Raw genomic sequence first — 93,588 nt, forward strand, 5'->3', positions numbered from 1 at the left:
GCGGTTTGTCACGTGAAATTTCCCTCCTTCGGCTCCCTGCTTCCCGCCAACGAGATTGCCGTCGATCTCGGCACCGCGAACACGCTCATCTACGTGAAGGGCGAGGGCATCGTGCTCAACGAGCCGTCCGTCGTCGCCATCGAGAAGGCGACTGGTCGCGTGAAAGGGATCGGACTCGAAGCGAAACGGATGCTCGGCCGGACGCCGGACGGCATCGTCGCGGTGCGGCCGATGCGCGACGGCGTCATCGCCGATTTCGACGTGACCGAGAAGATGTTGCGCTACTTCCTCAAGACGATCATCGACAAGCACTTCTTCCGGGTGAAGCCGAAGGTGATCGTTGCGGTGCCGTCGGGGATCACCGAAGTCGAGCGACGCGCGGTGCGCGACTCGGCCGAGACGGCTGGCGCCAAGCAGGTGCTCATGGTGGCGGAGCCGATGGCGGCCGCGATCGGTGTCGGCCTGCCGGTGGAAACGCCGACCGGCAACATGGTGATCGACATCGGCGGTGGCACGACTGAGATCGCCGTCATCGCCCTTTCCGGCATCGTCTCCGACACCTCGATCCGTATCGGCGGCGATGAGCTTGATCAGGCCATCGTGATGTTCATGCGCAAGAACTACAACCTGCTGGTCGGCGAGCCGACGGCCGAGCTGATCAAGATCAAGGTCGGCTCGGCGTTCACGCTGAGCGAAGAGCGCGAGATGGAAGTGAAGGGGCGCGACCTCGTCTCCGGCATCCCGAAGACGGTGCGCGTGCACTCGAGCGAGATCCGCGAAGCGGTGCAGGAGCCGGTCCAGCAGATTGTCGATGCCGTGCGGCGCGCGCTCGAAATCACTCCGCCCGAGCTCTCGTCCGACATCGTCGATCGCGGCATCGTGATGACCGGTGGCGGCGCGCTGATCCGCGGCCTCGACATGCTGCTCCAGCAGGAGACCGGACTCCCGATCCACGTCGACGAGGATCCGCTCACCTGCGTCGTCCGAGGGACTGGCCGGATCCTGGACGACTTCGAGAAGTACCGTAGCGTCCTTGTGACCTGACCATGGGGCGTCGCGCCGGACGTGAGACCGCCCGCGGCGACCTCTTCCTGTTCGCCGGTTGCGTCGCGCTCGCGCTGATCGCCCTCGTGCTGCCCCGCTCCTGGGCCCAGGGGCTGACCGCGGCGCTCCGCAACACCGCCTTCCGTCCGATGGTGGTGCTCCAGACCCGCGCCGCCGAAGATCTGACGGCCCGCTTTCGGCTGAAGGGGATCCAGCTCCAGCGCGACTCGCTGGCACTGGCCATTCAGCAGCAGGGGGCACTCCAACAGGAGAACGACAACCTGCGCTCGCTGGTGGGGCTCAGGCAGCGGCTGGTGCATCCATACGTGGCGGCCGAAGTCCTGCACCGGCCCGCGTCGACCGAGGGCCGGATGTTGCTCGTGGGAGCTGGCCGGAGCGTGGGCGTCGACTCCTTCGCCGCGGTCGTCACCGCCGAAGGGCTGCTCGGCGCGGTCTGGAATGCCGGACCCAGCACGAGCAGCGTGATGACCTGGGCCCATCCCGAGTTCCGATCGTCGGCGGTGACCGGCGACGGCCGGATCCTGGGCATGGTCCAACCCTCCCCGACGATGGAAGGGCGCCAGCCGCTGCTGGAGCTTCGTGGCGTCGCGCTTCGTGATTCGCTGACCATCGGCACCAAGGTTTTCACCTCCGGGCTCGGCGGGGTCTTCCCGCGCGGCATCCCGATCGGGACGGTCGCGCGGATCGGGCGCGATGAGTTGGGATATGAACGGGTCTACCTGATCCGCCCCTTCGTGAACCCGGGCGTGGTCTCCCACGTGCTGATCCTCACAGCGCCACGCGACTCAACCTTCCTGCCGCTGCCGGGCGGGGAGGGGCCCTGATGGCCTTCCGCTCCTCGGACCGTCGTCGCCGTACCCGCTCCACCGATCGGGTCCGCATCGCGCTGGTGGTGCTCCTGCTCCTCTTCGCGGATGCCTACCTCCTGCCGTCCGTGGTGACGGGACCCTGGGTGCCCGACCTGCTTCTGCTCGCGCTGCTGTTGTTGGCCATTCGGCAGCCACCGGGCGTGGCCGCGGTGATCGGCTTCGCGGTCGGGTTGGTGGCCGATGTGCTGACGCCGGCCCATTTCGGCGCCGGGATTCTGGCCCATGTGCTGGTTGGGTGGGGCGCGTCGTGGGGTCGATCGGTCTTCTTCGCCGACAATCTCTTTGTCAACGCGGCACTCTTCGCAGTCGGCACGTGGGTGCGCAACTTGATCGTCCTGCTGCTGAGCGGTACGGCCGCCTCGGCGCTGCTGGTGCAGCTGACGGTCTGGTCGCCACTGCAGGGCCTCAGCACCGCGGCGGTCGGCGTGCTGGTGGTCGTCCTCTTCCGCGACTGGCTCGCGATCCGCATCGATCCATGAGCGCCTGGGAATCGTGGCAGCTCTCCGAGCGGGCCGGGCGCGCACAAGCGGTGCTCGCGCTCATCTTCCTGATCCTGGGAGGCGCCTTCTTCAAGGCACAGGTGGTGGATGGCGCACAATTCCGATTGGCCTCCGAAGGGAGCCGCCTGCGCCCGATTCCACTCCCCGCGCCTCGCGGGGAGATCTTCGATCGCAACGGGCTGTTGATTGCGGAGAACGTGCCCGGGTACTCGATCCGATTGCTGGCCACGAGCGAGGATTCGCTGCGGTCGGTGCTTGACCGGCTGCGCGCCTTCGTGCCCGCGGACTCGGTCAACGTCGAGAAAGTCGTGCGTCGATGGACGGCCACCAAGTACGAGCCAGTGCTGGTGTTCGCGTCGGGCGAGTTCGGGATTGTCTCGACGCTGGAGGAGCACCGGGCCGCGATTCCCGGGCTGGTGATCCAGGCGGAGCCGTCGCGTCGCTACCCTGACAGTACCGCCGTGGCGCACCTGGTGGGCTACGTCAGCGAGGTGAGTGAACGCGAGTTGGAGTCCGGCAATTTTCCCAATGCGCGCCAGGGGGAGGTTGTCGGCAAGAACGGGCTGGAAGTCGAGTACGACTCGATCCTGCGGGGCCGCCAGGGGATCCGCTACGTCGAAGTCACCGCCAAGGGACGCACCATTCGCGACCGCGGTGTCAGCGGTTCGATCCGGCCGCAGCCCGGTGCCTCCATCAAGACGACGATCGACCTTCCGCTGCAGCGCTTCGTCGACTCGATGTGGCGCGCCGCGCTGCCGGGGAAGAACGGCGCGTTGCTCGCGATGACGCCGCAGGGGGAGATCCTCGCGTACATCTCCTTTCCGTCCTACGACCCGAATGATTTTGTCGGTGGCATCGACGCGCCGACCTATTCGTTGCTCGCCAACGACCCCAACCGACCGCTCTTCGATCGGGTGATCCAGGCGACGTATCCGCCCGCCTCGCCGTGGAAGCTCGCGACGGCCGCGATGGGATTGCGCCGCGGCCTGGTGACGATGGATACACGGATGCGCACCCCGTGCACCGGCGGCTTCCAGTTCGGCAATCGCAACTTCCGCTGCTGGAAGCGCGACGGCGGCCACGGGTCGCTCACGCTCTCACAGGCCATTGCCACGTCGTGCGACGTCTACTTCTACCAGCTCGGCTTGATGCTCGATCGGGACCCCCTCCTCGACGACGGCGCCTCGATGGGATTCGGCGAGCGGAGTGGCGTCGATCTTGAGCGCGAGAAGGCAGCGGGTTTTCCGACGGTCAAGAGTTACATCCGCAAGAGTGGCGGGACCAGCTGGTCGAAGGGTGAGCTGCTCAACCTCGCCATCGGGCAGGGCCGCAACGTGCAGACGCTGGTCGGGATGACCTCGTTCTATGCCGCGCTCGCGACCGATGGCGTTCGCCGCGCTCCCTTCATGGTCCGCCGCCGGACCGCGGCCAAGACATGGGACTTGGGCCTGAAGCCCGATCAGCTGCAGGGCCTGCGCAGCGCGCTTGCTGCCGTCGTCGACATGGGAACCGCCGCCGCCTCCGGCGGCCGTGAATTGAAGGTCGCCGGGAAAACCGGGACCGGACAGTTTCCGCCGCAGAAGGACCTCGGCTGGTTCATCGGGTATGCGCCGGCCGACGCGCCGAAGATCGTCGTCGGCATCGTCGTGGAGGAAGGGCTTCACGGTTCGTCGGTGGCAGGTTATGTCGTGAATGCGATCGGCAAGTTCCTCGGCCAGCCGGTCGCGGGCGCCCGCATTCTGGTGACGGAAGACACGACCACCGTGGTCGGCGACTCCATCCCCCGCGCGCCGCTGGCCACGCCGCGGGACACCGGCCGGCGGGGAACCAGGCCATGATTCGCGACCTGGATCGGCCGCTCCTGATCGTGGTGTTCGCCCTGGCGCTCTTCGGCACCCTGATCCTCTTCTCTGCCGAGCAGACCGATGTGGCGATGCGCGCCACCGGGATCTGGACGCGTCAGTTGATGTGGCTCGGCGTCGGCTCCATCGCAGCGGCCTTCACCTACAGGATGTCGTTTCGGATTCTCGACTGGGCCGCGCCCTGGGTCTACGGACTCGGCCTGGCCCTGCTGGTGCTGACCATCGTCGGTCTCGGCTCGGGTGGCGAGGGATCGGCTGCGAGCACCAGCAGCTGGCTCACGATCGCCGGCCGACGCGTCGGCCAGCCGGTCGAGCTGGCCAAGCTGGCGACCATCCTGATGCTGGCGAGGTGGCTCTCCGCTCGCCGCGATCCGCCGACCACTCTCCGCGGCCTCGTCGCGCCGATCACCATCGCCCTGGTTCCTGCGCTGTTGGTGCTGAAGCAGCCCGACCTCGGCAGCGCCATGGTCTTCGCCGGCATCCTCTTCATCATGCTCTTCTGGTCCGGCGTGGCACCGTCGCTGCTCTTCCTGCTGATCTCACCGGTCGTCTCGCTCTTTCTCGCATGGAACACCACCCTCTGGAGCATCTGGATGGTTGTGGTCTTCCTCGCGTTGCTCTGGATCCGGCCATTCATTCTCGAGTCGATCTTCGTCTTTCTCGCCAATTCGGCCATGGGCACGCTTGCCATCGTCGTCTGGGCGCGACTCAGCCCCTTTCAGCGTAATCGGATCCTCTCCTTTCTGAATCCGGAGGAGTATCGTCGAGGCCCAGGCTACCAGGCGATGCAGAGCAAGGTGGCGATCGGTTCCGGTGGCTGGTTCGGGAGTGGTTTCACCGATGGTCCCTTGAAGCGAACCGGCGGGATCCCGGAGCACTGGACCGACTTCGTCTTCGCCATCGTCGGTGAGGAATTCGGCTTCCTCGGGGTGATGGTCGCGCTGGGGCTCTTTCTGGCCTTCTTCTTCATCCTGGTTCGGATCGCGCGACGAACCTCCGACCCCTACGCATCCTTGGTGATATTCGGGTTGATCGGGTTGGTGCTGACCCACCTGTTCGAAAACGTCGGGATGACGATCTCCTTGATGCCGATCACAGGCATTCCTTTGCCCTTCTTTTCCTACGGGGGCTCCTTCCTCCTGGCCCTGTTCCTCGGGCTGGGGATGGCGTTTCGGGCGGCGGCGGAGGCCCGGGCGTCTGGCTATGTTGATTCATGACAAGCACTTGCATGTCAAGGTCTTGCGCGAACTGACTTTTGAGCGCACGTTGAAGCTTCCTGTCGGCCGCTAGCAAGGCCGCCCTACGCGAGGTCGTATGACCGTCATGGCGTGGTTCAAGAAGGAGCGCAAGACCAGAACCGCCACCAGGGAACGCCTGGAAATTCCGGCGGATGCCTGGGAGAAGTGCGAGTCCTGTGGGCATATAGATATCCGGGAAAAGTTCGAGAAGGCGCTCAACGTTTGCCCCGAGTGCGGGACACACAAGCGTTTCTCGGCCGAGGAGTACATCGAGCTGCTGACCGACGAAGGGACCTGGAAGGAGCTGTACCCGGAGCTGCAGTCGGTCGACCCTCTGGCATTCGAGCACTACGCCGAGCGGCTTGTCGCCGCCCGCAAGAAGGGCGGCGCGTCGGACGCGATCTACACCGGCTTCGCCAAGCTCGAAGGACATCCGCTGAATCTGGGCGTGATGAACTTCCGCTTCATGGGCGGCTCGATGGGCTCGGTGGTCGGTGAGAAGATTGCCCGTCTTGCCCGCCGATCGGCCGAGAAGAAGATCCCCATGGTGCTGGTCTGTACCTCCGGTGGCGCACGCATGCAGGAAGGCGCGCTCTCGCTGATGCAGATGGCGAAGACCTCGGCGGCGATCGCGCAGATGAAGCTGGCCGGCATCCCGTATATCTCCATCCTGACGGATCCGACCACCGGTGGTGTCTCGGCATCCTTTGCGATGCAGGGCGACGTCATCCTCGCCGAGCCGGCCGCTGTCATTGGCTTCGCCGGACAGCGGGTCATCAAGCAGACGATCGGGCAGGACCTGCCGGAAGGATTCCAGACGGCAGAGTTCCTCCTCGACAAGGGGCAGATCGACGACGTGGTCCCGCGCGCTTCGTTGCGTGAGACGACCGCACGGTTGCTCCGCCACATGCAGGGACACCGGCTTCGCGGCACCGCCGCCTGAGTCTCGGCTTCAACGTTCGGCTGTCGCGCCCCGCTCCCGATTCGGAGCGGGGCGCGTTGCTATGGGATCTGACTTCGTGACGATGCTGTATCAGGACGCGCTCGACTTTCTCTTCCCGCGCACGACCCAGATCAAGTTCGGTCTCGACACGACACGCGCGCTGCTCGACGCGCTCGGGAATCCGCAGCGGCAGTACGCCACGATTCACGTGGCGGGGACGAACGGGAAGGGGAGTACGGCCTCGTTGATCGCCGAGGCACTCGGCGCTGCCGGCTTCCGGGTCGGGCTCTACACCTCGCCCCATCTCGTCTCGTTCCGTGAGCGCATCCGGGTTGATGGCATGCCCATCAGCGAGGCGGCGGTCGCGGCATGGACGGAATTGCTGCAGCCCACCATCGTCACGGCCGGCGCGACCTTTTTCGAGGCCACCACGGCCATCGCCTTCGCCGACTTTGCGGCGCGCGGCGTCGAGATCGCCGTCGTCGAAGTCGGCCTCGGCGGCAGACTCGACAGCACCAACGTCCTCGAGCCGCTGGTCACGGTCGTGACGCACATTGCGCTGGACCATCAGCGCTACCTTGGCGACACCCTCGAGGCGATTGCCGGCGAGAAGGCGGGGATCGCCAAGCCAGGGGTGCCGTTCGTGGTGGGCGACCCCGACCCGGCGATCGTGGCCATGCTCGTCGCGGCGGGCACCACGGCGGTCCAGCGTTCCGACCCCACCGCCACCCTCCCGGTGATCGTGGTGCCCTCGGAGGCGCGATGGGAGGGTCCGCTCGGACTGCTCGGGCCACACCAGCGACGCAATGCTGCGGTGGCGCAGGCAGCCCTGACGGCCCTCCCGCCCGCCTTTCGGGTTCCGGCGCAGGCAATGGCCGAGGCGTTCTCCAGGACCCGCGTGGCAGGGCGCCTCGACCGCCGGGGCCGGTGGCTCTTCGACGTGGCGCACAATCCCGATGGGATGCGGTCGCTGACGTCGGCCCTGGCCGAGCTCCGCCTCCCCGGTCCGGTTCACGGCCTGGTTTCCATTCTGGGCGACAAGGCCTGGCCGGCGATGCTTGTGGAACTCGACCGGGCCCTCGACGTGGGCATCCTCACCGTGGCCCCCAGCGCCGATACTCGCCGCTGGGACCTCGGTTGGCTGGAGCGATGGCTGGCCGACCCGGAACGACCGGCTGCCCGAGCGCGCTGGCGGCTGATCCCCGACTTCCGCGAGGCGCTGCGGGTGGTGGAGCAGGGGGCGGGGACGATCGTGGTCACGGGGTCGTTCCACACCGTCGGGGACGTGATGGAGGCGCGGGGGGTGGAGGTGCTGGGGTGAGGGGTGGCGCCCGACTATTTTGCGCCATGACTGCGAAGCCCCTCCCCGGATTCCGCGACTTCCCGCCCGTCGATTTCGCCCTCCGGGCGCACATCTTCGCGGCCTGGCGTCGGGTGGCCACGCGGTACGGCTTCGAGGAGTATGACGGCCCGCCCCTCGAGACCCTCGAGCTGTATACCGCCAAGAGCGGCGACGAGATCGTCGGCCAGCTCTACAACTTCGTCGACAAGGGCGACCGGGCGGTCGCGTTGCGGCCTGAGATGACGCCGACGCTCGCGCGGATGGTGGCGGAGCGGGCGAACGGCCTCAAGAAGCCGATCCGCTGGTTCTCGATCCCGCAGCTCTTCCGTTATGAGCGGCAGCAGCGCGGCCGCCTTCGCGAGCACTTCCAGCTCAATTGTGACCTGATCGGCGAGGCGGGTCCGCTGGCCGATGCCGAAATCATCGCCTTGGCGATCGACGTGATGCGCGAGTTCGGGCTCGACTCCGCCGACGTCAAGGTCCGCCTCTCGGATCGTCGCGCGCTGACGGCGCTGTTGCGCGCGCGCGGCGTGAGCGATGCGGGGATGTATGCGGCGTACCAGTTCATCGACAAGCTCGAGCGGATGTCGCCCGAGGAGATCGAGAAGCGCCGTGCAGTGCCGCAAGCATACGCGCCCGCGACGCCGGACGACCTGATCGCGATCGCGTCGCTGCGCGGGCTCGAGAAGGTCGAGGCGGCGGTGATGGGGCTGGCGGGCGGGTCCGAGGCGGTCGCCCCACTCCGCGCCACCGTCGACGCGTTGACGGCGATGGGGCTTGGCGACTGGATCGAAATCGACTTCACCATCGTGCGCGGCATCGCCTATTACACCGGCACGGTGTTCGAACTCTTCGATGCGGGGCGCTCGCTCCGGGCCATCTGCGGTGGCGGCCGCTATGACACGCTGCTCAAGAATCTCGGCGACGTCGATCTCCCCGCCCTCGGCTTCGGCATGGGCGACGTCGTCCTCGGCGAGTTGTTGAAGGACCGCGGGCTGCGCCCGACGCCGCCGCCGCCGATCGACCTCTTCCTGGTCGGCGTTACCCCGGAAGATCAGCCGCACCTGTTGGGGCTGGCCCACGAACTCCGTGATGCGGGACTCCGGCTCGAATATGTCTTCGGCGAGGCGGCCGTCGGCCGTCAGCTCAAGCTGGCCGATGCGCGGGGCGCGCGGCTGGCCATCGTGATGGGCCCCGATGACCGGGCCCGCGGCGAGGTCCAGTTGAAGGATCTGGTCGGCAAGACGCAGGAGGCCGTGGCGCGCGAGGCGCTGCCGGCCCGTTGTCGTGATCTCCTTTTCCGGATGCCCTGACCGCATGGCTGACAATAAAGCGCTGACTCCCCGGGCCCAGGACTTCTCCGCCTGGTACAACGACCTCATCATGAAGGCCGAGCTCGCCGACTACAGCCCGGTGCGCGGCTGCATGGTCATCCGGCCGAATGGTTACGCGATCTGGGAACAGATGCAGCGAGCCCTCGATGACGCCTTCAAAGCGACCGGGCACCAGAACGCCTACTTCCCGCTCTTCATTCCGCAGAGCTTCCTCTCCAAGGAAGCGGAGCACGTCGAGGGCTTCGCGCCCGAGCTCGCGGTCGTGACCCACGGCGGCGGCAAGGAACTCGAAGAGCCGCTGGTGGTGCGTCCGACCTCCGAGACGATCATCTACGCGATGTTCTCGAAGTGGATCCAGAGCTGGCGCGACCTGCCGTTGCTGATGAACCAGTGGGCCAACGTCGTCCGTTGGGAGATGCGCACGCGCCTCTTCCTGCGCACCACCGAGTTCCTCTGGCAGGAAGGGCACACGGCGCACGCCACCGAGGCGGAGGCGGAGGAGGAGACGTTGATGATCCTCGGCCTCTACCGCCGCTTCATGGAAGAGTGGATGGCGATGCCGGTGATCACCGGCCGGAAGACCGACGCCGAGAAGTTCGCCGGCGCGCTGCGCACCTACTCGTGCGAAGCGCTGATGCAGGACAACAAGGCGCTCCAGGCCGGCACGTCACACAACCTCGGGCAGAATTTCGCCAAGGCGTTCGACGTCACCTTCCAGACGCCGGAAGGGGGCCTGGATCACGTCTGGAACACCTCGTGGGGTGTGTCGACCCGACTGGTCGGCGGCCTGATCATGACGCACGGTGATGACACCGGGATGGTCTGCCCGCCGCGACTGGCGCAGTGGCAGGTAGTGATCGTCCCGATCTGGCGGAAGGACGAGGAGCGCGACGCGACGTTCGCCGCGACGGCCGCATTGCAAACTGAGCTTCGGGCGGCCGGGATCCGGGTGACGACCGACCTGCGCGACATGAAGCCCGGGGCCAAGTATTACGAGTGGGAAGCGCGCGGCACGCCGTTCCGGCTCGAGCTCGGCCCGCGCGACCTCGCGGCCGGCACGGTGATGCTCGCCCGGCGGCTCGGTGGCAAGGAGCCGATCCCGATGGCGGGCCTGGCCGAGCGGCTGCAGCAGGAGATGGCGGCGATGCAGCAGCAGTTGCTCGAGACCGCCATTGCCCGGCGCGAGGCGGCGTCGCTCCGTGGCCCGAAATCGAAGGAAGAGTTCATCGCCTTCCTCGAAGGGAACGGCGGCTTCGTCTACGCCGGATTCTGTGGCGACCCGGCCGTCGAGGCGGAGATCAAGGAGCAGACCAAGGCGACGATCCGCTGCTTGCCGGACGCCGAGTTCCGGTCGCCGGTGGCGCCGACAACATGCATCTGGACCGGACGGCCCGCGGTCGTCGAGGCACTCTTCGCGAGGGCGTATTGAGCACACATCTTGTTGACGCGGGCATGGCCCGCACGAGCGAAGGGACGCTGGCCATGGCCGGCGTCCCGTTGCCATTGATCGCGGAGCAGTACGGCACGCCGACCTACTGCTACGATGCGGCGACGATTCGTTCGCAGTACCGTCGTCTCGACGCCGCCTTCGGCGCCTTGCCACACCGCATCTGCTACGCGGTCAAGGCCAACTCCAATCTTGCCATCCTCACGCTGCTCGCGCGACTCGGTGCCGGGGCGGACATCGTGTCGGGTGGCGAGATGCTGCGCGCCCTGGCGGCCGGCTTCGCCCCCGAGGATATCGTATTCAGCGGGGTGGGGAAGACCGACGACGAACTGCTCGCGGCGATCGCGGCCGGAATCGGCCACGTCAACGTCGAATCGCTCGCCGAACTGCGGCGCCTTGCGATGTTCGCCGACCTGCGCGGTGCGACGGTGACGGTCGGCATCCGCGTGAATCCTGACGTGACGGTCGACACGCATCCCTATATCTCCACGGGGAAGGGCGGCCTCAAGTTCGGCATTCCGGTCGACCAGCTTCCCGAGGCGCTGGAGGTGATCGACGCCTCGACCGGACTCCGCCTCAATGCCCTGGCGATGCATCTCGGCTCACAGTTGCTGGCCACGGCACCGTACGAGGCCGGCGTCAGTCGGATGCTCGAATTGCTGGCCCAGGTGCGCGCCGCGGGCCATGCGCCCGAGGTGCTCGACATCGGCGGCGGGCTCGGCATTCTCTACCGCGACGAGGAGCCGCTCGATCCCGCCGAATGGGTGAACACCCTCGCGCCGGCGCTCGCCAGCAGCGGCTGCGCGATCCATGTCGAGCCGGGGCGCTTTCTCGTGGGGAGTTCCGGCGTGCTGTTGACCAAGGCGATCTATCGCAAGCACTCGGGCGGCCGTGAAATTCTCGTGGTCGATGCGGCGATGAACGACCTGATGCGCCCGGCACTCTACAAGGCATGGCACGAGATCGTTCCCGTCGACACGATCGAGGGCGAGCCGCTGCTCACCGACATCGTCGGCCCGATCTGCGAGAGCGGCGACTTCCTCGCGCTCGAGCGCCCGCTCGCTCCGGTGGCCGGAGGGCAGCTGCTCGCCGTGCTCGGCGCGGGCGCCTACGGCTTCAGCATGAGCTCCAACTACAACACCCGCGCACGGGCCGCGGAGGTGCTGGTGGACGACGGCCGGTGGGCCGTGATCCGCCCGCGCGAGCGCCTGACCGATCTCTTTCGCGACGAGATCGCCGACCCCTTCGCCGACGAGTCCCCGTGAATCACCCTGCTGGCGTCCTGATCATCGACTTCGGCTCCCAGTACACGCAGCTGATTGCCCGCCGCGTGCGCGAACAGCGCGTCTACTGTGAAATCCATCCGCCATCACGCACCATCGACTGGATCCGCGAATGGCAGCCACAGGGGATCATCCTCTCGGGTGGTCCGAATTCGGTGTACGGCGATGGCGTGCCGACCGCCGATCCGGCGCTCCTCGAACTCGGCATTCCGGTCTTTGGCGTCTGTTACGGCATGCAGCTGCTGGCGCACCTTTCCGGTGGCAGCGTGGTGCGGGCGTCACGCAGGGAATACGGCCGAGCCGATGTGACGATCGGCAATGGTGACCTCTTCGCGGGCTTTGTGCCCGGCGCGACGACGCCCGTCTGGATGAGCCACGGTGACCATGTCGACGAGGCGCCGCCGGGATGGCGCGTGACGGCGTCCAGCGAGAACTCGCCGGTCGCGGCGATTCAGCACCTCAGCAAGCCGCTGTACGCGGTCCAGTTTCACCCCGAGGTGGCGCACACCCCGCGGGGTGGGGAAATCCTCAGCAACTTCCTCTTCGGCATTTGCGGCTGCAGTCCGGACTGGACCTCGGAGCATTTTGTCGAATCCGAGGTGACCCGTATCCGCGAGCTGGTGGGGCCTGACACCCGCGTGATCTGCGGCCTCTCGGGCGGCGTCGACTCATCGGTGGCTGCCGCGCTGGTGCACCGCGCCATCGGTGATCGCTTGACCTGCATCTTCGTCGATCACGGCATGCTGCGCCTCAACGAGCGCGCCCAGGTCGAGCGCACGTTCCGCAGCCATCTCGGCATCGACCTCCGCACGATCGACGCCACCGACCTCTTTCTCGACGACCTGACCGGAATCACCGATCCGGAGACGAAGCGGAAGCGGATCGGCCATCGGTTCATTGATGTCTTCGAACAGGCGGCCAAGGATGTCGATGGCAATGTCGGCTTTCTGGTGCAAGGCACGCTCTATCCCGACGTGATCGAGTCCTTCTCGCCCACGGGCGGTCCCTCCGTGACGATCAAGACGCACCACAACGTCGGCGGACTGCCCGAGCGGCTGCCGTTCAAGCTGATCGAGCCACTGCGCGAACTGTTCAAGGATGAAGTGCGGCAGGTGGGTCGCGAGTTGGGCCTGCCGGAGGAGATGGTCGGTCGGCATCCGTTCCCCGGCCCCGGCCTCGCCATTCGCATCCTCGGCGAAATCACCCGGCCGCAGCTCGACCTCCTGCGTCAGGCCGATGCGATCTACATCGAGGAGATCCGCGCGGCCGGATTGTACGACCAGATCTGGCAGGCGTTCGCGGTGTTGCTGCCCATTCGCTCGGTCGGCGTCACCGGCGACGAGCGCAGCTATGATCAGGTGATCGGGCTCCGCGCGGTGACCTCGCGCGACGGGATGACGGCCGACTGGTTCCCGTTCCCGCCCGACGTGCTCGGACAGATCAGCAGCCGGATTTCGAACGAAGTGGCCGGCGTCGGGCGGGTCGTCTACGACGTGAGCAGCAAGCCACCGGCGACGATTGAGTGGGAGTAGGGGAGTCGTTGGTCGTTAGTCGTTAGTCGTTGGTCGTTAGGAGATGCGGCTGCCCCTCAGGCCAGCGAGCCGACCGCCGCACCTCCAACGACTAGCGACTAACGACTCATGACTTCTTCGGCCCGAACAACTCCAGGAACTCCCCCGCCGTCTGCACCAGTTCCAGCTTCTCCAGGTTACCGGGCTCCTTGGCGAAGCCGGCGAGTTGGCCGAGGGTGGGGAGGTACTGGTTGGAGACCTCGAGGGGGGGCGCCACGATCAGGAAGACGTGGCGGACCGGCTTGCCGTCGATCGCGTCCCAGGGGAGCGGCTCGGCAAGCCGGGCGTAGGCCATCCGGAGGCGCGGGACGACGAGGGAGCGGCAGTGAGGAATCGCGATCCCTCGGCCCATGCCCGTTGACCCGAGCTGCTCCCGCCGATTGAGGACCCGGAGCAGGGTTTCCTCGGCCCGGGCGTCGAGCCGGAGGAGGCGGACCGAGGCGGCCAGCGCGGCCTGGCGGTCGGCCGCATGGAGGGCCAGATCAATCGATTCAGGCGCGAAGAAGTCGTGGAGGGACATGGCGGAAGGCTAATCCCACCGGGGTCCCCCTTCAACGCCGGGGCCGCCGAGGGTTCCCCTCGGTCCGACCTCCTCCCTAGATTAGGGGGATGCAGTTCCCGTATCCGACTGGTACCGACCACGTTCCGCTCTTCCTGGCCCCCATGGCCGGGGTCTCGGAGCCCCCCTTCCGCCGGATCTCCCGTCGGCTGGGGGCGGACGTCGTGCTGTCCGAGTTCCTCAACGCCGAGGCAATCCGCCGGCGGATAACCTCCACCCTCGAGGGGGCGGAGTTCGACGAGGTCGAGCGGCCGATCGGGATCCAGATCTACGGCGCCCACGCCGACGCCATGGCCCACGCCACGGCCCTGGTGACCGAGCACTACGGACCTGACTTCATCGACATCAACTTCGGCTGCCCGGTCAAGAAGGTCGTCCAGCGGAACGGCGGCTCCGGCTGCCTCCGCGACATGAACACGGTCGACGACATCATCCGCGCCTGCGTCGCCGCGACCCACCTCCCGGTGACGGTCAAGACGCGGAGCGGCTGGTCCGAGGAATCGCGTGACCCGGTCGGCATCGCGCTCCGGATGCAGGACGCCGGCGCCACCGCGTTCACGCTCCATGCCCGCACCCGGACGCAGATGTTCACCGGCAAGGCGAACTGGGACGACATCGCCTGCGTCGTCGAGGCGCTGGATGTGCCGGTGATCGGCAACGGCGACGTGGTGACGGCCGAGGACGCGCTCCGGATGCACGAGCACACCGGCTGCGCCGGGATCATGATCGGCCGGGGCGCCTTTGGAAATCCTTGGCTCTTCCGTGATGCGCGTGCGCTGCTCAACGGTGAACCGAAGCCGGCCGCGCCCGAGCCGGCGGAGCGCTTCGCGGTGGCACTCGAACACGCGCGTCTGGCGCTGCGCCTGCAAGGCAACACGCGCCACACCATGATCGAGTTCCGCAAGCACTTCGGCTGGTATACCAAGGGACTGCACGCGGCGACGGCCCTGCGCGGGAAGCTCTTCCAGGTCGAGTCGTTGGTGGAGGCCGAGCAGATCTTCGCGGACTACCTCGCCCGCGAATCCTTCGCGACGGCGGCGTGACCCTTCATCGCGTCGTCCAGAGCGAGGCGTTCACCTGGCTCGACGTCGTCTCTCCCTCCCGGCTCGACCTCCAGGACCTCGCCCGCACGTACGACCTCCACCCGACCGTGGTGGAGGACTGCCTCGATCCGGAGCACCTCCCCAAGCACGAGAAGATCGGCGACGCCACCTTCCTGATCCTCCGGGCCCACGACGACTCCGCCAAGGACGATGCCTCGTCCATCCAGGAACTGACCCGCAAGGTCGCCATCTTTTTCCGGCCGAACTTTGCGCTCACGGTCCATCGGGTGGACCTGCACGAAGTGGCCAAGCTGCGCGAGCGGTTTGGCAGCGGCGGCGAAATCACCGGCGAGGCGTGCACGCTCCCGCTGCTGCTCTTCGGGCTCGGCAACAACATCCTGAGTTCCTACGAGAAGCCGCTGGAACTGGCCGAGCAGCTGCTCGACCAGATCGAGGCGGGGCTCTTTGACGGCGGCCCGCCGCCCTCGCTGGAGCAGGCGCACAACCTCAAGCGCCGCGTCTCGCTGATCCGCCGCATCCTCTGGCAGAGCAGTCAGGTGATCAACAAGCTGGTGCCGCAGGCCGAGCGCGCCGAGCCGCTCTATCAGGACGTGCGCGAATCGGTCGAAGCACTGCTGTTCTGGGCCGATCAGCTGCTTGATGAAGCGAACAACCTCCAGCAGGTGCACCTGGCAGTTGCCTCGCATCGCAACAACGAAGTGATGCGCGTCCTCACCGTCTTCTCGGCGTTCTTCCTTCCGTTGACCTTCATCGTCGGCATCTACGGGATGAACTTCGCCCACATGCCGGAGCTGGCGCAGCCGTGGGGCTACCCGGCGGTGCTGGTGATCATGGTCGGCGTCTCGGCAGCGATCTTTGTGTGGTTTCGGCGGAAGGGGTGGCTCGGCGGATGAACGATGATGGATGATCGATGTTCGATAGGCATGCCGCCATCATCCATCATCCATCATCCATCATCCCAAATCGATCATCGACCATCGATCATCGGTTCAGCAGGACTTCCTCCCACAACTTCTGCATCCGACGCTGCGAGTCGCGCTTCGACCACGAGTTCTGCCAGCCGTGGGCCTCGATCGGGTAGGTGACGAAGTCGAAGTCCTTCCCCAGTTCCATGAGCCGCTGCGTCAGCCGGGCGGCATCCTGATACGTCACGTTGTTGTCGACCAGGCCGTGCTGGATGATCAGGCGATCCTTGAGGCCTGCGGCAAAGTAGATCGGTGACGAGGCCCGGTACGCGGCCGAGTCGGTGGCCGGTGCGCCGTTCAGGATGCGAGCGGTGTACCAGTGGTTGTAGTGCGCCCAGTCGGTCACCGAGCACTGCGCCACGCCACCCTTGAACACCCCGGGGTGCTTGAAGAGCGCCATCAGCGTGAAGAAGCCGCCGTACGAGCAGCCGTAGAGGCCGACGCGGTCGGGGTTGACGTTGTACTGCGCGTTGAGGAACGGTACCGCCGCGACGGCCGATGCGACATCGCGATCCCCCATGCTGCGATACACCGCCGTACGCGTGTCGCGACCATAGCCTGCGCTCGCGCGGTAGTCGAGCACCATGTAGGTGACGCCGAGGTCGGTGAGGTGCTTGGCATAGAGCGAGCCGCCGTGCGCACCCGAGCCCGAGAACGCCTTGTGGACGCCCTGGGCGTAGCCCGCGCCATGGATCTCCATCACCGCCGGACGATTGGCGTGCTGCGTGGCAGGCCGATAGACGCGCGCCCACACCGGCTTCCCCTGATCGTCATCGAAGGTGACGAAGTCACTGGTCGGCCAGGCGAGCTTCCAGAACATGTCGGTGCCACTCTTCGTCACGCGGATCGGCGCCGCCGCAAGGCTGGGCATCAGGTAGAGATCGGCCAGCTCCTTCGGGGTGCTCCAGCGGAGCACGGCGCCGTCCTCGCCCGGTGCCCAGACGGCGGTGACTTCGCCCTCGCCGAGGTTGTCGATGCGGGTGCGCGGTCCGCCGTCGGCCGGCATGCGGTAGAGGTGCAACTCGCTCGGATGTGCCTCGGAGGTGGAGAGGGTCCACCACTTGCCGTCGCGGGAGAGCGAGGCCGAGCGCACTTCCCACTGACCGCTGGTGAGTGCGCGGCGCGTCCCGTCCATCGCTACCAGCACCAGATGATCCCATCCGGTCTCTTCCGTGCGGATGGCGATGTGCTCGCCGTCCGGCATCCAGGTGAGGCCGCGCGGCTCGAGCAGCCAGGCGTCGTCGTGCTGGTGGTCGAGCGTCTTCAACTGCTTGCCGGTGGCCGGATCGACCAGGACCACCCAGCGGTCCTTGTAGTCGAGCGAGGCGAACTCGCCGATCAGGTGTGTCCCCTGGCGATTCCACTGCAGGTCCGTGGCGCGGACCGGCTTGCCAAAGCCGGCGGTGTCGACGAAGGTGATGGCGACGCTGTCCGGATCGGCCATCGGGTCGACGGGAATGATCGCGGCACGGCTCTGTGCCAACGGCGCGCCCACCTTGGCGCGCGACGTCCGCGAGATCACGATGCCGGAATCGTTGACGTAGTCCCCGAAGACGGTCGACCCTTCCTCGACCTTCGGCGTGGCGATGTAGCTGACGTACTTCCCGTTCGGCGTGATCGCCAGATCGCCGATCGTGTCGTCCTTCTTCGGCTTGAGGACGACGGCCGGCATCGCGACACGGTCACGGCGGGCGCGGGCCTTCGCCGAGTCCTGCTGCTCCTTGCGGCGCTTGACGAAGTCGAAGATCTCGACCTGCTCCTTCTTGAGCTCGGCGGCGTTCTTGTTGTCCTTCGGTGCCTCGAACTTGACGCTGGTGCGCGTGAGTTGCCGCTCGACGCCAGTGGTCGGGTTGAGCGCGAAGAGGTCGCCGTTCCGCTGGAAGCGCAGCTCGGTGTCGTCTTCCGACCAGCTGAAGCCGCCACCCTCGAGGCCGGCACGCAGGAGCCGCTCGCCCTTGCCACGCTCCCAGATGCGGAGCTCGTTCCGCGCACTCCAGACGCCGCGACTCCCATCGCGCGTCCACTGGACGCCGATCGGAATCTTCGTGGCGATCTCCCGACTCACCCCCTCGATCTTCTTCCCGTCACGCGAGACGCGGAACCACGGCGCCTCGGGGGCCACCGGCTCCGCAGGCTTCACCACGGTGTCATAGGAGAAATAGATCCAGCGCCCCTCGAGGTCCCAGCGTGGAGCGCCGGGAGTGATCCCCAGCCAGCGGGCGTCGACGGTGGAATCGAGCGGGACGCGGAGCGAGGCGTCTCGGGCGGAGGCATCGAGCTTCGACTGGCGGAGCGGCAGCGTCTGGGCCTGGAGGGCAGGGGCGACGAGCAGAAGCGCGACAAGCGGCAAGCGCATGGAGGACCCACGGGTAGGGAGGGAATGGAGGGAAGTCACCTAATATCCATCCTCGGAGGGAGAGACTCCAGTCTCCATGCGCCGGACTTGCCCAGCGCCGGAGCTTCGGTTACTCTTCGGGCACGGGGGCGATCGGCTTCGACGGGTTGGTAGAAGGCATCGCCGCGTGCCCAGGTCCGGGGTCCTGGATAATCCCTTCGGAAAAAAACACAATTGCCAACACTGATCTGGCGATGGCTGCGTAAGCTGAGCTTTAAGTAGTTCGCTTCACGCACCTCCGAGATGAAAGCCCGTCCGGGGCGTTCTGATCGGAATCATTAATCCGGAATAGCGACTGGTGGTCCTCCGACGCCAGAAGCGAGACTTCAGGAGGTCAACGTTGGGAAGGTCGGCTCGGCACCGGCCCAACGCCAAGTTCGAAGCGGAGCCTACGCACGTAGACGCGGTCCCGGAAATTGATTCGGACCAGGGTTCGATTCCCTGCGCCTCCATTTGGTTGGTGAACGGTGAACGGTGAACGGGCAATCCCCGCGATCCCGTTCACCGTTTACCGTTTACCCTCTCCCTGCACGAGACATCTCTTGGCCTCTCCACTCGCTCCGCCCGTCGCGCCCCGCCACCCGACCACGACCGTCCGTCACGGTGAGACGCTCCCCGACGACTACGCCTGGCTCCGTCAGAAGGAGGACCCGGCGGTCCGTGCGTATCTCGAGGCCGAGAACGCGTGGGCGGACGCGTGGCTGGCACCGACGGCGGCGCTGCAGGAGCAACTCTACCAGGAGATGCTCGGCCGCATCCGGGAGACCGATCTCTCGGTGCCGTACCGGAAGGGCGATTGGTGGTACTACACCCGGACCGAGGAAGGGAAGCAGTACCCGATCCACTGCCGTCGGCATGGCTCGCCGACCGAGGGGGAGGAGACGGTGCTGGTCGACCTGAACCTGCTCGCCGAGGGGAAGCCGTTCATGGCGCTCGGCGACATGGCGGTGAGCGACGATGGCTGGCTCTGGCCTACAGCACCGATGATAGCGGCTACCGGCAATACTCCCTAGCGGTGAAGGACCTGCGCACGGGCACCCTGCTGCCCGTCCGGCGTGAACGCGTGACCTCGGTGGCGTGGGACAGCGACGGCCAGACACTCTACTACGGCGTCGAGGACGCCGAGACGAAGCGCTCGTGTGATGTCTGGTACCACCGGCTCGGCGCGGAGGAGGACACGCTCGTCTTCCACGAGGCCGACGAGGCGTTCAACGTGGGAATCGCGCGGACCCGGAGTCGGGAATGGCTCGTGATGTTCAGCGGCAGCCACACGACGTCGGAAGCCCGGGTGCGGCGCGCCGGCACTGCTGACGCCTGGCAACTGGTGCTCCCGCGGATCGCCGACCGCGAGTATGACGTCGATCATCACGGCGACCGGTTCTTCGTTCGGATCAACGACACGGGGCGCAACTTTCGCCTGGTGACGCTTCCCGTCGGGGGGGGGACGCTGGCGGAGGCGACCGAGGTCGTCCCGCATCGCGACGGCGTCATGCTTGAGGGGATGGAGTGCTTCCGCGATCACCTGATCGTGCACGAGCGCGAGGACGGCGTGCCCCAGATCGCCGTCCATCGGTTGGCGGATGGTGCGATGCACCGGATCGCCTTTCCCGAGCCGGCCTACGAGTGCTATCCGCACGCGAATCCCGAATTCGACGCGACGGTCTATCGCCTTGGCTACCAATCGCTGGTCACGCCGTCATCCGTGCTCGACTACGATCTGCGCACGCGTGAACGCACCCTCCTCAAGCAGCAGGAGGTGGTCGGCGGCTATGATGCCGCCCGTTTCGTCTCGCGCCGCATCCACGCCACGGCGCCCGACGGCACGCAGGTGCCGATCTCGCTGGTGCGTCGCGCGGATGTGCCCGAAGACGGCACCGCGGCGGCACTCCTGCATGGCTACGGCTCGTACGGCTATCCCTACCCGGTCTCCTTCTCGTCGAATCGTCTCTCGCTGCTCGAACGCGGCATGGTGGTGGCGATCGCCCACATTCGTGGCGGGGGCGAGCTGGGCAAACCGTGGCACGATGCCGGGAGGATGGGTGAGAAGATGCACAGCTTCACCGACTTCATCGCGTGTGCCGATCACCTGGTCACGCATCGCATCGTGGCCGCGGATCGCCTCGCGATCGAGGGCGGCAGTGCCGGCGGGCTGTTGATGGGTGCGGTCGTCAACCTCCGCCCCGAGCGCTTCGCGGCAGTGCTCTCGCAGGTCCCGTTCGTGGACGTGATCAACACCATGTCCGACGCCACGCTGCCGCTCACGGTGGGTGAGTACGAGGAGTGGGGCAATCCGGGCCTCCCCGAGGAGTTTGCCTGGATGCGCGTGTACTGCCCCTACACGAATCTGTCGGCACGGCCATACCCACCGATGCTGGTGCGCACGGCGTTCAATGACTCACAGGTGATGTACTGGGAGCCCGCCAAGTACGTGGCACGCATGCGGACGCTCAAGACCACCGACGCCCCGCTGCTCTTCCTCACCAACATGGGGGCAGGGCATGGCGGCGCGTCTGGCCGGTACGACCGGCTGCGCGAATACGCCGTCGACTACGCGTTCCTGCTGACGGTGCTTGGCGTGGCATAGCCGATGGGACGGGTGCCCCGGGGCGTTGCGGGGCGCCACCCGCCCGTGCCGCGCCGTCTGGGGGTATACTCCGGGTGCTCGCCGACCCTCCTCCCCCAGAGGCATCATGCGCTCCCAACTCCGCGCCCTTCGCCGCAGCGTGTTCGCCGTGCTCACGATGGCCCTTGCCGCGTGCGGACAGAATCTGGTGGGTCCCGCGGGCGAGGCGTGCGGGGGAGACCCTCACTTCACGGCGATTCCCGTGGCGCTTGGCGACATCGAGGCGATCGCCGTCGTGGGCGGGCTCGGTGCGCCCGGGCACACCCTGCCCACGGCGCACACCGGCTTCATCCTCCGAACCGAAGGCGCCGAAGTTCGCTCTCCCGGCGCCATCCAGATCACCAAGCTCCGCCGGACCCGCTACATCACGTCGCCCAACCGGCAGGGGCACGAGGACTACACCGCCGAATTCCAGGTGTGCAAGGATATCTCCGGCTGGTTCGGCCACCTCTCGTCGCTCTCGACCGCGATCCCGGTGCCGGACGGTGGCTGGAAGGAGTGCGAACGCTACAGCACCGCGCTGGAGTCGATCGAGAGCTGCACCGCGCGCGTCGACAAGGTCTCGCTCACCGCCGGACAACCGATGGGGACGAGCGGCTTCTCGATCGCCCTCGGCCTCATGGGGCTCGACTTCGGGCTGCTGGACGCGCGCGTGACGAATGCCTATGTGGCGCGATGGCGGTTCCCCGAGCCGGTGTTGCGATCCGTCTGCCCGTGGGAACGCTTCGACGCGACGATCAAGGCCCAACTCTACACCAAGCTGCGGGACCTGAGCGGCGTGCCGAGGGCATCAAGCGGGGAGCCGCGCTGCGGAACCATGGTGGTGGACGTCGCTGGGACCGCGAAGGGGGTCTGGGCGCTGCCGAGCATTACGGAGCCGGTGCAAGGGAACGAAACCGGCTACATCACCCTGGCGAACTACCCGTACCAGCCGGAAGCCGAGCTCGCGCTCAGCCTCGGTCCGGACATTCTCGGCGCCACCGTGCTGGTGGTCCCCCGCGCGACGGAGGGTCGCGTCAACCGTCCTTTCGAGCAGGTTACGGCGGATGGGTTGATCTACTGCTACGCCCCTGCGCCGGGGGCCGGTGGTTTCATCAACGTCCTGCTGATGATGACCGGGCCGGGTGAGCTCATGATCCGGAAGGTCCCGCAGACGGCCCCGAATATGTGCTCGGCCGACCCGTCGACGTGGACGATGGCCGGCGCGACGCGCATGGTGCGCTAGCGGCGCACCGTGGAGTGTCAGCGAGCGTCGCTGTTGCCGAGCCGTTGGGTCTCGCCCGAATCGTCCAGGCGCGGCGACTCCATGGTCGCCTCGATCGCGCGGACCATCGCGACCGCTGCCATCCGGTCGCTCCGCGCGTAGAACAACTCGAGCCGGGGCCCCTTCGCACCGGGGACGCCGTCGAAGACGCGCAGGCCCCGCCCGCGCAACACCAGCCGGGGAAAGAGGATGCCCCCGGCCAACGAGACGCCCGCCAGCCAGTCGATGGGCACCTCGGCCTCCTCGGGGGCGAACGTCTCGGTCTCTTCCTTCACGCTGCTCAGGCCGACCTCCTCGAGTGTGCGAGTCACCGCCCACTCGAGAACCAGTCGGTCCGCCTCCAGGTGCAACAGCCCCTCGACCTTGGTGGTGATCGAACGCACCTCGGTCAGTTCCACCGAGTCTTCGTCGGGGATCTTGATCCGGAAGGGAAGGGGGGCTGGGTAGGACATGGCGAACTACTTTGCCGCCGCCATCGGAATCATCACCATCACCTTCTCCCAGCTCAGGTTCAGCGAGGTCGGGGCCGCGGAAATGGTGAACGCCTCAACCGGCGGCGACATCGGCATCGTCGGTGCCTTGCCGCGCCCGACTTCCTGCGCCTTCACCCCGTCATAGGCGCTCTCGATCCCCCACTGCGAGACCGACCGGTTGATCACGACGTCCCACGACGCGCCAGCCATCGGCACCGTGTAGAGCGAGTAGCTCCCGGCCTCGAGGCGGACGCCCGCCACCGTGATCGGGCCGGTGGTGTGAATGATCGTCGGCTCGTTGGCGCCAGTCCGCCACAGCTTGCCGTACGGCACCAACGCCGAGCCGAAGATGGCGCGCCCCTTCATCAACGGGCGGCCGTAGCAGACCTTCACCACCGCCGTCCCCACCTTGGTCGTGGTGGAGTCGTACTTCGACGCGCGCGTGGCGACGGAGGCGGCCGGGCGCTGGGGGGTACAGGCGGGATCGGCGGCGAGGGTCAGGGCGAGCAGGGACAGCATCAGCATGCGGTACTCCAGGGGGGAAAGGTCAATCAGTAAGCGCGCGCCATGCCGCAAGGGCGCGCTGGAGTGCTTCGGGACCGGTCTCTGCCGTGACGGTGAGGTGGCCCATCTTGCGGCCAGCGCGTGGTTCGCGCTTGCCGTAGAGGTGAAGTCGTACTCCCGGCATTCCCAGGGCGGCGGCCCACTTCGGATCGCCATCTGCCCAGAGGTCGCCGAGGATGTTGACCATCGCCGTCGGACCGAACGCCGCCGTCTCGCCAAGGGGAAGCCCCGCGAGAATGCGAACCTGCTGCTCGAACTGCGACGTCACTGCCGCATCGAGTGTCCAGTGCCCGCTGTTGTGCGGACGGGGCGCCAGCTCGTTCACCAGCAACCGGCCGTCGCTGGTGACGAAGCACTCGACGCCCATGACACCGACGTACTCGAGGGCGGCGACGATGCGCTCCGCGATGCTGCGTGCCGCGTCGGCCAGCATTGGCGGGACGTCGGCAGGAACGACCGTCGTGTGGAGGATCCCGGCGATGTGCACATTCTCGCCGACCGGCCAGGTCGCGACGGCGCCGGCCGCGTCTCGGGCCACCATCACCGAGAGCTCGGTGGCGAGCGCGACGCGCTCCTCGAGGATGCAGGGAACCTCACCCAGCGCGACCCACGCCGCAGCCAGCTCGTCGTGGGCGGCGACGCGGGCCTGTCCCTTCCCGTCGTAGCCGAACTGCGCCGTCTTCAGGATGGCGCCGAGCGGGCCAACGCGCTGCCATGCCGAAGTGCAATCCGCGACCGATGCGACGGACTGCCAGCCGACCGTCTCGACCCCGGCTTGATTGAGAAACGCCTTTTCGCGGAGCCGATCCTGCGTGGTCCACACCGCGTCACCGGAGGGCCGCACCGGGCAATGCGCGGCGAGGGCGCGGAGCACGTCGGCAGGCACGTTCTCGAACTCGGTGGTGATCGCATCCGCGCGCGCCGCGAGTTCCTCCAGCGCCTCGCGATTGCTCCACTCCCGGGCGATGTGCTCGTGTGCGATCTGCCCCGCTGGGGCCTCCGCGTCGGGATCGAGGACCACGACACGATAGCCGAGGCGTTGGGCCTCGGCGGTGAACATGCGCCCCAGCTGGCCGCCCCCCAGCACGCCGAGCGTCCCGCCCGGAAGGATCACGCGGGGGGGAGGGTCAAGGCACGGACCTTCAGGTCCTGCGCTGCGCGGAAGCCCTCGAGGCGACGCGCGAGGTCCGGGTTCTCTCGGGCGAGGATCGCGACGGCGAAGAGCGCCGCGTTGTGGGCGCCGGCATCGCCGATGGCGAAGGTGGCAACCGGCACGCCAGTGGGCATCTGCGCAATTGACAGCAACGAGTCGAGCCCCTGCAGGTGTTTCGACGCGACCGGCACGCCGAGCACCGGGACGATGGTCTTCGCCGCGAGCATCCCCGGAAGATGGGCAGCACCGCCGGCACCGGCGATGATGCACTTGAGGCCACGCTCCGCGGCCTCGGACGCATACTGAAAGAGCAGGTCGGGCGTCCGGTGCGCCGAGACGACTCGGGTCTCGTAGGGGATGCCGAACTCGACCAGCCGTGCCGCTGCGTGCTGCATCGTGGCCCAGTCAGAGTCGCTCCCCATCACGACGCCGACCAGCGGAAGCGTAGCCGGGCTCATACCGTGGCCTTCGTGCGGTCGACGGTCCCGCGCGAGGCCAGCGCGGCCTGGGCTGCGGCGAGGCGGGCCACCGGGACCCGGAATGGCGAGCACGAGACGTAGTTCATGCGGACCGTCTCGAAGAAGGCAATGGATGCCGGATCGCCACCGTGCTCGCCGCAGACGCCGATCTTCAGGTCGGCCCGCGTCGCGCGGCCCAGTTCGCAGGCCATCCGGACCAGCTTGCCGACCCCGGCCTGGTCGATGGTCTGGAACGGGTCCTGTTCCATGATGCCGCTGGCGACGTAGTGGGGCAAGAAACGCCCGGCATCGTCGCGGGACAGTCCGTACGTGGTCTGCGTGAGGTCGTTGGTCCCGAAGGAGAAGAACTGCGCCTCCCGGGCGATTTCGTCGGCCGTCAGGGCGGCGCGCGGCAGCTCGATCATCGTGCCGAGCAGATACGGCACCGTCAGTTGGCGCTCGCGGAACACCTCTTCCGCCACCTGCCGGACCAGCAGCGCCTGGCGTCGGAACTCGATCACCGACGCCACCAATGGGATCATCACCTCGGGCATCACCCGTCCCTTGCGGGCCGCGACGGTACAGGCGGCCTCGAAGATTGCCCGGGCCTGCATCGCGGTGATCTCGGGATACATGATCCCGAGCCGGCAGCCGCGCAGCCCGAGCATCGGATTCTCTTCGTGCAGCGACTCGACGACATGGCGCAATCGGTCGAGCGGCTTGCCGAGATCCTGCGACAACTTGAGGAGTTCCCCCTCGTCCTTCGGCAGGAACTCGTGCAACGGCGGATCAAGGAGGCGGATCGTGACGGGGAATCCTTCCATCGCCCGGAAGATCGATTCGAAGTCGCCGCGCTGCATCGGGAGGAGCTTGGCCAGTGCACGCTCGCGTGCCGGCCGATCCTCCGCGACGATCATCTCGCGCATCGCGAGGAGGCGATCGCCGTCGAAGAACATGTGCTCCGTGCGGCAGAGGCCGATCCCCTCGGCGCCGTAGTCGCGACTGCGATGCGCGTCGGCCGCGGTGTCGGCATTGGCGCGCACCTTCATCGGGCGAATCCGGTCGGCCCACGCCATCAAGGTGTGGTAGTGCTCGTCGAGCTCCGGCGCGATCAATTTGGCCTGCCCGACGTACACGATGCCCGTGCTGCCGTCGAGGGTGATCCAGTCGCCCCCATGCAGCACGCGATCGCCGACCCGCACCGTGCCGAGGGCCTCGTCCACTTCAAGATCCTGCGCACCGGCCACGCACGGCTTGCCCATTCCGCGAGCGACCACGGCCGCGTGCGACGTCATCCCGCCGCGCGCGGTCAGCACCGCCTTCGAGGCGACCATGCCGTGAAAGTCCTCGGGGGATGTCTCCCGCCGGACCAGGATCACGGCGTCGCCGGCACGCGCCCGATCGGCGGCAACATCCGCGTCGAAGACGATCTTCCCGGAGGCGGCACCGGGCGAGGCCGGAAGGCCGGTCGCGAGGCGGTCGAGTACGGCGCCGGGGTCGATCATCGGGTGCAGCAGCTGTTCGAGCGCGGAGGGCGGAATGCGCGCGACCGCTTCTTCCTCGCTGATCAGGTCCTCGGTCACCATCTCGCAGGCGATCCGGAACGCCGCCTGCCCGGAGCGCTGCCCGCGCCGGGTCTGCAGCATGTACAGTCGCCCTTCCTCGATGGTGAACTCCATGTCCTGCACGTCGCGGAAGTGGCGCTCCAGGGTGCGCGCCATCCGCTCCAGCTCCTGGAAGACGCCCGGCATCTTCTCGCGGAGGGCGGCAATCGGCTCCGGCGTGCGCGCCCCCGAGACGACGTCCTCGCCCTGCGCGTTGCAGAGGAATTCACCGTAGAGCAGCCGCTCCCCGGTCGACGGATTGCGCGAGAAGGTGACGCCGGTACCGGAGGTCTCCCCGAGGTTGCCGTAGACCATCGCGACGATGTTGACGGCGGTGCCCATCGTGTCGGGAATCTCGTGCATGCGACGGTAGTCGATCGCCCGGCGCGTGTTCCAGCTCTCGAAAACCGCGGCGATGGCGCCCCAGAGCTGCTCCATCGGCTCTTCGGGGAAGGGGCGACCGGCCTGTTCGGTGATGATCGCCTTGAAGCGGGCCACCAGGCCCTTGATCGCCGCCACTGGCAGGTCGATGTCACGCGACGCCCCGTGGGCGTGCCGAGCCTCCTCGACCAGTTGATCGAACGGCGCCCGGGGCTGGTCGAACACCACCACGCCGTACATCTGCACGAAACGGCGATAGCAATCCCAGGCGAACGCCGGGTTATTGCTCTTGGCGGCGAGTCCTTCCACGGTCTGATCGTTCAGGCCGAGGTTGAGGATGGTCTCCATCATGCCGGGCATCGAGACGGCGGCGCCGCTCCGCACCGAGACGAGCAGCGGATTCGTCGCGTCGCCGAACTCCCGACCCGTGGCGGCCTCGAGCCGCTGCAGCGACTGCTCGACTTGTGCCCGGAGCCGCGGCGGGAAGGACGTCGTGTCGAGATAGGTCTGGCAGAGCGTCGCCGAGATGGTGAAGCCTGGCGGAACGGGAATGCCGAGATTGGTCATCTCCGCGAGGCCGGCCCCCTTGCCGCCGAGGATGTCCTTCATCGCCGACGAGCCCTCGGCGCGTCCCTGGCCGAACGAGTAGACCAGCGGCTGTTGGGCGAAGGCGTCGATCATGCGATGACCTCCAACGGTGCGGCGGCGGTGCGGAACGCGCCGAAGGTGAGCTGCACGGGGGTCGGGTAGTCGCCGGAGAAGCAGGCATGGCACCAGTCGGTGCGGTGCGAGGTCGCCCCGGTCATTTCGTCGAGCGTGAGGTATTCCAGCGAGTCGACGCCGAGGTAGGCGCGAATCTCGTCGCGGGAATGCGTCGCCGCGATGAGCTCGTCCCGGGTCGGCGTGTCGATGCCGTAGTGGCACGGTCCGGTGATCGGCGGCGACCCAAGGCGGAGGTGGACTTCGCGCGCGCCGGCCGCGCGGATCATCTCGACCAGTCCCTTGCTCGTGGTCCCGCGCACCAGCGAGTCATCGACGACGACGACGGACTTCCCGGCGATCACTTCCCGGACCGCGTTGAACTTGATCTTCACCTTCTCGACCCGGATGGCCTGCGTCGGGTTGATGAAGGTGCGCCCGACATAGTGGTTGCGGATCAGTCCGTGCTCGAGCTTGACCCCAGAGACCTCGGAGTAGCCGAGAGCCATGACGTTTGCCGAGTCCGGCACGGAGAAGACGACATCCGCCCCGGCGGCGGGGTGGAAACGTGCCAGCTGGCGGCCGAGTTCGCGGCGGACGCGGTCGACGGATTCCCCGAAGATGGTGGAATCGGGTCGAGAGAAGTACACCAGCTCGAAGATGCAGCGCGTCACTCGGCGCGGCGAGAGGGGGGCGAGGTTGGTCACCACGCCATCCTCGAGTCGGACGAATTCTCCCGGCTCCAGCTCGCGGATGTTGGTGGCGCCGACCAGGTCCAGCGCGCACGTCTCCGAGGCCGCGACGAGGCCGTCGCCGACTCGGCCGACAAAGAGCGGCCGGAAGCCGCGCGCGTCGATCGCGGCATAGAGGGTTCGACCCACCCCGATGACCACGGAGTAGGCGCCATCGGCCTGCTCCAGGGCGTCGCGAATCTGTCCCTCGACCGTCGGGGCGTCGGAACGGGCGATCAGGTGGATCAGGACTTCGGTGTCGCTGTTGGACGAGAAGATCGCGCCGCCGCGCACCAACTCTTCGCGCAGCACGTCGGCGTTGACGAGGTTGCCGTTGTGGGCCACGGCCAAGGGACCGGCGTGATAGTTGACGAGGAATGGCTGGGCGTTCGCCAGGACCGTGCTCCCGGCCGTCGAATAGCGGGTGTGGCCGATCGCCACGTCACCGTGGAGCGCCTCGAGGGCCGGCTCGGAGAAGGCGTCGGCCACCAAGCCCATCTCGCGATGGATCCGGGCCGTGGTGGCCTCGTCGACGGCCATGATCCCGGCGCTCTCCTGGCCGCGATGCTGCAGCGCGTACAAGCCGAGGTAGGCGACGCGCGATGCGTCAGGGACCCCCGAGACACCAATCACACCGCACATCGCTTACTCCTCTCCTGAGGCCGTGACCGGAGCCGCCATGCGGCGGGGGATCGCGTCGAAATACTTCTGGCGGAGCGCGGCGGTCTGCCACGTCCAGCCCCGGCCGTCCCGATTGACGATCAGGTCAGTATCGGCCTCACCCACCAGGCCGAGGTAGTGTGCCGACACCCCCTGCGCCGCCGCGATGCGCTGCAGCGCGGCGACGTCCGCCGGGGCGCAGGAGACGATGGCGCGCGCGCCGTCCTCCCCGAAGAGGAAGCCGTCATCGCTGACGTCCGGGGCGTGCGCGTCGAGATCGATGATCGCGCCAAACGTGCTGGTGGCCCACGGACCGCCCATGCAGCACTCGGCGAGTGCCACGGCCAGGCCGCCATCGCTGAGGTCGTGCGCCGAGCGGAGGAGTCGCGCCTCCGCCGCCGCGATGAGAACTTCCTGGAGCGCGCGTTCCGCGGTCAGGTCGACCGGCGGCGGCGAGCCAGCGACGGTGTCGAGGACCTCCGCCCAATACGCCGATCCACCGAGGTATCCGCGGCTGGTGCCGAGGAGCAGGACGGCGTCGCCGGTCGCGCGGAAGTGCGACGGCACGGCCGTGGTGATGTCCGCCAGCAAGCCGACCATCCCGATCGTCGGCGTCGGATCGATGGCGCCGTGCGGGTTCTGGTTGTAGAGCGAGACGTTGCCACCGGTCACCGGCGTGTTGAATGCCAGACACGCTTCGCTGATGCCCCGACAGGCCTCGGTGAACTGGAAGAAGATCTCCGGCTTTTCGGGATTGCCGAAGTTCAGGCAGTCCGTGATGCCGAGTGGCCGCGCGCCGGTGCAGGCGATGTTGCGCGCCGCCTCGGCGACCGCGCCCTTGCCACCCTCGAACGGATCGAGGAGGACGTGCCGTGCGTTGCAGTCGACCGTCATCGCCAGGCCGAAGGTGGTGTCGGCCACGCGCAGGACACCGGCGTCGCCGCCCGGGAGAATCGCACTGCCCGCGCGCACCGTCGAGTCATACTGCTCGAAGACCCACCGCTTGCTGGCGATGGTCGGCGCATCCAGCAGGGTGAGCAGTGCCTGCCCAGGCGTCGGGGCAGGACGGCTCGGTGTCCGGGCCCGTCGGGCCACGGCTTCCTCCGATTCAATCGCTGCCGGTGTGTAGATCGGGCAGCCATCGACCAGTTCCTGTCCGGGAATCGCCGCGACGGTGCGCCCCTCGTGCACGATTCGGAAGAGACCATCGTCGGTCACGTGGCCGACCGGCGTGGCGTCGAGTTCCCACTTCCTGCAGATCGCCTGGATCTCCGGAATCCGATGGGGTTCCGCGACCACGAGCATCCGCTCCTGCGACTCCGACAGCATGATCTCGTACGGCGTCATCCCCGGTTCGCGGGTCGGCACCGTCGAGGTATCGAGCTCCACGCCGACGCCACCCCGCGCCGCCATCTCGGCGGAGGAGGAGGTGAGACCGGCCGCGCCCATGTCCTGGATCGCCACGATGACATTGCTGGTGATGAGTTCCAGCGACGCCTCGAGCAACAGCTTCTCGGTGAAGGGGTCGCCGACTTGCACCTGCGGCCGCCGCTTCTCGCTCTCGGCGGTCAGGTCCTCGGAGGCGAAGGACGCCCCGTGGATGCCGTCGCGTCCGGTGCTGGCGCCGACGGTCAGGAGAATGTTGCCGACGCCGTGCGCACGCGCCGTGATCAGGTCGGCCTCGCGCAGGAGCCCGACCGCCATGGCGTTGACGAGCGGATTGCCGCTGTAGCCCGGCGCAAAGCAGACTTCGCCGCCGAGTGTCGGGATTCCCACGCAGTTGCCGTAGTCACCGACGCCCTTGACGATCCCCGCGAAGAGCCAGCGATTGCGCGGATCCTCGAGCGGGCCGAGCCGCAGCGAATTGAGCACCGCCACCGGCCGGGCACCCATCGTGAAGACATCGCGCAGAATGCCGCCGACGCCGGTCGCCGCGCCCTGATACGGTTCGACCGCGCTCGGGTGGTTGTGTGACTCGATCTTGAACGCCACCGCCCAGCCCTCGGGGAGGCGAAGCACGCCGGCATTCTCGCCCGGGCCCTGAACCACCTGCGGCCCCTCGACCGGAAAACGCCGCAACACCGGCTTGGTGTGCTTGTACGAGCAGTGCTCGGACCAGAGCGCGGAGAAGATGCCGAGCTCGGTGAGCGTCGGGGTGCGACCAAGCAATGCGAGGATGGCGGTGTATTCCGTCTCGTTCAACTTGTGCTCGGCCACGACGGCCTGTGTCACCGGCCGTTCGCCCGGGAACGCCTCAGCGGGAGTCACGACGGTCATGCCGCCACCCCCGTCGTCGCGAGGCGGCCGATTAGCGACGTGAAGAAGCGGTGGCCCGCGTCGGAGCCGAGCGCCGCCTCGGCGAGGCGCTCCGGGTGCGGCATGAAGCCGACCACCGTGCCGGCGGCGTTGCAGATGCCCGCGATGTCGTTGGCGGAGCCGTTGGGATTGTGCGGGGCATCGCTGCCGGGGACGGCGACATACCGGAGCACGACGCGACCCTCGGCCTCGAGCGCCGTGAGGGTATCCGCATCGGCGACGAAACGGCCCTCCCCATGGGCGATCGGGATCCGGATCACGTCGCCGACAGCGTAGTCGAACGTGCAGACCGTGTCGCGGCGTTCGACCCGCACATCGACCGGCCGGGAGAGGAAGCGCTGCGCCGCATTCCGGAGCAGCGCCCCGGGGAGCAGGTGCGCCTCGCACAGGACCTGGAAGCCGTTGCAGATCCCGACCACGGCGCCGCCGGCTTCGGCATGGGCGCGCACGGCGTGCATCACCGGGGCAAAGCGCGCGATGGCCCCCGAGCGCAGATAGTCGCCGTACGAAAAGCCGCCGGGCAGGATGACCGCGTCGGCGCCCTGCAGGGAGGTGTCACGGTAGTCGAGCAGGACGGCCGCGCCGCCGGCGCGTTCGATGGCGGTGAGGGTCTCGGTCTCGCAGTTGCTTCCGGGGAAGCGGACAACGGCCACGCGTGCCATCAGGACCCGACCTCGATGACGAAGTCCTCGGTCACCGGATTGGCCAGCAAGCGCTCGCACATCGTGCGGGCGATCGCTTCGGCGGCGGCGGGGCTTTCCGCGTCGAGCGCGAGCTCGATCGCCTTGCCGACGCGCACCCCGGTCGCCGCGCCGAACCCCAGCGACGCGAGGGCGTGCTCCACGGCCTGCCCTTGAGGATCGAGGAGGCCGGGGCGGGGCATCACGCGGACGTGGACTTGGACGATCATTCAGCGTTCTCCTGACGCCGCTCAGCGCGGCGGGGACGTAGGGTCGGGGTGACCAGCGTGATCGGGGGCTGCTCGTCGTGCTCCTCATCGTCGCGCGCGGTGATCAGCAGCACGACATGGCGAATGAGACCGTAGAGCAGATACGTCAGGCCCAGCGTGAAGAGGAAGTACTGGGGCACAAGGAGCGAGCCCGCGAGCACCACCAGGTACCAGAGCAGGCCGAGGACCTGCGCCGGGGTGCGAACGCCGGCCGCCGGCCAGCGCGGATACTGGACATTGCTCACCATCAGCAGGGCCAGCGCCACCACCAGGAACACCAGCCCCTGGTGCTGGAAGTTCAGGTAGGCGAGCGAGCCGCGATACCAATCGGTCTGCGAGAAGGCGAAGTAGGTGGCCAGCGTCATCCCGGCCGACGGCGACGGCAGGCCGGTGAACCAGTGCGACGGCTTGCCGCCCTGGCCGGCCAGGACGTTGAAGCGCGCCAATCGGAGCGCCGCACAGGCGACGTAGAAGAAGCAGATCACCCAGGCGAGGCGGCCGGCGGTCGAGAATTCGAGAAAGTACATCAGGAGCGCTGGCGCGACACCGAACGAGATCACGTCGACGAGCGAGTCGAGCTCGGCGCCGAATCGCGAGCCGCTGTTCGAGGCGCGGGCGATGCGGCCGTCGAGCATGTCGAGCACGCCGGCGAAGACGATGAACCACCCCGCCCACAGGAAGTTGCCGTTGTGGGCGGAGACGATCGACCAGAAGCCGAAGAAGAGATTGCCGAGGGTGAAGGCGTTCGGCATCACGACGACGACGCGGCGCATGCCGCTCCGCGGGGGGGGCGAGGTCAGGTCCATTCGGCAATCGCCGTGACGCCAGCCTGCGTCACGTCTCCTTCCTTGACGAGGATGCGGACGCCCGGCGGGAAGAAGACATCCACGCGCGAGCCGAATCGGATGAGGCCGAGGCGTTCGCCCTGCACCACCGATCGACCCTCGGCGTGGTCGGTGATGATCCGTCGCGCAATCAGCCCGGCGATCTGCCGCACCAACAGGGAGCCGCGCGGGGTGGTCAGTCCGATGTCGCTCTGCTCATTCTCGATCGCAGCCTTTTCGTCCGCGGCGTTGAAGAACTTGCCCGGGGTGTAGCGACGGAACGTGATGGTGCCATTGCTCGGGTATCGGTTCACGTGGACGTTGAAGACGTTCATGAAGATCGAGACGCGGGTGGCCGTCCCCCCGATCACGTGCGGCTCGTGGATCGGGATGATGCTGACCACCTTGCCATCGGCCGGCGCGATCACCACGTCATCGCCGCGACGACCGGTCCGGACCGGGTCGCGGAAGAAGGCGACGACCCAGATGGCGATCGGCAGCCAGACGAGGCCGGCCACCGGGAGGCCGAGGCCGAAGAGTGCGGCGGCGATCACCCAGGCGATCGCGATGAATGGCAGTCCTTCCGGCGCAACGCGCATCAGCGGTCCTCGGGCAATTCGTGGCCCGTCAGTCGGTGGTACGCCTCGCGGTAGCGCGTCGTGGTGGCGCGGATCACGTGCTCGGGCAGCGGCGGGGGTGGCGCGTCGCCATTCCAGCGGCCTGCCTCCCGTTCGCTGGCGAGATAGTCCCGCAACGGCTGCTTGTCGAAGCTCGGTGGCGTGCTCCCCGGAGTCCACGCCGTTGCTTCCCAGAAGCGTGACGAGTCCGGCGTCAGCACTTCGTCGATGAGGATCGGGTGCCCCGTGATGTCGAGGCCGAACTCGAACTTGGTGTCGGCAATGATCAGTCCGCGTTCGGCGGCAGTGAGCCGGCCCGCGGCGTAGATCGCCAGCGAGAGATCCCGCAGCGCATCGGCCAGGTCGGCGCCCAGCGCGGCGCGCATCGTGCCGAAGGTGACATTCTCGTCGTGTCCCGACTCCGCCTTGCTGGCCGGTGAGAAGATCGGCGGCTCCAGGTGGGACGACTCGATCAGGCCGGGGCGCAACGGCTCGCCGGCAAGGGTGCCGGATTTGCGATACTCCTGCCACGCCGAGCCCGAGAGGTAACCGCGCACGACGCATTCAAACGCCACCGGCGCGGTGCGACGCACCAGCATGGCGCGGCCGGCGATCTCCGCACGGTGCGCGGCGAGTGCTGGCACCTCAACGAGAATCGCGTCGGTGTCGGCCGTGAGGAAATGCGACGGTGTGAGGTTGCCCAGCCGTTGGAACCAGAAGGCCGACAGCTGCGTGAGGACCCGGCCCTTGTCGGGGACCGGCTCGGCCATGACGACGTCGAACGCCGAGACGCGATCGCTGGCAACCAGCAGCAGTCGCGCCTCGTCGACTTCGTAGACTTCGCGAACCTTGCCACGACGCCACAACGGGAGCGGAAGCTGGCTCTGCACCATGGGGGCGGTCATACGCGCAGTTCCGCGTGCTCCGCGGCGGCGGCGTACGGACGGGCCTCGCCGATGAGCGGATCGAGGTATTCGGTGACGAACTCGGCGACCTGTTCGCGGGAGCGCCCCGTGTAACGTGCGGGGTCCAGTTCGGCCGCGAGGCGGGTCTGGTCGATGCCGGCGAACGCCGGGTCGGCGGCGAGACGATCCATCAGGTCGTTCGGCGCGCCGCCGGCGACGGCCGCGTGGACCGTCATGGCGTGACTGCGCACCACTTCGTGGAGCGCCTGGCGATCGCCGCCCGCCTGTACGCCGAGCATCAACCACCGTTCGGTGGCCATGAAGGGCATCTGCTCGCGGACATGGCGGGCGATCACAGCCTCTCGCACCTCGAGGCCCTGAGCGATGTTGCCGGCGAGGAGCAGGATGGCATCGACGGCGAGGAACGCTTCCGGCAACGTCAAGCGGCGATTGGCCGAGTCATCGAGTGTCCGCTCCAGCCACTGCGCCGTTGCGGTGTGTGCGCCGTTGGCCTGCAACGAGATGACGTGACGCGACAACGCCCCGATCCGTTCGGCGCGCATCGGGTTGCGCTTGTACGCCATCGCGCTCGATCCGATCTGCTCCGATTCGAACGGCTCGAGCAGCTCGCCTTCATGCTGGAGCAGCCGGATGTCCGAGCCGAACTTCGCCGCCGACTGGGCAATGCCACTCAAGGCATCGAGGATCTGCGCATCGGCCTTCCGCGGGTAGGTCTGGCCGGTGACGGCGAACGCACGCGGCAGGCCGAGTGCCTCGGTGATCCGCTGCTCCAGCTCGCGGACCTTGGCGTGGTCGCCATTGAAGAGCTCGAGGAAGGAGGCCTGCGTGCCGGTCGTGCCCTTGCAGCCTCGGAGCCGCAGCGTCGCGAGACGATGGACGACAGCCTCGATGTCGAGGGCGAAGTCCTGTGCCCAGAGGGTCGCGCGCTTGCCGACCGTGGTGAGCTGGGCTGGCTGAAAGTGCGTGTACGCCAGGCAGGGCAGGGCGGCGTGGCGTTCGGCAAACGTGCGCAGGTGGCCGACCACGTCGAGCAATCGGCCGAGGATCAGCGCCAGGCCGTCGCGCATGACGAGCACATCGGCGTTGTCGGTGACGAACGCGGACGTCGCGCCGAGGTGCAGGTGGGCGCGCGCCGCCGGGGCCTGCTCGCCCAAGGCGTGCACGTGTGCCATCACGTCGTGGCGGAAGCGCTTCTCGTACGCGGCCGCGACGGCGAGGTCGGCGTCGTCGAGATGCGCCCGCATCGCCGCAAGGGCGGCGTCGGGAATCTCCAACCCGAGGGCCTGCTCCGACTCGGCCAGCGCGAGCCACACACGGCGCCAACGGCCGATGCGATAGGGCTCGCTCCAGAGGTGGAGCATCGCCGGAGACGCGTAGCGGCCGGAAAGCGGGGACTGCCAGCGGGCGTCGGTCATCAGATCCGCAGGTTCAAGGGATAGAGCGTGCCGCGACGTTCGATCACCAACTGGAACGACGTGCCGGCCCGCATGCCGTCAAGGAGCCGCGCGAGATCCTCTGCGCGGCGCACCGGCGTCCTGTTGAGGCTGACGATCACGTCACCCTCGCGCAGCCCGGTTTCGCGGGCGAGTTCGGACGGTACCTTCGTGATCGCCGCGCCACCCTCGCTGCGGATGCCCAGCTCGGCGCGCACCGCGGGGGTCACGGTCACCAGGTCGAGGCCACCAAAGCGGACGCGGGTCGCCGTGGCCGTGGGCAGGTCGGAGGAGACCAGTCGCTTCTCGGCCGTCTGCCCCGCGCTCTGCACCGTGATGGTGATCGGGTCGCCGACGTGGAGATCGAGCTTCACCGATTCCCAATCGAGCGAATTGCGCAGGACGCGACCGTTGGCCTTCACCAGGACGTCACCGTTGCGGAGACCAGCCTTGGCCGCCGGTCCGCCCGGGGCCACGCTCGCGACCGCAACGCCACCGGTGCGCTTCCATTCGCCCATCTCGCTCGCCTGCGCCACATCCAGCCCGACCCATGCGCGACGCACGGTGCCGTTGCGGACGATCTCTTCCGCCACGCGCACCGCCCGCTCGATCGGGATGGCGAAGCCGAGCCCGACGCTGCCGCCGCTGTTCGAAAAGATCGAGGAATTGACGCCGATGACTTCGCCGAGAGCGTTGACCAGCGGGCCGCCGGAATTGCCCGGATTGATCGCGGCGTCGGTCTGGATCATGTCGAGGTACAGGCCGTTCTGCTCACCCGTCGGCAGGATGTTGCGCCCCGTGGCACTGATCACCCCGGCCGTGACGGTCGGTTCCGCGTTGCCGAGGAGGTAGCTGTAGGGATTGCCGAGCGCGATCGACCATTCGCCGATCATCAGGTCGCTCGATCGCCCGACTTGCACGATCGGGAGTCCCTTGCGCTCGATCTTGATGACCGCGATGTCGGTGAGTGGATCCTCGCCCAGCACGCGCCCCTCGACGTCGGTCCCGTCGGCCAGCGTGACGGTCACCTGCTGGGCGTTGGCGACGACGTGCTGGTTGGTGACGACGATGCCGTCGGCGCGCAGGATGAAGCCGGTGCCGAAGCTCTGCGGCGTGCCCGGCTGGTTGCCGGTGAAGAGATCCCACTGCGAGGGACGCGGGGTCGGCAGCGTCACCCGTACGGACACGACAGCCGGGGCCACGCGGGCGGAGGCATCGACGATCGCCGTGCGTCGTGAGGCATCAAGCGGTGCGGCCGGGCGCGGGGCGGTCGGCGTCGATTGCTGGGCATTGGCGGTGGCCTCGCCGCGACAGGCGGCGGCCACGAGTGCGAGGAGCAGGGCTCCGATACGGCGGGTCACCACGCGGCACGCTCTCCGAGGAAGTAAGTCGCGGGGTACGTCGCGGACAGAAAACTCAAGCCAGCCGCCGGCGCCGGTGCACTGGTGTCGGCGTTGTGGGTCATCGTCAACAGTCGGGCCATGTCGCTCTCCGGTCGTCGTCCTTGGCCGATCTCCACCATGGTGCCAACCAGCATGCGCACCATGTGGTGGAGGAAGCGGTCGGCGGCCACGGTAAAGCGGAGACGCCCGGTCTCCGGTGCCGACCACGCGGCCTCGATGATACGGCAGCGGTAGTGCGGCTTCGGTTCGCCGGTCACCATGAAGGCGAGGAATTCATGCTCGCCTTCCAGGACCGATGCGGCCCGTTGCAGCAGCGCGAGATCGACCGGACGCCCCAGCGCCCATTCGGTCCGCCCCCGGAATGGCGAGCGACTCGCAGCGTCAACGCCGACGTCATACCGATACCGGCGCGAGTCGGCGGCTCGCCGGGCATCACGGCCGGAGGCGATGGCCCGGATCTCCGACACGGCGACGTCGCGAGGCAGCACGGCGTTCAGGGCACGGAGCAACGCCTCGGCGGTCCACTGCTCGGGCATCGTTGTCGAGACCGGCATGGCCAACGCATGAACGCCGGTGTCGGTCCGCCCCGCCGCAATTGCGGTGCACGGCATCCCGGCCAGCCGACCCAATGCTTCCTCGACGACCTGCTGCACCGTCCGTCGATCAGGCTGGCGCTGCCACCCGAAAAAGGCGGATCCGTCGAACTCCAGCGTGAGCAGCAGCGCGCGTCCCATTCCGGCCCGAAACCTAGTCCGCTCCCGGGGGTGCGGCAAGCGTCGTAAACCCTTGTGAATATTGACAAAACGGCGGTCTGCCCGATACGCTTGGCCTGCCACGATGACCACTCCCGCTTCCGTTCCGGCCCCGGCTGTTCGCCATGCCCTCGGCCTCCTTGCTGCCGGCCATGGCCTGAGTGAGGAGGAGGCCGCGCGTGCCTTCGGCGAGATCATGGCGGGGGCCGCCGGGCCGGCTTCGCTCGGCGCCCTCCTGCTGGCCCTGCGGACCAGGGGGGAAAGCGCCGAGGAGATCGCCGGTGCGGTCCGGGCACTGCGCGATGCCATGCGCCGTGTCGACCACCCGACACCGGAATCCCTGGTCGACACCTGCGGCACGGGGGGCGGGAAAGTCACCACGCTCAACCTCTCGACGGCGGCGGCATTCGTGGCGGCCGGGGCGGGGGTTCCGGTCGCGAAGCATGGCAACCGCTCCTTCACCTCGAAGTCCGGTTCGGCCGATGTTCTCGAGGCATTGGGAGTCGGCATCGAATTGACGCCGGAGCGCGCGGCGGAAGTCCTCGCGACCACCGGCATCGTCTTCCTGTACGCCCCGAGTTACCACCCCGCGATGCGCCACGTCGCGCCGGTGCGTCGGGAGCTTGGCGTCCCGACCGTGATGAACCTGGTCGGCCCCCTCGCCAACCCGGCCCTCGCCGGTCGCCAAGTCGTGGGTGTTGCCGATATCGACCGCGCGCCGAGGATGGCCGGGGCATTGGCGCGGCTCGGGTCGGTCCACGCGTTGGTCGTGCACGCGGAGATCGGCATGGATGAGATCGCGCCGATGGGGGAGACCGCCGTCTGGGAAGTGCGGCACGGTGGCGTGCGGGAATGGCGCCTCGATCCGGCACGCTTCGGCCTCGCGGCGCCGTCGCTGGATGGGCTTGGTGGTGGATCGCCAGCGGACAATGCGGGGGTGATCCAGCGGCTGCTGGACGGAGAAGCGATGCCCGCCGCGGTGGCGTCGGCGGTGCTGCTCAACGCCGCGGCGGCGATCTACGTCAGCGGGGTGGTGGACACGATGGAAGCCGCGGTGGATGCAGCGCGCACGTCATTGCGTGAACGCCGCGGTGCGGAGCGGCTGGCGGCCCTGCACGCCGCCACGCGCTAGAACTTCCGGATCACGCCGACGACGATCCCCTGGATCAGGACGTCGTCTTCCTGGTACCGGAGCGGGCGCATCGCAGTGTTCGCAGGCTGCAGTCGGATCCAACCGCCCGGTTCGCGGTAGAAGCGCTTGACGGTGGCCTCGTTGCCATTCACGAGGGCGATCACCATCTCGCCGTTGTCGGCGGAATCCCGGCCATTGACGACGACCAGGTCGCCATCGCAGATCTGTTCGTCAATCATCGATTCGCCGCGAACACGCAGGGCATAGTTCGGGCCGCGGCGGGGGAGCATGACATCGGGGACCTGGACGACCTCCCCGCTCATCATCGACTCGATCGGGTACCCGGCGGCGACGGAACCGAGCAACGGGATGTCGGTGGCGCCGCTGCTGCCTCGCGGCGGCAGCACTTCGATCGCCCGACTCTCGTTGTAGTTGCGGCGGATGTAGCCTTTTCGCTGCAGCGTGGTCAGGTGCTCGTGGACAGTCGCCAGCGACTGGTAGTTGAACTTCTCGGCGATCTCCTCGAACGACGGCGCATATCCCTGTTGGGTGATGGCCTCGGAGAGGAAATCGAGCATCTTGCGTTGCTTCGGCGTCAGCGGTGAGAGCGTCATCGGGGCCTCGGAGCTGTCCATGGCGAAGAGAAACCGAACCAACCATACCCGAAGGGACCCCGAACGGCAAGATGCCAGTCCTCGATTCCATCATCGCCAGCACCCGTGCGACCCTCCCGGCCCTCCAGGCGCGCCAGGCGGAGCTTGAGCACGCGGCAGCCTTCGCCCCGCCGCCCCCCTCCTTCGTCCACAGCCTGCGCCGACCGACCGTCGCCCTGATCGCCGAGGTGAAGCGCCGTTCGCCGTCGGCCGGGGCGATCAACGCCGCGCTCGACCCGGCCACGCTCGCCCAGGCGTACGCGGCGGGTGGGGCGGCGGCCATTTCGGTCTTGACCGACGGCCCGTTCTTTGGCGGGTCGCTGGCCGACCTCGAGGCGGTCACCCGGGCGGTCGTGGTCCCGGCCCTGCGGAAGGACTTCATCCTGGATCGGTGCCAATTGCTCGAAGCCCGCGCTTCCGGGGCGTCTGCTGTGCTCCTGATCGTGCGTGTCCTGGACGATGCCACCCTCCGATCCCTTCACCGTGCGGCCGATGATCTGGGGCTCGGTGTGCTGGTGGAGACGCACACCGCGGTAGAGATCCGGCGAGCGATTGATGCCGGGGCGGCGGTCATCGGCGTGAACGCCCGCGACCTCGATGATTTCTCCATCGATCGCGAGGCGGCGTGGCGGTTGCTCATGGAGGTCCCGGCCACGCTGCTCGCCGTGGCTGAAAGTGGCATGGCCTCGCCGGACGACGTCGCGACGGCGGCCGCCGCCGGCGCCGACGCGGTGCTGATCGGGGGCGCACTGGCCGCGCACGGCACACCGGAAGCGGCGGCACGCAGCATGGCGGGGATCGCACGCTGTGGCCGTTGATGCCAAGATCTGCGGGCTGACCCGCCCGGCCGACGCGGCACTGGCCGCCGCACATGGCGCGAGTCGTCTGGGGGTGATTTTCGCCGGCGGTCCGCGGCAGCGCACCCCGGTCCAGGCGCGAGAGATCGTTGCGGCGGCGGATGGCGTCCCGGTGCTGGGCGTCTTCGGCACCCAGTCGGTCGAGGAGATCCTGGCGGTCGCCGGGGCGGCGCGCCTGTCCGGGGCACAATTGCACGGGCCTTCGTCCGCCGAGGTCGCGAGGCGACTGCGCGCGGAAGGCCTCGAGGTCTGGCGCGTGGCGCGCGTCCCGCAGGGACAGCTCGCCATGCTGGTGACGTTCGCCGAGGAGGCTGATTTGGTCTTGCTGGAACCGCGCCTCCAGGGGGAGCCGCACGCCTCGGGAGGGCGCGGGGTGGCGATCGCACTTCCGGCGGCGCGCGAGGCGCGTCAGCAGTTGCCACCGACGGTTCGCGTCGGGCTGGCCGGTGGCCTGACCCCGGACACCCTCGCCGCCGCGATCCGGCTCGTCGGTCCTGACCTCGTGGATGTAAGTTCCGGGGTTGAAGGTGCGCCCGGGATCAAGGATCCCGCGCGGTTGATTCGCTTTCTGGAGATTGCGCGTGACGCTCACCCTGCCGCCTGAATCCTCGGTCGCTGGTCGTTTCGGACCGTACGGCGGACGCTACGTCCCTGAGACGCTGGTTGCCGCGCTCGACGACTTGACCGCGCTCTACGACAGCGTGCGTCACGATCCGTCCTTCTGGGCGGAGTATCAGGCCCTGCTGGAGGAGATCGTCGGTCGGCCGTCGCGGCTGACGGATGCGCCGCGGTTCAGCGAGGCGGCGGGGGTTCGCGTCCTGCTGAAGCGCGAGGATCTCAATCACACCGGCGCCCACAAGATCAACAACACGATTGGCCAGGCGTTGCTGGCGCGGCGGATGGGGAAGCGGCGCATCATCGCGGAGACCGGGGCGGGGCAGCACGGCGTGGCGACGGCCACGATCTGTGCGCGCTTCGGTCTCGAGTGTGTGGTCTACATGGGCGAGGAGGATGTCGCTCGGCAGAACCTGAACGTCTACCGGATGCAGTTGCTTGGCGCGACGGTCGTCCCGGTGACTTCCGGGACGCGCACGCTCAAGGACGCCACCAACGAAGCGCTCCGCGACTGGGTCACCAACGTCCCCACGACGCATTACATCATCGGCTCGGTCGTGGGTCCGGACCCGTTCCCGCGCATGGTTCGCGATTTCCAGTCGGTGATCGGCCAGGAATCGCGCGCCCAGGTGCTGACAAAGCTCGGGCGCCTGCCCAGCACGGTGGTGGCCTGCGTCGGCGGCGGGTCGAACGCGATGGGAATGTTCGCCGGCTTTCTGGATGATGCCGACGTCGCCCTGGTCGGCGTCGAGGCTGCGGGCGAGGGGATCGCCAGCGGCCATCACAGCGCGACGCTCTCTGCTGGCCGCCCCGGTGTCCTGCACGGCACGTTGTCGTACCTGCTCCAGGACGCGGATGGCCAAGTGTCACCGGCCCACTCGGTGTCGGCGGGACTCGACTATCCGGGCGTCGGCCCCGAGCACAGCTACCTGCGCGACACGCGCCGTGTTGCGTACCATGCCGTGGGCGACGACGAGGCCCTGGCCGCCTTCCAGTCCTTCACGCGGATGGAAGGAATCATCCCGGCGCTCGAGACGGCCCATGCCATCGCGTGGATTCAGGGGCAGCGCGGACAGTGGCACGCCGACGATCTGGTCCTGCTCTGCCTCAGCGGGCGCGGCGACAAGGACGTGGCGCATGTGGCGGCCGTGCTCGAGGCGCGCCGGTGACCTCGCCCCTGGTCGCACCGCCGGCACCCACCGATGTGCGGGTGGTCGAGGAGTTGCTGCGGGCGCTCGCGAAGGGTCAGCGGGCGCTGCAGATGTATCTCCCCAACAACCCCGTCTACCAGCGATCGATCGAGCAGGTGGCCGAGGCGTTCGGACCGGTGTGGGGCGTGACGGGGCGGCTGGTGCTGGACCTGCAGGACGGTGAGCTGCAGTGGGAGGGCGTGTCGCTGCAATACGGGGCGTCGCGCGCGGAAGGGTTCGCGGCGCAGCTGCATCAGGACGGATTGCGCCGGCTGGTCCTGCTGCCCGGTGTCGAGTCGGAGGAGATCACCCGCTTTCTCGCGGTGATGAATCGCGCCCGGCTGTTGCCGAAGGATGCGAGTGACGATCTCCTCACGCTGCTCTGGGAGCAGCAGTTCGTGCTGATCGCCTACACCTTCGTCGAGGCGCTCAGCGACGGCGTCGAGTTCCTGCAATCAGGCGGCGCACCAGACGCCGCGCAGGATCCCGGGGCCGTCCGCGAAAAGGTGGAGCAGGATCCGGGCGGCGCGGTGGCGCCGGCCGATCTGGACGCGGCACCGTTCTTCCTCGACGAGGCCGAGTTGCGCTTGATGCAGAGCGAGCTTGAGGAAGAGTATCGCCGCGACATTCGCACCGCCGCCATCGATGCGCTGCTCGACGTCCTCGAGGGACAACGCGAGCCGGCGGTGCGGCGTGAGGTCGTCGCGCTGCTCGAGGACGTCTTGCCGTCCCAACTGGCGGTGGGTGGCTTTCGTGCCGTCGCCCGCATCCTCAGGGAATTGCGCGTCATCGCGGTGCGGGCGGCCGGCCTGGAACAGTCGCTGCACGATGCCATCCTTTCCTTCGAAGAGCGACTCTCCCAACCCGACATTCTCGAGCAGCTCTTCCGCACCCTCGAAGATCCCGCGACCCGGCCGGCCGAAGACGAGATCGGCGAGGTGTTGCGGGAACTCAAGCCTGGCGCACTGCCGATCGTGCTGGTGCACCTCGGCCGGAGCATCGCCCCGGAGATCCGCCGGGCGCTCCTCCCGAGTGTCGAACAGCTGGCGCGGAGCCGCCCGCAGGCACTGCAGGAAGTGCTTGATGCCGGAAGCAGCGACGCCGTCGAGCCGGCGATCGACCTGGTCGCCCGGCTCGGCCTGAACGCGCTGGTGCCGTCGGTCGCCGCGCGCCTCGTGGATGGCACGGTCGGCGTGCGCGTCGCGGCACTGAACGCGCTTGGCGGCTTTGGCACGCCGTCGGCGATCACGGCCATCGAGTCGGCCCTGGCCGATGAGGAGCGCACCGTCCGCCAGACCGCGCTGACCATCCTGCTCACGCGCGGCGGCTCCGGGGGCACGCTGGCGAAGCTCGAGTCGCTGCTCTTCACGGGGAAGGACCAGGACTGGGAGCGCAGCGAGCGGCGCGCCCTCTTCGAAGCGTATGGGCAGCTGGCTGGTCCGCCAGCGATCGCCCGGTTGCGGGACTTGATCGCCCCGCGCGGCCTGCTGCGACGCAAGGAGCTGCCGGACGTGCGGGCCTGCGCCATCTTCGCGCTGGCCAAGATCCGCACCTTCGAAGCGCGTCTCGTGGTCGACCAGTTCACGGCCGACAAGGAAGCGATCGTGCGCAGCGCCGCCAACGCCGTGCTCCGGGACTGGCTCGCATGACCGACGCACCTCGCGATGATGCGCAGCTGCGCGCATCCGGCCGGGCCCTGCTCGTCGCGATCCACGGCGCCGGGCGCGCGCTCAAGCTCTACCCCGTCGAGAATGTCGCAGTGCAGCGGGCGCTCGACGACCTGGTGGCGACCGGCGAGAGCCTGCTCCGGCTCGAAGGGGCGATCGATGTCCGGCTGAGTGGCGACGTCATCTTCGTCAATCAGACACGGCTCCGGCTCGGGCTCGACAACTTCGCCGCGTTCAGCGGCTTCGTCAGCCTGATGCACAGTTGCGGGATCGGCGTCCTCCGGGTCGAGGACGGCGTGACCCGGCGTGAATGGCAGGCATGGCTCTCGATTCTCGGCTCCCTTCCCACGGCCGACGAGCCGCTCGAGCGGATGGACCAGCTTCGCCAGCGCATGCAGCAGGCCGATATCACCTGTCTCATGGTCGAGACCGGTGGCGGCGACGGGGAGGAGGGGCCGCAGGCCGACGAGGCGCTCGAACGGGCCAAGCGGACCTACGCGCATGGCGTGGCGGTGGCGCGTGACGTGGTGTCGGGCGTGCGCATGGGACGGACGCCGAGTGTGCGACGACTCAAGCGCGCGATCCAGTTGATCGTCGACCAGGTGCTCGAGAACGAGCTCTCGATCGCCGGACTCACCACGTTGCGCGACTACGACGAGTACACCTTCACCCACTGCGTCAACGTCTGCATCTTCTCGGTCGCGCTGGGCAAGCGACTCGGGCTGGACCGGCGACAACTGTACGACCTTGGCCTCGCGGCCCTGTTGCACGACATCGGGAAGTCGCGGCTCGACATCCAGATCGTGAACAAGGACTCGGCCCTCGATGACCAGGAGTGGCGCCAGATGCAGGCCCACCCCTGGCTCGGCACGCTGACGCTGTTCAAGATGCGCGAGGGCGAGGAGCTCCCCTATCGGGCAATTCTGGCCGCACACGAGCACCACATGAAGGTGGATCTCAGCGGCTATCCCCGACCGATTCGGCCTCGCCGGCTGGGGCTCTTCTCGCGACTGGTCGCCGTGGCCGACGGCTACGACGCGGCGACGACGCGACGCTCGTACCAGACCGAGCCGTGGGAGCCGGAGGCGGTGCTCCGCGAGATGTGGCTCAACGCCAATCGCGGGTACGACCTGACGCTCGTCAAGGCGCTGATCAACATGCTGGGGATTTATCCCGTCGGCAGTTGCGTGATCCTCGACACCTACGAGGTCGCGATCGTCGCAGGCATCGGTCCCGACCCCGAGCAGCTGAACCGTCCGCTGGTCCGCATTGCCATCGATTCGGCCGGCGGGCTGGTGCCCGCGCCGGGGCAGCTGGTCGATCTCTCCGTTGCGGGTCCCGATGGGACCTATTCTCGCAGCATCATGAAAGTGACTTCCCCGGACCGCTATGGGCTCGTCGTCGGTGATTTCTTTGTCTGATTCCGCGCTTGATCGCACCTGGGCCGACCTGCGCCGCGAGGGTCGGACCGGGCTGGTTCCGTACCTGACCGCCGGCTTTCCGACCCTCGACGATTCGCTGGCGGCGCTTCAGTCGGCGGATGCGCACGCCGACGTCATCGAAGTCGGCGTGCCGTTCTCCGATCCGCTGGCCGACGGCCCGACAATTCAGGCTTCGACGTTTCGCGCCCTCGAGAACGGGATGACACTCCCGAAGACGCTCGACCTGATTGCCCGTGCCTCGCTGCGGGCGCCGGTCGTCCTCTTCTCCTATCTCAATCCGGTGCTGCAGTACGGCGTCGACCGCCTGGTGCACGACGCGGCCAGCGTCGGCGTGTCCGGGTTGTTGCTCACCGATCTCCCGGCCGGCGCGGATGCCGCACTCGAATCCACGGTGCAGCGGTCGCCGCTTGACCTGATCCGACTGGTCGCGCCGACGTCGTCGGCGTCGCGGATCGCGACCGCCGTCGGCGGCGGGCAGGGATTCGTGTACCTGATTGCTCGGCTCGGGGTGACCGGTGCCTCGCGAGATCTCGCGGACGGATTGGCCGCCTCGGTGGCATCGGTGCGAGCCGCCACGACGTTGCCGATCGCCGTCGGTTTCGGCATCTCGACGCCAGAGCAGGCTCGTGCCGTGGGAGGCCTCGCTGACGGTGTTGTGGTCGGCAGCGCCCTGGTGGACGTCCTCGGGCGTGAAGGTGTCGCGGGGGCGGACCGTTTCCTCGCCGGACTCCGGTCCGCACTGGACAGCGCCTGATGCCGGCGGCCCGCGCGTTCGTGGCCCTCGGCAGCAACCTGGGAGACCGCGTGGCAATGCTGGCCCTAGGACGGCGCGAACTGGCAGCCTTGCCGGACACGACGCTTCGGGCCGAGACCGCGCCGGAAGAGACCGCACCACTGGGCGGAATGGCGCAGCCGACCTACTTGAACCAGATGGTGCTCCTCGATACCCGACTGGCACCGCTCGTCTTGCTGGCCGCCTGTCATCGGATCGAGGAACAGGCGGGACGCACGCGAAGTGAAGCGTGGGCCTCGCGCACGCTCGACCTCGACGTGGTACGGTATGCCGATCTGCTTTGCGACACGCCGACGCTGGTGTTGCCGCATCCCGGACTTCGTGATCGCCTGTTCTGGGCCCGCGAAGTCGCGACCTTGGAGTCCCATGGCTGACCGTCCCCTGACGATGCCCGATCTGGCCCTCCGGAAACGTGATGGTGTGCCGATCGTGATGCTGACCTGCTACGACGCACTCTTTGCCCGATTGCTCGAAGGGGCGGGCGTGGACATCCTGCTGGTCGGTGATTCGGTCAACGAGGTGCTCGCCGGGCGGCGATCGACGCTCAGTGCGACGCTCGACCAGATGATCTACCACGCGGCCAGCGTGCGGCGCGGCGCAGAGCGGACGCCGATCGTCGTCGACATGCCGTTCCTCACCTACCAGGTGTCGATCGAAGACGCCATCCGGAACGCCGGACGGGTCATGGCGGAGACCGACTGCCACGCAGTCAAGATCGAGGGTGGCGAGGTGATGGCGCCGACGGTCGAGGCACTGGTCGCGCGGGGCATCCCGGTCGTGGGCCACCTCGGTCTCACGCCGCAGAGCGTGCACGCGCTCGGCGGCTACCGCGTGCAGGGCCGTGGGCTGACGGCCGCCGAGCGACTGCGCACGGATGCGCAGGCGCTGGAAGCCGCCGGGGCGAGCGCCATCGTCCTCGAGCTCGTGCCGCGGGATCTCGCTACCGAGATCTCCGCGACGCTGCGCATCCCGACCATCGGCATCGGCGCCGGCGTGGGCTGCGACGGGCAAGTGCTGGTGCTGCAGGATATGCTTGGACTGAACGCGGGGTTCCAGCCGAAGTTCCTCCGCCGCTATGCCGAGCTGGCCGAGACCGTGCAAGCTGCGGCCCGGCAGTTCGGCGACGACGTGCGGGCACGTCGCTACCCTGACGATGAGCATTCCTTCGAATGACCACCCTTGAACAGCACGCCACCATCGCGGGGCTTCGTGCCGCCCTTGCCGCGCACCGGCACGCCGGCCGACGCATCGCGCTGGTGCCGACCATGGGCTTCCTCCATGAAGGCCATCTGGCCCTGGTTGACGCCGCCCGCAGCCAGGCCGACGTGGTGGTGATGTCGATCTTCGTCAACCCGCGGCAGTTTCAGCCCGGCGAGGATTTCGACAACTACCCGCGCGATCTCGCGCACGATCACGCGCTGGCCGAGGCGCGTCGTGTCGACATCCTCTTCACACCGGATGTCGGCGAGATGTATGGCAGTGGCGACGAACTTCGGATCGTCGCCGGTGAGACCGCCGCGCGCTGGGAGGGCGAGTTTCGGCCCGGGCACTTCGACGGGGTGCTCACGGTGGTGGCCAAGCTCTTCAACATCGTCCAGCCGGACGTCGTGTGCTTCGGGCAGAAGGACATCCAGCAAGTCACCCTGATCCGGCGGATGATCCAGGAACTCGACATTCCGGTGCGACTCCACATCTCGCCGACCGTGCGCGAGGTCGACGGGCTGGCCCGGAGCTCCCGCAACGTCTATCTGGCCCCCGCCGAACGGGTGCAGGCGTTGGCGTTGTCGCGCGCGCTCCGGGCGGCCGAGGCGACCTTCGAACAGGGCGAGACCAGCGCGGCCACGCTGGAACGCGTGGTGCGGACGGTGCTGGAGGAGGAGCCGGAGATCACCACGGACTATATTGCGGTCGTCGAGCCGCGACGGCTCGCCCCGGTGTCGACCGTCGATGCCGGAACGATCATTGCGCTGGCCGCCCGCGTGGGGCGCACGCGATTGATCGACAATGTGATCCTTGGAGACGAGGACGTCTGACGTGCGCCGACGCTTGATGAAGTCCAAGGTTCACCGCGCCACCATCACCGCCGCCGATCTCCACTACGAGGGATCGTTGACGCTCGACACGGACTTGATGGCCGCGGCGAACCTGGTGGAATACGAGGAAATCCAGGTGGTGAACGTGAACAACGCCCAGCGGTTCACGACGTATGTCATCCCGGGGCCGGCCGGCAGCGGCGTGGTGCAGCTGAACGGCGCTGCAGCGCGCCTCGGCATGGTGGGTGACCTCGTGATCCTGATCGCGTATGGGGACGTCGAGGACCACGAAGTGGCCGCCTTCACGCCCGCCGTCGTCTTCGTGGACGGACAGAATCGGCGGGTCGAGCCGGCCGCGTGACGCAGCCGCCGGCCCCGCCACTCGCCACGGCCCAGGACGGACTCCCGCCCTGGGCCGTCGTCTCGCCGCGTCGGCGCGAACATATCGGCCGCGTCGTGGCACTCCTGCGGCACTGGACCGTGGCGATGAAGTTGGCCCCTGACGAGTCGGCGCGATGGCTTCGGGCCGGATGGTTGCATGACGCGCTGCGTGACGCGCCCGAGGCCGAGATGCGCCGCTGGGCCCCGACCGTGGACGGACCGGTGGAATTGCGCCACGGACCCGCCGCGGCGGCGCGGGCCGAGCTCGAGGGCGAGGCCAACGCCGACGTGCTCAGTGCCGTGCGCTGGCACTCGGTCGGGTGGGTCGGCTGGGGACGGACGGGTCGGGCGCTCTATTGCGCCGATTTCCTCGAGCCGGGACGCACGTTCGATCAGGAAGGGCGGGCGGCGCTGGCCGAACGCTTCCCGGAGGCGCCGGACGAGGTGCTCCGCCAAGTGGTGGTGGCACGCTTCGCGTACGCCGACAGCCAGGGATGGAGTCATCCGCCGGAGAGCGCCGAGTTTCGGCGGGTCATCTGCGGATGCTGAACGTGCCGAAGCTCGCATTGTGGAGCGGCGGGGGGGCACTCCTCGTGATCGTCGTGGTGTTCGCCCTCCGCCGAAGTGGCACCGACGCCCCGAAGGGGGTCGACGCCGACAGCGCGTTGGTCGGGTTGCCACCGCTCCCGCGGCGGGTCACGGTCGAGGTGCTCAATGCGAGCGGCGTCGACGGACTGGCGCGCGTCGGCATGGCGAGGCTGCGTCGCGTGGGACTCGACGTGGTCGGGACCGGGAACGCCACCGCGGCGCAGCGTGAGGCCGGGGTGACCATGGTGCTCATTCGGCGCCGCGACTCCACCGGAGTGGGTCGTATTTTGGCCGCCTATCCGAAGGCCTTGGTTCGCGACGACCCGTCGTCGACGCCCTTGGTCGATCTGACGATGGTGTTGGGCCGTGATGTCGTGAAGCGGGGGAAACCATGAAAGGGCCCACGTTGGTCGCCGTCCGGGATGCGGTGTTGTCCCTCCATCGTGCGTTGCTCGAAACCGAGCGACTCGCGTGGGAACGGATGAACGGCCGGACGGTCGGCAATGTCGAGCTGCTGCATCTGGCGATCGAGGATCCGTGGTTCACCTGGCTTCGACCGCTGACCGCGCTCATCGCGGCGATGGACGAGGCGCTGGTGGATGACACCCCGGAGGGCGAGTCGCGCACCACGGCGATTCTCGCCGAGGCGGCGACGTTGTTGCACCCCGACGAGAACGGCAGCGATTTCCAGCAGCGCTACCACGAATTCGTGCAGCGGGCGCCGGACGTGGCTGTCGCGCATGGTCGACTGATCCGCACCCTCGCGACCTAGTCCTCCAGGCGGGCGTCCTCCCAGCCGACCACCACCAACACCAGATCCATCACGTTCGTGCCGGTCGGGCCGGTCCGCAGCAGTGCGCCGATCCGGTCGAGGAGCGGATAGGCGTCGTGCCCATCGAGCGCGGCGCGCGGGTCGCCAATCTCGGCGAGGCGAGCCCAGCTCCCTTGGTCCACGATTGCCCCGGCGGCGTCCGTCGGTCCGTCGCGGCCGTCGGTCCCCGCCGCGAGGAGCGTGACCGGCAGGGGCGAGACATCGAGCATCTCGGCAGCGGCCAGGGCCAGCTCCTGTGCCCGACCGCCGAGCCCACGGTCGTCCTGCCTGGTGACGGTCGCTTCGCCCCCCCACACCAGCACCAGCGGTCGGATGAAGTCGCCGTGGCCGTCCTCGCGCAGGGCGTGGTTCTGCAGCTGCCACTCGCGCGCCGCGCGCATCGCTTCGATGGCCACCGACCGACCGGCCGCGCGGGCCTCTCCAGTGAGGGGGGCGGCGGCGACGCGTTGCACGCAGTCGCGCTGGCCGGCAGCGTGCGCCGCGGCACGCACCGCGACCGTGTTTGACGCCAGCACGGTATGGTGCACGGTCCGGAGCGGTGGCACGGTCACGCAGGGCCCCGAGGCGATCGTGGCGGGGTCGTCGCCGATGACATCCGAGATCAGCCAGACAAAGGTGGCGCGCGGCGCGAGCGCCTCAGCGAGGCGGCCATCGCCCCAGCGGACCAGGCGCCGGCGTTCCGCATTCATTGCCTCGATCGGGAGGCCGGTGCGGTGGAGCGCGGCAAACGCCGACGTGAGCTCTTCGGTGGACATCCCCCCGCGCGGTGCAGCGAACAGGGAGGTGGCCCCGCCGGACAGGGCCACATGGACTTCGGCATCGCCGGGAATCTGCGCCACGAGCTCGCCAAGTGCCGTGGCGGCTGCGGTGGAGCGTCCTTCGGGCAAGGGGTGATCACCCACCAGATGCCGGAGTGGAGCCTGCACCGCGACAGTCTCCGAGGCGCCGATCACGAGACCGCCTTCCACCTGACGGCCCGCCGCGATGAGAGCGCGAAACAGACCGTTCGCCATCCCCTCGGCCGCCTTGCCGACCGCGATGATCCACGCCGAGCCGGGGCCGGCAGCGATGGGGAGGGCAGCCATCACCGTCTCGGGGTGTACCGCGCCCACCGCGTCATCGAAGCAGGCGCGGAGCAGGTCGGCTGGGGTGGAGCAGGGGTGGGCCACGGTGACTCCTGAGGCGTTCCCGTCAATATTACCCCGGTCCTTCACCCGGTCACGCCATGTCTGGTACCGTCCGTCCGCGGGTCATCGCCACACGTCGTCTGCCACCCGCCACCGAGGCGACGCTCGTGGAGCGCTTCGACGCCGTGCTCTCGCGCGATGATCACGCGATGGTGCCGGAGGAGTTGCAGGCCGCCCTCGGCGATGCCGACGCCATCATCTGCACCGGTGCGGATCGATTCGGGGCGGATGTCCTGGCCACCTCACCGCGCCGTGCGAAGATCATCTGCAACTACGCGGTCGGTACCGACAACCATGACCTCGCCGCCGCGGCGGCACATGGGATCGTGATCACCAACACCCCCGACGTCCTGACCGATTGCACCGCCGACATCGCGATGGCGTTGATCCTCGGCACGCTGCGTCGCACCGGGGAGGGCGAGCGCGAGTTGCGCGGTGGTCGCTGGACCGGCGTGCGGCCCACCCACCTGCTGAGTGCCAAGGTGACGGGGCGCACGCTCGGCATCATCGGCCTCGGGCGGATCGGGTGCGCGGTGGCCCGTCGGGCGCACTTCGGCTTCGCCATGCCGGTCCTTGGATATTCGCGGACGCCGAAGGATGCCGCTACGCTTGCCGCCGATGGCATCGAAGCCGTCGCGACGCTCGAGGAACTGCTGGCGCGCGCCGATGTCGTGTCGTTGCACGCACCGAGCACGCCCGAGACGCGCAATCTCATCAATGCGCCGCGTCTGGCGTTGATGAAGCCGGGGTCCTTCCTCATCAACACGGCGCGCGGCGACCTGGTGGATGATGACGCACTGATCGCCTCGCTGATGGCGGGACACCTCGCCGGTGCCGGGCTCGATGTCTACCGGGGCGAGCCGCATCTCGATCGGCGATATCTCGCGCTGGAGCAGGTGATGCTCCTGCCGCACCAGGGATCGGCGACGCGAGAGACGCGCGAGGCGATGGGGGCGATGGTGGTCGCCAATCTTGAGGCGTTCTTTGCCGGGCAACCAGTTCCGAATCGCGTGGCCTGACGCGCATGTCACCCGCAGGCACATCAACCGTCGAGGCAGGGCAATGCGGACAGTCTTGAAGAGGGCGGCGCTGGCAGCCGCCGTGGTGATGATGGTCGCGACGCCGGCCCAGGCGCAGGCACCGACGCCACCGGTCGGCGTGACGGAACGGGACATCATCGTGCCCGGGCCGGTGCCGCTGCCGGGGACATTGACGCTGCCGTCGGGGAAGGGGCCCTTTCCGGTGGTGGTGCTGGTGCATGGCTCCGGCGCCGGCGACCGGGACCTCACGATGGGCGCGGGCGTGGCGCAGGTGAAGCCGTACCGCGACATCGCGTGGGGGCTTGCCACGCGGGGCGTGGCGGTGCTCCGCTACGACAAGCGCGCCAAGGTCAAGCCGTTCTGGTACTTCGGGCGCGCCTTCACGGTGAAGGACGAGACGATCGACGATGCCGTCTCCGCGCTGCAACTGGCCAGACAGCAGCCGGAGATCGACCCGTCTCGTTCCTTCTTCATCGGCCACTCCCTCGGCGGGATGCTCGCGCCGCGGATCGCGCTGGCTGATGGCCATGTCGCCGGCGTGATCATCATGGCAGGGGCAACGCGCGAAAAGTTGCAGGACGCGCTGCCCAGGCAGATCGAGTACATGATCTCGCTGGGTGGTGCGGACACCTCGGCGCTGCGCGCGCAGCTCGCGCAATTCCAGCCGTTCCTCAATGCCATCCGTCGCGTCACGCCAGCCGATTCAGCCAAGACCCAGAACCTCCTCGGTGCCCCGGCCTCCTACTACCTCGACATGAACGCATACGACCCGGCGGTCGTGATGCACCAGGTCACCGGACCGGTGCTCGTGCTGCAGGGGATGCGGGACTACCAGGTGACGCCGGAGGGACTGGAGGACTGGCTCAAGGCGGTGGGACCGCGGAAGGAGATGACGGTGAAGCGCTACGCCGCGCTCAACCACCTCTTCATCGCCGGCGAAGGCGCACCGAATCCTTCGGAATACGCCAAGGGTGGCCACGTGAGTGCGGAGATGATCGGCGACGTGGCGAAGTGGATCAAGGAGCGGAAGGCGGTCAGGCCGCGGGACTGACCAGCCGCCCCACCACCATCCCAAGCCAGAGCGCCGCCAGGCCGAGCGTGACGCTCAAGCCAACGTTGCCAGCCGCGCCGCCGACGTTGCCGTCTTCGAGCATCCGCACGGTCTCCAGCGAGAACGCCGAGAACGTCGTGAAGCCACCGCAGAGTCCGGTGGTCAGGAGGGCGCGCAATCGTGGCGAGGCATCGCCGCTCTGCATGACGAGCTGGGTGATGAAGCCGAGGGCGAAGCAGCCGACGACATTCACGACCAGGGTGCCGAGAGGGAAGGTCCCGCCGGTGCGGAGCTGTACGGCGTCCGTCAGCAGGAAGCGCGCGACGCCGCCCGCGGCGCTGCCGAGCGCCACGGCGAGGATCAACTCACTCGGCCGCGACACGCTCGTCCGCCCGCTTCTTCTTGTCCATCTGCACTCGCAATTGCCCGCAGGCGGCGTCGATGTCGAGCCCACGCGAGCGGCGCACCACCGCCTCGATCCCGTTGTCGACCAGGAAGTCGCGGAACTCGCGGATGCGGGCCGGCGCCGTCGGTACCAGGCCAGGCGCCCCGCCGGGGTGCAGCGGCAAGAGGTTGACGTGTGCGCCGAGCTTTCGTGCGTGCTTCGCGAGCACGGCGGCGTCGTCGTCACGATCGTTGACGCCGGCGATCAGCACGTACTCGAAGGTGATCCGCTTGTGGAAGGTCTCCGCCACCTCGAGCACCTCCTTCAGCGGGTACTTCTTCTCGACCGGCATGATGCCGATGCGATCCGTGCCGCGTGGCGAGTGCATCGAGATTGCGAGCCGGAACTGCTCCGGCCGCGCCGCGAGCGCCTTCATGCCGGGCACGATTCCCACCGTGGAGACGGTGATGTGGCGCGCCCCGATGCCGAAGCCCTCCGGTGAGTTGAGGATCGTCAACGTGGCGTCGACGGCCGGCCAGTTCACCAGCGGCTCTCCCATCCCCATGAAGACGATGTTGGTCGGCTTCTCCTCGACGTTCGCCAGGACGATCTCGCGGACCTGTCCGGCAATCTCCCAGGTCTTCAGATTGCGGCGCAGCCCCATGGTCCCGGTCGCGCAGAAGGTGCAGCCCAACGCACACCCCGCCTGCGAGGAGATGCAGAGGGTCCGCCGCCCGGCGCTCGGGATGAGCACCGATTCGATCTTCTCGCCATCGGGCAGCGTCCAGAGGTACTTCCGCGTGCCGTCCTGCGACTGCTGCACCACCTCGGCCACGAGCCTCGGCAGGGGGAACGCCGTGGTCAGCCGCTCCCGAAGCGCCTTGGGGAGTTCCGTGGCCTCGGCCCACGTCGCGACGGGATCGACCCAGAGCCGGCGGTGGATCTGGGCGGCGCGATAGGTCGGCAGCCCCTCAGCGGCCACCCAACCGCGCAGCCGTCCGGCCGCGGCATCGGGGGGGAGATCCAGCAGGGTCGGCTCAGTCGTCATGGGGCGGAAAGCTAAGCCGTTGCGCCACTTGCGGCGAGTCACGGGGTGGTCACCTCGCTTTCGTGCCCCTGTGGGCGGCGTTAGTTTGCGAGGATGCTCACCACCTCCCTCCGCACCCATCGCGCCGGCGGCCTGACCCGCGCCGATGTCGGGACCGTTGTCCGCCTCGGCGGCTGGATTCATCGCCGGCGCGACCTCGGCGGCATCGTCTTCCTCGACCTCCGCGACATCGACGGGTTGGTCCAACTCTCCTGTGACCCGACCTGGACGCCGCCCGAGGTGCTCGCGCTGGCGGCCGGGCTGGGGGCCGAGACGGTCGTGCTGGTCGAGGGAACGGTGGCGGCTCGCCGCGACGCGGCGCGCGATGGGGCGACGGGCTCCACCGATGTCGAGGTCCAGGTGCTCGGGCTTCGCGTGGTCGGCCCGGCGATGACGCCGGCGATTCCGGTGGCGCGCCGAGAGGGCGAGGAGCTCGCCTCCGAGGAGCTGCGCATGCAGCACCGCGTGCTCGACCTGCGGCGGCCAGAGCTGCAGGCCAACATCATCATGCGTCACCGCCTGCTGCAGCGCGCCCGACAGACCATGAGTGGGCTCGGTTTCCTCGAAATCGAGACGCCGATCCTCACCAAGCCGACCCCGGAAGGGGCACGCGACTTTCTGGTGCCGAGCCGGATCTATCCGGGCGAGTTCTACGCGCTGCCGCAGTCGCCGCAGATCTACAAGCAGTTGCTGATGGTGGCCGGCTTCGACCGCTACTTCCAGATCGCACGCTGTTTCCGTGACGAGGACCTTCGCGCCGACCGTCAGCTCGAGTTCACCCAGATCGACCTCGAGGCCTCGTTCGTCACGCAGGAGGACATCCTCCCGGTGATCGAGGCGGTGCTCCACGATCTCTGGGCCGAAGCCGGGCAGCCGGTGCGGATTCCGTTCGGACGGCTGACGTATCGTGAGGCGATGGAACGCTTCGGGATCGACAAGCCCGATCTCCGGTACGGCTTCGAGATTGTCGATATCACGGCACATGTCGGCGCGGATGCCGCATCGTTCGTACACGATGCCATCACCGCCGGTGGTCGCCTCCGCGGGATCCACGCACCGGGTGCCGCGACCGCGAGTCGGAAGGAAATCGATGCCATGGCCGACGCCGCGAAGTCGGCAGGAGCCGGCGGCCTGCTCTGGGCCAAGCGGACCGAGGCGGGCTGGGAAGGACAGGGCGTCAAGGCCTTCGGCACGACCTGCCTTGATGCGCTCCCGGCCGCAGCTGGCGACCTGGTCCTTGCGGTGGTGGGGCGTGACGGCATCACGTCTCCGGCGTTGCACAACGTCCGCACGGCACTCACCAAACGGCCCGGCGTCGACCCGTTGATGGCGCACGCCTTCACCTGGGTGGTGGATTTCCCGCTCTTCGAGCAGGACCACGCCACCGGCGAATGGGTGTTCACGCATCACCCGTTCACGTCACCCCATCCGGATGACCTCGCCTACGTCGAATCCGATCCGTCGCGCTGCCGCGCGCTGCACTACGATGCCGTCTACAACGGCAACGAGCTCGGCAGCGGCTCGATCCGGATCACCGATCCGGCGCTGCAGGCAACGGTCTTCCGCTTCCTCGGGATTCCGGCCGATGAGCAGCGCCGGCGCTTCGGCTTCCTGCTCGACGCCCTCGCCTCCGGCGCACCGCCGCATGGTGGCTTTGCCTTGGGCTTCGACCGGATTGCGATGCTGCTCGCCGGCGCACCGTCGTTGCGTGACGTGATCGCCTTCCCGAAGACCGCCAACGCGCGGGCGATGTTCGAAGGGGCGCCGACCCCGATCGCCACGCGAGACCTCGCAGCCCTGCACCTCGCCACCCTCCCCGAGGAGCGTTCGTGAGCGCCGACGACATCCGTCACACCCTCTCGGCCGAAGGCGCCGATCCGCTGCTGCTCGCCGGCGTCAACGACGCCAACTTCGCCGAGTTGCAGCGCGCCCTGGGCGTGCGGGTGTCGCAGCGCGGTGACGCCATCACGCTGATGGGGACGGTGGACCAGGTCACCCGGGCCACGCCGGTGGTGCAGGGGTTGGTGGACCTCGCCCGCGCCGGCGAAAGCGTCGCGCCCGAGGATGTCTTCCGTCTCGCGACCAACGGCGGCGTGCCGGAGATCGCCTCGCCGAGCGACATCCGAAAGGTCGTGCTGCCGGGGATGCGCCGCGCGATCGTGCCGAAGACGCCCGGCCAGCGGACGTATCTCGAAGTCATTCACGAACACGACATCGTCATCGGCATCGGACCCGCCGGCACCGGGAAGACCTACCTCGCGGTGGCCAAGGCGGTCGAGGCGCTGGCACGCAAGCAGGTGCGCCGGATCATCCTGGCACGGCCGGCGGTGGAAGCCGGCGAGTCGCTCGGCTTCCTTCCGGGCGACTTGCAGCAGAAGGTCGATCCCTACCTCCGCCCGCTCTACGACGCACTCGAGGACATGATGCCGCCCGAGAAGGTGGCGCGCGCCATGGAGACGCGAGTGATCGAGATCGCGCCGCTCGCCTACATGCGCGGCCGCACCCTGGCCGATGCCTTCATCATCCTCGACGAGGCACAGAACGCCACCGGCGCCCAGATGAAGATGTTCCTCACCCGTCTCGGCGTGAACAGCAAGGCCGTGATCACCGGCGACAAGACGCAGATCGACCTGCCGCGCCGCGAAGATTCGGGGCTGGTGCAGTGCGAGCGGATCCTGCCGGGGATCGAGGGGATCGGGTTCCACTACTTCGGCGAGGAGGACGTGGTTCGGCATCGCCTCGTGCGCGACATCGTCCGCGCCTACGCGGAGGACCAGGCGGGCTGATGGCGGGTCACTCACCGACCACCGTGATCGTGAGCGGCGCCGCTGGCGGCTTCCCGCCCACGGCGGTGCGCCGGGCGGTCACGACGGTCCTCGCGGGGGAAGGTCGCGAGGCGTTTGTCGCGGTCACCTTTCTCGGGCTGCGGCGGATGCGCCGTCTCAATCGAGACTACAAGCACCACGATCGCCCGACGGACGTGATTTCGTTCGCGCTGCCCCAGCCCGATGGTTCGCTCGCCGGTGACATCTATCTCTGTCGGGCCGTGGCGGCCCGGGAGGCGCGTCGTCGTGGCCTCTCGGTGCGGGAGGAGGTGCTGCGCCTCGTGGTCCACGGCACGCTCCATGTCCTGGGGCAGGATCATCCCGAGGGCGAGGGGCGCGAGCACTCGGCGATGTGGGCCAGCCAGGAACGCTACCTCCGCCAGGTCACGACGTGATTCCGCTGCTGCAGGGGACGCTCTGGGGGGTCACCGCCATCGTGCTCTTTGCGGTCGCCGTGATCGCGCTGGCCGGTGAAGATGAGGGGGAGCTCGGCGCACGCGCGCTCGCGCGGGAGCCGTCCGGTGCTGACCTCCCGCCGGAACGCATCCTCCACGTCATGCACCTGGCCGGGCTCACGCTGGCTGGTGTCCTCGCGGCGGTCGGCACCTCGTGGTGGGAGGATGCCCCGCTCATGGGCGTCCTGCGTGTCGTGCTCGCGACCCTGGTTGTCTGGTCCATCGGCGACCTGGTGCCGCGGCTGCTGAGCGTCGTGGCCCCCGATCTGGTGGCGCCTGCACGGCGCCTCGTGCTCGCCACCACACCGATCGTGCGACCGCTCGTCTGGCTGGCGCTGGCGCTCGACCGCGCCACGACCGAGCAGGCTCGTGCCGTGGGGACCGCGCCGGATCGGATCACCCCGCAGGAAATGGCCGAGGGCGTCTTCTCGTTGGCGGAGATGACGGTGTCCGAAGTGATGACACCGCGCCTTGACATCATCGCCGTCGATGTTGCGGAGACGGAGGCGGCGGTCGTCAACACGCTCCGTCGCAGCGAGCATGCCCGATTGCTGGTGTTTGATGACCATCCCGACGCCGTGGTCGGCGTGATCTACGCCAAGGACATCCTGCCCCGGCTTCGTCCCGTCATCGCCCCGCGAGGCGCCTGGCAGGAGTTGATCCGTCCTGCGGCCTTCGTGCCCGAGGCGAAGCGGCTCGATCGACAGTTGCGGGACTTCCAGCGTGGCCCCGGACACCTGGCCGTCGTCGTCGACGAGTTCGGTGGTACTGCCGGCCTCGTGACGCTCGAGGACATTCTCGAGCAGATCGTCGGCGAAATCCGCGATGAGCACGACACCGACGAGGTGCAACCGGTGCAGCGCCATCCCGACGGGCACTTGACGGTGCAGGGAGGCGTGGCGCTGGCCGATCTCGAGGCGGAGATCGAGCATGACTTTGCGCGCGACGACGTCGCCACCGTCGGCGGCCTCGTGCTCGCCGAGTTCGGCCGGGTCCCGCGCGCCGGCGAGGTGGTCACCGTGGATGGGTGGCAGATCGCAGTCGAGGTGATCACGCGCCGGCGGGTGCGTCGCGTCGCGGTGACACCGCCGATTGCCGCACAGGACGACGATGATGCGGAGGACTCGTGAGCTTCCTCCTCCTCGCCCTCGGTCTCCTTCTCGCGGTCGCCGGATCGGCCGGTGCCACCGCACTGGTCACCACCGCGCGTGCAGCCTTGGCCGAAGCCATCGCACGACGGCTCCGGGGTGGTGATGACTCGCTCGCCTGGCTCGCCGAGACGGAGCGCCAGGTCGCGGCGGCGACCGCGGCAACCTCCCTGGGCATCGCGCTGATCGGGGTGACGATCCCGGGGTTGCTGCGTCAGCTCACGTCGACACAGTTCGCGCTGGCCGTCCTCACGCTCGTGGTGCCCGCCACGCTGGTCGGCGGCTACCTGCTGCCGCGATGGCTGACGGTGCCGCGGGCGGAGACGGTCGTGGAGTCGTTGCGACCGCTGCTCGCCGCGTGGAGTCGCCTGCTTGGCGTGGTGATGCCGGCACGGCTGACCGACCCCGCGGAGAACGTCCGCGCCCTTGCTCGCGAGGGCGCCGCAAGCGGGCTCGCCGATGACGAGCTGGTGATGGTCGGTGGCGTCATGTCGTTCGCCCAACGCCCGGTGCGGGTGGTGATGACCCCGCGCACCGAAGTCGTGGCGGTCGAGCACGATGCCAGCCACGACGAAGTGATGCGCACCTTCGCGGAAAGCGGCTACACCCGATTGCCGGTGATGCGCGGCACGCTCGATGAGATCGTCGGCATCGTCCACGCCTTCGACCTCTTCAAGCTCGAGCCCGACGACCCGGTCCCGGTGCGGCCAGTCTCGCTGGCTCCGGAGTCGCGCCTCGCCGGCGACCTCCTCCTCGACATGCAGCGCGAGCGTCGGCACTTTGCGGTCGTGCTCGACGAGTTCGGCGGGACCGCAGGGATCGTGACGCTCGAGGACCTGCTTGAGGGACTGGTCGGCGAGATTTCTGACGAGGATGATGGCTCAACGCCGTCCCACCGCGCGCCGGGGTCGCTGTTGGAGCTCGACGGATCGGAGCCGCCGCGCCTGATCGAGGAGCACTTCGGCGTCGTCCTGCCGGGGGGCGAGGCGGCGTCGATCGGCGGGCTGCTTGGCGAGTTGGCGGGGCGGATTCCAGTGGCCGGGGAACGTTTTGCCGTCGTCGGCCTTGAAGTGGAAGTGCTGCAGGCGTCGCCCACACGCGTGGAGCGATTGTTGGTGCGGCGCGGCGGAACGCATCCAGTGTCCCTCGACCGGGAGCCGACGTGAGTTCGATGACTGATTCCCGATTGGCGGAACTCGTCGCCCTCGCCCGTGAAGGCCGCGAGGGCGCGTTCCTCGCGCAGGCGTGGACGCTCGAGCCGGCCGACCTCGCCGACGTCCTCTCGGCCCTCGACGAAGACGAGCGGCTCGCGCTGGTGCGCATTCTGCCGGCGGAGTTGTCGTCCCAGGCGCTGGTCGAGATGCCGGCGGATGAACACGCGGAAGAGATCGTCGCGGCGCTCGATCCGGAGCAGGCCGCCGAGATCGTCGAGGAGCTCGAGGACGACGACGCCGCCGACCTTCTCGGCGAGATGGAGCCGGAAGAGCAGGAGCGGATTCTCGCCGAAGTCGGGGATCGTTCCGGCGTTGATCGGCTGCTCCGGTACGACGACGAGACGGCCGGCGGCATCATGACGACCTCGGTCGTCACCGTGACCGACCTCGACACGGTGGGCCTGGCGCTCGAGGCCGTGCGGCGCCAGGCGCATGACATGGACGACGTGATGGAAGTCTATGTCGTCGACGGCGCACGTCGGCTGGTGGGCGTCCTCTCGTTCAAGCAGCTCGTGCTCTCGACCCCCTCGCGCCTGGTGCGCGACGGGATGGAGCCGGCGGTGGCGCAGGTGTCGACCGATGTCGACCAGGAAGAGGTGGCGCGCATCATGGGCCGCTACAACCTCCCGTCGATCCCCGTGGTCGACGAGGCGGGCCGACTCCTCGGTCGAATCACCTACGACGACGTCATCGATGTCGCCGAAGCGGAAGCCACGGAAGACCTGCTCCGCTTCGGCGGTGTCTCGCCGGACGAAGAACTCGGTGGCGGCTGGTCGTCCGCGGTGCAGAGTCGACTGCCGTGGCTCTACGTCAACTTGCTGACCGCCTTCCTGGCAGCGGCGGTGGTCAAGTTCTTCCTGGGCTCCATCGACAAGCTCCCCTTTCTGGCGATCTGGATGCCGATCGTCGCCGGGATGGGGGGCAATGCCGGCACGCAAGCGCTGGCCGTCTCGGTGCGCCGCCTCTCGCTCGGGAGCGGGGTGGGGACGCGCTTTCGAGCGATCGTCACCAAGGAGATGGTCGTCGGGGTCATCAATGGCGCGGCGATCGGGCTGGTGATCGCCGGTCTCGCCGTGCTGCTCGGCGGCGAGTGGAAGCTCGGCCTGGTGGTCTTCCTCGCCATGACCGGCAACCTCTTCGTGGCCGGTTTCGCGGGCTCGTTCATCCCCGTCATGCTCGAGCGGGCCGGGATCGATCCGGCCATCGCCTCGTCGATCTTCGTGACCACCTTTACGGACGTCTGCGGATTCGGCCTCCTGCTGGGCTTGGCGACCGCGATTCTGCTCTGAAACGGGGGCGTCCAGCGGCCCTGCCGAGGTGCCTGAACTCCCGGCCCGGTGCTAGTTTACAGGCATGAGCGAATCGACGCTGGCGGCGCAGGTGCTCGACGGCAAGGTGGCGGGTGTCGCCCGTGCCGTCTCCGTGGTGGAAAACGCCCGCGCCGGCTTTGAAGAGCTCCTTTCCACGCTGCATCCCCACCTTGGCCACGCCCGCCGGATCGGCCTCACCGGCCCCCCGGGCGCCGGCAAATCCACGTTGACCGAGCGACTCACGCAAGCCTACCGCGCCCAAGGGCTGCGGGTGGCCGTCGTTGCTGTCGATCCGACCTCGCCGTTCACCGGCGGGGCGTTGCTCGGCGACCGGATCCGCATGGAGTCGGTCGCGCTGGATCCCGGCGTCTTCATCCGCTCCATGGCGACTCGCGGCTCGCTGGGCGGGCTGGCCACGTCGACGCGCGAGGTCTGCGACGTGCTCGATGCAGCGGGCTTCGATCGGATTCTCGTCGAGACCGTGGGTGTCGGACAGTCGGAACTGGACGTCACCCGGATGGCGGATACCTCCCTCCTCGCGCTGGTCCCCGAATCGGGTGACGGCATCCAGGCCCTCAAGTCCGGCGTGATGGAAGCCGCCGACCTCTTCGTGATCAACAAGAGCGATCGCCCCGGGGCACCAAAACTGCAGCGGGAGGTCGAGATGGCCCTCGACCTCCGGATGGGGAAGACGCTTCGCAACATCCCGGCGCATCACGGCGCGCTGCGGGGGCCGAAGGGGCCGGTGATCCACGAGGATGAGTCGGGCTGGCGTCCCCCCGTGCTGTTGACCGTCGCCGCCCAAGGTGAGGGAATCCCCGAGCTGGTGGACGCGCTGGAGCGGCACTGGCAGTGGCTGGCGGAGAGCGGCGCCTTGGCGACTCGTCGACGGGAGCGACTCGCGCAACGGACGAGAGAAGTGGTGGATCGGGCTGCGCGACGGTGGGTATGGCATGAGTCGCATGCCGAGGAGGCGATCGCGGCGCGATTGGACGAGATCGGGGCGGGGGCGGTGAGTCCGTACGAACTGGCGGCCGAGATCGTGGCCGCGTTGCGGGAGGGAGAGCGCGTATGACGACCACGATGTCCGACAGCGGACTACTCGAGCGCCTCGCGGTCCAGGAGGCAGAGCTGGCGCGCCTGCGTGCCGAGGTCGCCGCCTGGAAGGCGGGCGTGGCGCGACTGCCTGTGCGCGACGATGCGACCTTCGAGACCTTGTCTGGCGTCGCGGTCGAGCCGGTCTATACGGCGCTGGACGCGAACGGCAGCGAGCCGCTCCCTGGGGAATATCCCTACACGCGCGGGATCCACCCCACCATGTACCGCGGTCGGCTCTGGACCATGCGGCAGTTCGCCGGCTTCGGCACGGCGGAAGACACCAATCGTCGCTATCACTTTCTCCTCGCGCGTGGGCAGACCGGCCTGTCGGTGGCGTTCGACTTCCCGACTCTGATGGGCTACGACTCCGATCATCCCCGTTCCGAGGGGGAGGTCGGCAAGTGCGGCGTGGCGATTTCCTCGCTGGCCGACATGGAAACGCTGTTCGAGGGCATTCCGCTCGACCAGGTCTCCGTCTCGATGACCATCAACGGGCCGGCGGCGATCCTCTTCTGCTTCTTCGTGGCTGCGGCCGAGAAGCAGGGGGTGCCGATCGCAAAGTTGCAGGGCACCATCCAGAACGACATCCTGAAGGAGTTCGTGGCCCAGCACGCCTGGGTCTATCCGGTCGAGCCGTCGCTGAAGCTCATCGTCGACCTGTTCGAGTGGACCAGCGCGCACACGCCGAAGTGGAACTCGATCTCGATCTCGGGCTACCACATCCGCGAAGCGGGGTCGACCGCTGCCCAGGAGCTGGCGTTCACGCTGCTCAACGGCTTCACCTACGTCGAACGCGGGATGCAGCGCGGCCTCGATGTCGACCAGTTCGCCCCGCGCCTCTCCTTCTTCTGGGACGTGCACAACGACTTCTTCGAAGAGATTGCGAAGATGCGCGCGGCCCGTCGGATCTGGGCCCGGCACCTCCGCGAACGGTACGGCGCCAAGGACGACCGCTCGCTCAAGATGCGGTTCCACTGCCAGACCGCCGGCGTCTCGTTGACGGCACAGCAACCGCTCAACAACGTGGCCCGCGTCGCATATCAGGCGCTCGCCGCCGTCCTCGGGGGCACCCAGTCGCTGCACACCAACGCACTGGACGAAACGCTCGCGCTGCCGACGGAACAGGCGGTGCGGGTGGCGCTGCGCACCCAGCAGATTCTTGCCTACGAGACCGGCGTGGCCCACAGCGCCGATCCGCTGGGGGGCTCGTACCTGGTGGAGGCGTTGACGGACCAGCTCGAAGCCGAGGCGGAACGGATCTTCGCGCAGGTGGCCGAGATGGGCGGGACGGTGGCGGCAATCAACGCCGGCTGGTTCCAGCGCGAGATTGCGCGCTCGGCCTCGCGCTTCCAGTCCGAGGTCGAGACGGGACGGCAGACCATCGTCGGCCTGAATGCCTTTGTGGAGGACGAGGAATCGCCGATCGAGATCCTCAAGATCGATGCGAGTGCCGAAGTGCTGCAGCGCCAGCGGATGCAGCAGATGCGCGCCGCGCGCGACGAGGCGCTGGTGGCGGCCCGGTTGGCCGAACTGACCCAGGCCGCGAAGGACGAAGTGAACGTCATCCCCGCGATGCTTGATTGCGCGCGGGTCTATTGCACGCTGTACGAAATCCGGCACGCCCTCGAGACCGTCTGGGGTGCGTACCGCGAACCGGTGTTCTTTTAGCTCACGAGAGGTTCAACATGGCCACCGCCCGGCAGACTGCCAGCGGCCGTGACCTGCTGCGGATGAAGCCTGGTCCGCATCCGGTCGTCACCTGCTACCTCAAGATCGAGACGCGCGACCGCGCTCGGAAGAAGTACCTGACGAAGGTGAAGAATCGGGTCAAGGCGATCGAGTCCACGCTCGCCACCTCGCACTGGACCAAGGCGCAGCAGGAGATGGCCCGCCTCGACCTCGCGCGGATCCTCGACTATCTCGGCGACGAAGCCAACTTGCCGGCGTCGCCGGGGATCGCCCTCTTCGCCTCGGCCGGGCACAAGCTCTTCGAGGTCCATGAACTGCCGAAGGTCCACCGGTCGCGCCTCGCGATCGAGCGCACCCCGCTGGTGCGCGAGCTCGCCGCCACCGAGGAGGAGTTCGGGCGCCTCTTCACCGTGACGATGGACAAGACCACGGCGCTCGTCTGGGAAGTGACGGCGTTCGCCGCCAAGGTGGTCCGCAAGGTCAAGACCGAGGTGACGCGCGGCAGTCGCTTCCACGCGGGACCGTACGCGGCGCATGGCGAGCACACCTTCCACAACCGGATCGCCAACGAGCGGAAGCGGCATCTGGAGACGGTGGCGCGTGCGTTGTTCGAGGTCGATCGTGCCTCGCCCGGACACCAGATTGTACTCGCTGGCGCCGGCAACGATGCCCAGGCCCTCGAACCGTTCCTGCATCGTTACGTCGCCGATCGGTTGATCGGCCTCGCGCGGCTGGCGCCCAAGGATGCCACGCCGGGGGCGGTGCACCAGCTCACGATGGAAGTGCGCGAGGCGCACGCGCGAGCCTCGGAGGGCCACCACGTCGAGGAACTCGGTGAAGGCCTCGGCATGGGTTGGGCCGTCAATGGCGTGCGCGAGACGCTGAAGGCGCTGGCGAATGGCCAGGTCCGACTGCTGCTCGTGCGCGGCGATGCCTCGTTGCCGGGTTTCCGCTCGTTGGCGACCGGCCGGATGTCGACGCTGGCGCGAGACCTCCGCGAGGACGGCGAAGTGGTGCCGACGCTCGATGTGCTCGATGATGCGATTGAAGAGGCGTTGCGGCAGCGCGTTGGCCTCGACGTGGTGTATGACGAGGACGCCTCCGAATCCGTCGACGGCCTGGCCGGGCTGCTCCGCTTCAAGTGAGCCTGACTTCAAGGAGATGCGCATGATGGCAGTTGCCGATGCCCCGGCCCTGAATCGCCCGATTCGGGTGCTGGTGGCCAAGCCAGGCCTCGACGGTCACGATCGTGGCGCCAAGGTGGTGGCCGCCGCGCTGCGCGATGCGGGGATGGAAGTCATCTACACCGGGCTGCACCAGACGCCGGAGATGATCGCCACCGCCGCCGTGCAGGAAGACGCTGACGTGGTGGGACTCTCGATTCTGTCGGGGGCCCACATGACGCTCTTCCCGCGGGTCCGGGCGCTGTTGAGCGAGATGGGGCGCCCCGACATCCTCGTGACTGGGGGTGGCATCATTCCCCAGGAGGACATGGACGCGCTCGAGGCCCAGGGCATCGGCAAGCTCTTCGGTCCCGGGACCCCCACGGGAGACCTGGTGACCTACATCCGTGAGTGGTCGCGCACGCACCTCAGCGCGTGAGGCGTTCGTGACTGAAGCCAAGCCCACGCGTCTTCGCGGGGCCACCGATGAATACCGCGCCCTCGCCGACCGCCTTCGGGCCGGCGGGGGCGAGGCGCGCGTGGCGAAGATGCACGCCAAGGGTCAGTTGTCGCCTCGCGAGCGCGTCACCCACCTGCTCGATCCCGAGTCGCCGTGGCTCGAGATCGGACTCCTCGTCGCGCATGATCGCTACAACGGCGAGGCGCCGGCCGCGGGTGTGATCACCGGCCTCGGCGTGGTCGCCGGGCGGGACGTCGTGGTCGTGGCGAATGATGCCACGGTCAAGGCCGGCTCGTGGTGGCCCGAGACCATTACCAAGATCCTCCGCGCCCAGGAGATCGCGATGCGTCAGCGCATCCCGATCGTCTACCTGGTCGACTCTGCCGGCGTCAACCTCCCATATCAGGAAGGGGTCTTCCCCGGGCAGTATGGCGCGGCGCGGATCTTCTACTACAACTCGCTGATGCGTCGCTATCTGCACGTCCCGCAGATCTCGGCGGTCATGGGGAGCTGCATCGCCGGCGGCGCGTATCTCCCCGCGCTCTCCGACGTGATCTTCATGGTTGAGGGGACGTCGTTCATGGGACTCGGCGGCCCCAACCTGGTCAAGGGCGCGACCGGTCAGACCGTCGATGGCGAAACGCTCGGCGGTGCCCGCACGCATACCGAGGTCAGCGCGGTGGCACACTACCGCGCGCCCGACGATGCCTCGTGCCTCGATCGGATGCGCGAGTACATCGGGCGTCTGCCCCGCGCGCAGGGCGTCGGGCACGCGGTGATCGAGTCGAAGCCGGCGGCCGCCGAACCGGCGGCACTGTACGACATGTTGCCGGCCGACCACCGCCTCTCCTACGACATGCGCCACATCCTCAACGGTCTGCTCGATGGTGGCGTGCTCGACGAGTTCCAGCCCGATGTCGCACGCGAGATGCTCTGTGGGCATGCGCGCATCGAGGGGCGACCGGTCGCGGTGATCGCCAACCAGCGGGGCGTCATCAAGGGACGGCCCGGGGAGCGGCCGAAGTTCGGCGGCATCATCTATCCCGAGAGCGCGGAGAAGGTGGCCTTCTTCATCGAGACGGCCAATCGTGAAGGGCTCCCGATCCTCTTCGTGCAGGACGTCTCCGGCTTCATGGTCGGCGCCGAGGCGGAGCACGCGGGGATCATCCGGGCGGGGGCGCACTTCGTCGAGGCGATGGCGACGGCGTCGGTGCCGAAGATCGTGCTGACGGTGAACCATGCCTCCGGTGCGGGCTACTACGCGATGGCGGGGCAGGGGTTTGACCCCGACTTCATCCTCTCCTGGCCGACGGGCCGGATGGCGGTCATGGAGGGTGAGGCCGCGATCATGGCCGTGCACGGTGCCGCCATCGGGAAGGCGCAGCAGGAGAAGCGTCCACTCGACGACGCCACCCAGGGTGCGATCGCCGGGATGCGCGCCGACTACGAGGCGCAGCTCGATGCACGCTACGCCGCCGCGCGCGGCTTCGTCGACGCCATCGTGGCGCCCGACGAGAGCCGTTCGGCCCTCGCCTTCCTGCTGCGTGTGACGTCGAACTACGCCGGCCCTCACCTCGGGCCATTCGTCCTCGATGGAGTGCGTGGATGAGGCTGTGGCGGCTCGCTCCCTGGTTGGCCGCCACCGTGGTGCTCGGCTGCACGCCGCCGCGGGCGGTGGAAGTTCGTCCGCAAATGGACCCGGCCCCACTGCCGGGCCCCACTGAGCCTCGGCTACCGAGCAGTGAGACGCCGCCGGTGGCGCCAGCCGATGACGCGAAGCGCTCGCTCCCCCCCGAGGAGGCTGCACGCCGCGGCCTGATGCCGTTGGCCTCGACCGGCGTGCCCCAGTTTGCGAGCGCGATGCCGCAGGCCGATGGCCGTGGCGTCGTGATCGCCATTCTCGACAGCGGTATCGACCCGTCGGTGCCCGGGCTCCAGCGCACCACCGATGGGACGGCGAAGCTGCTCGACGCCCGTGATTTCTCTGGCGAGGGGCGCGTGCCGCTCGTGCCGATCGTGCGACGTGGCGACACCCTGCTCGTGCATGGTCAGCGCATCCTCGGCGCGTCGCGGATTGCGTCCGTGGCCGTCGGATCGGCGTGGTGGGGCGGCGTCTTCGCAGAACTGCCGCTTGGCCCGGCTCGCGCCGCCGACGCCAACGGCAATGGGACCGTTGGCGACGAGCTCCCCGTGGTCGTGGTCCGCACGGCGAACGGATGGGCGCTCTTCGCCGACACCCAGGGGAACGGGACCTTCACCGATGACCGACCGATCCGCGACTACGCGACGGCACAGGAGTATTTCGGGTGGAGCAGCACCGTGCGACCGCCGTCGACGCAGATGGCCGTGAACTTCGCCGATTCTGCTGGCACGCCCACGCTCGACCTCGTGTTCGACACCAGCGCGCACGGGACGCACGTGGCAGGGATCGCCGCAGGCCACGGCCTGTACGGTGTCGCCGGCTTTGATGGGGTCGCCCCCGGGGCCCGACTGCTCGGACTGAAGATCGCCAACGATGCGGGCGGGGGGATCACGGTCACCGGCGCGATGATCCGTGCGCTGGACTACGCGATCCACTTTGCCGCCGAACGCCAGCTCGCGCTGGTGGTCAACATCTCCTTTGGCGTTGGCAACGAGCGCGAGGGCGCATCCCGCATTGACGCCCTGGTCGACTCCGTCCTGGCGGCGCATCCGACTGTCGTCGTCGCCGTCGCCGCCGCCAACGATGGTCCGGCGCTGTCGACCATCGGCTTCCCGGGCACCGCACTGCGTGTCCTCTCGGTCGGTGCGACGCAGCCTCTGGTCTTCAACGGGGTCAGCGCGAGCGATTCCGTGCCGGAGCCGCTCGCCGACTTTTCGAGTCGCGGCGGGGAAGTCGCCGGCCCAGATCTCGTGACGCCGGGGACGGCCTACAGCGCGGTCCCCAACTTTGCCATGGGCGATGAGATCGAAAGCGGGACCAGCATGGCAGCGCCGCATGCCGCCGGCCTAGCGGCGCGACTGCTTTCGGCGCTGGGCACCCGCGCAGCCACCACGCCGGCCACGCTCATCATCCAGGCGCTCCGGAATTCGGCGCAGCAGGTGCCCGGCGCGACCACGGCGGAGCAGGGCTCGGGCCGGCCTGACCTGCTGAAGGCGTGGCGCTGGCTTGAGCGGCGCGAAAGCGCGGCAGCCCTCGTCGTGGATGTCGTCGATGGTGTGCAGGGGCGCGGGGCTGTTTGGATCACGCTGCGTGATTCCGCAGACGGAACGCGGCCGGTGCGGACGCAATTCACGTTGCGGCAGATCGACGCCGGGCCGCCGCCACCGATTCGACTGGATGCCAGCGCGGCATGGATTGTCGTCCCGGCCGCCACCGTGATCAGCGGGGGGAAAGCCACCTTCACGGCGACCGTCACCGCTGGGCGTCGGAACGCGTCGGGCTGGATTCGGGTGAGCGATGCACGCGATGGATCGCTCCTGGCGCTTGTGCCGGTCACGGTGCGCCTGCCGATCTCGGCGACGGCGCTCACGGTGGTCGACACCTTCACGGTGACGCCCGGCGGGACGACACGGATCTTTGTTCCGGCCGAAGCGGGACGCGGATTCCAGGTCGAGGTGGCCACGGCAGAAGCGTCGCAGATGGCCACGGCGGCCCTGCACGAGCCCGGTGGGATGCCATTCCGTGAGGGAGCGATGAGCCCGTCCGGCTTCGGCGACGGCGCAGCGCTCTTCGAGTTGACCGGCAACGACGTCGTCGCCGGTCTGTATGAGGTCGTCGTCGCGGGCGGCCCGCTGGCTGGTGCCACGATGCGAGTCACCGTCCGGCGTGCACCCCTGACGCTCGACGCGACTTCGTCGGGAGATTCCCTGCGGGTCACGACGACCTCGGTCGTCGCCGCTCGCCTCTCGGTCCGTACCCGTGCGGGCATGATCGGCGGCGAATGGCGGCAGCGCATCGAGCGGTCCGGTGATGCCCCGGTGCGGCTGGTCATTCCCGTGCCCGAGTGGGCCGAACGGGTCAGCATCGACTCGCGCATGCCGCGCGAGCAGTGGCTTCGCTTTTCGGACTTCGGCGTGACGATTCAGGACAAGACCGGCCGTCACATCGACGCCTTGCCGCTCAACTACGCCTTCGGCCGTGCCACGCCCGAGTTGCCGCCGCACGTGATTGGTGACTCGCTCGTGATCCTGCTGGCGCCGGGGTTCGCGGAACGTGCCGGCCCGTGGGAACTCGATGTGGCCGTGCGCTTCTATGCCGCCGACGTGACCGAACTCGATGGCGGTGGATCACCGTTTGCGCCACTGGCTGGTCGCGCCTCGGTGACGCAACGCTATCCACTCGGTATGCTGCCGCTCGAACTACCGGCTGGGTTTCGGCCCGTGGTCATTCTCGTCGCCCTCGAGGGTGATGAGCACGCGTGGACCCGAGAGGTCTCGCTCGACATTGCAGGGGGTACGTCCCGATGACCGTTCGCAAGACCGTTCGCATCGCCGCGGGCCAGGGCTTCTGGGGTGACTGGCTGGAGGCGCCGGTGCGCCAGGTGGAGGGCGGGGCGATCGATTATCTCGTCCTCGACTACCTCGCCGAAGTCACCATGTCGATCCTGCAGAAGCAGCGATCGCGCGACCCGGGCGCCGGCTATGCCCGCGACTTCGTCACCCAGATGGAGCGGATCCTCCCGACCATCGCGACCAACGGCGTGCGAGTCATCTCGAATGCCGGCGGGGTGAATCCGCGCGCCTGTGCCGCCGCCGTGCGAGCGGCCGCCGACAAGCTTGGTGTCGGCGACAAGGTGAAGATCGCGCTGGTCACCGGGGATGACCTCCTCGACGAGCTCGATGCCCTGACCGCCGCGGGGGAGCCATTCTCGAACATGGACACCGGTGGGCCGCTGAGCGACGTGCGCTCGCAGGTGCGCTCCGCGAACGCCTACCTCGGGATGAAGTCGATCGTCGACGCCCTCGACCAGGGGGCGACGATCGTCATCACGGGTCGCGTGACGGATACGGGCCTCACCCTCGGTCCACTCGTCCACGAATTCTGCTGGAGCTACGACGACTGGGACAAGGTTGCGGCCGGCACCATCGCGGGGCACATCCTCGAATGCGGCGCGCAGAGCTCGGGTGGCAACCTCCTTCGTGACTGGCGCAAGGTGAAGCGGCTCGAGGACGTCGGCTTCCCGATCGCGGAGGTCGAGGCCGACGGCACCTTCGTGGTGACCAAGCATCCGGGGACGGGCGGCGTCGTCAACGTCGCCTCGGTCACCGAGCAGCTCGTCTACGAGATGGGCGATCCGCACAACTACATCACGCCGGACGGCATCGCCGACTTCACCTCCATCCGGCTCGACCAGGTCGGCAAGGATCGGGTCCGGGTCTCGGGGATCACCGGGTCGGCGCGCACCCCGATGCTCAAGGTCTCGGTGGCCTACTTCTACGGCTACAAGGCGGTCGGCACGCTGGTCTACTCGTGGCCCGAGGCGTATGACAAGGCGAAGGCCGCCGACAAGATCCTCCGCAAGCGATTGGCAACGCTCGGCCTGTCGTTCGAGCAGATCCTGACCGAGTACGTCGGCGTCGATGCAACGCACGGCAAGCTCGCCGGCGAGCCTCGTGACGACATCGCCGAGGTGATGCTCCGTGTCGGCGTGCGCGGCACCGACAAGGCGGCCGTCGAGCGCTTCACCCGCGAAATCGCGCCGTTGGTCCTGACCGGCCCGCCGAGCGTTACCGGATTCGCCGGTGGCCGTCCGGCGGTCGAGGAGATCGTGGCCTACTGGCCCGCGCTGGTGGCGCGGGAGAAGATTGAACCTCGCGTCCGCGTGGAGATGCTCTGATGGCGACGACCCTGCTGCAACTGCGCTGGTTGGCCCACGCCCGCTCCGGTGACAAGGGCGACACGGCGAACGTCGGCCTGATCGCCTTCGAGGCCGAGTACTACCCGTTGCTCGTCGAACAGGTGACCAAGCGTCGGGTGGCCAAGCATTTCAAGGGAATGGTCTCGGCGGTGGATCGCTTCGAGTTGCCCAACCTGAATGCCCTCAACTTCTTGTTGCACGGCGCGCTGGACGGGGGCGGTACGCTCTCGCTCAAGACCGACGCGCAGGGGAAGGTCTTCTCGACCGCGCTGCTCCGGATGGAGATCGAGGTGCCGAAGAAGCTCGCCAAGAAGATCAAGGACGCCGCATCATGAGCGCGGTGGACTCGAGGCTCGAGGGCGGCGTGCTGACCCTCACGCTGAACCGCGCCGAGAAGCGAAACGCACTCAATGCGGCGATCGTCGACGGCCTGGCCATCGGTATTGCGCAGGCGGAGCTCGACGCCGAGGTGCGGGTGCTGGTGATTCGCGGGGCGGGAAAGGATTTCTGCGCCGGGGCGGACCTCGACGAACTGCTCGCCTCCGCCGACAACTCGCTCGAAGAGAACGAGCGGAACGCCCTCGCTCTGGGCGAGCTCTTCCTGGCGCTGCGCGGCCTCCCGAAACCGACCGTCGCGGTGGTGCAGGGGCGGGCGTTGGCAGGGGGGGCAGGCCTGGCCACGGCGTGTGATCTGGTGATCGCGAGCGAGGCCGCGCGATTCGGTTACCCCGAGATCGAGCGCGGCTTCGTCCCGGCGATGGTGATGACGATGCTCAAGCGTGCCGTCGGCGAGAAGCGCGCGTTTGACCTGGTGGCCACCGGGCGGCTCCTCTCGGCGCATGAAGCGGAGCAGTGTGGGCTGGTGAGCCGGGTCTTGCCTGAGGAGGGTTTCGACGGCGCGGCCGCAGCGGTCATCGCCGCACTCGCTGGCCGGAGTGTCACGGCGCTGGCGCTCACCAAGCAGCTCTTCACCGAGCTCGATGGCCGGAGCTTCCAGGACGGCATTCTCCTCGGCGCGCGGGTGAATGCGCTCTCCCGGGCCACCGAGGACTTCAAGCGCGCCATCGCGGCGTTCCTGGCCAAATGATCCTCTGGCTCTCGCGGTTCCGGATCGGACTCTCGCTGGTGGGGCTGTTGATCGTCATCGCGGCCGTCGCGCGGGACGATCAGATGCTGATGTGGGTGGCGATGGGGTGTCTGGGTGCGTCGGTGCTGGTGCGGCTGCTCCTCCGTCGGCGGCTGCAGGACGCGCAGCGCGAGGCGATGGAGGAGTAGCCGGCAACGGTTGGTACCCTGCCGCAGAAATCTCCACCCCAGGATTGTGGTGACCCTGCCTTCCTTCGGCATGCTCACCACGCCCCCCATCGCCCGCCACGTCCTCCGCCGCGCCTTCGGCTATCCCGACTTCCGTCCGATGCAGGCGCGCGTCGTCTCCGCCGTACTCAGCGGGCACGACGTGCTCGCCGTCCTTCCCACCGGTGGCGGCAAGTCGATCTGCTTCCAGGTCCCGGCGCTGGTCGGCGGCGGGCTGACAGTCGTCGTGTCGCCGCTCGTGGCGCTGATGCAGGATCAGGTCACCGCGCTCCGCACGCGCGGCATCGCTGCCGCCGCCCTCAACAGCACCCTCGACGCCAGCGAACAGGCGGCCACGATCGCCGATGCCGCGCGCGGTGCGCTCCGCCTCCTCTACGTCTCACCCGAGCGGTTGCCACGCCTCTGCGACGAACTGAAGGCCCGCAATGCCCGGGTGGAACGCCTCGCCGTCGACGAGGCGCACTGCATCGTCGAATGGGGGCACGACTTCCGACCGATGTATCGCGGACTCCGCGCCGCACGAGCCGCCCTCGGTGCTCCGCCGTGCGTGGCCCTCACCGGTAGCGCGACCCCGGCCGTTCGCGAGGAGATCGGAAACGCCCTCGGCTTCGGCCGCGGCGCCGTCGAGATCGTCGCGTCGTTCGATCGCCCGAACCTGCACTTCAGCGTGGTGCCGGTGGTCTCGCGCGACGATCGCCTCGCGCGGCTTGCCGTCCTCATCCGCACCACGCCCGGCGCGGCCATCGTCTATGCCCCGACACGCGGCCTGGTCGAGGGCCTCGCGCGCGTGCTGGTCGAGGCTGGCGTGGCGGCCGCACCGTACCACGCCGGGATGACGACCACCGAGCGCAGCGACACGCTGGTACGCTTTCTCGACGACCAGATCCGCGTCGTGGTCGCGACGTGCGCCTTCGGCATGGGAATCGACAAGCCGGGGGTGAAGCTGGTCGCGCACTGGACGATGCCCGCCACGCCCGAGTCATACTATCAGGAGGCCGGTCGGGCAGGGCGTGACGGCAGTGCAGCACGCTGCATCATCTTTCATCATCCCAGCGATGTGGTCCTGCCACGGCGCCAGCTTGACGTGACCTACCCGCCAGAGCGCACGCTCGAGTTGCTCTGGAAGACGCCAGAGCTCCGGCCACGCCATCCGCCTAGCGTCGTCGCTGCAGCGGATCGGTTGGCGGCGGAGTTGCGCCCTGATCGGGGTGCAGTGGACTGGACGCGCGTGCGTCGGCGGCGTCGCGAGGCGGAAAAGCGGCTTGCGGCGATGAGCAGCTATGCGCTCACCCGGAGCTGCCGGCGGCGCGTGTTGATGGAATGGTTCGGGGAGAAGAACGTGCGCTGTGCCGGGTGTGATCGCTGCCGGGCCACGGGGCGGTGAGGACACCCCGTGGGTTGCTGCGTGTCAGGGACGGCTGATTGGCCGCGTCACACCCTGCACGTCGACCGAGGTGGTCGGCAGCATCACCACCTCGTTGATGCGCGTCGGCACGCTGTTGATCTCGCGGAGCATGGCGACCAGCGAGCCCGCGAAGGTATCGCCCGCGTCGTAGTTCACCACATAGCCGAGGTCGCGCATCGAGGCGATTGTCATGCGCGAGAGCGGCATCGGCACTCCGGGTGACTCGATGAATCCCGTCATCAACTCTGTCCGGAAGATCGACTCACGCCAGTGCGCGTCCGCCGTCCCCGGGCCGAAGCTGTTCTCGACCGGGACGGGACGACCGGCATAGCCCAAGGTCAGTGTGGGCCAAAGCGCCAGCGCTTGGGTGCCGATGAAGATCGGGTCGGCGCCGCCCCTGTCGGTGAGGACGCCGCGGTCGGTCCAGATGGTGCCGAAGCCGAGGACGTGCCCCATTTCGTGCAAGATCAGCGGGACGAGTTGGCCGGTGTTCTCGCGAGTGACCAGATCGGCGTCGTCGAAGCGCATCCGGCCGACGGCGGGGAGCGCCGACGGGGATCGGATGGTGCATGGGCCGGCGCTGCCGAGGACGCCACCGGGGCCGTCGATGTTCTCCACGGCCGCGAAGATGATCACGTCGTCGACGAATTCGTTGATCGCTGGCGAGCCGGTGCCACAATCGCCGGCGGGGCGGGTCATCTGCACGTCGCTGATGTCGTCCGTGATGATCGCCATCCAGCGCGTGGCTGCCGTGACGAAAGCATCACGCTGGCTCGCCTTCATCGGCGTGAGTAGCCGGAGGTCCACCACGAATTGCTTGGCGGTGCCGCTCGCGGTGAACTCCGCGCGCGGCCCCGGAAAGCCGGGGACGGTCGCCACGAGGGTGCTGGTCGGATTGACTCGGCCGAGCTTCCAGTCCTGCGGTGAGGCGATCCCGGTGGCATCGGAAATTCCCACCGACCCCGTCATCGTGGCGTCGCCGAAGCCGGTCAGGGCGAAGCCCACCGGAATGTTGGGGACGGGTGCGCCGAGCGCATCCACGACCCGGACTCGGGGGAGAACGGGGACCTGGAAGCCGAGTGTTCCGGTCTGGGCCGCGGGAGAGATCAACTCCAGCGTCGTGATGTTCGCCCCGAGCCCCTGCGCCGTGAAGATGAACCGTTCGCCCGCAGGAAGTTGCGCGGTCAGCTGGTTCACGCCGGCGATTGGGCCGAGCGTCCAGCCAGTGGGAGAAACCCGTCCGAGGGCGTTGGTCACGCCGGTTCCGCCAGTGACCGTGCCGCCGCCGAGCGTCACGGTGAAGACCACGGTGACCCCCGGCTTCACCGCGCCGAATCCGTCTCGGACCTCGAGCACCGGCAGCGTCGCGAGGGGTTGTCCGGCGAACGCGACGAAATTCGCGGTCCCCACGGCGGCGACGCTCGAGGGAGGGACCACCGTGGCGGTCACCGAAATGGTGTTGCTGACGGTGGTGTTCTCGACCGCCGCCCGAAGTGTATTGACCCCCGGGAACGAGCCCATGGTCCAGGTTGTCGCCACCGCGACCCCATCCGTCCCGGTCACGACCCGGGTTGGGGTGACGGCCCCGTCGCCGGCATCGATGCTGAAGAGGATGGCGACGTTCGGCAGGGCGGCCCCGTTGGCATCCCGCACGCGAACACGAGGGGGGATCGGTGCGACGCCCTCGACCGGAACCGATTGTGCCCCCCCGGCCAGGACTTCCAGGGTGGCCGGCGGCCCGAGGGTCGAACCGGTCTCACCGCCGCAGGCCGCGACGAGGAGGGCGACGACCAGGAGGAGCGGGGCATTCGACCGAGGGATGGATGGCATCGCAGAAATATGGAGGGGAACCGCTCGGAACGGGGAGCGCCCCCCGATGTAGCGAACCGCCTCCGTACCGGGCACCCGAATTTGTGGGTAGAGGGAAAGCCCGGGAATGGCGCTCGGCTATTGCCGTAAGTTGCTGTCCCCCATAGCTTTTCACGGATGCGAATCGTGCTCCGCCGCCACAGGGCCCCGGGGGTCGGATCAGCCAGAGTGCTGATCCGGCGAGTCGCATGCGGTATCGTCACACAGTTCCGCCGGTCACTGCTCCTCGCCAAATCGCCGCTCCATCCCACCTTGCGACAGCCTCGGCTTCTGGCTCGCGCCGGAGGGGCATCGGACGCGCTCGACACGACTGTGTCGGGTCCGCCCGCCGCCATCCGCCGCTCCCGAACGACTGCGGGGCTTTCCTCTGGGCGGCAGCACGGGCCTCGACGGCTCGGGCGCTGGAGTCCTGGTCGGTTCGTGGTCGTCCCCGCGGGACGATCCTCCTCCACCCCTATAGTCGCGGATGGCAGCGCCCCTGGGCGCGTGCGGACCGCGAGGACTCTCCGTGAAGCGCGAGATTCTCATTTCAGGCACCCCGCGCGAGACGCGGGTGGCCATCCTCGAGGACGACCGCTTGGTCGAGCTCCTCGTCGATCGGCCCGGATCAGCGGCGTACAGTTGGTGACGTCTATTACGGGCGCGTAGACGCCGTCCTCCCGGGCATCCAGGCGGCGTTTGTCGATGTCGGCCTCGAGAAGAGCGCCTTCCTCCACGCCTCGGACCTGCTCGAACCCGAAGACGACGAAAGCCCGGTCGAGGCCGAGCCCGAGGACGTCGACGACGAGACGGACGAGGACGGCGAGGGTGAGGGCGAGGACGACGCGGAAGCGGCCAAGGATCCGACGACGGCGCGCAAGCGCCGCGGCTCCGGCGGCAAGCGCGAAGTCGGCGCCCGGCGCGCCGTGCCCGACATCGGCGAGATGCTGAAGAAGGGCCAGCTCCTCCCCGTGCAGGTCACCAAGGAACCAATCTCGACCAAGGGCTGCCGCGTCACCGCGCAGATCTCGCTGGCCGGGCGCTTCCTCGTGTACATGCCCTACGCCTCAAAGGTCGGCGTCTCCCGCAAGATCGAGAATCGCGAGCAGCGGGCGAGCCTCCGCGAGATGGTGTCCCGTCTGCTTCCGCGCGACGCAGGCGGCGTGATCGTGCGCACCGTTGCCGAAGGGGTGACGGAAGACCACTTCCGCCGCGAGATCGATTCGCTGCTGGCCACGTGGAACAAGATTCAGCGGAAGCAGCAGTACGTGAAGGCGCCGGCGCTGCTGCATCGCGAGGCCTCGCTCACGCGTTCCCTCATTCGCGACGTCTTCTCGGCCAAGGTCGATGCGCTCTGGGTTGACTCGAAGGAACTGCATGCGGAAATCGTCCAGTACCTCCAGCTGATCGACCCGGAGCTCGAGGCGCGCGTCCACTTCTATCAGGACCCGACGCCGCTCTTCGACGCCTACAAGATCGAACACGAGATCCGCGACCTCTTCAAGCCACGGGTTGACCTGCCGACCGGCGGCTACCTGATCATCCAGCCGACCGAAGCCTTGGTGTCGGTGGACGTGAATACCGGCCGGTATACCGGCAAGCGCGACCCCGAAAAGACCATCCTCCGGACCAACGTCGAGGCGGCCCGGGAGATTGCCCGGCAGATCCGCCTCCGGGATGTCGGCGGCATCATCGTGGTCGACTTCATCGACATGGAGTCGAAGGGAAATCGCGACCGGGTGCTGGCCGAGCTTCGGACCCATCTGGGGCGGGACCGAGCCAGGACCAGGGCGTTCGCGGTCTCGGAACTCGGATTGATCGAGATGACCCGTCAGCGGGTTCGGCCCTCGCTCTGGGCCTCGATGACCCGGGAGTGCCTGACCTGCAGCGGGACGGGTCGGGTGTTCTCGCCCGAGGTGGTTTCGAGGCGGCTGGAACGGGCCCTCAAGCGGGCCGCCGTGGACCAGAAGGAGCGGAAGCTGGCCATTCGCCTCCATCCGGACGTGGCCCTCTACCTGCTCGAGGAAGAGCCGAAGCTGGTGGCCACCCTGGGCCGGCAGTCCGGGTTGGAGCTTGAGGTTCGGGACGACCCGATGCTTCGGCTGGACGAGTTCCGGCTCATGTCGAGGCCTGCTGGCCGCGATGTCACCGAACTCTATGCGGTGGCGTAATTTCGGGGTTGCCCCCCGGAAAACGGGGGGCTATATTGGTTGGCTTGGCAACTCAGACCCATTGGAGTAAACAGGTTCTATGTACGCGATTTTCAAGGCCTTGGGCAAGCAGTTCCGCGCGGAAAAGGGCGCGACGCTGAAGTTGCCGTTCATGGACGGGAAGGAAGCTGGGGACACGCTGACCTTCACGGATGTGCTGCTCGCCTCCAACGGGGATGTCATCACCGCTGGCGCGCCGACCATCGCGGGCGCTTCGGTTTCGGCCGAGATCGTCAAGCATGGCAAGGACGAGAAGATTTACGTCTTCAAGTTCAAGCGCCGGAAGGGATACCGCCGGAAGACCGGACATCGGCAGAAGCACACCGAAGTCCGCATCACTGACGTTGTGACGGGTTGAGGTAATACGTGGCTCACAAGAAGGGTGTCGGCTCTAGCCGCAACGGTCGCGATTCGAATCCGCAGTACCTGGGCGTGAAGCACTTCGGTGGCGAGTCTGTCACGGCGGGGAGCATCCTCGTCAAGCAGCGCGGCACCAAGTTCCACCCCGGGAAGAACGTCTTCCGCGCCAAGGACGACTCGCTGCACACGTACATCGACGGCGTCGTCAAGTTCGAGCGCAAGGACAAGGCGCGGCAGCAGGTGTCGGTGTATCCGAAGCCGGTTTCCTGAGTCGTTAGCCGTTGGTCGTTAGTCGTTAGAGGCCAGTCTCCGTGCGGGGACTGGCCTTTTTGTATGTGACCGGTGCTGCACCCCTAACGACTAACGGCCAACGACCAACGGCTAACGACCAACGACCAGTCGTTCCGGCCAATTCCCGCACACCCCCGCCACCCCCAACCCCTCCAGATGCTCCGCCGCCCGGGCCTCGTTCACCGTCCAGGCGACGACCCGGATCCCCACCATCGCGCAGCGCTCGACCAGGTCCCGATCGATCAGGTGCCACTCCTGCCAGAGCGTCTGGGCACCGGTAGCGAGCACCGGCCCGGGGACGTCGAGTGGATAGGAGGAGGAGAGGACGCCCAGCGACAGGGTGGCATCGGCCTCGTACAGCCGGCGGATGACCCGATGGTCGAAGGCGTGCACGTGGAGCCGCTCGGGGAAGGGGTGGCCTGCCATCAGGGCCCGCAGTCGTCCCAGGCCGTGGCTCGAGACCCCCTTGGCCTCGATGAACACCTGGATCGGTGCCAGCACCGCCAGCGCCTCTGCCAGCGTGGGGATCCCGCTCCCGTCCATCAGGCGCACCTCCGCCACCTCGGCCGCCGTCAGGTCATGAAGCGGCCGACCGTCCGTCAGCGCGGCGTCGTGGTGGACCACCAGTTCGCCGTCAGCCGTAGTGTGGATGTCGAGCTCGACGCCATCACAGGCGGTCGGTGAGGGTGCCACGCATCGCTCAAAGGCGTCCAGCGTGTTCTCGAGGGCATGTCCGGAGGCCCCACGGTGACCGATCACCAACATTGTGGACATCCGCTGTGGGAGGAGGGTGGACGGGGTGTGTATGCTGTGGATATTACTTGAATACGCACATCTTATCACCATTGTGGACAAGGTGTTGTGGGTAGATCGTCGATGATCGATCATCGATGATCGATCATCGATGGACGATCATCGATTAACGGAGCCCTCCTTACCTCGTCATTGAGTTTGATGACTGCCCTTGCCGCCGAGTTCCCGAACGATCCCGATCTGGTTGCCGCCTGGCGCCGAGGGGACGAGCAGGCCGCCACCCATCTGGTGAGGCGGCATGCCCCAGCGCTTGGGCGCTATGTGGCGGCTGGTGGGGCGTCCAGCGCGGATGTCGAGGACCTGGTCCAGGAAACCTTCATCCGGGCGTTTCGGGGTCTCGACAACTGGCGTGGCGACGGCCCCTTCCGGGGGTGGCTCTTCCGGATCGCCGGGAACCTGGTCAAGGACGGCTTTCGGCATCGGCGTGGCCGGATCGACGTCGCGATCGAGGATCACGACGTGGTTGACGTCGCCGATCCTGCTGGCGAACTGGCGGCCGATGAGACCGCCGAGCGAATCAGGGTCGGGCTCGCCGCGCTGCCGAGGCTCCAACGCGAGGTATTCACGCTACGAGTGGAGCAGGGCCTCGAATATCCCGAGATCGCGGCCGCCCTTGGGACGACCCCGGGCGCGGCCCGGGTCCACTACCATCACGCGGTCCGCCGCCTGAAGGAGTTGGTCGAATGATCTGCGAAGCACTCTCCGACCGGATGCCGGCGGTGGCTCGTGGCGAGGCAAGCTGGGACAGCGAGGAAGCGGCTCATCTGGGCCTCTGCCAAGACTGCCAGCTGGAATGGCGACTGGTCGCTCCGATCGCGCGGGCCGCTCGCCCGGCGCCGACGATGGACGTCGAACGGATTGCCGCCGCAGTGCACGCGGCCGTCCAGCCGATGCCGGCGGTGGTGTCGATCGCCTCCCGGCGTCGCTGGAGCAGGGCACTGGTGGGGCTGGCTGCGGCGGCTGGGATCGCGTTGGCCGTCTACCTGCCGACCCGGCCCGAGCCGGCCACGGATGTCGCGGTCGTGCCGACCCGGGCAGTCACTACGATTCCGGAACTTGACGCTCTGCTCGAAGACGAACTGAAGTTGGTACTCGCCGCAGTCCAGGAAGAGGCACCAGCACCGGTTTTGACACCGGGGCCGCTGCCGAGGCTCGATGACCTGACGGAAACCGAACTGCAACAGCTCTTGAATACCGTGGAGGGATGACCATGCATTCGACTCGTGCCGTACTCCTGCTCCTGCTTGCCGCGGCGCCATTGACGGCGCAGGGCGGCGGCCGGGGCAGTCAACGTCCCGGCGGACCTCCTCCGCGCGCTGCCATCCTGCGTGGCCAGATCGAGGAGACATTCAAACGCCGGGCGGTGAAGGAACTCGCGCTGACCGATGACCAGGCTGCACGCATGTCACGCGTGGTCCAGGCGACGGGAGAGCGGCGCCGGCTGCTCGAGGAGGAGATGCGACGGCTGCAGGACGCGCTCGACGGCGAGTTGCGCCCGGGAGTCGCCGCCGACGCCGACTCCGTTTCGCGGATGATTGACCGCATGGGGCAGAATCGCGTCGCTTACGCGGAATCCTTCCGCGACGAGATGCGCGACCTGCAACCCGTGCTGACGCCGATCCAGCGTGGCCAGTACCTGATCATGCGGGATCGTCTCCTGCAGCGAATCCGTGAGTTGCAGGACAACCGCCCCCCGGCGGGCGGGCCGCCACCGGAGGAGTGATCTGAAACAGAAGCCGCTAGATTCCCGTCGAGGCCACCTTGGCGCGGAGGAGCGGAATGCAGCGAACAGGTGGGTTGATCATCGGCGGGATGTTGGGCCTGACGGCTGTCGCCGGGGCGCAGCATCCCGCTTCCGGCGTGCTGCCCACCTTGGCGGGATTCGACCCGGTCGTCGCTGCGCCGGTGCTCGAGTTCCTCACCAATCCCGCGGTGGCGCTGTTGCTGCTGGTGATGGCGATGGTCGGGTTGATCTTCGAGATCAAGGCCGGCGCATTCGGTCTTGGCGGGCTTCTTTCGGTCGTTTCCCTTGGCCTCTTCTTTGGATCCTCCCTGTTGCTTGGACTCGCCGGTTGGGAGGAGGTCATCCTGCTCGGACTGGGGATGCTTGCCTTGATGGTCGAGGTGTTCCTCCTCCCCGGCTTCGGGGTCGCGGGCGTGCTCGGCATCCTGTTCATGGCGGCGGCGACCGTCCTCACGCTTGCCGGGGGCTCCCCCGGCACCGCGGACATCATGGGTGGCCTCGCCGTCCTCGGGGCATCCCTGGCTGTCACCGCGGCCGTCTTCTACGCCTGGATCCGTCACCTCCCGAATTCGGACCGGTTCTCCGGCTTGTTGCACAGCCACGGGGTGGCGCGCGGCGAGGGCTACATCTCGGCGCCACAGCGCGACGACCTGATCGGACAGGTCGGGACGGCCATCACGGATCTCCGTCCATCGGGCACGGCCGAGATCGGCGGCGAACGAATGGACGTCGTGACCGAGGGCGAGTTCATCGTGGCAGGCGCCTCGGTCACGGTCATCAATGCCGAGGGGTATCGGCATGTCGTGCGGCTGGCCAACGCCGCCACGCTTCATCTTCCACACGCGAGTACCCTCCATGAATAACGACGCCGCCGGTTTGGCGATGCTCCTGGTCCTGCTCACGATCGCGTTGATCGTGCTGACGATCTTCATCCGCTTCATCCCGGTGGGACTGTGGATTCGTGCAGCAGCCTCCGGGGTGCGGGTGCCGTTCGTCACGCTCTTCGGCATGCGCTTCCGGAAGGTCGATCCGACGCGCATCGTCGATCCGCTCATCACCGCGATCAAGGCGGGGCTGCCGCTCGGCATCAACGAGCTCGAGGCGCACTTCCTCTCCGGCGGCAACGTGGCGCGGGTGGTCAACGCGCTGATCTCCGCCGACAAGGCCGGCATCCCGCTGACGTTCAAGCAGGCGACGGCGATCGACCTTGCCGGCCGCGACGTGCTCGAGGCGGTGCAGGTGAGCGTGAACCCGAAGGTGATCACCACGCCGAAGATCGCGGCCATGGCGAAGGACGGCATCCAGTTGTTGGCGATGGCGCGCGTCACGGTGCGCGCCAATGTCAATCGGCTGGTTGGTGGCGCCGGTGAGGAAACGATTTTGGCGCGAGTGGGCGAGGGCATCGTGAGTACGATCGGTTCGGCGGATTCCCACAAGGCGGTACTCGAGAATCCCGACATGATCTCGAAGACGGTGCTCGCCAAGGGCCTCGATGCCGGCACGGCGTTCGAGATTCTTTCGATCGACATTGCCGACGTGGATGTCGGCAAGAACATCGGCGCCGAGTTGCAGACCGACCAGGCCGAGGCGGACAAGCGGATCGCGCAGGCCAAGGCGGAGGAGCGGCGTGCGTTGGCCGTGGCCGTCGAGCAGGAGTACAAGGCCGAAGTGGTGCGTGAGCGCGCCAAGCTGGTGGCCGCCGAGGCGTTGATTCCGATGGCGATCGCGGAGGCGTTCCGGGCCGGGCACCTGGGGGTGATGGACTACCAGCGCTACAAGAACATGCAGGCCGACACGGACATGCGTCGCTCGATCTCGGCGGGCGGCGAGTTGCCGGGCGTCGGCGAAATCTCGGGCTGATCGATGGCTGGCGAGGGAGTCTTCTTCACGGCGGCGGTGGTCTACGGACTCATCGTCCTCGTGAAGCGCGCGGCGAAGGCCGGGCAACAGCAGCGCGGGCAACTCGACATGTCCACCGTATCAGGTGGGCGGTCGCGCCCGCCGCAGACGATGGAAGAGTTGCTTCAGGAGATGCGCGGGCAGCTCGATGGCGCGCGTCGTCACCAGGAGATCGAGGCGGCGACGGTTCATCCCGGGCCGGTCAAGCGACTCCCAGGCCCGCGGCCGCCGCGGACGGTACCGACAGCCACCGTCAAGCGTCTTCCTCCCTCGGGGCGTGAGCCGTGGGACGTCGAGGAGGGGCAGTCGCTCGAAGTTGATGCGCGTCCGATTGCGGTCGAGGAAATCGGCGCGCGGCCAGTGCCGCAGCGGATCGACTACGACGATGATGCCGAGGCGCTGGTGCGGCGGCGGGTCTCGGCGGCGCAGCTGCGCGATGGCGCGATGACACCGGGCGATCACCGTCGATTCGACACGGCGATCCGCGCGAAGGCGCCCGCTGTGGTGCCGGCCCCGGAGACTCGGGCGACGGCGTTGCGGCGGGCGATGATCTGGCACGAGGTGTTGTCGCCGCCGCTCTCCCTCCGCGACGGCGACTGACTGACAGTTACGCCTTGGGCGCTCCGAAGCGCTCGTCGTACGCCGTGATGTAGCGGGAGATGAATTGCTTCGCGGCTGCGGCGTTCTGGAAGCCGCGGCTTTCGACGCGTGTCCCTTCGAGGTTCTTGTAGACCTGGAAGAAGTGTTCGATCTCGCGGAGCGCGTGCGGCCGGATGTCGCCGAGGTCGTGGATCGATTCGGCGAACGGGTCGCTGGTGGCAACGGCGATGATCTTCTCATCGGCTTCGCCGCGGTCCACCATCTCGAAGACGCCGACGGGACGGACCTCGATCAGGCAGCCGGTGAAGACCGGCTCGGTGAGCAGGACGATGATATCGAGCGGGTCGCCGTCGTCGCCCAGGGTCCGGGGGATGAAGCCGTAGTCGCCGGGGTAGTGGACGGCGCTGTGGAGGACGCGGTCGAGGCGGAAGACGCCGAGCTCCTTGTCGAGCTCGTACTTGTTGCGGCCGTGGGCCGGGATCTCGATGATGGCGGTGACGGTCTCCGGCGGGTTGGGGCCGGGGGGGATGTCGTGCCAGGGATGGAAGGGGCGGGGCGAGATCACGGGGTTGGCCGGGGCTATGGGTTTGGGCACGGGGGCTGCCGCAAATGTAGGCGAATCGGGGGGCGCGTGCCGGGGTTGCCTGCGCCTGCGTCTGCGATGAGATTCTGGGCACGCCCGAGTGGTGGAATGGTATACGCAGCGGACTCAAAATCCGCCGGGAGCGATCCCTTGCGAGTTCGAGTCTCGCCTCGGGCACTCAGTTGTTCATCATCACGATCGGCCCGCCCCTCCCGGCGGGCCGATCGGCGTTTCGGACCCCTCGCTGCAACCCAGTCCCGCCATCCGGCGTACGTTTCCTCCGAGCAGCACTGCGTTACTCCCGCCGGAGCCGCCCGCGTGACCGACCCCCAGTTCACCGACAAGGAGATGGCCCTCATCCTGCGCCGTGCGGTGGAGTTGTCGAGCGCCGAGGAACGGCAGCACTCCCTCGCCGACATCCAGCGGATCGCCGCCGAGATCGGCATCGCGCCGGACGTGGTGACGCGTGCCGCCGCGCTTCCGCTCGCCGACCCCGAGCAACCCTCTCGCCTCTGGGGCGCATCCTCGGCGAATCATCTCACCCGAGTGGTGGCGCGCGCCTCCACGCCGCAGAACCTCTCCGCGGCCCTCGCGCAGGTGCGCGCTCGCCTCGCCGAGATCGGCGAGAGCCGGGAGATCGCCGGCGGGATGGAGTGGCGCTACGACAGCGGCTTCAGCACCACGGCCGTCACGGTGGTGACGGACGACACGACGACGAGCATCGACGTGGCCGGGCGAGCCGACGGGACGCAGTTCGTGATCCACGCCGGCGCGCTGGCCGCCGCCGTCTTCACCGGCTTCGCGGCCGGGCAGGCCGCCGGCGTGAGCTTCAGTGCGGCAATCGCCCTCGGCGCGGGCGTCGCGTACCTTGGGGTCGCCCGGCTCTGGTGGAATCGGATCGCGGCGGCCAATCAGCGCCGGATGCGTGCGGTCGCCGACGAGGTGGCTGCCCTCCTCGAACGGAGCTGACCCGGAATGACCCGCTGGTCCCTCGCGCCGACCCTCGGGTATGTTCCTCCATGCCTGCTGAATCCCTGACCACTCCGTCTGCCGCCCCGCCGCTCCGCTTCGAGGACGCGGTCACGCTGGTCCACCGCCTCGATGAGGAAGTGGGCCGCGTCATCATCGGCCAGCGCCAGGTCCGCCACGACATCCTGACCTGCCTCCTCGCCGGCGGCCACTGCCTCCTCCGCGGCGTCCCTGGGCTCGCCAAGACCCTCCTGATCAAGACGCTGGCCGATGCGGTGCACCTGACCTTCTCCCGCATCCAGTTCACCCCCGACCTGATGCCCTCCGACATCCTCGGCACCGAGGTGATCGAGGACGATGCCACCGGCGGCAAGCGGCACGTCCGCTTCCTCCCGGGGCCGGTGTTCGCCAACATCATCCTCGCCGATGAGATCAATCGGACCCCGCCACGGACGCAGGCCGCATTGCTCGAAGCGATGCAGGAATACCAGGTCACCATCGGTGGCGTCCGCCACGAACTGCAGCGTCCGCTCTTCGTGCTCGCCACCGAGAACCCGATCGAGCAGGAAGGGACCTATCCGCTGCCCGAAGCGCAGCTGGACCGCTTCCTCTTCAACGTCGTGATGGACTATCCCGAGATTGAAGATGAGCGACGCATACTCGCGGAGACCACCACCGGACGCACCGCGGCCGTCTCGCCAGTGACCACCGGCGCGGAGTTGGAGTCGGCCCGCATGCTGGTGCGTGCGCTGCCTGCCGCCGCGAACGTCGTGGACTACGCGCTGCGCCTGATCCGCGCGACGCGCCCTGCCGATGGTCACGCCCCGGCCGCCGTGCGCGACTTCGTGCGCTGGGGTGCCGGACCGCGCGCCGGGCAGGCCCTCGTTCTCGGTGCCAAGGCCGCCGCTCTCCTCGATGGTCGCGCTGTCCCCGCACCAGAGGACGTGACGCGCGTCGCGCTGCCCGTGCTGCGGCACCGCCTGCTGGTGAACTTCCAGGCCGAGGCCGATGGCATCACGCCGGATGACGTGATCCGGCGTTTGCTCGACGCCGTCCGGCCCTGACGTGACGCAGGCGCCCGGCAGTGGATCGCTGAGCGCGTCGGTCCTCGCGCATCTCGACGACCTCGAGTTGATGGCGCGAATCGTCATCGAAGGCACCCGCACCGGCGGCAACCGATCGCCGTTCCACGGCTTCACCACCGAGTTCCACCAGCACCGCCCCTACCGCGCCGGCGACGACCTCAAGCATCTCGACTGGAAGCTCTACGGCCGAAGCGATCGTCTCTACACTCGGCAATACCGCGAGACGACCAACCTCGCGGTCACGCTCATTGTCGACGCCTCCGCGTCGATGGCGTACCCTGAGCACGGCGTCAGCAAGTGGCAGTACGCGCGCATCGTCGCCGCGTCACTCGCCTATCTCGTGGCGGAGCAGGGAAACACCGTCGGCCTCTCCACGCTGCAAGGCGGCGCGCTGACGCACCTGCCGGCCCGCGGCGGGCGCCCCCACCTGCTGGCCTTGCTCGCCCGACTGCATCGACTCACGCCGACCGGCGCGTTCGACGCCCCGCGGGCGATCGCCGGTGTCGGCCGCCTGCTGCGCCGCCGCGGCGTGGTGATCCTGCTCTCCGACTGTTACGACGCCGAGGAAGAGAGCCGTCGCGAACTTCGGCATCTGGTGCAGCGAGGGCACGATGTCACCGTGCTCCAGCTGACCTCGCCTGACGAAGTGGCACTCCCCTTCAGCGGAGCGGTCGAGATCGAGGACGTGGAAGCGGGGACGAAGCGCATCACCGACGCCACGGCGATCGCGTCCGAGTATCGCCGTGCCGTCTCGGCCTTCCATGAACGCTGCCGGATGGAGTCGGTCCGGGCAGGGATCGACTACGCGCTCCTCTCGACCGATGTCCCACCCGCGCGGGCGCTGCGGCACTACTTGCGGCACCGCGAGTCGCGGTCGACCAACGCGCAACGGCCCGCCTCGGCATGACATGGCTCCAGCCCTGGGCCTGGCTCGGCGCGGCAACGATCCTCCTCCCGACCCTGATTCACCTGCTCGGTCGGGGGCAGAGCCGTACGCACCGATTTCCCTCGCTCCGGTTCATCGATGCGGCGCGGCTGCTCCCGGCACAGCGGACCCGCCTGCAAGACCTTCCCCTGCTGGTGGTGCGCGTCGCGGTCTTGCTCTTGGCGTCATCGCCCTCGCGCAGCCGCGCATGCGCGGCGCAGAGGGGGTGGGGGCCGCAGGAGGGGGTCTCACGCGGGCGATTGTGATGGATACGTCGGTGAGCATGGGATGGCTCACGGCGGCCGGGGTACCGGGGCATCGTGCTGCTCGTGACGCGACAGATCGGCTCGCTGGCGAGGCCACGACGAGCCGCCGGTTCCTGACCGCCACGCCAGGCGCCGCAATCCCGGGCGCCACCAGTTGGCTCGCGCAACAGTCCGGACAGCGCGAGCTGGTCGTGATCTCGGACTTCCAACTCGGTGCCATCGATAGCAACGACATCGCTTCGGTGAACCCCTCACTCGGCGTCCGCCTTGTCCCAGTCGCCGTCACGGCACCGCCCACGTCGGAGTTTCTCAGTCACCAGGACGCGGACCTCGTCACGGCCACCATCGTGGCGGACTCCCTGTCGAGTACCGTGAACTGGCGCCGATCTCCGTCCGCTATCCCTCCTGCGTCTCTGCGCTGGCTGGTGGGGCCCGGCGAGACCGCCCTGGCCTCTGCGTCTCTGCGCGCCGCCAACAGCATCGGGGTACCGGCGGCCTCAACCTCACGAGACAGCGTCACCTTCATCTTTCCGACAGCTCCGGAGCGCGCCACGCTGCGCGCCCGCGCCGCGCCACTCCGCGCCGCATGGATGATCGCCCTCGTCGCGCGGCTCCGCGAGTCCACGTTGCTTGCTCAGCTCGCCGCCGATGGCCCGGGCACCAGTGACACCCTCACAGCCGCAGTGCGCTCGCTACGCGGGGCGGCGCGAGTCGCGGCGGCCGCAGATGGCAACCAATTGCTGCTCTTCGTCGATGACTCCGTCGCCGCCACCTTCTCGGCAGCACTCGCCGCCACGGTGCTCCGGCTCCAGGATCGTGCCACCCCGATGAGTGAGCAGGAACCGATCGCGATCGATCCGACTCGACTCGCGTCGTGGGAACGCGTTCCCGGTACCGAGGGCAGCGGGTCAGTCGCTGCCACCGAATCGTCGGAGGGGCGCTGGCTCTGGTTGGGTGCGTTGGTGCTGCTTGGGGCCGAGTGGTGGATGCGGCGTCGAACGGCGGAGGTGCCAGTTGCCGTCGGCTGAACAGACCGCGGTCGAGCAGTTCCTCGACGCAGCGCGCCGACGGGCCGATCAGGGGATGGCTATCACCGGGGCTGCCATCGGGCTGGCTGTCGCTGCGCTGCTCACGATGGTCGGTTGGCCCATCCGTGACGGACTCCGTCCACTGTTGCTCCTCGGGGTGATGGCCGGCGTCGGCGGCGGGTTGCGGTGGGCACTGCTCCGACGTTCAAGCCGACGCGCCGTGGCCATGCGCATCGAATCGCGCGCCCCGGAGTGTCGCAACCTGCTCGTCACGGCGAGTGAGTTGCTCGCAGGGGCCCGCGTCAATCCGTATGTCGGAGCGCTGGTGTACCAACAGGCCGCGACGCTCACGGGTTCACTGGCGCTTCCCGCCGTGCTCCCACATCGCGGAGCGATGCAACGCCTGCTGCTGGCGGCGGTGGTGTGGGGGGGCGCAGTCGCCTGGCGTGCGACGACTTCCGAGCAGGCCGACGTGATCGCTTCGCAGAGCGGTCCGCCCGCCATCACCGATGTATCCGTCGTCGTCACACCACCGTCGTACCTCGGCCTCGCGCCACGAACTGTCCGCAACCCGGCTCGGATCGACGTCATTGCCGGGAGTCGCCTCGAGATCACGGCGACCGCCCGCGCCGCGGCTGTACACTGGGAAACTCTGGCAGGGCGTGCTTCGATGGTCCGTAATGGCGATGCCTTCGGTGGCAATGTGACTGCGACCGCAGATGGGTTCATGGTACTCCAACCGGCCGATGGCCACGGCCAACTGGGGGACCGGCGGCTGATTGGCCTCACGGTGCTCGCGGACCTCCCCCCGACGGTGGTTGTCCGCACTCCCGGGCGCGACCTCCACTTCCCGGACGGCGCCCGCACGGTGTCGATCGCGATTGATGCGAACGATGACCATGGGCTGGCCTCGTTGACGCTCCGGGCCACCACCGTCTCCGGGTCAGGCGAGCGCTTTTCCTTCGCCGAGCGCGACGTGCCGATCACCATCACTCGGCAGGGTGCTGGCCGCTGGACCGCCTCGACCTCGTGGCGGCTGGCGGCGCTCGGCCTCGAGCCTGGCGACATGGTGGTGTACCGTGCCGTGGCGACCGACCATCGGCCCGGCGCCACGCCGGTGGAGTCCGACGCATGGATCGTCGAGATCACGGCGCCGGGGAGCCTCGCGGCGAGCGGCTTCGCCATCGACCCGGAGCAGAACCGCTACGCCCTCTCGCAGCAGATGGTGATTCTCAAGACCGAACGGCTGCTGGCCGGGAAGGCCCGTCTCACGCCGGAGGCGTTCGCCGATTCGGCGGCGCAGATCGGGATGGAGCAGCGCCGCGTACGGGCCGAGTTCGTCTTCATGATGGGCGGCGAAGTCGACGACGGTCATGGCCATGGCGAGGGAGATCAGCCAGACCGAACTCAACGAAGTGGCCGAAGCAGAGGGCGAGGATGAGCTCGCCGCTGGGCGCCTCCTGAATGCCGGCCGTCTGGCGTTGATCCGTGGGATCCGCGATATGAGTCGCGCGGCCACTTTGCTCGGCACCAATGAGGTCCCGGGCGCGCTCATCGAAGAGCGGAAGGCATTGGCACAGATCGAGCAGGCCTTCTCGCACTCGCGAATCATCCTGCGAGCCTTGACGCAGCGCGAGTCCCTGGACTTCTCCCGGCGGCTGAGTGGCGCGCTCGCCGACGCGTCCAGTTCGACCGAGGCTGCGGCACCACCGCCATCCGATGCCAAGCGCGCAGCCACCCAACGTGTGCTTGCAGCCCTGGTCGCACTTCCACCCATTCCCTCGCGGACGTCCGTCGGCACACTCGCCGAGGCGGCATTGCGGATCGATCCAGCAGATGGCGAGCTGCAGGCCATCGCGTCCGGACTCGCCAAGGCCGCGGAGGAGCTGGGCCGTGGCGGCACGGTGGCCGCCGCGCAGGGACTCGACCGCGTGGCGACGAGGCTGAGCACGTTGGTGGGCTCAGTTGCGCCGCGCGCTGCGACGGCACCCACCAGTGGCGAGTTGCGACGGCTGCGCGGACGCCTCGCCGATGGGCCGCCTGCGCCGACGTCGAGGTCGCCGTGACCCCCCGCCGCTGGCTCCGCACCTTCGCGCTGCTGATCGCGTCGCTCGGCGTACTGGACCCCTCGATGATGACGCAACGGTTTGCCCGGGCCGAGGTGCAGGTCGTGGCGACGAACCCTGATCGCGACGCTCCGCTCGTGGCGTCGGTGGTGCGTCGGTTGGGCGGAGCCTTCCGGGTCGTTGTCGGCGACGCGGGGTCGTCGGATGCCACCATCCTCGTGGGAGACAGGTTGCCGTCGATGGTCGAGTCCATCCGCGGACCGCTGGTTGTCGTGGTGCCACCTCGCCCGTCACCGTGGTTGGTCGTCGAGCGTGTGGCGGCACCTTCGAGCGTCCTCCAGGACGAGCGCGTGGAGGTTACGGCGCAGTTGCGTGCCGTCGGGGCGAAGGGGAGGGTGATCACCGTCGCGTTGCATGACGGAGCGCGTGTTGTGGCCCGCAGTACAGTCATGCCGGCGGGCGCTGACGATCGCCTCGCGGTCGCCCTGCCGTACTTCGCCACGACCCTCGGCGCGTCGCGGCTCCGCGTCGTCGTGGAGGCCAGTGGCGCCCAGGCGACGGCGACAGATCTGCTCATTGACGTGCGTGACCCCCGTCGCGATGTCCTCGCCTTCGATCTGCGGCCATCGTGGCAGGCCACCTTCGTGCGCCGGGCGCTCGAGGCCGACGCACGACTTGCGGTGACGAGCCGGGTAGTCGCCTCGTCGGGCATTACGAGGTCCCGCGGGGCCGCCCCGACCGCGTTGACCGATGCCGCGACACTCGCGCGCCACGACGTGCTGGTCATTGGGGCACCCGGACTGCTCGCGGAGCGGGATCTCTCGGCCATCGAGGGGTTCCTCCGCGAGCGCGGTGGGCGTGTCGTGCTCCTGCTGGACGCGCCACCGTCAGGGGAACTCCTTCGCATGGTGGGTGGCTCAGCGTGGCGACAGGATAGCAGCGGTCGGGTCGTTGACCTCGCGGCTGATTCCTCGCTCGGCCGCCTCCGCGGGGTGACCTTCGTTTATCCGGCGGGACTGCCGCGAGGCGCCGAGATCATCTCGTCGACGGGTGAGGGACGCGCCGTGATCTGGCGGCGGCCGGTCGGGGATGGCGAAGTCGTCGTCGTCGGGGCGCTCGACAGCTGGCAGCACCGGGCGCCGACCGAATCCGACTTCGCACGCTTCTGGCCGGCCCTGGTTTCGGGGCTTGCGGCTGCGGCGCCACCACCGATCGAGGTCGCCCTGCGTCAGAGCGTCCTCCGTCCCGGTGATTCCTCTCAGGTCACGATCACCCTTCGGGATGTCGCCGCCGGGCGCGGCTCGGAGGCGTCGGTGACTGCGCGCACGATCGCCGCCGACGGCAACCAGCGCTTGGTACGCCTCTGGCCTGGGCACACCATGGGAACGCTGGAGGGGATGGTACATGCCTCCGCGAGCGGCCGCTGGCGGCTCGTGGTCCAGCGGGGGGCGGACAGCGCCTCGGTGCCGATGCTGGCGGACTCGGCAGCTTGGACGGCCGCCCCCGACAATGCAGACCTGTTGACCCGCCTGACGGCAGGCGCGGGCGGGATACAGATGGCCGGTGACAACCTCGCGAGGCTCCCGGACGTAGTGCAGGAGTTGATCGGTGCCGACCCGACGCCAGAGCGATGGCACCCGATGCGCTCCCCGTGGTGGATTCTCCCGTTTGCCCTCCTGTTGGCCACCGAATGGTGGCTGCGCCGCCGTGCCGGAGACGCCTAGATGACACATCCCCAGAAATTCGGTATGCTTGGCGACCGAGGCTCGTCGCTCCACTC

89 protein-coding genes, 1 tRNA gene, 1 other RNA gene and 1 pseudogene are annotated in these 93,588 nt (G+C 68.3%); 68 read left to right on the forward strand and 24 right to left on the reverse strand.

The window, feature by feature from the left end:
• The first annotated feature begins 36 nt into the window (after positions 1-36).
• The 11 genes from IPP98_02705 to guaA all read left to right on the forward strand — a co-directional run bounded on the left by IPP98_02705 (position 37) and on the right by guaA (position 13,415).
• Positions 37-1,044 (forward strand): rod shape-determining protein, encoded by a 1,008-nt coding sequence (locus IPP98_02705; GenBank protein MBL0178021.1) that lies wholly within the window; start codon positions 37-39, stop codon positions 1,042-1,044.
• 2 nt (positions 1,045-1,046) lie between these two features.
• A complete protein-coding gene (locus IPP98_02710) occupies positions 1,047-1,889 on the forward strand; it encodes a rod shape-determining protein MreC (protein MBL0178022.1) in 843 nt (280 codons plus the stop codon).
• Complete coding sequence (mreD, locus tag IPP98_02715) at positions 1,889-2,413, forward strand: rod shape-determining protein MreD (GenBank protein MBL0178023.1); 525 nt, start codon at positions 1,889-1,891, stop codon at positions 2,411-2,413. Before IPP98_02710 ends, mreD begins: the two co-directional genes overlap by 1 nt.
• On the forward strand, positions 2,410-4,272 hold the full coding sequence (gene mrdA / locus IPP98_02720) for a penicillin-binding protein 2 (protein ID MBL0178024.1): 1,863 nt from the start codon (positions 2,410-2,412) through the stop codon (positions 4,270-4,272). The genes mreD and mrdA overlap by 4 nt, the downstream gene beginning before the upstream one ends.
• Positions 4,269-5,513 (forward strand): rod shape-determining protein RodA, encoded by a 1,245-nt coding sequence (rodA, locus tag IPP98_02725; GenBank protein MBL0178025.1) that lies wholly within the window; start codon positions 4,269-4,271, stop codon positions 5,511-5,513. Before mrdA ends, rodA begins: the two co-directional genes overlap by 4 nt.
• A 106-nt stretch (positions 5,514-5,619) precedes the next feature.
• A complete protein-coding gene (locus tag IPP98_02730; GenBank protein MBL0178026.1) occupies positions 5,620-6,477 on the forward strand; it encodes an acetyl-CoA carboxylase carboxyltransferase subunit beta in 858 nt (285 codons plus the stop codon).
• Positions 6,478-6,538: 61 nt separating this feature from the next.
• Positions 6,539-7,798: a bifunctional folylpolyglutamate synthase/dihydrofolate synthase gene (locus IPP98_02735; GenBank protein MBL0178027.1), complete on the forward strand. Its 1,260-nt coding sequence runs from the start codon at positions 6,539-6,541 to the stop codon at positions 7,796-7,798.
• A gap of 26 nt (positions 7,799-7,824) precedes the next feature.
• Positions 7,825-9,132, forward strand: coding sequence for a histidine--tRNA ligase (locus IPP98_02740; GenBank protein MBL0178028.1), 1,308 nt, complete (start codon positions 7,825-7,827; stop codon positions 9,130-9,132).
• 4 nt (positions 9,133-9,136) lie between these two features.
• Entirely contained in the window at positions 9,137-10,582 is a 1,446-nt protein-coding gene (locus tag IPP98_02745) for a proline--tRNA ligase (GenBank protein MBL0178029.1), read from the forward strand.
• Positions 10,583-10,605: 23 nt separating this feature from the next.
• Positions 10,606-11,865, forward strand: coding sequence for a diaminopimelate decarboxylase (gene lysA, locus IPP98_02750; protein ID MBL0178030.1), 1,260 nt, complete (start codon positions 10,606-10,608; stop codon positions 11,863-11,865).
• The gene (guaA, locus tag IPP98_02755; GenBank protein ID MBL0178031.1) at positions 11,862-13,415 is read left to right on the forward strand and encodes a glutamine-hydrolyzing GMP synthase; all 1,554 of its coding nucleotides are present in this window, start codon (positions 11,862-11,864) and stop codon (positions 13,413-13,415) included. The genes lysA and guaA overlap by 4 nt, the downstream gene beginning before the upstream one ends.
• A gap of 106 nt (positions 13,416-13,521) precedes the next feature.
• Here the strand turns inward: guaA and IPP98_02760 are convergent, their stop codons facing one another.
• Positions 13,522-13,974, reverse strand: coding sequence for a PTS sugar transporter subunit IIA (locus IPP98_02760; GenBank protein MBL0178032.1), 453 nt, complete (start codon positions 13,972-13,974; stop codon positions 13,522-13,524).
• Between the two features lie 89 nt (positions 13,975-14,063).
• On the opposite strand from IPP98_02760, the gene dusB reads away from it, so the two are divergent.
• Positions 14,064-15,056, forward strand: a complete 993-nt coding sequence (gene dusB / locus IPP98_02765) for a tRNA dihydrouridine synthase DusB (GenBank protein ID MBL0178033.1) — start codon at positions 14,064-14,066, stop codon at positions 15,054-15,056.
• Complete coding sequence (locus tag IPP98_02770) at positions 15,053-15,970, forward strand: hypothetical protein (GenBank protein MBL0178034.1); 918 nt, start codon at positions 15,053-15,055, stop codon at positions 15,968-15,970. The genes dusB and IPP98_02770 overlap by 4 nt, the downstream gene beginning before the upstream one ends.
• An 88-nt stretch (positions 15,971-16,058) precedes the next feature.
• Here the strand turns inward: IPP98_02770 and IPP98_02775 are convergent, their stop codons facing one another.
• The gene (locus IPP98_02775; GenBank protein ID MBL0178035.1) at positions 16,059-18,398 is read right to left on the reverse strand and encodes a S9 family peptidase; all 2,340 of its coding nucleotides are present in this window, start codon (positions 18,396-18,398) and stop codon (positions 16,059-16,061) included.
• Positions 18,399-18,522: 124 nt separating this feature from the next.
• Here IPP98_02775 and ssrA point away from each other — a divergent pair.
• The 3 genes and pseudogenes from ssrA (at position 18,523) to IPP98_02790 (ending at position 22,285) form a co-directional block, all read left to right on the forward strand.
• Positions 18,523-18,892, forward strand: a transfer-messenger RNA (tmRNA) gene (gene ssrA / locus IPP98_02780).
• Between the two features lie 87 nt (positions 18,893-18,979).
• Positions 18,980-21,021, forward strand: a pseudogene (locus IPP98_02785) (S9 family peptidase).
• Positions 21,022-21,127: 106 nt separating this feature from the next.
• On the forward strand, positions 21,128-22,285 hold the full coding sequence (locus tag IPP98_02790; GenBank protein MBL0178036.1) for a hypothetical protein: 1,158 nt from the start codon (positions 21,128-21,130) through the stop codon (positions 22,283-22,285).
• A 17-nt stretch (positions 22,286-22,302) separates the two neighbouring features.
• On the opposite strand, the gene IPP98_02795 is transcribed toward IPP98_02790, so the two are convergent.
• From IPP98_02795 to truA, 15 genes are read right to left on the reverse strand one after another with little or no spacing between them, the layout of a single operon-like run.
• Positions 22,303-22,776 (reverse strand): hypothetical protein, encoded by a 474-nt coding sequence (locus IPP98_02795; GenBank protein ID MBL0178037.1) that lies wholly within the window; start codon positions 22,774-22,776, stop codon positions 22,303-22,305.
• Between the two features lie 6 nt (positions 22,777-22,782).
• Positions 22,783-23,322, reverse strand: a complete 540-nt coding sequence (locus tag IPP98_02800; GenBank protein ID MBL0178038.1) for a DUF2911 domain-containing protein — start codon at positions 23,320-23,322, stop codon at positions 22,783-22,785.
• Positions 23,323-23,344: 22 nt separating this feature from the next.
• Complete coding sequence (locus IPP98_02805; protein ID MBL0178039.1) at positions 23,345-24,475, reverse strand: 5-(carboxyamino)imidazole ribonucleotide synthase; 1,131 nt, start codon at positions 24,473-24,475, stop codon at positions 23,345-23,347.
• The gene (gene purE / locus IPP98_02810; protein ID MBL0178040.1) at positions 24,472-24,972 is read right to left on the reverse strand and encodes a 5-(carboxyamino)imidazole ribonucleotide mutase; all 501 of its coding nucleotides are present in this window, start codon (positions 24,970-24,972) and stop codon (positions 24,472-24,474) included. The genes IPP98_02805 and purE overlap by 4 nt, the downstream gene beginning before the upstream one ends.
• On the reverse strand, positions 24,969-27,638 hold the full coding sequence (locus IPP98_02815) for a pyruvate, phosphate dikinase (protein MBL0178041.1): 2,670 nt from the start codon (positions 27,636-27,638) through the stop codon (positions 24,969-24,971). The genes purE and IPP98_02815 overlap by 4 nt, the downstream gene beginning before the upstream one ends.
• On the reverse strand, positions 27,635-29,029 hold the full coding sequence (locus IPP98_02820; protein MBL0178042.1) for an amidophosphoribosyltransferase: 1,395 nt from the start codon (positions 29,027-29,029) through the stop codon (positions 27,635-27,637). The genes IPP98_02815 and IPP98_02820 overlap by 4 nt, the downstream gene beginning before the upstream one ends.
• A gap of 3 nt (positions 29,030-29,032) precedes the next feature.
• Positions 29,033-31,324 (reverse strand): phosphoribosylformylglycinamidine synthase subunit PurL, encoded by a 2,292-nt coding sequence (purL, locus tag IPP98_02825; protein ID MBL0178043.1) that lies wholly within the window; start codon positions 31,322-31,324, stop codon positions 29,033-29,035.
• Positions 31,321-32,025 carry a phosphoribosylformylglycinamidine synthase subunit PurQ gene (gene purQ / locus IPP98_02830; GenBank protein MBL0178044.1) on the reverse strand — a complete coding sequence of 235 codons (705 nt, stop codon included), beginning with the start codon at positions 32,023-32,025 and terminating at the stop codon, positions 31,321-31,323. Before purQ ends, purL begins: the two co-directional genes overlap by 4 nt.
• Complete coding sequence (gene purS, locus IPP98_02835; GenBank protein MBL0178045.1) at positions 32,025-32,273, reverse strand: phosphoribosylformylglycinamidine synthase subunit PurS; 249 nt, start codon at positions 32,271-32,273, stop codon at positions 32,025-32,027. Before purS ends, purQ begins: the two co-directional genes overlap by 1 nt.
• Entirely contained in the window at positions 32,270-33,085 is an 816-nt protein-coding gene (pssA, locus tag IPP98_02840) for a CDP-diacylglycerol--serine O-phosphatidyltransferase (GenBank protein MBL0178046.1), read from the reverse strand. The genes purS and pssA overlap by 4 nt, the downstream gene beginning before the upstream one ends.
• Positions 33,086-33,108: 23 nt before the next feature.
• A complete protein-coding gene (locus tag IPP98_02845; GenBank protein ID MBL0178047.1) occupies positions 33,109-33,735 on the reverse strand; it encodes a phosphatidylserine decarboxylase family protein in 627 nt (208 codons plus the stop codon).
• The gene (locus tag IPP98_02850) at positions 33,735-34,658 is read right to left on the reverse strand and encodes a phosphoribosylaminoimidazolesuccinocarboxamide synthase (GenBank protein MBL0178048.1); all 924 of its coding nucleotides are present in this window, start codon (positions 34,656-34,658) and stop codon (positions 33,735-33,737) included. The genes IPP98_02845 and IPP98_02850 overlap by 1 nt, the downstream gene beginning before the upstream one ends.
• Entirely contained in the window at positions 34,655-36,094 is a 1,440-nt protein-coding gene (locus tag IPP98_02855) for an adenylosuccinate lyase (GenBank protein ID MBL0178049.1), read from the reverse strand. Before IPP98_02855 ends, IPP98_02850 begins: the two co-directional genes overlap by 4 nt.
• A complete protein-coding gene (locus IPP98_02860) occupies positions 36,094-37,473 on the reverse strand; it encodes a trypsin-like peptidase domain-containing protein (GenBank protein MBL0178050.1) in 1,380 nt (459 codons plus the stop codon). Before IPP98_02860 ends, IPP98_02855 begins: the two co-directional genes overlap by 1 nt.
• Positions 37,470-38,249: a tRNA pseudouridine(38-40) synthase TruA gene (truA, locus tag IPP98_02865; protein ID MBL0178051.1), complete on the reverse strand. Its 780-nt coding sequence runs from the start codon at positions 38,247-38,249 to the stop codon at positions 37,470-37,472. The genes IPP98_02860 and truA overlap by 4 nt, the downstream gene beginning before the upstream one ends.
• Positions 38,250-38,352: 103 nt before the next feature.
• On the opposite strand from truA, the gene trpD reads away from it, so the two are divergent.
• Positions 38,353-39,399, forward strand: coding sequence for an anthranilate phosphoribosyltransferase (trpD, locus tag IPP98_02870; GenBank protein MBL0178052.1), 1,047 nt, complete (start codon positions 38,353-38,355; stop codon positions 39,397-39,399).
• Here trpD and lexA read toward each other — a convergent pair.
• On the reverse strand, positions 39,396-40,013 hold the full coding sequence (gene lexA, locus IPP98_02875; protein MBL0178053.1) for a transcriptional repressor LexA: 618 nt from the start codon (positions 40,011-40,013) through the stop codon (positions 39,396-39,398). The two genes, trpD and lexA, sit on opposite strands and share 4 nt — an antisense overlap.
• Positions 40,014-40,084: 71 nt before the next feature.
• Between lexA and trpC the strand changes: the two genes are divergently transcribed.
• The 13 genes from trpC to IPP98_02940 are packed head-to-tail and all read left to right on the forward strand — an operon-like array spanning position 40,085 to position 50,390.
• Positions 40,085-40,870: an indole-3-glycerol phosphate synthase TrpC gene (trpC, locus tag IPP98_02880; protein ID MBL0178054.1), complete on the forward strand. Its 786-nt coding sequence runs from the start codon at positions 40,085-40,087 to the stop codon at positions 40,868-40,870.
• Positions 40,860-41,513 carry a hypothetical protein gene (locus IPP98_02885; GenBank protein MBL0178055.1) on the forward strand — a complete coding sequence of 218 codons (654 nt, stop codon included), beginning with the start codon at positions 40,860-40,862 and terminating at the stop codon, positions 41,511-41,513. The genes trpC and IPP98_02885 overlap by 11 nt, the downstream gene beginning before the upstream one ends.
• Positions 41,485-42,693, forward strand: coding sequence for a tryptophan synthase subunit beta (gene trpB, locus IPP98_02890; GenBank protein ID MBL0178056.1), 1,209 nt, complete (start codon positions 41,485-41,487; stop codon positions 42,691-42,693). The genes IPP98_02885 and trpB overlap by 29 nt, the downstream gene beginning before the upstream one ends.
• The gene (locus IPP98_02895; protein MBL0178057.1) at positions 42,690-44,363 is read left to right on the forward strand and encodes a HEAT repeat domain-containing protein; all 1,674 of its coding nucleotides are present in this window, start codon (positions 42,690-42,692) and stop codon (positions 44,361-44,363) included. Before trpB ends, IPP98_02895 begins: the two co-directional genes overlap by 4 nt.
• Positions 44,360-45,802, forward strand: coding sequence for an HD domain-containing protein (locus IPP98_02900; protein ID MBL0178058.1), 1,443 nt, complete (start codon positions 44,360-44,362; stop codon positions 45,800-45,802). Before IPP98_02895 ends, IPP98_02900 begins: the two co-directional genes overlap by 4 nt.
• Positions 45,786-46,577 (forward strand): tryptophan synthase subunit alpha, encoded by a 792-nt coding sequence (locus IPP98_02905; protein ID MBL0178059.1) that lies wholly within the window; start codon positions 45,786-45,788, stop codon positions 46,575-46,577. The genes IPP98_02900 and IPP98_02905 overlap by 17 nt, the downstream gene beginning before the upstream one ends.
• Positions 46,577-46,990, forward strand: coding sequence for a 2-amino-4-hydroxy-6-hydroxymethyldihydropteridine diphosphokinase (gene folK / locus IPP98_02910; protein MBL0178060.1), 414 nt, complete (start codon positions 46,577-46,579; stop codon positions 46,988-46,990). Before IPP98_02905 ends, folK begins: the two co-directional genes overlap by 1 nt.
• Entirely contained in the window at positions 46,983-47,789 is an 807-nt protein-coding gene (gene panB / locus IPP98_02915) for a 3-methyl-2-oxobutanoate hydroxymethyltransferase (protein ID MBL0178061.1), read from the forward strand. Before folK ends, panB begins: the two co-directional genes overlap by 8 nt.
• Positions 47,786-48,649, forward strand: coding sequence for a pantoate--beta-alanine ligase (locus IPP98_02920; protein ID MBL0178062.1), 864 nt, complete (start codon positions 47,786-47,788; stop codon positions 48,647-48,649). Before panB ends, IPP98_02920 begins: the two co-directional genes overlap by 4 nt.
• Position 48,650: 1 nt before the next feature.
• Positions 48,651-49,010: an aspartate 1-decarboxylase gene (locus tag IPP98_02925; protein MBL0178063.1), complete on the forward strand. Its 360-nt coding sequence runs from the start codon at positions 48,651-48,653 to the stop codon at positions 49,008-49,010.
• On the forward strand, positions 49,007-49,579 hold the full coding sequence (locus IPP98_02930; protein ID MBL0178064.1) for a hypothetical protein: 573 nt from the start codon (positions 49,007-49,009) through the stop codon (positions 49,577-49,579). Before IPP98_02925 ends, IPP98_02930 begins: the two co-directional genes overlap by 4 nt.
• Before the next feature lie 2 nt (positions 49,580-49,581).
• Positions 49,582-50,013, forward strand: coding sequence for a LytR C-terminal domain-containing protein (locus IPP98_02935; protein MBL0178065.1), 432 nt, complete (start codon positions 49,582-49,584; stop codon positions 50,011-50,013).
• Between the two features lie 35 nt (positions 50,014-50,048).
• Entirely contained in the window at positions 50,049-50,390 is a 342-nt protein-coding gene (locus IPP98_02940; protein ID MBL0178066.1) for a hypothetical protein, read from the forward strand.
• Here the strand turns inward: IPP98_02940 and IPP98_02945 are convergent.
• Entirely contained in the window at positions 50,387-51,619 is a 1,233-nt protein-coding gene (locus IPP98_02945) for a DUF4147 domain-containing protein (protein MBL0178067.1), read from the reverse strand. The two genes, IPP98_02940 and IPP98_02945, sit on opposite strands and share 4 nt — an antisense overlap.
• A 56-nt stretch (positions 51,620-51,675) precedes the next feature.
• Between IPP98_02945 and IPP98_02950 the strand changes: the two genes are divergently transcribed.
• Together IPP98_02950 and IPP98_02955 are read left to right on the forward strand one after the other, a co-directional pair.
• The gene (locus IPP98_02950) at positions 51,676-52,656 is read left to right on the forward strand and encodes a D-glycerate dehydrogenase (protein ID MBL0178068.1); all 981 of its coding nucleotides are present in this window, start codon (positions 51,676-51,678) and stop codon (positions 52,654-52,656) included.
• 43 nt (positions 52,657-52,699) lie between these two features.
• Positions 52,700-53,728, forward strand: coding sequence for an alpha/beta fold hydrolase (locus IPP98_02955; GenBank protein ID MBL0178069.1), 1,029 nt, complete (start codon positions 52,700-52,702; stop codon positions 53,726-53,728).
• On the opposite strand, the gene crcB is transcribed toward IPP98_02955, so the two are convergent.
• Together crcB and rlmN are read right to left on the reverse strand one after the other, a co-directional pair.
• Entirely contained in the window at positions 53,712-54,092 is a 381-nt protein-coding gene (gene crcB / locus IPP98_02960) for a fluoride efflux transporter CrcB (protein ID MBL0178070.1), read from the reverse strand. The genes IPP98_02955 and crcB overlap by 17 nt on opposite strands.
• Before the next feature lies 1 nt (position 54,093).
• Entirely contained in the window at positions 54,094-55,161 is a 1,068-nt protein-coding gene (gene rlmN, locus IPP98_02965; GenBank protein ID MBL0178071.1) for a 23S rRNA (adenine(2503)-C(2))-methyltransferase RlmN, read from the reverse strand.
• A gap of 93 nt (positions 55,162-55,254) precedes the next feature.
• Here rlmN and aspS point away from each other — a divergent pair, with 93 nt between their 5' ends.
• The 17 genes from aspS (at position 55,255) to IPP98_03050 (ending at position 75,100) form a co-directional block, all read left to right on the forward strand.
• Entirely contained in the window at positions 55,255-57,033 is a 1,779-nt protein-coding gene (aspS, locus tag IPP98_02970) for an aspartate--tRNA ligase (GenBank protein ID MBL0178072.1), read from the forward strand.
• A gap of 140 nt (positions 57,034-57,173) precedes the next feature.
• Positions 57,174-57,986, forward strand: a complete 813-nt coding sequence (locus IPP98_02975) for a PhoH family protein (GenBank protein ID MBL0178073.1) — start codon at positions 57,174-57,176, stop codon at positions 57,984-57,986.
• Positions 57,986-58,420 (forward strand): rRNA maturation RNase YbeY, encoded by a 435-nt coding sequence (gene ybeY / locus IPP98_02980; protein MBL0178074.1) that lies wholly within the window; start codon positions 57,986-57,988, stop codon positions 58,418-58,420. The genes IPP98_02975 and ybeY overlap by 1 nt, the downstream gene beginning before the upstream one ends.
• Positions 58,417-59,610: an HlyC/CorC family transporter gene (locus IPP98_02985; protein ID MBL0178075.1), complete on the forward strand. Its 1,194-nt coding sequence runs from the start codon at positions 58,417-58,419 to the stop codon at positions 59,608-59,610. Before ybeY ends, IPP98_02985 begins: the two co-directional genes overlap by 4 nt.
• Positions 59,607-60,794 (forward strand): HlyC/CorC family transporter, encoded by a 1,188-nt coding sequence (locus tag IPP98_02990; protein ID MBL0178076.1) that lies wholly within the window; start codon positions 59,607-59,609, stop codon positions 60,792-60,794. The genes IPP98_02985 and IPP98_02990 overlap by 4 nt, the downstream gene beginning before the upstream one ends.
• Positions 60,795-60,799: 5 nt before the next feature.
• Entirely contained in the window at positions 60,800-62,131 is a 1,332-nt protein-coding gene (gene mgtE / locus IPP98_02995; protein MBL0178077.1) for a magnesium transporter, read from the forward strand.
• A gap of 64 nt (positions 62,132-62,195) precedes the next feature.
• Positions 62,196-63,227, forward strand: a complete 1,032-nt coding sequence (gene meaB / locus IPP98_03000) for a methylmalonyl Co-A mutase-associated GTPase MeaB (protein MBL0178078.1) — start codon at positions 62,196-62,198, stop codon at positions 63,225-63,227.
• Between the two features lie 8 nt (positions 63,228-63,235).
• Positions 63,236-64,918: a methylmalonyl-CoA mutase gene (locus tag IPP98_03005; protein MBL0178079.1), complete on the forward strand. Its 1,683-nt coding sequence runs from the start codon at positions 63,236-63,238 to the stop codon at positions 64,916-64,918.
• Positions 64,919-64,935: 17 nt separating this feature from the next.
• Positions 64,936-66,084: a hypothetical protein gene (locus tag IPP98_03010; GenBank protein MBL0178080.1), complete on the forward strand. Its 1,149-nt coding sequence runs from the start codon at positions 64,936-64,938 to the stop codon at positions 66,082-66,084.
• 25 nt (positions 66,085-66,109) lie between these two features.
• Positions 66,110-66,541 (forward strand): cobalamin B12-binding domain-containing protein, encoded by a 432-nt coding sequence (locus tag IPP98_03015; protein MBL0178081.1) that lies wholly within the window; start codon positions 66,110-66,112, stop codon positions 66,539-66,541.
• A 109-nt stretch (positions 66,542-66,650) separates the two neighbouring features.
• The gene (locus IPP98_03020) at positions 66,651-68,171 is read left to right on the forward strand and encodes an acyl-CoA carboxylase subunit beta (protein MBL0178082.1); all 1,521 of its coding nucleotides are present in this window, start codon (positions 66,651-66,653) and stop codon (positions 68,169-68,171) included.
• On the forward strand, positions 68,168-71,011 hold the full coding sequence (locus IPP98_03025; GenBank protein ID MBL0178083.1) for a S8 family serine peptidase: 2,844 nt from the start codon (positions 68,168-68,170) through the stop codon (positions 71,009-71,011). The genes IPP98_03020 and IPP98_03025 overlap by 4 nt, the downstream gene beginning before the upstream one ends.
• A complete protein-coding gene (locus IPP98_03030; GenBank protein MBL0178084.1) occupies positions 71,008-72,381 on the forward strand; it encodes a DUF1446 domain-containing protein in 1,374 nt (457 codons plus the stop codon). The genes IPP98_03025 and IPP98_03030 overlap by 4 nt, the downstream gene beginning before the upstream one ends.
• Positions 72,381-72,737: a hypothetical protein gene (locus IPP98_03035; protein ID MBL0178085.1), complete on the forward strand. Its 357-nt coding sequence runs from the start codon at positions 72,381-72,383 to the stop codon at positions 72,735-72,737. Before IPP98_03030 ends, IPP98_03035 begins: the two co-directional genes overlap by 1 nt.
• A complete protein-coding gene (locus IPP98_03040; protein MBL0178086.1) occupies positions 72,734-73,489 on the forward strand; it encodes an enoyl-CoA hydratase/isomerase family protein in 756 nt (251 codons plus the stop codon). Before IPP98_03035 ends, IPP98_03040 begins: the two co-directional genes overlap by 4 nt.
• Complete coding sequence (locus IPP98_03045) at positions 73,486-73,677, forward strand: hypothetical protein (protein ID MBL0178087.1); 192 nt, start codon at positions 73,486-73,488, stop codon at positions 73,675-73,677. Before IPP98_03040 ends, IPP98_03045 begins: the two co-directional genes overlap by 4 nt.
• A gap of 49 nt (positions 73,678-73,726) precedes the next feature.
• On the forward strand, positions 73,727-75,100 hold the full coding sequence (locus tag IPP98_03050; GenBank protein MBL0178088.1) for a RecQ family ATP-dependent DNA helicase: 1,374 nt from the start codon (positions 73,727-73,729) through the stop codon (positions 75,098-75,100).
• 24 nt (positions 75,101-75,124) lie between these two features.
• On the opposite strand, the gene IPP98_03055 is transcribed toward IPP98_03050, so the two are convergent.
• The gene (locus tag IPP98_03055) at positions 75,125-76,951 is read right to left on the reverse strand and encodes a hypothetical protein (GenBank protein ID MBL0178089.1); all 1,827 of its coding nucleotides are present in this window, start codon (positions 76,949-76,951) and stop codon (positions 75,125-75,127) included.
• Between the two features lie 505 nt (positions 76,952-77,456).
• Here IPP98_03055 and IPP98_03060 point away from each other — a divergent pair.
• The 4 genes from IPP98_03060 (at position 77,457) to rpmA (ending at position 79,809) form a co-directional block, all read left to right on the forward strand.
• Positions 77,457-77,618: a hypothetical protein gene (locus IPP98_03060; GenBank protein ID MBL0178090.1), complete on the forward strand. Its 162-nt coding sequence runs from the start codon at positions 77,457-77,459 to the stop codon at positions 77,616-77,618.
• Positions 77,587-79,140 carry an Rne/Rng family ribonuclease gene (locus IPP98_03065; GenBank protein MBL0178091.1) on the forward strand — a complete coding sequence of 518 codons (1,554 nt, stop codon included), beginning with the start codon at positions 77,587-77,589 and terminating at the stop codon, positions 79,138-79,140. The genes IPP98_03060 and IPP98_03065 overlap by 32 nt, the downstream gene beginning before the upstream one ends.
• A 79-nt stretch (positions 79,141-79,219) precedes the next feature.
• Positions 79,220-79,537: a 50S ribosomal protein L21 gene (rplU, locus tag IPP98_03070; protein MBL0178092.1), complete on the forward strand. Its 318-nt coding sequence runs from the start codon at positions 79,220-79,222 to the stop codon at positions 79,535-79,537.
• An 8-nt stretch (positions 79,538-79,545) separates the two neighbouring features.
• A complete protein-coding gene (gene rpmA / locus IPP98_03075) occupies positions 79,546-79,809 on the forward strand; it encodes a 50S ribosomal protein L27 (protein MBL0178093.1) in 264 nt (87 codons plus the stop codon).
• Positions 79,810-79,920: 111 nt separating this feature from the next.
• On the opposite strand, the gene IPP98_03080 is transcribed toward rpmA, so the two are convergent.
• Positions 79,921-80,604: a glycerophosphodiester phosphodiesterase gene (locus tag IPP98_03080; protein ID MBL0178094.1), complete on the reverse strand. Its 684-nt coding sequence runs from the start codon at positions 80,602-80,604 to the stop codon at positions 79,921-79,923.
• A 180-nt stretch (positions 80,605-80,784) separates the two neighbouring features.
• On the opposite strand from IPP98_03080, the gene IPP98_03085 reads away from it, so the two are divergent.
• The 6 genes from IPP98_03085 to IPP98_03110 are packed head-to-tail and all read left to right on the forward strand — an operon-like array spanning position 80,785 to position 84,886.
• Positions 80,785-81,330, forward strand: coding sequence for a sigma-70 family RNA polymerase sigma factor (locus IPP98_03085; protein MBL0178095.1), 546 nt, complete (start codon positions 80,785-80,787; stop codon positions 81,328-81,330).
• On the forward strand, positions 81,327-81,851 hold the full coding sequence (locus tag IPP98_03090) for a hypothetical protein (protein MBL0178096.1): 525 nt from the start codon (positions 81,327-81,329) through the stop codon (positions 81,849-81,851). Before IPP98_03085 ends, IPP98_03090 begins: the two co-directional genes overlap by 4 nt.
• Positions 81,852-81,853: 2 nt before the next feature.
• The gene (locus IPP98_03095; GenBank protein ID MBL0178097.1) at positions 81,854-82,366 is read left to right on the forward strand and encodes a Spy/CpxP family protein refolding chaperone; all 513 of its coding nucleotides are present in this window, start codon (positions 81,854-81,856) and stop codon (positions 82,364-82,366) included.
• 56 nt (positions 82,367-82,422) lie between these two features.
• A complete protein-coding gene (locus tag IPP98_03100; GenBank protein ID MBL0178098.1) occupies positions 82,423-83,250 on the forward strand; it encodes a hypothetical protein in 828 nt (275 codons plus the stop codon).
• A gap of 19 nt (positions 83,251-83,269) precedes the next feature.
• Positions 83,270-84,247 (forward strand): flotillin-like protein FloA, encoded by a 978-nt coding sequence (gene floA / locus IPP98_03105; GenBank protein ID MBL0178099.1) that lies wholly within the window; start codon positions 83,270-83,272, stop codon positions 84,245-84,247.
• Between the two features lie 3 nt (positions 84,248-84,250).
• Positions 84,251-84,886, forward strand: coding sequence for a hypothetical protein (locus IPP98_03110; protein ID MBL0178100.1), 636 nt, complete (start codon positions 84,251-84,253; stop codon positions 84,884-84,886).
• A gap of 7 nt (positions 84,887-84,893) precedes the next feature.
• On the opposite strand, the gene IPP98_03115 is transcribed toward IPP98_03110, so the two are convergent.
• Positions 84,894-85,376, reverse strand: coding sequence for an inorganic diphosphatase (locus IPP98_03115; GenBank protein MBL0178101.1), 483 nt, complete (start codon positions 85,374-85,376; stop codon positions 84,894-84,896).
• 187 nt (positions 85,377-85,563) lie between these two features.
• Here IPP98_03115 and IPP98_03120 point away from each other — a divergent pair.
• The 9 genes from IPP98_03120 to IPP98_03160 all read left to right on the forward strand — a co-directional run bounded on the left by IPP98_03120 (position 85,564) and on the right by IPP98_03160 (position 93,532).
• Positions 85,564-85,646: transfer RNA gene (locus IPP98_03120), tRNA-Leu, on the forward strand.
• A gap of 141 nt (positions 85,647-85,787) precedes the next feature.
• Positions 85,788-86,438 (forward strand): hypothetical protein, encoded by a 651-nt coding sequence (locus tag IPP98_03125; protein MBL0178102.1) that lies wholly within the window; start codon positions 85,788-85,790, stop codon positions 86,436-86,438.
• A 65-nt stretch (positions 86,439-86,503) separates the two neighbouring features.
• The gene (locus IPP98_03130) at positions 86,504-87,502 is read left to right on the forward strand and encodes a MoxR family ATPase (GenBank protein MBL0178103.1); all 999 of its coding nucleotides are present in this window, start codon (positions 86,504-86,506) and stop codon (positions 87,500-87,502) included.
• A 1-nt stretch (position 87,503) separates the two neighbouring features.
• Positions 87,504-88,430, forward strand: a complete 927-nt coding sequence (locus IPP98_03135; GenBank protein ID MBL0178104.1) for a DUF58 domain-containing protein — start codon at positions 87,504-87,506, stop codon at positions 88,428-88,430.
• Entirely contained in the window at positions 88,427-88,714 is a 288-nt protein-coding gene (locus tag IPP98_03140) for a BatA domain-containing protein (protein MBL0178105.1), read from the forward strand. The genes IPP98_03135 and IPP98_03140 overlap by 4 nt, the downstream gene beginning before the upstream one ends.
• 17 nt (positions 88,715-88,731) lie before the next feature.
• Entirely contained in the window at positions 88,732-89,742 is a 1,011-nt protein-coding gene (locus tag IPP98_03145) for a hypothetical protein (protein ID MBL0178106.1), read from the forward strand.
• On the forward strand, positions 89,729-91,183 hold the full coding sequence (locus tag IPP98_03150; protein ID MBL0178107.1) for a hypothetical protein: 1,455 nt from the start codon (positions 89,729-89,731) through the stop codon (positions 91,181-91,183). Before IPP98_03145 ends, IPP98_03150 begins: the two co-directional genes overlap by 14 nt.
• Complete coding sequence (locus IPP98_03155) at positions 91,122-91,808, forward strand: hypothetical protein (GenBank protein MBL0178108.1); 687 nt, start codon at positions 91,122-91,124, stop codon at positions 91,806-91,808. The genes IPP98_03150 and IPP98_03155 overlap by 62 nt, the downstream gene beginning before the upstream one ends.
• The gene (locus IPP98_03160; protein MBL0178109.1) at positions 91,805-93,532 is read left to right on the forward strand and encodes a hypothetical protein; all 1,728 of its coding nucleotides are present in this window, start codon (positions 91,805-91,807) and stop codon (positions 93,530-93,532) included. Before IPP98_03155 ends, IPP98_03160 begins: the two co-directional genes overlap by 4 nt.
• Positions 93,533-93,588: the final 56 nt, after the last annotated feature.

This window comes from Gemmatimonadota bacterium, from assembly GCA_016720805.1.
Taxonomy (GTDB): domain Bacteria; phylum Gemmatimonadota; class Gemmatimonadetes; order Gemmatimonadales; family GWC2-71-9; genus Palsa-1233.

Bases quoted from the DNA above. Each gene is read 5' to 3' on its own strand.
- IPP98_02710 (MBL0178022.1), top strand. From the start codon at position 1,047: ATGGGGCGTCGCGCCGGACGTGAGACCGCCCGCGGCGACCTCTTCCTG.
- mreD (MBL0178023.1), top strand. From the start codon at position 1,889: ATGGCCTTCCGCTCCTCGGACCGTCGTCGCCGTACCCGCTCCACCGAT.
- mrdA (MBL0178024.1), top strand. From the start codon at position 2,410: ATGAGCGCCTGGGAATCGTGGCAGCTCTCCGAGCGGGCCGGGCGCGCA.
- rodA (MBL0178025.1), top strand. From the start codon at position 4,269: ATGATTCGCGACCTGGATCGGCCGCTCCTGATCGTGGTGTTCGCCCTG.
- IPP98_02730 (MBL0178026.1), top strand. From the start codon at position 5,620: ATGGCGTGGTTCAAGAAGGAGCGCAAGACCAGAACCGCCACCAGGGAA.
- IPP98_02735 (MBL0178027.1), top strand. From the start codon at position 6,539: ATGGGATCTGACTTCGTGACGATGCTGTATCAGGACGCGCTCGACTTT.
- IPP98_02740 (MBL0178028.1), top strand. From the start codon at position 7,825: ATGACTGCGAAGCCCCTCCCCGGATTCCGCGACTTCCCGCCCGTCGAT.
- IPP98_02745 (MBL0178029.1), top strand. From the start codon at position 9,137: ATGGCTGACAATAAAGCGCTGACTCCCCGGGCCCAGGACTTCTCCGCC.
- lysA (MBL0178030.1), top strand. From the start codon at position 10,606: ATGGCCCGCACGAGCGAAGGGACGCTGGCCATGGCCGGCGTCCCGTTG.
- IPP98_02760 (MBL0178032.1), bottom strand. From the start codon at position 13,974: ATGTCCCTCCACGACTTCTTCGCGCCTGAATCGATTGATCTGGCCCTC.
- dusB (MBL0178033.1), top strand. From the start codon at position 14,064: ATGCAGTTCCCGTATCCGACTGGTACCGACCACGTTCCGCTCTTCCTG.
- IPP98_02775 (MBL0178035.1), bottom strand. From the start codon at position 18,398: ATGCGCTTGCCGCTTGTCGCGCTTCTGCTCGTCGCCCCTGCCCTCCAG.
- IPP98_02790 (MBL0178036.1), top strand. From the start codon at position 21,128: ATGCGCTCCCAACTCCGCGCCCTTCGCCGCAGCGTGTTCGCCGTGCTC.
- IPP98_02795 (MBL0178037.1), bottom strand. From the start codon at position 22,776: ATGTCCTACCCAGCCCCCCTTCCCTTCCGGATCAAGATCCCCGACGAA.
- IPP98_02800 (MBL0178038.1), bottom strand. From the start codon at position 23,322: ATGCTGATGCTGTCCCTGCTCGCCCTGACCCTCGCCGCCGATCCCGCC.
- purE (MBL0178040.1), bottom strand. From the start codon at position 24,972: ATGAGCCCGGCTACGCTTCCGCTGGTCGGCGTCGTGATGGGGAGCGAC.
- IPP98_02815 (MBL0178041.1), bottom strand. From the start codon at position 27,638: ATGATCGACGCCTTCGCCCAACAGCCGCTGGTCTACTCGTTCGGCCAG.
- IPP98_02820 (MBL0178042.1), bottom strand. From the start codon at position 29,029: ATGTGCGGTGTGATTGGTGTCTCGGGGGTCCCTGACGCATCGCGCGTC.
- purL (MBL0178043.1), bottom strand. From the start codon at position 31,324: ATGACCGTCGTGACTCCCGCTGAGGCGTTCCCGGGCGAACGGCCGGTG.
- purQ (MBL0178044.1), bottom strand. From the start codon at position 32,025: ATGGCACGCGTGGCCGTTGTCCGCTTCCCCGGAAGCAACTGCGAGACC.
- purS (MBL0178045.1), bottom strand. From the start codon at position 32,273: ATGATCGTCCAAGTCCACGTCCGCGTGATGCCCCGCCCCGGCCTCCTC.
- pssA (MBL0178046.1), bottom strand. From the start codon at position 33,085: ATGCGCCGCGTCGTCGTCGTGATGCCGAACGCCTTCACCCTCGGCAAT.
- IPP98_02845 (MBL0178047.1), bottom strand. From the start codon at position 33,735: ATGCGCGTTGCGCCGGAAGGACTGCCATTCATCGCGATCGCCTGGGTG.
- IPP98_02850 (MBL0178048.1), bottom strand. From the start codon at position 34,658: ATGACCGCCCCCATGGTGCAGAGCCAGCTTCCGCTCCCGTTGTGGCGT.
- IPP98_02855 (MBL0178049.1), bottom strand. From the start codon at position 36,094: ATGACCGACGCCCGCTGGCAGTCCCCGCTTTCCGGCCGCTACGCGTCT.
- truA (MBL0178051.1), bottom strand. From the start codon at position 38,249: ATGGGACGCGCGCTGCTGCTCACGCTGGAGTTCGACGGATCCGCCTTT.
- trpD (MBL0178052.1), top strand. From the start codon at position 38,353: ATGACCACTCCCGCTTCCGTTCCGGCCCCGGCTGTTCGCCATGCCCTC.
- lexA (MBL0178053.1), bottom strand. From the start codon at position 40,013: ATGACGCTCTCACCGCTGACGCCGAAGCAACGCAAGATGCTCGATTTC.
- trpC (MBL0178054.1), top strand. From the start codon at position 40,085: ATGCCAGTCCTCGATTCCATCATCGCCAGCACCCGTGCGACCCTCCCG.
- IPP98_02900 (MBL0178058.1), top strand. From the start codon at position 44,360: ATGACCGACGCACCTCGCGATGATGCGCAGCTGCGCGCATCCGGCCGG.
- folK (MBL0178060.1), top strand. From the start codon at position 46,577: ATGCCGGCGGCCCGCGCGTTCGTGGCCCTCGGCAGCAACCTGGGAGAC.
- panB (MBL0178061.1), top strand. From the start codon at position 46,983: ATGGCTGACCGTCCCCTGACGATGCCCGATCTGGCCCTCCGGAAACGT.
- IPP98_02920 (MBL0178062.1), top strand. From the start codon at position 47,786: ATGACCACCCTTGAACAGCACGCCACCATCGCGGGGCTTCGTGCCGCC.
- IPP98_02950 (MBL0178068.1), top strand. From the start codon at position 51,676: ATGTCTGGTACCGTCCGTCCGCGGGTCATCGCCACACGTCGTCTGCCA.
- IPP98_02955 (MBL0178069.1), top strand. From the start codon at position 52,700: ATGCGGACAGTCTTGAAGAGGGCGGCGCTGGCAGCCGCCGTGGTGATG.
- rlmN (MBL0178071.1), bottom strand. From the start codon at position 55,161: ATGACGACTGAGCCGACCCTGCTGGATCTCCCCCCCGATGCCGCGGCC.
- aspS (MBL0178072.1), top strand. From the start codon at position 55,255: ATGCTCACCACCTCCCTCCGCACCCATCGCGCCGGCGGCCTGACCCGC.
- IPP98_02975 (MBL0178073.1), top strand. From the start codon at position 57,174: ATGGGGACGGTGGACCAGGTCACCCGGGCCACGCCGGTGGTGCAGGGG.
- ybeY (MBL0178074.1), top strand. From the start codon at position 57,986: ATGGCGGGTCACTCACCGACCACCGTGATCGTGAGCGGCGCCGCTGGC.
- mgtE (MBL0178077.1), top strand. From the start codon at position 60,800: ATGACTGATTCCCGATTGGCGGAACTCGTCGCCCTCGCCCGTGAAGGC.
- meaB (MBL0178078.1), top strand. From the start codon at position 62,196: ATGAGCGAATCGACGCTGGCGGCGCAGGTGCTCGACGGCAAGGTGGCG.
- IPP98_03005 (MBL0178079.1), top strand. From the start codon at position 63,236: ATGTCCGACAGCGGACTACTCGAGCGCCTCGCGGTCCAGGAGGCAGAG.
- IPP98_03010 (MBL0178080.1), top strand. From the start codon at position 64,936: ATGGCCACCGCCCGGCAGACTGCCAGCGGCCGTGACCTGCTGCGGATG.
- IPP98_03015 (MBL0178081.1), top strand. From the start codon at position 66,110: ATGGCAGTTGCCGATGCCCCGGCCCTGAATCGCCCGATTCGGGTGCTG.
- IPP98_03020 (MBL0178082.1), top strand. From the start codon at position 66,651: ATGCACGCCAAGGGTCAGTTGTCGCCTCGCGAGCGCGTCACCCACCTG.
- IPP98_03025 (MBL0178083.1), top strand. From the start codon at position 68,168: ATGAGGCTGTGGCGGCTCGCTCCCTGGTTGGCCGCCACCGTGGTGCTC.
- IPP98_03030 (MBL0178084.1), top strand. From the start codon at position 71,008: ATGACCGTTCGCAAGACCGTTCGCATCGCCGCGGGCCAGGGCTTCTGG.
- IPP98_03035 (MBL0178085.1), top strand. From the start codon at position 72,381: ATGGCGACGACCCTGCTGCAACTGCGCTGGTTGGCCCACGCCCGCTCC.
- IPP98_03040 (MBL0178086.1), top strand. From the start codon at position 72,734: ATGAGCGCGGTGGACTCGAGGCTCGAGGGCGGCGTGCTGACCCTCACG.
- IPP98_03045 (MBL0178087.1), top strand. From the start codon at position 73,486: ATGATCCTCTGGCTCTCGCGGTTCCGGATCGGACTCTCGCTGGTGGGG.
- IPP98_03055 (MBL0178089.1), bottom strand. From the start codon at position 76,951: ATGCCATCCATCCCTCGGTCGAATGCCCCGCTCCTCCTGGTCGTCGCC.
- IPP98_03060 (MBL0178090.1), top strand. From the start codon at position 77,457: ATGGCAGCGCCCCTGGGCGCGTGCGGACCGCGAGGACTCTCCGTGAAG.
- rplU (MBL0178092.1), top strand. From the start codon at position 79,220: ATGTACGCGATTTTCAAGGCCTTGGGCAAGCAGTTCCGCGCGGAAAAG.
- IPP98_03080 (MBL0178094.1), bottom strand. From the start codon at position 80,604: ATGTCCACAATGTTGGTGATCGGTCACCGTGGGGCCTCCGGACATGCC.
- IPP98_03085 (MBL0178095.1), top strand. From the start codon at position 80,785: ATGACTGCCCTTGCCGCCGAGTTCCCGAACGATCCCGATCTGGTTGCC.
- IPP98_03090 (MBL0178096.1), top strand. From the start codon at position 81,327: ATGATCTGCGAAGCACTCTCCGACCGGATGCCGGCGGTGGCTCGTGGC.
- IPP98_03095 (MBL0178097.1), top strand. From the start codon at position 81,854: ATGCATTCGACTCGTGCCGTACTCCTGCTCCTGCTTGCCGCGGCGCCA.
- IPP98_03100 (MBL0178098.1), top strand. From the start codon at position 82,423: ATGCAGCGAACAGGTGGGTTGATCATCGGCGGGATGTTGGGCCTGACG.
- floA (MBL0178099.1), top strand. From the start codon at position 83,270: ATGCTCCTGGTCCTGCTCACGATCGCGTTGATCGTGCTGACGATCTTC.
- IPP98_03110 (MBL0178100.1), top strand. From the start codon at position 84,251: ATGGCTGGCGAGGGAGTCTTCTTCACGGCGGCGGTGGTCTACGGACTC.
- IPP98_03140 (MBL0178105.1), top strand. From the start codon at position 88,427: ATGACATGGCTCCAGCCCTGGGCCTGGCTCGGCGCGGCAACGATCCTC.
- IPP98_03145 (MBL0178106.1), top strand. From the start codon at position 88,732: ATGGGATGGCTCACGGCGGCCGGGGTACCGGGGCATCGTGCTGCTCGT.
- IPP98_03155 (MBL0178108.1), top strand. From the start codon at position 91,122: ATGGCGAGGGAGATCAGCCAGACCGAACTCAACGAAGTGGCCGAAGCA.